Annotated in this window: 110 protein-coding genes, 1 tRNA gene, 2 pseudogenes and 2 other annotated features (2 of these 115 cut by a window edge); of the genes and pseudogenes, 85 read left to right on the top strand and 28 right to left on the bottom strand. The window is 42.9% G+C overall.

What is annotated here, in order from left to right:
- The 6 genes from allD to IGI86_RS11960 form a co-directional block, all read left to right on the top strand.
- Window positions 1-509: the end of an ureidoglycolate dehydrogenase gene (gene allD / locus IGI86_RS11985; protein WP_430617318.1), read on the top strand. The gene continues 553 nt to the left of window position 1, outside the view; the window shows 509 of its 1,062 coding nt (coding positions 554-1,062); its start codon lies beyond the left edge, outside the window; its stop codon occupies window positions 507-509.
- 227 nt (window positions 510-736) lie between these two features.
- Complete coding sequence (ssb, locus tag IGI86_RS11980; protein ID WP_016613685.1) at window positions 737-1,219, top strand: single-stranded DNA-binding protein; 483 nt, start codon at window positions 737-739, stop codon at window positions 1,217-1,219.
- Between the two features lie 293 nt (window positions 1,220-1,512).
- The gene (locus tag IGI86_RS11975; RefSeq protein ID WP_429967308.1) at window positions 1,513-2,223 is read left to right on the top strand and encodes a gamma-glutamyl-gamma-aminobutyrate hydrolase family protein; all 711 of its coding nucleotides are present in this window, start codon (window positions 1,513-1,515) and stop codon (window positions 2,221-2,223) included.
- A gap of 28 nt (window positions 2,224-2,251) precedes the next feature.
- The gene (locus IGI86_RS11970) at window positions 2,252-3,895 is read left to right on the top strand and encodes a peptide ABC transporter substrate-binding protein (protein ID WP_420658025.1); all 1,644 of its coding nucleotides are present in this window, start codon (window positions 2,252-2,254) and stop codon (window positions 3,893-3,895) included.
- A gap of 463 nt (window positions 3,896-4,358) precedes the next feature.
- Window positions 4,359-6,113 (top strand): ABC transporter ATP-binding protein, encoded by a 1,755-nt coding sequence (locus IGI86_RS11965; RefSeq protein ID WP_005234510.1) that lies wholly within the window; start codon window positions 4,359-4,361, stop codon window positions 6,111-6,113.
- Complete coding sequence (locus IGI86_RS11960; protein WP_086332607.1) at window positions 6,097-7,845, top strand: ABC transporter ATP-binding protein; 1,749 nt, start codon at window positions 6,097-6,099, stop codon at window positions 7,843-7,845. The genes IGI86_RS11965 and IGI86_RS11960 overlap by 17 nt, the downstream gene beginning before the upstream one ends.
- A gap of 137 nt (window positions 7,846-7,982) precedes the next feature.
- Here IGI86_RS11960 and IGI86_RS11955 read toward each other — a convergent pair whose 3' ends face one another.
- Window positions 7,983-8,894 carry a LysR family transcriptional regulator gene (locus IGI86_RS11955; RefSeq protein ID WP_429967307.1) on the bottom strand — a complete coding sequence of 304 codons (912 nt, stop codon included), beginning with the start codon at window positions 8,892-8,894 and terminating at the stop codon, window positions 7,983-7,985.
- A 138-nt stretch (window positions 8,895-9,032) separates the two neighbouring features.
- On the bottom strand, window positions 9,033-9,872 hold the full coding sequence (locus IGI86_RS11950; RefSeq protein WP_429967306.1) for a MetQ/NlpA family ABC transporter substrate-binding protein: 840 nt from the start codon (window positions 9,870-9,872) through the stop codon (window positions 9,033-9,035).
- 49 nt (window positions 9,873-9,921) lie between these two features.
- Window positions 9,922-10,153 (bottom strand) — a binding site (T-box leader).
- Between the two features lie 201 nt (window positions 10,154-10,354).
- Between IGI86_RS11950 and IGI86_RS11945 the strand changes: the two genes are divergently transcribed.
- Window positions 10,355-10,960: a short chain dehydrogenase gene (locus tag IGI86_RS11945; RefSeq protein WP_429967305.1), complete on the top strand. Its 606-nt coding sequence runs from the start codon at window positions 10,355-10,357 to the stop codon at window positions 10,958-10,960.
- 82 nt (window positions 10,961-11,042) lie between these two features.
- Here IGI86_RS11945 and IGI86_RS11940 read toward each other — a convergent pair whose 3' ends face one another.
- Together IGI86_RS11940 and IGI86_RS11935 are read right to left on the bottom strand one after the other, a co-directional pair.
- Window positions 11,043-11,627, bottom strand: coding sequence for an SOS response-associated peptidase (locus IGI86_RS11940; protein WP_429967304.1), 585 nt, complete (start codon window positions 11,625-11,627; stop codon window positions 11,043-11,045).
- A 219-nt stretch (window positions 11,628-11,846) separates the two neighbouring features.
- The gene (locus IGI86_RS11935; protein WP_005234527.1) at window positions 11,847-11,993 is read right to left on the bottom strand and encodes a hypothetical protein; all 147 of its coding nucleotides are present in this window, start codon (window positions 11,991-11,993) and stop codon (window positions 11,847-11,849) included.
- Between the two features lie 721 nt (window positions 11,994-12,714).
- Here IGI86_RS11935 and IGI86_RS11930 point away from each other — a divergent pair.
- From IGI86_RS11930 to IGI86_RS11920, 3 genes are read left to right on the top strand one after another with little or no spacing between them, the layout of a single operon-like run.
- Window positions 12,715-13,572, top strand: a complete 858-nt coding sequence (locus IGI86_RS11930) for a PRD domain-containing protein (protein WP_008379178.1) — start codon at window positions 12,715-12,717, stop codon at window positions 13,570-13,572.
- On the top strand, window positions 13,562-15,433 hold the full coding sequence (locus tag IGI86_RS11925) for a beta-glucoside-specific PTS transporter subunit IIABC (protein ID WP_430617317.1): 1,872 nt from the start codon (window positions 13,562-13,564) through the stop codon (window positions 15,431-15,433). Before IGI86_RS11930 ends, IGI86_RS11925 begins: the two co-directional genes overlap by 11 nt.
- A gap of 28 nt (window positions 15,434-15,461) precedes the next feature.
- On the top strand, window positions 15,462-16,892 hold the full coding sequence (locus tag IGI86_RS11920; RefSeq protein ID WP_008379173.1) for a glycoside hydrolase family 1 protein: 1,431 nt from the start codon (window positions 15,462-15,464) through the stop codon (window positions 16,890-16,892).
- A gap of 117 nt (window positions 16,893-17,009) precedes the next feature.
- On the opposite strand, the gene IGI86_RS11915 is transcribed toward IGI86_RS11920, so the two are convergent.
- Window positions 17,010-18,614: an amidohydrolase gene (locus tag IGI86_RS11915; protein WP_008379171.1), complete on the bottom strand. Its 1,605-nt coding sequence runs from the start codon at window positions 18,612-18,614 to the stop codon at window positions 17,010-17,012.
- Window positions 18,615-19,694 (bottom strand): ABC transporter substrate-binding protein, encoded by a 1,080-nt coding sequence (locus tag IGI86_RS11910; RefSeq protein WP_087664999.1) that lies wholly within the window; start codon window positions 19,692-19,694, stop codon window positions 18,615-18,617.
- Between the two features lie 267 nt (window positions 19,695-19,961).
- Between IGI86_RS11910 and IGI86_RS11905 the strand changes: the two genes are divergently transcribed.
- The 4 genes from IGI86_RS11905 to IGI86_RS11890 all read left to right on the top strand — a co-directional run bounded on the left by IGI86_RS11905 (window position 19,962) and on the right by IGI86_RS11890 (window position 23,230).
- Window positions 19,962-20,930, top strand: a complete 969-nt coding sequence (locus IGI86_RS11905; protein ID WP_034878421.1) for an NADP-dependent oxidoreductase — start codon at window positions 19,962-19,964, stop codon at window positions 20,928-20,930.
- Between the two features lie 14 nt (window positions 20,931-20,944).
- Window positions 20,945-21,307 carry a TIGR02328 family protein gene (locus IGI86_RS11900; protein WP_010747697.1) on the top strand — a complete coding sequence of 121 codons (363 nt, stop codon included), beginning with the start codon at window positions 20,945-20,947 and terminating at the stop codon, window positions 21,305-21,307.
- Window positions 21,308-21,459: 152 nt separating this feature from the next.
- Window positions 21,460-22,521, top strand: a complete 1,062-nt coding sequence (locus IGI86_RS11895) for an LLM class flavin-dependent oxidoreductase (RefSeq protein WP_087627089.1) — start codon at window positions 21,460-21,462, stop codon at window positions 22,519-22,521.
- Window positions 22,514-23,230 carry an NADPH-dependent F420 reductase gene (locus IGI86_RS11890; RefSeq protein WP_430617316.1) on the top strand — a complete coding sequence of 239 codons (717 nt, stop codon included), beginning with the start codon at window positions 22,514-22,516 and terminating at the stop codon, window positions 23,228-23,230. Before IGI86_RS11895 ends, IGI86_RS11890 begins: the two co-directional genes overlap by 8 nt.
- 235 nt (window positions 23,231-23,465) lie before the next feature.
- Here IGI86_RS11890 and IGI86_RS11885 read toward each other — a convergent pair whose 3' ends face one another.
- Window positions 23,466-23,918 carry a DIP1984 family protein gene (locus IGI86_RS11885; protein WP_430617315.1) on the bottom strand — a complete coding sequence of 151 codons (453 nt, stop codon included), beginning with the start codon at window positions 23,916-23,918 and terminating at the stop codon, window positions 23,466-23,468.
- Between the two features lie 562 nt (window positions 23,919-24,480).
- On the opposite strand from IGI86_RS11885, the gene IGI86_RS11880 reads away from it, so the two are divergent.
- Window positions 24,481-26,133 (top strand): peptide ABC transporter substrate-binding protein, encoded by a 1,653-nt coding sequence (locus tag IGI86_RS11880; protein ID WP_086373195.1) that lies wholly within the window; start codon window positions 24,481-24,483, stop codon window positions 26,131-26,133.
- 93 nt (window positions 26,134-26,226) lie between these two features.
- Here IGI86_RS11880 and IGI86_RS11875 read toward each other — a convergent pair.
- Window positions 26,227-26,308 (bottom strand) — tRNA-Leu (locus IGI86_RS11875).
- Window positions 26,309-26,939: 631 nt separating this feature from the next.
- Window positions 26,940-27,179: a binding site (T-box leader), on the top strand.
- Between the two features lie 92 nt (window positions 27,180-27,271).
- Here IGI86_RS11875 and IGI86_RS11870 point away from each other — a divergent pair.
- From IGI86_RS11870 to IGI86_RS11845, 6 genes are all read left to right on the top strand, one after another.
- Window positions 27,272-28,120, top strand: coding sequence for an SAM hydrolase/SAM-dependent halogenase family protein (locus IGI86_RS11870; RefSeq protein WP_042890452.1), 849 nt, complete (start codon window positions 27,272-27,274; stop codon window positions 28,118-28,120).
- Window positions 28,117-28,671 carry an ECF-type riboflavin transporter substrate-binding protein gene (locus IGI86_RS11865; RefSeq protein ID WP_005234545.1) on the top strand — a complete coding sequence of 185 codons (555 nt, stop codon included), beginning with the start codon at window positions 28,117-28,119 and terminating at the stop codon, window positions 28,669-28,671. Before IGI86_RS11870 ends, IGI86_RS11865 begins: the two co-directional genes overlap by 4 nt.
- Before the next feature lie 26 nt (window positions 28,672-28,697).
- Window positions 28,698-30,407: an ABC transporter ATP-binding protein gene (locus IGI86_RS11860; protein ID WP_430617314.1), complete on the top strand. Its 1,710-nt coding sequence runs from the start codon at window positions 28,698-28,700 to the stop codon at window positions 30,405-30,407.
- Window positions 30,397-31,227 carry an energy-coupling factor transporter transmembrane component T family protein gene (locus IGI86_RS11855; RefSeq protein WP_005234547.1) on the top strand — a complete coding sequence of 277 codons (831 nt, stop codon included), beginning with the start codon at window positions 30,397-30,399 and terminating at the stop codon, window positions 31,225-31,227. The genes IGI86_RS11860 and IGI86_RS11855 overlap by 11 nt, the downstream gene beginning before the upstream one ends.
- Before the next feature lie 435 nt (window positions 31,228-31,662).
- Window positions 31,663-32,547: an ABC transporter ATP-binding protein gene (locus IGI86_RS11850; protein WP_016621435.1), complete on the top strand. Its 885-nt coding sequence runs from the start codon at window positions 31,663-31,665 to the stop codon at window positions 32,545-32,547.
- Entirely contained in the window at window positions 32,544-33,359 is an 816-nt protein-coding gene (locus tag IGI86_RS11845; protein WP_244732254.1) for an ABC transporter permease subunit, read from the top strand. The genes IGI86_RS11850 and IGI86_RS11845 overlap by 4 nt, the downstream gene beginning before the upstream one ends.
- A gap of 284 nt (window positions 33,360-33,643) precedes the next feature.
- Here the strand turns inward: IGI86_RS11845 and ypfJ are convergent.
- A pseudogene (gene ypfJ, locus IGI86_RS11840) lies at window positions 33,644-34,534 on the bottom strand (KPN_02809 family neutral zinc metallopeptidase).
- Window positions 34,535-34,735: 201 nt separating this feature from the next.
- On the opposite strand from ypfJ, the gene IGI86_RS11835 reads away from it, so the two are divergent.
- The 5 genes from IGI86_RS11835 to IGI86_RS11815 are packed head-to-tail and all read left to right on the top strand — an operon-like array spanning window position 34,736 to window position 39,086.
- Window positions 34,736-36,376 carry a BglG family transcription antiterminator gene (locus IGI86_RS11835; RefSeq protein ID WP_086297632.1) on the top strand — a complete coding sequence of 547 codons (1,641 nt, stop codon included), beginning with the start codon at window positions 34,736-34,738 and terminating at the stop codon, window positions 36,374-36,376.
- Window positions 36,373-36,801, top strand: coding sequence for a PTS sugar transporter subunit IIA (locus IGI86_RS11830; protein ID WP_005234553.1), 429 nt, complete (start codon window positions 36,373-36,375; stop codon window positions 36,799-36,801). The genes IGI86_RS11835 and IGI86_RS11830 overlap by 4 nt, the downstream gene beginning before the upstream one ends.
- A gap of 12 nt (window positions 36,802-36,813) precedes the next feature.
- A complete protein-coding gene (locus IGI86_RS11825; RefSeq protein WP_005225413.1) occupies window positions 36,814-37,095 on the top strand; it encodes a PTS sugar transporter subunit IIB in 282 nt (93 codons plus the stop codon).
- A 2-nt stretch (window positions 37,096-37,097) separates the two neighbouring features.
- Window positions 37,098-38,348, top strand: a complete 1,251-nt coding sequence (locus tag IGI86_RS11820; RefSeq protein WP_218193353.1) for a PTS ascorbate transporter subunit IIC — start codon at window positions 37,098-37,100, stop codon at window positions 38,346-38,348.
- Window positions 38,349-39,086, top strand: coding sequence for an SIS domain-containing protein (locus IGI86_RS11815; protein ID WP_005234557.1), 738 nt, complete (start codon window positions 38,349-38,351; stop codon window positions 39,084-39,086).
- Between the two features lie 150 nt (window positions 39,087-39,236).
- On the opposite strand, the gene IGI86_RS11810 is transcribed toward IGI86_RS11815, so the two are convergent.
- The gene (locus IGI86_RS11810; RefSeq protein WP_074534941.1) at window positions 39,237-41,378 is read right to left on the bottom strand and encodes a helix-turn-helix transcriptional regulator; all 2,142 of its coding nucleotides are present in this window, start codon (window positions 41,376-41,378) and stop codon (window positions 39,237-39,239) included.
- 221 nt (window positions 41,379-41,599) lie between these two features.
- On the opposite strand from IGI86_RS11810, the gene IGI86_RS11805 reads away from it, so the two are divergent.
- The 4 genes from IGI86_RS11805 to IGI86_RS11790 all read left to right on the top strand — a co-directional run bounded on the left by IGI86_RS11805 (window position 41,600) and on the right by IGI86_RS11790 (window position 47,874).
- On the top strand, window positions 41,600-42,970 hold the full coding sequence (locus IGI86_RS11805; RefSeq protein ID WP_074534942.1) for an extracellular solute-binding protein: 1,371 nt from the start codon (window positions 41,600-41,602) through the stop codon (window positions 42,968-42,970).
- Window positions 42,971-43,054: 84 nt separating this feature from the next.
- On the top strand, window positions 43,055-43,948 hold the full coding sequence (locus IGI86_RS11800) for a carbohydrate ABC transporter permease (RefSeq protein ID WP_008379138.1): 894 nt from the start codon (window positions 43,055-43,057) through the stop codon (window positions 43,946-43,948).
- Window positions 43,949-43,957: 9 nt separating this feature from the next.
- Window positions 43,958-44,788, top strand: a complete 831-nt coding sequence (locus IGI86_RS11795; RefSeq protein ID WP_218193351.1) for a carbohydrate ABC transporter permease — start codon at window positions 43,958-43,960, stop codon at window positions 44,786-44,788.
- Window positions 44,785-47,874, top strand: coding sequence for an alpha-mannosidase (locus IGI86_RS11790; protein WP_218193350.1), 3,090 nt, complete (start codon window positions 44,785-44,787; stop codon window positions 47,872-47,874). Before IGI86_RS11795 ends, IGI86_RS11790 begins: the two co-directional genes overlap by 4 nt.
- A 50-nt stretch (window positions 47,875-47,924) precedes the next feature.
- Here the strand turns inward: IGI86_RS11790 and IGI86_RS11785 are convergent, their stop codons facing one another.
- Together IGI86_RS11785 and IGI86_RS11780 are read right to left on the bottom strand one after the other, a co-directional pair.
- Window positions 47,925-48,764 carry an aldo/keto reductase gene (locus tag IGI86_RS11785; RefSeq protein WP_016621425.1) on the bottom strand — a complete coding sequence of 280 codons (840 nt, stop codon included), beginning with the start codon at window positions 48,762-48,764 and terminating at the stop codon, window positions 47,925-47,927.
- 128 nt (window positions 48,765-48,892) lie between these two features.
- A complete protein-coding gene (locus IGI86_RS11780) occupies window positions 48,893-49,720 on the bottom strand; it encodes a manganese catalase family protein (protein WP_034872349.1) in 828 nt (275 codons plus the stop codon).
- Between the two features lie 186 nt (window positions 49,721-49,906).
- Between IGI86_RS11780 and IGI86_RS11775 the strand changes: the two genes are divergently transcribed.
- On the top strand, window positions 49,907-50,848 hold the full coding sequence (locus IGI86_RS11775; RefSeq protein ID WP_016621424.1) for a magnesium transporter CorA family protein: 942 nt from the start codon (window positions 49,907-49,909) through the stop codon (window positions 50,846-50,848).
- A 71-nt stretch (window positions 50,849-50,919) separates the two neighbouring features.
- Here IGI86_RS11775 and IGI86_RS11770 read toward each other — a convergent pair whose 3' ends face one another.
- Complete coding sequence (locus IGI86_RS11770) at window positions 50,920-51,108, bottom strand: hypothetical protein (protein ID WP_430617313.1); 189 nt, start codon at window positions 51,106-51,108, stop codon at window positions 50,920-50,922.
- Window positions 51,092-51,343, bottom strand: coding sequence for a hypothetical protein (locus tag IGI86_RS11765; protein WP_430617951.1), 252 nt, complete (start codon window positions 51,341-51,343; stop codon window positions 51,092-51,094). The genes IGI86_RS11770 and IGI86_RS11765 overlap by 17 nt, the downstream gene beginning before the upstream one ends.
- 425 nt (window positions 51,344-51,768) lie before the next feature.
- On the opposite strand from IGI86_RS11765, the gene IGI86_RS11760 reads away from it, so the two are divergent.
- From IGI86_RS11760 to IGI86_RS11750, 3 genes are all read left to right on the top strand, one after another.
- Entirely contained in the window at window positions 51,769-52,017 is a 249-nt protein-coding gene (locus IGI86_RS11760) for a GlsB/YeaQ/YmgE family stress response membrane protein (protein ID WP_005225422.1), read from the top strand.
- A 181-nt stretch (window positions 52,018-52,198) separates the two neighbouring features.
- Window positions 52,199-52,600, top strand: coding sequence for an Ohr family peroxiredoxin (locus IGI86_RS11755; protein WP_005225423.1), 402 nt, complete (start codon window positions 52,199-52,201; stop codon window positions 52,598-52,600).
- Between the two features lie 77 nt (window positions 52,601-52,677).
- A complete protein-coding gene (locus IGI86_RS11750) occupies window positions 52,678-53,712 on the top strand; it encodes a hypothetical protein (protein WP_430617312.1) in 1,035 nt (344 codons plus the stop codon).
- Between the two features lie 60 nt (window positions 53,713-53,772).
- Here IGI86_RS11750 and IGI86_RS11745 read toward each other — a convergent pair whose 3' ends face one another.
- Entirely contained in the window at window positions 53,773-54,117 is a 345-nt protein-coding gene (locus tag IGI86_RS11745; RefSeq protein ID WP_005234590.1) for a peptidase, read from the bottom strand.
- A gap of 292 nt (window positions 54,118-54,409) precedes the next feature.
- Between IGI86_RS11745 and pepA the strand changes: the two genes are divergently transcribed.
- The 4 genes from pepA (at window position 54,410) to ytpR (ending at window position 57,301) form a co-directional block, all read left to right on the top strand.
- Window positions 54,410-55,486 (top strand): glutamyl aminopeptidase, encoded by a 1,077-nt coding sequence (gene pepA / locus IGI86_RS11740; protein WP_034878843.1) that lies wholly within the window; start codon window positions 54,410-54,412, stop codon window positions 55,484-55,486.
- Between the two features lie 133 nt (window positions 55,487-55,619).
- Window positions 55,620-55,940: a thioredoxin family protein gene (locus tag IGI86_RS11735; RefSeq protein WP_008379116.1), complete on the top strand. Its 321-nt coding sequence runs from the start codon at window positions 55,620-55,622 to the stop codon at window positions 55,938-55,940.
- 12 nt (window positions 55,941-55,952) lie between these two features.
- Window positions 55,953-56,414, top strand: coding sequence for a universal stress protein (locus IGI86_RS11730; RefSeq protein ID WP_005225429.1), 462 nt, complete (start codon window positions 55,953-55,955; stop codon window positions 56,412-56,414).
- 272 nt (window positions 56,415-56,686) lie between these two features.
- On the top strand, window positions 56,687-57,301 hold the full coding sequence (gene ytpR / locus IGI86_RS11725) for a YtpR family tRNA-binding protein (RefSeq protein ID WP_005234600.1): 615 nt from the start codon (window positions 56,687-56,689) through the stop codon (window positions 57,299-57,301).
- Window positions 57,302-57,368: 67 nt separating this feature from the next.
- Here the strand turns inward: ytpR and IGI86_RS11720 are convergent, their stop codons facing one another.
- Window positions 57,369-58,673: a S1C family serine protease gene (locus IGI86_RS11720; RefSeq protein WP_008379110.1), complete on the bottom strand. Its 1,305-nt coding sequence runs from the start codon at window positions 58,671-58,673 to the stop codon at window positions 57,369-57,371.
- Window positions 58,674-59,046: 373 nt separating this feature from the next.
- On the opposite strand from IGI86_RS11720, the gene rlmH reads away from it, so the two are divergent.
- The 3 genes from rlmH (at window position 59,047) to map (ending at window position 61,157) form a co-directional block, all read left to right on the top strand.
- Window positions 59,047-59,526: a 23S rRNA (pseudouridine(1915)-N(3))-methyltransferase RlmH gene (gene rlmH / locus IGI86_RS11715; protein WP_430617310.1), complete on the top strand. Its 480-nt coding sequence runs from the start codon at window positions 59,047-59,049 to the stop codon at window positions 59,524-59,526.
- A gap of 65 nt (window positions 59,527-59,591) precedes the next feature.
- Window positions 59,592-60,329, top strand: a complete 738-nt coding sequence (gene truA / locus IGI86_RS11710; RefSeq protein ID WP_005225435.1) for a tRNA pseudouridine(38-40) synthase TruA — start codon at window positions 59,592-59,594, stop codon at window positions 60,327-60,329.
- Between the two features lie 42 nt (window positions 60,330-60,371).
- Window positions 60,372-61,157 carry a type I methionyl aminopeptidase gene (gene map / locus IGI86_RS11705; protein ID WP_087664984.1) on the top strand — a complete coding sequence of 262 codons (786 nt, stop codon included), beginning with the start codon at window positions 60,372-60,374 and terminating at the stop codon, window positions 61,155-61,157.
- Between the two features lie 490 nt (window positions 61,158-61,647).
- Here the strand turns inward: map and IGI86_RS11700 are convergent, their stop codons facing one another.
- Window positions 61,648-63,480: a hypothetical protein gene (locus tag IGI86_RS11700; RefSeq protein ID WP_430617309.1), complete on the bottom strand. Its 1,833-nt coding sequence runs from the start codon at window positions 63,478-63,480 to the stop codon at window positions 61,648-61,650.
- 665 nt (window positions 63,481-64,145) lie between these two features.
- On the opposite strand from IGI86_RS11700, the gene IGI86_RS11695 reads away from it, so the two are divergent.
- Window positions 64,146-64,490 carry a DUF7006 family protein gene (locus tag IGI86_RS11695; RefSeq protein ID WP_005234616.1) on the top strand — a complete coding sequence of 115 codons (345 nt, stop codon included), beginning with the start codon at window positions 64,146-64,148 and terminating at the stop codon, window positions 64,488-64,490.
- 259 nt (window positions 64,491-64,749) lie between these two features.
- Here the strand turns inward: IGI86_RS11695 and IGI86_RS11690 are convergent, their stop codons facing one another.
- Complete coding sequence (locus tag IGI86_RS11690) at window positions 64,750-65,331, bottom strand: hypothetical protein (protein WP_207463048.1); 582 nt, start codon at window positions 65,329-65,331, stop codon at window positions 64,750-64,752.
- Window positions 65,332-65,718: 387 nt separating this feature from the next.
- Between IGI86_RS11690 and IGI86_RS11685 the strand changes: the two genes are divergently transcribed.
- The 24 genes and pseudogenes from IGI86_RS11685 (at window position 65,719) to IGI86_RS11570 (ending at window position 87,537) form a co-directional block, all read left to right on the top strand.
- A complete protein-coding gene (locus IGI86_RS11685) occupies window positions 65,719-66,336 on the top strand; it encodes a CPBP family intramembrane glutamic endopeptidase (RefSeq protein ID WP_194188426.1) in 618 nt (205 codons plus the stop codon).
- 249 nt (window positions 66,337-66,585) lie between these two features.
- A complete protein-coding gene (locus IGI86_RS11680) occupies window positions 66,586-67,437 on the top strand; it encodes a helix-turn-helix domain-containing protein (protein WP_194188425.1) in 852 nt (283 codons plus the stop codon).
- Window positions 67,438-67,524: 87 nt separating this feature from the next.
- Entirely contained in the window at window positions 67,525-67,731 is a 207-nt protein-coding gene (locus tag IGI86_RS11675) for a DUF3955 domain-containing protein (protein ID WP_194188424.1), read from the top strand.
- A 259-nt stretch (window positions 67,732-67,990) separates the two neighbouring features.
- Window positions 67,991-68,842, top strand: a pseudogene (locus IGI86_RS11670) (helix-turn-helix domain-containing protein).
- A 364-nt stretch (window positions 68,843-69,206) separates the two neighbouring features.
- Complete coding sequence (locus IGI86_RS11665; protein WP_176374317.1) at window positions 69,207-69,371, top strand: hypothetical protein; 165 nt, start codon at window positions 69,207-69,209, stop codon at window positions 69,369-69,371.
- Window positions 69,372-69,374: 3 nt separating this feature from the next.
- Entirely contained in the window at window positions 69,375-69,761 is a 387-nt protein-coding gene (locus IGI86_RS11660; protein WP_087664983.1) for a hypothetical protein, read from the top strand.
- Window positions 69,762-70,218: 457 nt separating this feature from the next.
- Window positions 70,219-70,482, top strand: a complete 264-nt coding sequence (locus tag IGI86_RS11655; protein WP_087664981.1) for an AbrB/MazE/SpoVT family DNA-binding domain-containing protein — start codon at window positions 70,219-70,221, stop codon at window positions 70,480-70,482.
- Window positions 70,476-70,826 (top strand): type II toxin-antitoxin system PemK/MazF family toxin, encoded by a 351-nt coding sequence (locus IGI86_RS11650; RefSeq protein WP_087664980.1) that lies wholly within the window; start codon window positions 70,476-70,478, stop codon window positions 70,824-70,826. The genes IGI86_RS11655 and IGI86_RS11650 overlap by 7 nt, the downstream gene beginning before the upstream one ends.
- A 275-nt stretch (window positions 70,827-71,101) precedes the next feature.
- Window positions 71,102-72,025 carry a peptide-methionine (S)-S-oxide reductase MsrA gene (gene msrA / locus IGI86_RS11645; RefSeq protein ID WP_087664979.1) on the top strand — a complete coding sequence of 308 codons (924 nt, stop codon included), beginning with the start codon at window positions 71,102-71,104 and terminating at the stop codon, window positions 72,023-72,025.
- Window positions 72,026-72,373: 348 nt separating this feature from the next.
- The gene (locus IGI86_RS11640) at window positions 72,374-73,735 is read left to right on the top strand and encodes a hypothetical protein (RefSeq protein WP_005225442.1); all 1,362 of its coding nucleotides are present in this window, start codon (window positions 72,374-72,376) and stop codon (window positions 73,733-73,735) included.
- A gap of 16 nt (window positions 73,736-73,751) precedes the next feature.
- Window positions 73,752-74,975, top strand: a complete 1,224-nt coding sequence (locus IGI86_RS11635; protein ID WP_016613635.1) for an amidohydrolase family protein — start codon at window positions 73,752-73,754, stop codon at window positions 74,973-74,975.
- A gap of 246 nt (window positions 74,976-75,221) precedes the next feature.
- Window positions 75,222-75,629 carry a helix-turn-helix domain-containing protein gene (locus tag IGI86_RS11630; protein WP_061054425.1) on the top strand — a complete coding sequence of 136 codons (408 nt, stop codon included), beginning with the start codon at window positions 75,222-75,224 and terminating at the stop codon, window positions 75,627-75,629.
- Between the two features lie 322 nt (window positions 75,630-75,951).
- Window positions 75,952-76,530, top strand: coding sequence for an LOG family protein (locus tag IGI86_RS11625; RefSeq protein ID WP_008379089.1), 579 nt, complete (start codon window positions 75,952-75,954; stop codon window positions 76,528-76,530).
- Entirely contained in the window at window positions 76,527-76,967 is a 441-nt protein-coding gene (locus tag IGI86_RS11620) for a nucleoside 2-deoxyribosyltransferase (RefSeq protein ID WP_429967286.1), read from the top strand. The genes IGI86_RS11625 and IGI86_RS11620 overlap by 4 nt, the downstream gene beginning before the upstream one ends.
- Window positions 76,968-76,983: 16 nt before the next feature.
- Entirely contained in the window at window positions 76,984-77,688 is a 705-nt protein-coding gene (locus IGI86_RS11615; protein ID WP_082741596.1) for a deoxynucleoside kinase, read from the top strand.
- Window positions 77,689-78,335: 647 nt separating this feature from the next.
- Window positions 78,336-79,385 carry an FUSC family protein gene (locus IGI86_RS11610; RefSeq protein ID WP_086297470.1) on the top strand — a complete coding sequence of 350 codons (1,050 nt, stop codon included), beginning with the start codon at window positions 78,336-78,338 and terminating at the stop codon, window positions 79,383-79,385.
- 235 nt (window positions 79,386-79,620) lie between these two features.
- Complete coding sequence (locus tag IGI86_RS11605) at window positions 79,621-81,690, top strand: BglG family transcription antiterminator (RefSeq protein ID WP_429967285.1); 2,070 nt, start codon at window positions 79,621-79,623, stop codon at window positions 81,688-81,690.
- A 24-nt stretch (window positions 81,691-81,714) separates the two neighbouring features.
- On the top strand, window positions 81,715-82,017 hold the full coding sequence (locus tag IGI86_RS11600; protein WP_005225455.1) for a PTS sugar transporter subunit IIB: 303 nt from the start codon (window positions 81,715-81,717) through the stop codon (window positions 82,015-82,017).
- A 31-nt stretch (window positions 82,018-82,048) separates the two neighbouring features.
- Entirely contained in the window at window positions 82,049-83,338 is a 1,290-nt protein-coding gene (locus IGI86_RS11595) for a PTS sugar transporter subunit IIC (protein WP_008379073.1), read from the top strand.
- Between the two features lie 18 nt (window positions 83,339-83,356).
- The gene (locus tag IGI86_RS11590) at window positions 83,357-83,749 is read left to right on the top strand and encodes a hypothetical protein (protein WP_005225457.1); all 393 of its coding nucleotides are present in this window, start codon (window positions 83,357-83,359) and stop codon (window positions 83,747-83,749) included.
- Between the two features lie 22 nt (window positions 83,750-83,771).
- The gene (locus tag IGI86_RS11585) at window positions 83,772-84,638 is read left to right on the top strand and encodes a class II fructose-bisphosphate aldolase (RefSeq protein WP_005234664.1); all 867 of its coding nucleotides are present in this window, start codon (window positions 83,772-83,774) and stop codon (window positions 84,636-84,638) included.
- Window positions 84,639-85,259 (top strand): zeta toxin family protein, encoded by a 621-nt coding sequence (locus IGI86_RS11580; RefSeq protein ID WP_016613624.1) that lies wholly within the window; start codon window positions 84,639-84,641, stop codon window positions 85,257-85,259.
- Between the two features lie 206 nt (window positions 85,260-85,465).
- A complete protein-coding gene (locus IGI86_RS11575) occupies window positions 85,466-86,065 on the top strand; it encodes an NUDIX hydrolase N-terminal domain-containing protein (RefSeq protein WP_086316410.1) in 600 nt (199 codons plus the stop codon).
- Window positions 86,066-86,226: 161 nt separating this feature from the next.
- Window positions 86,227-87,537: an NCS2 family permease gene (locus IGI86_RS11570; protein ID WP_016621395.1), complete on the top strand. Its 1,311-nt coding sequence runs from the start codon at window positions 86,227-86,229 to the stop codon at window positions 87,535-87,537.
- A 232-nt stretch (window positions 87,538-87,769) separates the two neighbouring features.
- On the opposite strand, the gene mazE is transcribed toward IGI86_RS11570, so the two are convergent.
- On the bottom strand, window positions 87,770-88,000 hold the full coding sequence (mazE, locus tag IGI86_RS11565) for a type II toxin-antitoxin system PemI/MazE family antitoxin (protein WP_087664974.1): 231 nt from the start codon (window positions 87,998-88,000) through the stop codon (window positions 87,770-87,772).
- Between the two features lie 363 nt (window positions 88,001-88,363).
- Between mazE and IGI86_RS11560 the strand changes: the two genes are divergently transcribed.
- From IGI86_RS11560 to IGI86_RS11550, 3 genes are all read left to right on the top strand, one after another.
- Window positions 88,364-89,359, top strand: coding sequence for a LacI family DNA-binding transcriptional regulator (locus IGI86_RS11560; RefSeq protein ID WP_042890342.1), 996 nt, complete (start codon window positions 88,364-88,366; stop codon window positions 89,357-89,359).
- A gap of 146 nt (window positions 89,360-89,505) precedes the next feature.
- A complete protein-coding gene (locus tag IGI86_RS11555; protein ID WP_015509272.1) occupies window positions 89,506-90,882 on the top strand; it encodes a PTS transporter subunit EIIC in 1,377 nt (458 codons plus the stop codon).
- Between the two features lie 43 nt (window positions 90,883-90,925).
- Window positions 90,926-92,368 carry a glycoside hydrolase family 32 protein gene (locus IGI86_RS11550; protein ID WP_429967284.1) on the top strand — a complete coding sequence of 481 codons (1,443 nt, stop codon included), beginning with the start codon at window positions 90,926-90,928 and terminating at the stop codon, window positions 92,366-92,368.
- 122 nt (window positions 92,369-92,490) lie between these two features.
- On the opposite strand, the gene IGI86_RS11545 is transcribed toward IGI86_RS11550, so the two are convergent.
- Entirely contained in the window at window positions 92,491-93,162 is a 672-nt protein-coding gene (locus tag IGI86_RS11545; protein ID WP_151195787.1) for a cyclic nucleotide-binding domain-containing protein, read from the bottom strand.
- A 92-nt stretch (window positions 93,163-93,254) separates the two neighbouring features.
- On the opposite strand from IGI86_RS11545, the gene IGI86_RS11540 reads away from it, so the two are divergent.
- Both IGI86_RS11540 and IGI86_RS11535 read left to right on the top strand, forming a co-directional pair.
- Window positions 93,255-93,911 carry a YczE/YyaS/YitT family protein gene (locus tag IGI86_RS11540; protein ID WP_086316407.1) on the top strand — a complete coding sequence of 219 codons (657 nt, stop codon included), beginning with the start codon at window positions 93,255-93,257 and terminating at the stop codon, window positions 93,909-93,911.
- Window positions 93,912-94,020: 109 nt separating this feature from the next.
- Window positions 94,021-95,283, top strand: a complete 1,263-nt coding sequence (locus tag IGI86_RS11535; RefSeq protein ID WP_430617307.1) for a PTS sugar transporter subunit IIC — start codon at window positions 94,021-94,023, stop codon at window positions 95,281-95,283.
- Window positions 95,284-95,339: 56 nt separating this feature from the next.
- Here the strand turns inward: IGI86_RS11535 and IGI86_RS11530 are convergent, their stop codons facing one another.
- From IGI86_RS11530 to IGI86_RS11520, 3 genes are read right to left on the bottom strand one after another with little or no spacing between them, the layout of a single operon-like run.
- Complete coding sequence (locus IGI86_RS11530; RefSeq protein ID WP_086317419.1) at window positions 95,340-95,744, bottom strand: arsenic metallochaperone ArsD family protein; 405 nt, start codon at window positions 95,742-95,744, stop codon at window positions 95,340-95,342.
- Between the two features lie 51 nt (window positions 95,745-95,795).
- Window positions 95,796-96,773, bottom strand: coding sequence for an ABC transporter substrate-binding protein (locus IGI86_RS11525; protein WP_429967282.1), 978 nt, complete (start codon window positions 96,771-96,773; stop codon window positions 95,796-95,798).
- On the bottom strand, window positions 96,770-97,522 hold the full coding sequence (locus IGI86_RS11520; protein ID WP_176462045.1) for a polysaccharide deacetylase family protein: 753 nt from the start codon (window positions 97,520-97,522) through the stop codon (window positions 96,770-96,772). Before IGI86_RS11520 ends, IGI86_RS11525 begins: the two co-directional genes overlap by 4 nt.
- A 96-nt stretch (window positions 97,523-97,618) precedes the next feature.
- Between IGI86_RS11520 and IGI86_RS11515 the strand changes: the two genes are divergently transcribed.
- The 10 genes from IGI86_RS11515 to IGI86_RS11470 all read left to right on the top strand — a co-directional run bounded on the left by IGI86_RS11515 (window position 97,619) and on the right by IGI86_RS11470 (window position 108,101).
- Window positions 97,619-98,338 (top strand): ABC transporter ATP-binding protein, encoded by a 720-nt coding sequence (locus IGI86_RS11515; RefSeq protein ID WP_034872330.1) that lies wholly within the window; start codon window positions 97,619-97,621, stop codon window positions 98,336-98,338.
- Window positions 98,335-99,069: an ABC transporter permease gene (locus tag IGI86_RS11510; RefSeq protein ID WP_008379042.1), complete on the top strand. Its 735-nt coding sequence runs from the start codon at window positions 98,335-98,337 to the stop codon at window positions 99,067-99,069. Before IGI86_RS11515 ends, IGI86_RS11510 begins: the two co-directional genes overlap by 4 nt.
- A gap of 113 nt (window positions 99,070-99,182) precedes the next feature.
- A complete protein-coding gene (locus tag IGI86_RS11505) occupies window positions 99,183-99,416 on the top strand; it encodes a DUF1858 domain-containing protein (protein WP_008379040.1) in 234 nt (77 codons plus the stop codon).
- Window positions 99,413-100,726, top strand: coding sequence for a DUF438 domain-containing protein (locus IGI86_RS11500; RefSeq protein WP_016613614.1), 1,314 nt, complete (start codon window positions 99,413-99,415; stop codon window positions 100,724-100,726). The genes IGI86_RS11505 and IGI86_RS11500 overlap by 4 nt, the downstream gene beginning before the upstream one ends.
- Window positions 100,727-100,941: 215 nt before the next feature.
- Window positions 100,942-101,766: a PRD domain-containing protein gene (locus IGI86_RS11495; RefSeq protein WP_430617306.1), complete on the top strand. Its 825-nt coding sequence runs from the start codon at window positions 100,942-100,944 to the stop codon at window positions 101,764-101,766.
- Between the two features lie 97 nt (window positions 101,767-101,863).
- On the top strand, window positions 101,864-103,765 hold the full coding sequence (locus IGI86_RS11490; protein WP_034872328.1) for a beta-glucoside-specific PTS transporter subunit IIABC: 1,902 nt from the start codon (window positions 101,864-101,866) through the stop codon (window positions 103,763-103,765).
- A 47-nt stretch (window positions 103,766-103,812) separates the two neighbouring features.
- Window positions 103,813-105,318 (top strand): sulfatase-like hydrolase/transferase, encoded by a 1,506-nt coding sequence (locus IGI86_RS11485; protein ID WP_016613611.1) that lies wholly within the window; start codon window positions 103,813-103,815, stop codon window positions 105,316-105,318.
- An 18-nt stretch (window positions 105,319-105,336) separates the two neighbouring features.
- Complete coding sequence (locus IGI86_RS11480; protein WP_086373185.1) at window positions 105,337-106,449, top strand: radical SAM/SPASM domain-containing protein; 1,113 nt, start codon at window positions 105,337-105,339, stop codon at window positions 106,447-106,449.
- Complete coding sequence (locus IGI86_RS11475) at window positions 106,446-107,222, top strand: sulfite exporter TauE/SafE family protein (protein ID WP_016621059.1); 777 nt, start codon at window positions 106,446-106,448, stop codon at window positions 107,220-107,222. Before IGI86_RS11480 ends, IGI86_RS11475 begins: the two co-directional genes overlap by 4 nt.
- Before the next feature lie 15 nt (window positions 107,223-107,237).
- Window positions 107,238-108,101, top strand: a complete 864-nt coding sequence (locus IGI86_RS11470) for a formylglycine-generating enzyme family protein (protein ID WP_420694266.1) — start codon at window positions 107,238-107,240, stop codon at window positions 108,099-108,101.
- Between the two features lie 51 nt (window positions 108,102-108,152).
- Here IGI86_RS11470 and IGI86_RS11465 read toward each other — a convergent pair whose 3' ends face one another.
- From IGI86_RS11465 to IGI86_RS11450, 4 genes are all read right to left on the bottom strand, one after another.
- On the bottom strand, window positions 108,153-108,995 hold the full coding sequence (locus IGI86_RS11465) for a hypothetical protein (protein ID WP_430617305.1): 843 nt from the start codon (window positions 108,993-108,995) through the stop codon (window positions 108,153-108,155).
- Between the two features lie 181 nt (window positions 108,996-109,176).
- The gene (locus tag IGI86_RS11460) at window positions 109,177-109,392 is read right to left on the bottom strand and encodes a DUF378 domain-containing protein (protein WP_008379021.1); all 216 of its coding nucleotides are present in this window, start codon (window positions 109,390-109,392) and stop codon (window positions 109,177-109,179) included.
- 28 nt (window positions 109,393-109,420) lie between these two features.
- The gene (locus IGI86_RS11455) at window positions 109,421-109,765 is read right to left on the bottom strand and encodes a YrhK family protein (RefSeq protein WP_005234707.1); all 345 of its coding nucleotides are present in this window, start codon (window positions 109,763-109,765) and stop codon (window positions 109,421-109,423) included.
- A 19-nt stretch (window positions 109,766-109,784) separates the two neighbouring features.
- A complete protein-coding gene (locus IGI86_RS11450; RefSeq protein WP_430617304.1) occupies window positions 109,785-110,918 on the bottom strand; it encodes an alcohol dehydrogenase catalytic domain-containing protein in 1,134 nt (377 codons plus the stop codon).
- 288 nt (window positions 110,919-111,206) lie between these two features.
- Between IGI86_RS11450 and IGI86_RS11445 the strand changes: the two genes are divergently transcribed.
- Window positions 111,207-111,491: a hypothetical protein gene (locus IGI86_RS11445; RefSeq protein ID WP_005234711.1), complete on the top strand. Its 285-nt coding sequence runs from the start codon at window positions 111,207-111,209 to the stop codon at window positions 111,489-111,491.
- Between the two features lie 70 nt (window positions 111,492-111,561).
- On the opposite strand, the gene IGI86_RS11440 is transcribed toward IGI86_RS11445, so the two are convergent.
- Window positions 111,562-112,065, bottom strand: a complete 504-nt coding sequence (locus IGI86_RS11440; protein WP_008379012.1) for an isochorismatase family cysteine hydrolase — start codon at window positions 112,063-112,065, stop codon at window positions 111,562-111,564.
- Window positions 112,066-112,307: 242 nt separating this feature from the next.
- On the opposite strand from IGI86_RS11440, the gene IGI86_RS11435 reads away from it, so the two are divergent.
- The 3 genes from IGI86_RS11435 to IGI86_RS11425 form a co-directional block, all read left to right on the top strand.
- Complete coding sequence (locus IGI86_RS11435) at window positions 112,308-113,624, top strand: ABC transporter substrate-binding protein (protein ID WP_008379010.1); 1,317 nt, start codon at window positions 112,308-112,310, stop codon at window positions 113,622-113,624.
- A 132-nt stretch (window positions 113,625-113,756) separates the two neighbouring features.
- Window positions 113,757-114,668: a carbohydrate ABC transporter permease gene (locus IGI86_RS11430; protein WP_005234717.1), complete on the top strand. Its 912-nt coding sequence runs from the start codon at window positions 113,757-113,759 to the stop codon at window positions 114,666-114,668.
- Window positions 114,668-115,343, top strand: partial view of a carbohydrate ABC transporter permease gene (locus IGI86_RS11425; protein WP_430617303.1) — the 5' portion only. The gene runs 185 nt beyond the window's last position; 676 of the gene's 861 nt are visible here — the first part of the coding sequence; it begins with the start codon at window positions 114,668-114,670; its stop codon lies beyond the right edge, outside the window. The genes IGI86_RS11430 and IGI86_RS11425 overlap by 1 nt, the downstream gene beginning before the upstream one ends.

Here is a 115,343-nt window from a genome sequence, read left to right as displayed (position 1 = left end):
CGTGGGGCAAAATTTTGGATGCTCGCTCGAAGAAGCAGCAGATCCCCGATACTTGGGCAGTAGACGAGCATGGCTTGCCTACCACCGATCCCTATGCTGTCCAAGGATTATTGCCAATCGCTGGTGCTAAAGGATATGGCTTGATGATGATGGTGGATATTTTAGCTGGCTCGATGCTAGGCTTGGCTTTTGGTAAACAGGTCACCTCCATGTATGCGGACTTGACGGAAAAACGCCGCTTAGGACAATTCCTTCTTGTGATCGATCCGTCTCGTTTTACGGACACCGAAACCTTCAAGCGAAGCGTCGATCAGATGGTGACTGAGCTGCATGCAATCCCGCCAGTAAAAGGGCAATCACAAGTCTACTATCCTGGAGAGATCAGCCAAATACACTTTGAAAAAGCTCAGCAAGAAGGGGTCATGATCCCCAAAGCGATCATCGATTATCTCGAAAGCGAAACCCTCCATTTTGATCGCTATGGTAGTCAAGATTCCTTTGCTAAATAAAAATCCGCAAAAGGCAGTTGGTTCATAGGGGGATTGAACCAATTGTTTTTTGCTGTCTGGAGCAAAGAGAAGTTTTCAGTCAGAAAATCGCACATTATTGGCAGGATCAGATGAATTCTTTGAGTTGGTTCATTTTGTTCAAAGCATTTCTTAAGCCATTCGACCTTTGATTGCTTGTTTTTTGGAATGTGGTAGAATAGGTCGCATAAGTTAAGATCACTCAAGAAATGAGAGAAAAGCGAGGATGCAACGTGGCAATGAATAAAGTGGTTCTTACTGGGAAAATCGCAGAGATGCCTAGTAAAGAAGCGTTTGATGCGGCGGACGATCAAAGCGTACGTTTTGATCTTGTCATTGTGTCTCAATGGCAAAACAGTGAAGAAGTGCACCATGAATGGTTTGCTTGCGTCATTCATGGAAAGCAGGCAGAGACCTTTTTACGGTATACTCAAAAAGGGGCAAGTATCAAAATCAATGGACACTTGCAAGGCTGTCCTTATGAAACACCAGAAGGTCAGAGACTTTGTGCGGCAGAAGTGGTGGTGGATAGCTTCCAAATCATAGAGTTGGCAGAAGAACCAGCGGCGCCTTTTCCTAAAAAGCGGCCATCGACACTTGATGAAACGACGCAAACAAAGTCGATCCGTAATGAAAAAGATCCCCTAAAAACACAGATGCTGGAGTTTTTAAAAGACAATCGATTATTTTAATGACGAAACATGCGGAAAGCAACGGCTTCTCGCATGTTTTTTTACGTAGAGAAAGTATTGGTAAAATTCAACTATATCTGACTAGCGGTGTTCTTTATTGCTTATCAAAGAGGGGGTTAAATAGAATGGTGATTGTAATAAATGATCGCGAAAGTGAAAATAGTGTTTCACAAAAAGTGCGGATTGGTTTAGAATAGTTGAAACATATCTTGAGAAAAAGAGCGGCGCTTGCCTTGTTCAACTGCTAGATACCGCTTTTTTCTGAAAAAATCGTTAATCAGGGAGGGATGTCGATGGGCAAACCAATTATAGGGATCGCTGCGAATGAAGTGCAAGATGCTGGCGATGTGCTGCATCATTTGCCGATCGCCTACACACCATTAGGGTATGTGCGAGCGATCCAGCAAGCGGGCGGACTGCCATTGCTCGTGCCAATCAGTGAGCCAGCTGCAGCCAAGGACTATGTTTCACAGATCGATAAACTGGTATTAGCTGGTGGACAAGATGTTTCACCCAAGTTTTATGGGCAGGAGGCCCATCAGGCAACTGGAAGCGGCTTGTTGGCACGGGATGAGTTTGAACTAGCGCTGATCGATGAAGCGCTGCTGCAAAAGAAACCAATTTTTGCGGTTTGTCGGGGATTGCAGCTGGTCAACGTGGCATTCGGTGGCACGCTGCAGCAAGACATCAGTACCTTCAGTGAGATCATTCATATGCAGGCGCCGATTCCGAAAGAAGTGCCGACCCATGCCATCGTGACGGCTGAAAAAAGCATGTTGGCTCGTGTTTACGGTCAAAAAACAAAGGTTAATTCCTTTCATCATCAAGCGGTGGATCGATTGGCTCGTCCATTGCAAAAGACAGCTTGGAGTCCTGATGGCATCATTGAAGGCATTGAACACGTGGGTCAGCGCTTGTTGGCGGTTCAATGGCATCCTGACTTTGCCTATGATGCGCTTATACAAGAACAAGAGGTTTTCAAGTATGTCGTTGACGTATTGTAAGAAAGAGGGTCACGCAAGGAGGAGAAAAATGAAAAAGAAAATGATGGGTATCACTGCTTTCACAGTATTGGTTTTAAGTGCCTGCAGTACCACGAGTCCCACGACGGATTCTGGACAGCAAGAGGAGCAAGGAGCCGTTGCGCAAGAAATTCAAGTGTCAACCGCTGGCGCCTTATCAACCCTTGATAGCGGACAATACACGGATGTCAATAGCTCCGATATGATCGGACAAGTGGCAGAAGGGTTATACCGTCTGGATCAAGAGGGGGATCCTGAGCTTGCGATGGCCGCTGAAGAGCCTACGGTATCAGAAGATGGACTGGTTTATACCTTCACCATTCGTGATGCAAAATGGAGCAATGGCGATCCTGTTACTGCGGATGATTTTGTCTACGCCTTTCAATATGTTGCTAATCCAGAGAATGGTTCTAGTAGCAGTAATCAAATGGATGTGTTGAAAAATGGCAGTCAAGTGCGTCAAGGGGACGTTGAGGTGAGTGAGTTAGGTGCAAAAGCATTGGACCAGCAGACGTTAGAGCTGACATTGGCAAGTCCAATCTCGTATCTGGATCAAATTTTGGTCGGGACACCTTTTATGCCAAAAAACCAAGCGTTTGCTGAAGAAAAAGGTGCCGATTATGGGTTATCAGCGGAAAATTTTGTCGGCAATGGCCCATTCTTGATCGAAGGGTGGAACGGGACCAACGAATCATGGACGTTAACGAAAAATCCTGATTATTGGGATGCTGAGAATGTCCAATTGACCAAGATCGACGTGCAAGTAGTGAAGGAAACGGCGACTGGTGTCAGCCTTTTTGAAACAGGAGAACTGGACTACACCACCTTAACGGATACTTACGCGCAGCAATACCAAAACTCAGCTCAAGCCAACTATGTGCCAAAGGCGCTGGTGGGGTATTTAAGTGCCAACCAAAAACGAGAAGTCACAGGCAATGTCAAAGTACGTCAAGCAATTTTACAAGCCATCGACAAAGAGGCATTTGCCGAAAATATCTTAGGTGATGGGTCCACTGCATTGAACGGCTTTGTGCCAAGCAACTTTGCCAAAGATCCTGAAACAGACCAAGATTTTCGTGAAGAAAATGGCGATTTACTGCCGTACGATTTAACAGCCGCACAAGAGCTTTGGGCACAAGCCAAAGAAGAGTTGGGTCAAGACGAAATCACTTTGGAACTGTTGTCAGCAGATACAGCAGCAGCCAAGAAAACCATCGAGTTTGTCCAAGGGCAGTTAGAAACCAATTTGCCGGGATTAACCATCGATGCCAAGTCGATTCCTTTACAAAACCGTTTGGACTTGCAATCCCAAGGTGAATTTGATCTCGTTTTTGGGACTTGGACACCAGATTACGCGGACCCGATCAACTTCTTAGAATTTTATGATTCAACAGGTGGCTTGAATACGTCTGGGTATGCTAGTGAAAGTTACGATCAAGGGTTAGCAGAAGCACGGACGACTTTAGCAAACGACCCAGCTGCCCGTTGGGACTTATTGAAAGAACTGGAAAAACAATTGATCGTTGAAGATACAGCCGTTTTGCCGTTATATCAAGGGGCGGTGGCGTATTTGAAAACAGATCGTTTGCAAGGGGTGCAAGTGTTTCCTTTTGGACGAACAGTATCCTATCGCCTAGCATCTGTCACAGAATAAACAGGTAGTAAGAAAACAGAGGAACTTTTTTTCAACTAAGTGTGCTGATCAAACAGCGTTTGTTGAAGAGAAGGGCATCTGTTTTTTTATTTTAGCCAAAATCGTTGCAACTCTTGGGGTAAAACAGGAATTCGTTTTCAAAAAAAGGTTGTTAAAAAGGGCTGTTTTCACATCTGTGTTTTTAGAAAAGTCAATCTTTTTTAAAGAAAATTAATAAAAGTTGTTGCATTCTCAGAAACTTATCTGTAAAGTGTTAGGTGTAGTCAGCAAAATAAAAAGAGAAGGAGGGATTACGATGCAAAAAGTATTTGATAAAAAAACAACCAAATTGAATAAAGTGAATCCCTCATTCGGTAACCATTAGTGTACAGATAATGTCTATAATAACGACGTTTATGCTCTGTCCTTTTTCCGAAGGGACAGAGCTTTTTTGTGTACTTTTTTAGAATGTGAGGGATAAAACATGAAGTATGTATTAAAACAATTAACAACGTATTTTAAAGAACATAAGGTGCGCTATACCTTCGTATTCGTCTTTATGGTGATTGCTAGTGCGATGTATGTCGCACCAATCTATATCTTGCGCTTATTCATTGATGCGCTGATCCAAGATAATTTTGATTATTCGGTACTGGTCCAATACGTGACCCTCTTTGCCGGAGCTATCTTGTTAGGATATCTGGCCGAATTTGTTTGGACGTTTAATTTATTTATTGGTTCCTACGATTTGCAAAAACAATTACGGGAACAATTGATGAGCCACTTTCTTAAAATGGGGGCGCCGTTTTACCATCGTTTCCGAACAGGCGATTTAATGACTCGTTCCAGTGACGATGTCCAAGTGATGGGGATGACCGTTGGGTATGGACTGATGGTTTTCTTAAATACTAGTTTGTATCTAAGTTTTATCGTAGCGATGATGGCTGGGACGGTTTCTTGGCTATTGACCTTGATTGCCTTGATTCCAATGCCGCTTTTAGCCTATTACATTTTCAAATGGGGCTCACAAGTCGATAAGGCGTTTACGGAAGCGCAGAATTCTGTTTCTGAGATGAATAGTGAAGTGTTGGAGATCATTGATGGCATTCGGGTCGTCCGAGCTTATGGACTAGAAGGAGCTACCACTGAACAGTTTCAAAAGAAAACACTGGAAACAAGAGCAAAAAACAATATCGTTTCTGAGATCGATTCCCGTTTCGGGCCGCTGATTACCATCATCTTAGCGATCAGTTTTGTGATGAGCTTTGGTGTCGGGGCGTTTCTTGTTGCCAACCAAACAATCACCATCGGTGCGATGGTCTCTTTCCAAGTGTACTTGACAATGGTCGTTTGGCCGATGATCTCAGCAGGAGATCTTGTGAATGTGATGCAACAAGGTGCCGCATCCTGGCGTCGGATCAATGAAGTGCTGCAGACGGGTGATGAATTAGAAACTCCTGGTGAAGCCGACCTGCAAGCCATCAATACGATCCGTTTTGAAGCATACCATTTCCAATACCCACAAGCAGCTCGTTATGTGTTAGAAGGACTGGATTTGACGATCACTCGTGGAGAAGTCTTAGGGATCGTTGGGAAGACCGGTAGCGGAAAAACGACGCTGCTAAGACAATTCGGTCACCGCTATCCATACTCTGATCAAGTACCCTTGATTAACGAGCAGCCGTTGACGACCTATCAAACAACAGCAGTGCGCAACCACTTTGCAGAAGTGCCGCAAGAACATACCTTGTTTTCACGAACAATTCGCGAGAACTTGCTATTCGGACAGCCAGATGCTTCCGAAGAAGTGTTGTGGGAAGCACTGGAAGCCGCTTGCTTTAGTGAAGACATCAAGCGGATGCCAGAAGGGCTCGAAACGGTCGTCGGTGAGAAAGGCGTTTCCCTGTCTGGTGGACAAAAACAACGCTTGTCCTTAGCACGGGCGTTTTTACGAAACAGTGAAGTCCTCTTACTGGATGATGCCCTTTCGGCAGTTGATGCCAAAACGGAACAAGCCATCATCACGAATTTGAAAACGATGAAGCAGGCACCGACCTCCATCATCGTGACCCATCGATTGTCCGCCATCACCGAAGCGGATCAAATCATCGTCTTAGAAGACGGACGGATCACACAGCGTGGTACCCATCAGGAGTTGATCGAAACGCCAGGCTGGTACCAAGAACAGTATTACCATCAACAGTTAAAGGAGGACGATACAAGTGTTCTCAACGATTAAGCGTTTGCTCACGTATTTGAGCTATTATAAAAAACAATTTACCGTGGGCGCAATCTTGCTGTTGTTGGCAGCAGCGCTCGAACTGACTTCACCACTGATTGCCAAACAGCTGATCGACCGAGTGATGACACCGGCGGTTGACAGCAGAAACCTAAACACGATGCTTTTGATCCAATTGCTCGCTGGGTATTTGCTGGTCAATTTGATTGGTTCCCTCTTTCGTTATATCAGCTTGCTGCAATTGCGAAAAATGTCCAACAGTATCGTCAAAAAAATGCGGGATCAGCTTTTTGACCATATGCACAAATTACCGGTTTCTTACTTTGACCAGATTCCAGCCGGCAAGGTCGTCGCACGGATCACGAATGACACCGAAGTCTTGCGGTCTAATTTCTACGTGATCGTGATCAGTAATTTGTTAAGCAACATTATCCAAATCATTGGTGCGTTTATTGCATTATTTCTTTTGAACCGCACCTTAGGAGCAGCGATGCTGATCCTGATCCCGATTTTAGGAATTTGGCAGCATTTTTACACCAAATATGCCTCTCGTTACAATTTAGCAATGCGGGAATATATCTCACAAATCAGTGGGCAGTTAAATGAATTTGTCCAAGGAATGGCGATCATCCAAGCCTTCCAACGAGAAAAGCAGTTGCAGAAAGAATTTAATGAAACAGTAGAGAAATGGTTCAAAACTGGACGTAAATACCTCTTACTCGATTCAAGTATCGCTTGGGGATTAGGCAATTTGTTGCGAAACTCAACGATCTTGATTTTGATCACGACCTTGGCCGCCTTTTTCCTTGATGGCCGCTTGGCGATCTCAGCAGGCTTGCTGTATGCCTTTATTGATTACATCAACCGCCTGTATGATCCCATCGAAGGGCTTGTCCAAACCATCACCAATGTGCAGCAATCATTGGCTGCCGGACAGCGGGTCTTTGAGTTTGCTGATCAGCCGGTTGAAAAACAACAAAGTGAGCAGCTGACTGTCACGAATGGCGATGTTTCTTTCCAACAGGTGACCTTTGGCTACGATCCTGAGCAAGCGATCTTGCACGATATCAACTTTGACGTTGCCGCAGGAGAGACCATTGCTCTAGTCGGTCATACTGGTTCTGGAAAATCGAGTATTTTGAACCTGTTGTTCCGTTTTTATGATCCGCAGCACGGAAAAATCGTTGTGGATGGACAAGTGATCGCTGATTTTGATCGTCATAGTTTAAGAGATTCAATGGCGATCGTCATGCAAGATCCCTATCTATTTACTGGAACGATCGCCAGCAACATCGGAATGAACGATCCAACGATCACCGAAGCGATGATTATCGATGCCTTGAAACAAGTCGGCGCTGACTACCTTTTGAGCCGCTACGAAAAAGGCATCCATCATCCAGTCGTTGAAAAAGGCAATGAGTTTTCTAGTGGAGAACGCCAGCTGATCAGTTTTGCCCGTGCATTAGTGTTTGATCCGAAAATCTTGATTCTGGATGAAGCGACGAGCCATGTGGACACTGAAACAGAATCCATCATTCAAAAGGCGATGACCATCTTGCAAAAAGGACGGACGACCTTTATGATCGCTCACCGTTTGTCAACGATCAAACAAGCAGATCAAATCTTGGTCTTGGATCAAGGGAAGATCGTGGAACGGGGAACCCATTCGAGTCTTGTCCAAGGGCAAGGAATCTATCAGCAAATGTATCAAATGCAGGCAGAGCAGCTGTAATCAGCGGTGATTGCCGACAATGTTAACCGTAAAAGAAAATCCTTGAGCCTCCTGCATGGGAAGTGGCTCAAGGATTTTTTATATAATGCGAAGGAGCAGCCAATCATCTATGGGGAGTTGGAAGAGGAGGCCTTCGCTTATATATCACTAGGAAAAGCTGTAAGATGATGCCGTAATTTTGCTAAGAAACGCTCGCCGATCACTGATAACGGGCGATCGTTCTTTTTAATGAGGATGATCTCACCCTCGGACGCGTCGATCAAAGGAAGAAAAGCCAAGCCTTGGCGTTCTGGTTGGGCAACGATCCCCGAGCCGGTTCCATAAAGATCCGTCTGTTGTAATAGCTGGACCATCGTGCCTCGATCGCTGACATGCACCACTTGAGGGCTTTGAGCGAAATCGATCAAATCTTCTGAGAAGAACGAATAGCGTTCATCTTCTTGCAAAAAGCGTACTTGTGGATAAGGGGCGAGATCTCTTAAGGAAAGCTGCCTTTTTTCTGTCAAGGGATGAGCTGCTCGCAAAAAGACATGGGGGCGAAACCGTCCCAACGCCTCGAAGGACAATTGGGCGCCTTGCAGCAGTCGTTCCAATCCTGCTTGGTTTTGCTCATTCAAATAAAGGATCCCAAATTCACTTCGATATTGTTGCACGTCCGTGATCACCTTTAAGGTCGTGGTTTCTAATAAGCGAAACTGGCGGCAGTCGGGAAATTCCTGCAGCAGCTCACTGAAAATTCCAGCCGTGAAATCATAGTGCTGGCTTGCGATAGCGAAGGTTTGACTCGCTGCTTGCTTGCTGGAAAAACGCGTTTGCAGCTGCGCCACTTGACTCAAGATCGGCTGGGCATGGTCTAGAAATTCCGAGCCTTCGGCAGTCAAGTGGGCGCCTTGATTCGTACGCTCGAAAAGCTGGACCTCCAATTCTGTTTCCAACTCTTTCACGGCTTGGGAAAGACTTGGCTGCGAAAGATACAGCCGTTTGGCTGCTTCACGAAAACTTCCATGGTCAGCGATCGCTTGCACGATGCGCATTTGTTGAATATTCAATTTTTGACCTCCTTTACAAAGATTCAGACGGGGAATGGTCCACTAATCAATAGTAGTCATGTCTTTTCCTTCTATAGTAATAGAAGCTTCTTTAAAAAATACGACGACAGTTGCTGCTTATTGCTACTTTTCAAGCGGTCATTGCAATTCCTCAGGAATAAACCAATAACCCGTTTGATTCTCTTCTGCCAGCAGTTCTTTAAAGGCTTCAGAATGATAAGCTGCCACCACTGCCTGTGCCCAATCACTATCTTTATTGGCTTCTTTTACCGTTGCCACCAGTTCATATTCTTGCAAAATGTCTTCACTTAATAGGCTTTCCTCTGCAGCGATTCCAGCACTATAAACGATGCTGCCGGGAATCACCGCATAGTCTAAATCTGCTAAGCTGCGGGGGATTTGGGCAGAATCCATCTCGACGATGTCCAGGTCATAAGGATTGTTAGTAATGTTTCTCAAAGTCGCGTCAATGGGCGCCACTTCGGGGTCAAGTTCGATCCAGCCGGCTTTTTGCAGCAGCAACAGGGCACGGGCACTATTTGACGGATCATTGGGGATCCCGATGGTATCGTTTGCTTCAATCGCTGCTAAATTGTCCTTTCTGCCAGGATACAAGCCGGCTGGAACGGTAGGAATCGGTGTGATACCCACTAAATCGGCATCCGTGTTTTCATTGAAGTTTTCTAAATAGGCGGTGTGCTGATCGACGTTTAAGTCGATCTCGCCATCGTTCAATGCAATGTCCGCTTCCAAGACCCCAGTAAAGCCAATATCCGTCACAGTATAGCCAGCTTCTTCTAAAATCGGTTTGATTCCTTTGAGAAACAGTTCGCTGTAAGGCCCTGGTGTCGTCCCCAATCTGATTTCTGTCTGCTGTTCCTCGGCATTTCCCGTTACTTCTTCTTGATTGCCACAACCGGCAAATAAAACTAAGGACAATAAACCAATGCCCACACCCAATCGAATCTTTCGTTTCATAACTTTTCCTCCTTTTTTATAAAAAAAGCCTTCCCAAAGAATAGTCTTTGGGAAGGACGATCATTTCGCGGTACCACCTTCGTTTGTTTTTTGCTGAAACAAAAAACCTCAGTCAGTTCATCAAATAAACTGCATTGCGCTATCGGGCTTTCTCCGTCGGGGATTGTTCGTCCACGAATGCTCAAAGGTCATTTTCGGATCGTCTTCCTTACTCGTTTCCACCAGTTCCGAGTTCTCTTGAAAGAAAGGGGGGATCGTACTCTTCTTCTCACAGCATGTGTATGAAATTAGTAGTATCTTAGAACAAGATGAGAAAGTTGTCAATTGCTTTCGTGATAGGTGATTCCAATCACTACGCAGGTAGTAGGGGAACAAATGGACAAGGGCAAGAATAGACCTAAAAAGCAGGAAAAGCAGATGAATGGTCGAAATCGCTTGGTTGGGTTAGAATCGAAACACAAAACAAAAAAAGAGGCGAGCAAATGAAATTACTTTTGATTGGTCATACCGACACACTTGGGCAGCTTTTAGTTGAAGGCTTTCAGCAGCTACCAGAGGTGGAGCTGATCACGGCTAGCCGTAGCAGCGGCGATCATCAAGTCGAAATTGCGGATGCAGACAGTGTCAGCCAGCTATTTGCAGCCACTGGGAAAGTGGATGCCATTGTTTCCGCTGCGGGAAGCACAGTGTTTAAACCCTTTGAGGAATTGACGCCAGCAGATATTCAACAGTCGGTGGCTTCGAAGCTGCAAGGACAAGTCAACCTTGCGTTGATTGGCCAGCATTTTCTCAATGAAGGTGGCAGTATCACGCTGACTTCTGGAATTATCAAAGACGAATTTATCCCAATGGGCACGCCTTCAGCACTGGTCAACGGCGGTTTAGAAGCCTTCGTGGCATCGGCAGCTTTTGAGATCGGTCAGGGGATACGAATCAATGCAGTCAGTCCCAATGCGCTTGTGGGCTCTTGGGAAACCTTCGCCGATTCTTTCAAAGGCTTTATTCCCGTTGGTGACGCACCCGTTTTTGCAGCGTATCAAAAAGCAGTCTTTGGAATCATGACTGGCAAGACCTTCACCGTTTATTAAGAAAAAGCAGAAGTAGAAAAAAACCGCCAAATCAAAGCTGACTTGGCGGTTTTTGTTCTGCTGAAAAAGAAGTAGCAAACAGTTAAGAAGAGAGCAATTGGGTTTTCAGCTTGGGCATTTCTGCTTTGAGTTGTTGGCGAGCAAAAGCCAAGTCATTGATCCAAGAAGCAATCGCTTCTTTTTCTAAGAACAGAGGCATTCGATCATGGACTGGTTCAACAGAATCGTTCGCGGCAGTCGTTAGAATGATTGATTCGGTTTCGATCTGATCCTCTTTTTGAAGGATGCGATAAAAACCAGCAGCATAAATCACGTGATCTTGCGAAAAGAGGAACTTTTCCTTTTCATGATTCCATTCATAGAAACCAGACATCGGAAAGACACAGCGATGCTCTTGGAAAGGCTTGCGAAAAGTCGGTTTTTCTTCAACAGTCTCAGAACGCGCATTGATCATCAAATGCCCTTTTTTAAAGCCGGTAAAGCCCCATCTTGTCACACCGGCTACAACTTGTTGTTGTTGATTTGCACCGATGGTTACGACGTGATTGGAGGGGAAAACATCATTGATAGCGACAGTCTGTTGGCGCTTGCGGGCTTTCGCCGCGGCTTCTTGATAATATTCTGACAATTCGCCAGTTGATGGATCAAATAAGTATCGGCCGCACATGGACAGGTCACTCCTTTTTTTGGATTGGCTGGTGCCTTTGTTTCAGTATAAAGACTCAAGGCGTCAAAACCAACTAACTTGCTTCACAGCGTGATTCGACAAGGAAAGGATAGGGACGGTTATGTAAAAAGTTAGTACCGCGAAAAGAGTTAAAAGAAATCAGATAACAAAAAAAGGCAGTCACCTACTGAGGTTGACAGCCTTTTTTATTCTAGTTGGTTAGCCAATTTTTTTAACTCTCCCGCCGATTTTATTTGCGAAACGTTCAGCATCTTCTCTGCAAGTATAGGTCAATGCAATTGTTTTGTCCCGTGTTCTTTTTCCTTCGGCGGTTAGATAACCATGAAAGATTTTAATCGCATACAATCGATAAACACCTCCTTATCCTTCGTAATAATAACAAATTTACCGCTTACATTCAAGAGATATAGTAAAAGTTTATTTTTTGTTAGTTATTTTATTAAGAAATTGTTCAAACGCTTAAGAAAAGATTGAGAGATAAAGGGAGGAGGTGTGGAATAGACCAATGCGCATTTGAAAGGAAAGACGAAGGAACCTAGATGTATAAAGTTACTGCTACTTGCTTTCCAGCATAGAAGGACAAAGAATGAAAGCTGTTTTGTTTTGAAATTTAAACAAATAGACCAATCGAGGAATAGCTAAGATAGGTGTCAAAAGTAGAGAAGAGAATCTATTTTTGTATTTGCGTGTTATTGAGACATTTTCCCCTCAAAAAATGGTTTGTAGAAAGAAACGATGATTCAAGCGCTGCATAAGCACGAAGATTGTTGTTTATTGTGCCGGCAAGTTGCTGGTTTGGGGATTAAAAAAAGCAAAAGTTGTTCTTAAAACACCAGTCTGACAAAAATAGCTTTTGTGAGAAGCTCAACGGTGGCTTAGCGATCGTGTGAAAAAATTTAAGGAAGCGATTGACAAGTTTTTTTTGAAGTGCTATGATACCGATGTAATTAGATAACGGTTACAGAAGTGCTGTGACCAAGAGGCGTGTTACTGTAAGAAGGCAAACCTCATATTCCACCAAGGGTGGAGTATGAGGTTTTTTAGTGTTTTTAAGGTGGAGGAAATCATGAAAATAAAGAAGTTTTTAAATAATAATGTTGTCTTACTAAAGAAAGGCAGCAATGAAATTATCGGATTTTCTACAGGCATCAGCTTCAATAAGAAGGTAGGAGATGATGTAGAAGAACAAGATTTTGAAAAGATTTTTGTATTGGATACTCACGCAATGTTGGAACATTTTAGCTATCAATTAGGAAAATGCGATCCGAAATACGTAGCGATCGTTGCTAAAATCGTGGCTTATGCCAAACAGAATTATCGCTTAGCAGTCAGCGACTATATTTATTTGACTTTGCTGGATCATATTGATTTCACTGTTCATAGGATCAAGCAGCAAATGACTTTTCATAGTCCTTTGCAATGGGATATTCGGCGATTTTATCCCGATGAATATGCCATTGGGGTGTATGCTGTCCAGCTTATGGAGCAAGAACTAGCGATCGATGTACCAACAGAAGAAGCGATCTCCATCGCATTGCATTTTGTAAATGTCCAATCACAAAAGAAGGATATGGCGGTTACCAATCAAATCGCGAAATTTATAGAAGACGTACTGACGATCGTAAAGTATGAGTACAAACAAAATTTTGATGAGAATAGTTTCCATTATTCTCGCTTTGTCACGCATCTGCACTATTTTGCACAAAATGTGATCAATCATACACTTCCCAGCTATGAAGCGTCGACGCTCTATGCACAAATTGAGAAGATGTATCCGCAAGCGTTTCACTGTGTGGAAAAAATCAAGGTTTATATCAAAAATACGTATGATATCAGCATCTCAGAAAATGAAGAAATTTATCTATCACTCCATATCCAGAAATTGACGGAACAAGGAGAAAGGGAGAAAAACAATGGACTATAAAAAACTAGCCAATGAAATTTATGAAAATGTCGGCGGTGGTAAAAATATCCAGCACGTGACCCACTGTGCAACAAGACTGCGTTTCACGCTGGCCGACGACAAAAAAGCTGACAGTGAAGCAATCAAACAGTTAAAAGGAGTGACTGGACTCGTTCAGGGAAATGGTCAATACCAAGTGATTATTGGGCCAGATGTATCGAGTGTATACGCTCAACTACCGACGACAGAAACGACGGCTGATCAAAGCAGTAGCGATCAATCGATCATCTCACGACTCCTTGACTTTATCGCAGGCTGTTTTACACCGATGATTGCAATCATAGCAGCTGGAGGAATGCTGCAAGTGGTCCTTTCACTATTGGAGTTATCAGGAATTTTAGCTGCAACTGACGATACGTATCTCGTATTGTATCAAGTATCGCAAGCAGCCTTCTTTTTCATTCCCGTTTATTTAGGAAATTCTGTGGCCAAACGATTGAAAATTGATCCTTTCTTAGGAAGCTACGTCGGAGCGATTTTTGTGATGCCAGGATTGACGGCCCTTCTTAGCCAAGAAGGAGGAATCACATTATTTGGATTGCTCGTACCGAATGTGAGCTACAATGCCTCCGTTTTGCCAGTTTTATTAAGTGTCTGGGTTATGTCTTATGTCTATCGGTTCGCCGATCGGATTTTACCGAACAGTGTCAAATTTATTCTACGTCCATTGATCGCCATCATCGTGATCACACCGCTGGCTCTATTGCTAATCGGACCATTAGGTGTGACGATCGGCAACTATGTGTCACAGTTTTTGAACTACTTAACAAACAATTTTGGTCCGTTAGCCGTCTTGTTTATGGGTGCCTTTGCTCAATTGCTAGTAATGACGGGCATGCACACGACGCTGACCCCTATTTTATTAACTTCTTTGGCAACGTACGGGTATGATGATTTGATCGTCCCTGGTATGCTGCTTGGATTGGCTGCCGAAGCAGCGATTTGTTTAGCGGCTGGAATCAAAGCTAAGGATACGGAATTTAAACAAGTGAGTTTTTCATCGGCAATTACTGCCTTGATGGGTGTGTCTGAACCTGCTTTGTACGGAGTAACCTTACGTCTGAAAAAACCGATTGTCGGAATGATCCTTGGGGGTGCTGCTGGGGGACTTTATTTTGGTTTGATGAAAATCAATACGCCAGTAGTCATTGCTTCATTTGTGGCGCTTCCATCATACAGCAGTGTGTTTCATGCGCTGATCGGCTCGTTGATTACTTTTGCGATTGCCTTTGCTTACACCTGGGTCATGGTCAAAGATGCAGATTTTCCTAATAATAATCAGCCGCAAGCAGTCAAATCTGGAGCGCAAGATGTGACAGCCAAAGCAACTGATGTTTCTTCTGAAACGAAGAAAGAACAATCAGCGATTGAAAAAATTGTATTATCACCTTTAAAAGGAACTGCCGTTCCATTGACAGAAACCAATGATCAGGCGTTTGCTTCATTGGCATTAGGTAAAGGAATTGCTGTTAAGCCACAAGATCAACAGGTGATTGCCCCATTTACGGGACAGGTTTCTGCCGTTTTTCCAGGAAATCATGCGATTGGACTTACCAGTACCGAGGGGATTGAACTTCTGATCCACATCGGTATTGATACGGTGAATATGCAAGGAAGTGCCTTTGAACGACTAGTCAATGAAGGTGATCAAATCACTATGGGAGAAACATTATTGCACTTTGATGCAGAAAAAATCGCTCAGGCAGGGTATGAAGATACCGTTATGATCACTGTTACCAATACGGCAGACTTCTTAGATGTTGTGGCACTTGCCCAACATCAAGAAATTAAAGCTGGCGATCAGTTATTAGCCATTTTTTAACCATTAGAAAGAAGAAAGGATGACAGCAATGAGTTTCCCAAAACATTTTTTATGGGGCGGCGCTTCGGCGGCAAACCAATATGAAGGCGGCTATAATGAGGGCGGAAAAGGGCTCGCTTGTGCTGACTTGATCAGCGGTGGCAGCCATACGACTTCTCGGAAAATCACAGCAAAAATTGAAGAAGAGTTGTTGTATCCAAGCCACGAAGCAACTGATTTTTATCATCATTATCAAGAAGATATTGCATTGTTTGCAGAAGCTGGATTTAAAGCTTTCCGCATGTCTATCAACTGGACCCGAATTTTTCCCAAGGGCAACGACGCTGAACCGAATGAAGAAGGCCTGGCCTTTTATGATCGCGTGTTTGACGAGTGTCGGAAGTACGGGATTGAACCAATTGTAACCATTGCTCATTTTGATGTTCCCGCATATTTGAGCCAAGAATACAATGGTTGGGCGAGTCGTGAAGTGATCGACTTTTATGCGAGATATGCGGCGGTGTTGTTGGAACGCTATCACGAAAAAGTAAACTATTGGATCACTTTTAATGAAATCAACACGGCCACCTTAAGTATCGGAAACTTTTTATCACTGGGACTGCAAGTTGGTGAATCTGAATTTATCAATCAGCCGGATAATCTACAGCAACGCTACCAAGCCCTGCATCATCAATTTGTTGCCAGTGCAAAGGTTGTCGCTTACGGACATGAGCATTATCCAGACCTGAAAATCGGCTGTATGATTTCTTATATGCCACGCTATCCTTATACTAGCCATCCAAATGATGTATTACTAGCCAAACAAGAAGAAAATATGCACTCGAAATTTTGTGGCGATGTGCAGGTCACAGGGAAATATCCTTATTATGCAAAGAAATATTTTGCTGATCATGGCTTTGCAATCGAGTTTGCACCAGAAGATCAAGCGATCCTAGCTAAGGGAACAGTGGATTACTACACGTTTAGTTACTATCTAACACTTTGTGTCTCTGCAGATGAGAAAGTTACCAAAAATGGGCACAGTATGATTGGCGGTTCAGGCGTAAATAATCCTTATCTAGAGCAGACGGAATGGAATGCGATGATTGATCCAGTAGGATTGAGAATTGCGTTGAATGATATTTATGATCGCTACCAACTGCCATTGATGATCGTGGAAAATGGGATCGGGGTTTCAGAAACTGTTGCTGAAGATGGACAGATTCATGATGATTATCGCATCGATTATTTAGAAAAGCATATTGCTGAAATGGAGAAAGCCATCGATGATGGTGTCGAGTTGATTGGTTACACGATTTGGAGTGCCGTTGATATTGTCAGTGCTTCTACAGGAGAAATGAAAAAAAGGTATGGCATCATTTTTGTGGATAAATATGACGACGGGACAGGGACTTTAGATAGAAAGAAAAAAGACAGTTTCTATTGGTATCAAAAAGTGATTGAACGAAACGGCTTATGATTAAATACTCCAGTACTTGCGGTGTACAAGTGCTGGAGTTTTTTTGCGTATCAATTTCAGCGCGTACAAAACAAAAACCACGCGTAAAACACGCGTGGTCCATATCAGGGGTTCATGTTAGTTGCCCCAATAAACAAATCGTCCATCAAATACGGTGGCTTCAACGGTCGTTTGAAGCAATTCTTCGGCAGTTAAAGGCAAGATGTTTTGTGACAAAATACAAAGATCGGCTAAACAGCCAACTTCTAATTGACCGATATCTTGCCGACTCAAGGCTTTGGCGGCGCCTGCGGTGTGGGCATAGAGGGCATCGGCGATGGTGATTTTTTCCTGTGGCATCAATCCGCCTGCTGGCTGGCCATTTTTTTCTTGCCGAGCAACCGCATAATACAGCGAGTCTAAAGGGGTCACGTCGATCACGACCGGCGTATCAGTCCCAAAAGCCAAGGTGGCACCTTGCTCTAGAAAGGATTGAAAAGGAAACATTTGACTGGCACGCTGAGGTCCTACTTCTTCATCGAGGGTCTCATAACCGACTAATAGATGGCTAGGCTGTACGGAGAGTACTAGTTGTTCTTGGCGAACTAGTGGCAAATCGGCGGCATCCATCACTTCCAAGTGTTCCAAGGTATTGGCTTTGCCTTTAGAAAGCGGGTGAGCAGCAGCACTTTCTTGATAAAAGAGGAGTGCTTGTCGAATCGCTTCATCACCGATGGTATGGATGCGCATCGGCCAGTCTTGCTGGTTAGCTTGTAATATAAAGCGGCGCATCCGTTGAACATCGATCAACGGCATCCCGACATCACCAGCAAAATACGGTGTTTCATATTCCGCTTTTAAAAAAGCCGTGTGCGTACTCGTCACGCCGTCAAAAAATTGTTTGACGCCGCCCATTTGTACTTTTTCGGAGCGATACGTACGGTAAGTTTCTTTTAGTTGCGTGATGTCTTCTCGCATGGCTGGATAAAAGACAGCGCGCAAGGTCGCTTCTGCTTCCGTTTGTCGATAAAGATTGGGGTAGACCAAATCGTCCCAGCTTTCTCCTGTCAAGGCAACATCGCCGATCGTCGTGATGCCGTATTGATTGAGCTGTTTCATATAGGTCAGAAAAGCAGCAGAGCTTTGCGCTTGGAATGACTGTAAGACCTCTGCTAAATAATGAATGGCGATCGCTTCTAAAAAGCAGCCGCTTAATTGTCCGCTGTTTTCGTCAAGCAATGCCTCCCCGCTGATCCCCGTTGGCAAGTTCTCAGGTGTGATCCCTAAAGCAGCGATCCCTTGGCTATTTAACCAAATGCTGTGGGCATCACCGGAAATCAGCATGACAGGCGTGTCGGCACAATAGTTGTCGATCGAATCTTTCGTTGGGTAGACTTGCTGACCGAAATCACTGCTGAACCAGCCGATGCCGATTTTCCATCCATGTGTGATGGGCAGCGCGGGCACTTGCTGGGCAACGGCTTCTTCTGTCACTCCCGTAAGATGGGTCAGTGCCCCTTGATGGAGTAATGCGGAAAGATAAAAATGAACATGAGCATCAATAAAGCCCGGGATGATCATTTGTTCTTTGAGATCAATGACCTGGGTGTCTTCAGCAAGTGTTGGCAGCGCTGAAAGAGGACCCACAGCCGTGATTTTCTGGTCTTCTATCAGGAGAAAGCCCGCAAAAGTCGTTTTCGTTTTGGTATCAAAGATGTGTTCAGATTTTAGTAATAGTGACAATTATAATCCCAACTTCCATTCAAGGAAAAGGTCGTTATAAAGCTCAACCGCTTCTTTTCCTAAGTATTCATAATGTTCCATTTGTTCCATCGCACTTGGCTCAGGGTAGAAAGCCTTGTCAGCAGTAAGTTCTACTGGTAGCATGGCTTTGGCCGTTTCACTCGGCGTGGCGTAGCCCACGTATTCGGCATTTTGTGCGGCATTTTCTGGGCGCAGCATAAAATTGATGAAGGCGTAGGCTCCCTCAAGATTGCCAACGGTTTTCGGGATCGCAAAATTGTCTGTCCAAATCGCACCGCCATCATTGGGAACGATATAGGTGACGGCAGGATTTTCCGCCATCACATAAGCGGCATCGCCCGAATACCCGATTCCTAAAGGGGCATCGTTGTTGATCATCAAGGTTTTGATCTCGTCGGTCAAAACTGCTTTGACGTTGGGGCGGATACTTTCCAGCTTCTTCAAGGCTTTGGCGACTTTGGTCGGGTCTTTTTCATTTTGGGAAAGACCGAGCGTCTGTAACGCGATTCCTAAGGTTTCGCGAGCACCATCCACCATCAATACATCATTTTTAAATGCAGGGTTCCATAAATCCCCCCAGCCATGGATCGAAGAAACATCGACTTCTTCAGTATTTGCCATGATCCCGATCGTGCCCCAAAAATAGGGGATCGAATAGGTATTGTTTGGATCAAAGGCTTGATCCATCAAAAAAGGCGACAGATCTTCCGTTCCCGTCAATTTCTGATGATCTAAAGGCACTAACAGTCCTTCTTCGATCATTTTCGGAATGATCGATTCGCTAGGGAAAACCAAATCATAGCGTGAGCCGCCTTGTTTGATTTTTGTTTCCATCGCTTCGTTGGAGTCAAATGTATTATAAATCACTGAGTAACCAGTCTCAGTTTCGAATGTTTTGATCAATTCGGGGTCAATATATTCGCCCCAATTGTAAATAATCACTGTATTTTTGTCGGACGACGTTGCTGCCCCCGATTCTTTCGTTAACACCGAAGCACCGAAAAACAGCAATGCGGTGATGCCGATCACACCGCCAAAAAATACCCACAACCTTTTCAATTCATCAATTCCTTCTTTCTTTACAATTTCGTATTTCTTGAGTAGCGTAATTGATTTTTAAAGAAAAGGCAATAAAAAAATGAAGAAAAAATAAACCCGTTTCCTTCAAGGCTTAGCAGGAGGAACGGCCAGGTGGCTGCGGCAGTTTCCAAACATATCATTTGTCAAATTTCTTCCTTTTGCCTAAGCTAGGGAAGTGAGAAATCAAGGGATGGAAAAACAGGAACCTCTCTTTGATGAAGAATGAATGTAAGGAGTGAAGCATCAATGGAAACACGTGCTGTCGTTATTGAAGCCTATGGTGGAAAAGACCAATTAAAAGAAGCAACGGTCCAATTACCAGAATTAAAAGCAAATCAATTATTAGTCAAAGTTGCCGCAACATCCATCAACCCAATCGATTGGAAATTAAGAGAAGGCTATTTGAAACAAATGTTTCCATGGGACTTCCCAATTATTTTAGGCTGGGATGTCGCAGGGGATATCGTAGAAATAGGCGCTGACGTGACAGAATTCAAAGTTGGTGATGCAATCTATGCCCGCCCTGAAACGACTCGTTTTGGGACGTATGCTGATTATGCCATCGTGGATGCTGAGTTAGCAGCGATTAAACCAGAAAACCAAAACTACGCAGAAGCAGCTGCAGTGCCATTAGCTGGTTTGACTGCTTACCAAGCGTTGTTTGAACACGGTCGTTTAAAAGAAGGGGAAAAAGTCTTGATCCATGCCGGAGCAGGCGGAGTTGGTACCTATGCGATCCAACTGGCCAAAGCAGTTGGCGCTTACGTCATCACGACGGCTAGTCCACGTAACCATGAGTTATTGCAAAAACTTGGTGCCGATGAGATCATCGATTACCACACGACAGATTTTGAAGAAGTCTTGCAAGACATCGATTTGGTCTTTGATACGATGGGGGGCGACACCCAGAAGAAAAGTTTCACTGTCTTAAAACCTAAGGGCCGTCTGATCTCGATTTTGAGTATTGAAGACGAAGACTTGGCAAAAGAAAAAGACATCTTCGCCAAAGCAGTTTGGTTACGAACCAACGGCAAACAATTGGCAGAATTGACAGAGCTGATCGAAGCAGAAAAAGTCAACAGTGTCATCGGTGCAACCTTCCCATTGACAGCACAAGGAATTTACGATGCCCACGCATTGAGTGAGACACACCATGCAGTCGGCAAGATCGTTATTGAAAACCAAGACAATTTCATCAGCCAAGACGCAGAATAAAGGAGGCTGAACCGATGCGCTTATGGCATGAAGCGCTGATACCTGCTTTGCCTCGGCAGCAGCTGTTAGGCCAGCATCGTGAAGCAGCAGCCTTGCGGGGGCTAGGCTGGGGCAAGAAGCACGCAACCGTCGATTACGTTTTTACCCATCCGCCCTATAAATTGTTTCAATACCATCAGTTAGTGCTGGATGAAATGACCTATCGAGGCTATCGGCCAGCACCTGAATGGTACGATCCAGCGTATCGTGGCAAAAATCTGCCGCTGGAACCCTCCGTTCAAGCTGTTCCTTTGACTACGCCGATCTATCCAGAACATGATGAAGCATACTTGGAAGAATGCTTAGTGAATCTCCATAGTAAAGGGATCTATCTTTAAAGACCAAACACTTTCCTGAATTTTTGTTCGGGAAAGTGTTTTTTTGCTTTAAAATCGATAACTTACAAAAAGTAAGCATATTGTTCGCAACTTTTTTTGTTCCTTGTTATAGTGAGAACAGAGAATCAGTAATGAGAAATGAGGAAAAGAAAATGACCATCAATCACAGAAATCTTGAATTTGGGTTAGATACGTTTGGCGATCTAGCCTTTGATGATACAACGAAAGAACGGATCAGTTACAGCGAATCGTTGCGCAATATCGTGGCAGAAGGAAAATTAGCCGATGAAGTCGGCATCGATGTCATTGCCTTAGGGGAGCACCATCGGGAAGAATATTCGATCTCAAGTCCTGATACGGTACTAGCGGCTTTAGCGATGGTTACCAAAACCATCAAATTAGGTACCGGTGTAACTGTCTTGAGTTCGGATGATCCCGTGCGGGTCTACGAACGGTTTGCGACCGTTGACGCGTTGTCGAACGGTCGTGCACAAATCATGCTGGGACGAGGATCTTTTACTGAATCATTCCCTCTATTCGGCTATGACTTGCAAGATTATGAAGAACTATTTGAAGAAAAAACAGCGATGTTCAGTGAATTGAGAAAAGGCAAACCATTAACTTGGGAAGGCAAGTTCACGCAATCCTTAAAAAATGCCGACGTTTTTCCAAAAATCGAGGGACACCAATTAGATACCTATGTGGGTGTCGGTGGAACCCCTGAATCGATCATTCGTGCCGTCCGTTATGGGTTTCCCGTTATGTTAGCGATCATCGGTGGCGAACCTGCTCGTTTTGCGCCGTATGTTGATCTGTATAAAAAGGCAGCGCAGCAATTGGGGCAACCGATTTTGCCAATCGGCATGCACTCCCATGGTGTGATCGCCGACACCGACGAAGAAGCCTATGAAATCGGCTGGAACTACATCAAAAAGAGCATGGACAAAATCGGTCTTGATCGCGGCTGGCCAGCCATGAGCAAAGAGCGCTTTGACTTTGAAGTCGAACATGGTTCTTACTATGTAGGCAGTCCAGAAACCGTGGCGCAAAAAATCGCCCGTATGATGCCGCAAGTCGGTGTAGAACGCTTTGATCTGGTTTACGGTACTGGCGGACAGCTGCAAAAAGACCGTTTCAAAACGATTGAATTGTATGGAACCAAAGTGATTCCACGGGTGAAAGAATTGTTGGCAGCAGGTGATAGCAATGCCTAAAACCATCGGTATTTTAGGCGCAGGCAAGTTAGGCTTAGCACTCGCAAATCTTGGTGCCAAGGCGGGCTATCGGGTCTTGATCGCTAGTACGAAGCCAGCAGAAAAAATCGCCTTGTCCGTTTCTGTGTTGGCTCCGGGAGCGATCGCAAAAAATGCCGCTGAAGTGATGACAGAAGCCCAAACGATCCTTTTGGCAATTCCGTTGAGTAAGTACCAACAGCTACCAGCAGAAGCTTTGGCTGGCAAGCTAATAATCGATGCCATGAATTATTGGTGGGAAGTCGATGGCAAAGAAACAGAATACTCATCCATCGAGCAGACTTCTTCGGAACGTGTGCAACGCTATTTTTCCCAAAGTAAAGTAGTCAAAGGATTCAATCATATGGGGTACCACGACATCCAAGAGGAATCTTTGCTGACGAGAACGTCTGCTCAAGGAACTGCCAAAAAAGCCATCGCCATTGCTGGTGATGACCAAACCGCCCTCGATCAGACAGCAGAAATCGTTTCTGCCTTCGGCTTTGATCCCTTTCCTATCGGTGCTTTAGCTAATGGCATCATGTTGGAACCCGGCAGTCCTTTCTTTGGTGCCAATCAAACCAAAGAGGGATTGACGGCATTGATGAAGGAGTTTTGGAGCAGTGAGAAAGGGCAAGCGTTTCTGGCGCGTCCTTCCGCTGTGAGTAACAAGCAGCAGGCTTCGCAGTAAAAGAGCCGCCTCCATGTACGACTGGATACGATAAAAACAACCCTCTTCTCAAAAAAGAAGAGGGTTTTTCCCATCCAGTCAAATCAGCACGTGGTCGCTAAAAAATACAATGTGATTGTTACGATTGTGATTCGTAAGCAGTGGTTGTTACGTTTACGTCTCTGCCAGACGTTCCATAGTGTACATATCAGCCTGTACCTGCTTTGTGCTCGCCTTTGACACCCACCCATATTGATTAAAGATCGACCAGCCAGTTGGTTTGTTGGATCTTTCCATCTAATTCTCGCAGCTGCTTGGCGGTCGCATTCAATTGCTCCGTTAGCGTTTTTATATCGATCGTACGCACCAGTCGAATTTCGTTGCGACCTATTCGGGGAGCTGCTTTGGTTTCATCCAGTGCTTGCGTTAGCAGTGCATGCTTGCGGCGCAGCTGTTCTCGCTGTTCTAGTGCTTCCATCAGCAATAACGCACTATCTGCTAAAGAGGCAGTCGCATTTTTCCGATTGATGGCAACGACTAATTCTGAATATTGTTGATTGATCTCATCGTATTCCTTGAACAATTCTGTGATACTACGATCCAAGGTATCGCCTTCTTGGACTAACACACTGCTAGAGATCTCGTTACGTAATTGAAACAGACGATTGTTCAAATCCCGTCTTAAAAGTAACGCTTCTGCTAATTTCATTTTGGCACACTCCTTTTTACAAATGAGAACAGCTTATCTAGTTCTTATCCTAGAGAAGAACGTGATGAAAGGCAAGCAAGATGCAAAAAAAGGTCTGCCAGAAAAATCATAAAAAACTGAATATTCGCAATTCTTGTTGACTTCCAAAAACACCAATAGTATACTTTATAACAATCATGAAATAGACAAAAAAACGTCATTTACCTGTTTTTTAGATAAAAAGAAAGACGATGAAGAGAAGAGTAGCTTTGGAATCTGTTAGAAGAGAACCCGGATGGTGAGAAAGGGCAGCAGAAAAAAAGTGAAGATGAGCTCTGAGTGATCTGATTTGTTCACGCAAATCAGACGGAAAGCAGCCGTTATCGTGCCAAGTATCTTAGCGTACTGTTGAGGTGCCATTTGTGAGGATGGTGCGAAAAAGGGTGGTAACACGAAAATCTCGTCCCTTTGTTTGTCAAAATTGATAAGCAAAGGGATGAGGTTTTTTCTTTTTATCGATGAATGCGTTTTTTGCCGTCATGAAAAACACTTGCGTTGGTTGCGCAATCACATAGGAGGAAGAATGGAAATGATCTGGAAGAAGCGTTTATTGGTTGCAGCAGGAGTGATTGGGTTGACCCTTTCCGGCTGCACGACAACAGGAAATACCGAGGGATCAGAGGCTGAAACTAACGGAGCGCCGAATCAAGCGATTGCGGTGAGTCTACCGGCTGAGCTGACGACTCTCGATACGACTCAAACGACGGATAAAGCAACATTTACCATCGTTCAACATTTATTCGAAGGGCTTTACCGTTTCGATGAAAACAGTGAACCAGTTCCGGGCTTGGCAGAAGGAGTCGAAATCAGTGAAGATGGCAAAACCTATACCTTTACCTTGCGAGAGGATGCGAAGTGGAGCAATGGCGAAGCGATCACTTCAGCTGACTTTGCTTATGCGTGGAAAAAGTTAGTCGATCCAGCAACGATGGGACCTAACGCCTATTTGTTAGATAATGTAGTTAATAGTAAAGACATTCGTGAAGGCAATGCTGATATAGAAACGATTGGTCTGGAGACCCCAGATGACGCGACCTTTATCGTGCAGTTGGAGCAGCCACAGCCATCCTTTTTATCCTTGATTTCCATCGGCTGGTTGGCACCGCAAAACCAAGCCTTTGTTGAAGAAAAAGGTGATACCTATGCTCGTACAAGTGAAGATTTGCTGTATTCTGGTCCCTTTACCTTGACCGATTGGCAACAGACTGGGGATGAGTGGACATTGGTGAAAAATGACCAATACTATGATGCTGATGTCGTTCAATTGGAGGAGATCAAAGGCTCCACCATCAAAGAAGAAAATACTGGGATCCAATTGTTTGAAAGCGGCGACCTTGATTTGCAAAAAATCAGTGGGATCTATGTTCAACAATATGGAGACAATGAAGAGCTAGTTACGCAAAATGATGTTGCGAACTTTTTCTTAGACTTTAACAAAACGGCCAACGATGCCTTGGCAAATGTTCATGTGCGTAAAGCGATCGCGTTGGCGATCGACAAAGAAAGTCTCGTGGATAATGTGTTGAACGATGGAGCGAAAGTTTTAAACGGGCTGGTCCCCACCGGCTTAGCTACGAATCCAAATACTGGCGAAGATTTTCGAGCATATAGCGGTGATTACAACTTGTATGATTTAGAGGCGGCCAAGGAAGAGTGGGAAAAAGCCCAAGCGGAAATTGGCGAAAGTACGACGTTGCGTTTATTAGTGACAGATGATGACAATGGTCAAAAAATCGGGGAGTACTTGCAAAGCCAACTGCAAGAAAACTTGCCAGGCTTGTCGATCTCCATCAACAAACAGCCACGTGCCAGCTTGAATCAATCAAGAGCAAATAGTGATTACGAGCTTTCCGTTTCTGGCTGGATCGCTGGAAGTAGTGACATGGATATGTTCTTTATCTTATACAAAAATGGCGCTTCCTTTAACTACGGCGGCTATGTCAACGAAGAATATACGGCATTGACGGAAGATGCGCGCACCGTTCATGCCAATGACCCCGATCAATATTTTGAAGATTACAAAGCGGCAGAAGAAATTTTGTTGGAACAAGATGCTGCGCAAGTCCCTCTATACCAGAGTGCTTCAAATTATCTGATCAAATCAAATGTAAAAGACATCCAATTCCCAGCCTATGGCGCGCATTTCTTTTTCCGCACCGCCTATGTCAGTGAATAAGGAGAAAAATAGCTGAATGAAGAGCGCATGTTTATTCGATGAACATGCGCTTTTTGCAACAAAAAAAGCAGTTCAGAAAGCTGAACTGCTAAATGCGGAAGATGGGAGTTGAACCCACACGAGATAAACTCACACGCGCCTGAAGCGTGCGCGTCTGCCATTCCGCCACTTCCGCATAAGATAAAGATAATCCTTTCTAGGAAGAAATGCAAGTCCAATCTCACAAAAAGGAGCCCGCCAGCGGGGACTGGCGGGATAGGAGTAAAAATGAAAAAGTGTTAGGGTTGTTTGTTGGTATGCATTTATAATAGCGTGTAAATGTGAAAAAAAATTGACGAATCAAACAGAATTCTGAGAAGAAATCGCCAAGAAAAAGTGAAACTAGATAAAACAATCAGAAGACAAAAAGGAGCCCGCCAGCGGGGACTGACGGGATAGGAGTAAAAATGAAAAAGTGTTAGGGTTGTTTGTTGGTATGCATTTATAATAGCGTGTAAATGTGAAAAAAAGTTGACGAATCAAACAGAATTCTGAGAAGAAATCGCCAAGAAAAAGTGAAACCATGTAAAACAGTCAGAAGACAAAAAGGAGCCCGCCAGCGGGGACTGGCGGGAAGGAGTAAAAATGAAAAAGTGTTAGGGTTGTTTGTTGGTATACAAGTATCATACCGAGAAAATATGAAGAATTTTCGAGCGAAATTTAGGAATTGCGTGAATCTTTTGACAAATTATGCCTTCTGTTTGAATTTTTTCTTAAAAGAGAATTGACAAAAGGCACAAGCTTTGATAATTTAAATGAAACAAAATGCAAACGCGATGAAAAAGAAAGTAGAATCAAGGAAGTTGTCTAGCAGAGAGTTCCGGTAGGTGGGAAGGAACGACAACGAATGATTTGAAAATGACTTTGGAGCGGATTTTCTGACTAATTAGGAAAATACGGTTGCCCCGTTAACAAGCGACAGTCTCCGAGTGTTTTCGGGTACTGAATGAGGTGAAGCCTGTGAAGGTTTTGCAGATTAAGGTGGTACCGCAGGTGATGCCCTTAGCTTTGGCTAAGGGCTTTTTTTGTGTCTGCACGGTCAGCTGTTTCAAGCGCAGGTTTTGTTAAAAAGGAGAAAGGTTGTTGGGAGGAGAGAAAAATGCACAAATTAGTGGTTCAAACCGATTTTGGTTTGCAAGATGGAGCGGTTAATGCGATGTACGGGGTAGCTTATCAAGTGGCACCGGAGCTGGTCATTGCTGATTTGACTCATGAGATCGAGCCATACAACATTCATGATGCCAGCTATCGTCTGCTGCAAAGCGTCACCTATTGGCCAGCAGGAACGGTCTTTGTTTCAGTGGTCGATCCTGGCGTAGGGTCTGATCGACGAAGTGTGGTTGCCAAGTTGGCGACCGGACAGTTGGTTTTGACACCAGATAATGGTACACTGACCTATTTAGCGACTTATATCGGAATCACTGAACTACGGGTGATCAATGAGGCAACTGAGCGGTTGGCAGGATCAGCCGAAAGCCATACATTTCATGGTCGGGATGTTTATATGTATAACGCCGCGCGTCTCGCCAGTGGCGCCATCAGCTTTGATGAGCTAGGAACACCCGAACCTAAAGAAGCGATCCAAGTCTTTGCCATTGAAAAGCCAAGCCAAACAGCAGAAACGATCACTGGCACGATCGATATTCTTGATATTCGTTTTGGTTCGTTGTGGACGAATATTCCCCATACGTTCTTTAAGCAATGGCAGGTACAGTACAATGAGCCGCTGCTCGTCAGTATTTATTACCAAGATACGCTGCGTTATCAAGAAGAAGTGCGTTTCGGACGCTCTTTTGCGCAAGTGTCAGAAAATGAACCTGTCTTATATGTCAATTCCCTATTGAATATTGGTTTAGGGCTCAACTTGGCTTCGTTTGCTGAAACCTATAAAATCGGGACTGGCACGAATTGGAAAATTACCCTCAAAAAAAGGAGAAATGAAAAATGAATCAATCAAAATTTACAGTAAAACACATTGTTGCTATCGGAATCGGTGCTGCCGTCTTTTTCGTCTTAAAACGTTTCGTCACGATTCCAACTGGTTTTCCAAATACAGATATCGCCACAGCCTATCCTTTCTTGGCATTATTAGGCGTTGTCTACGGTCCAATCGTTGCTGGTTTAGCGGGCTTTATCGGCCATGCCCTAGGAGATTTGACGACTTATGGTCCGTGGTGGTCTTGGATCGCCGCCTCTGGGATCTTAGGTGTGTTCTTCGGACTTTTGACTCGTTGGATTCCAATCCAGCAAGGAACCTTTGGCGCTAAAGAAATTCGGACCTTCTTGATTGGTGAATCGATCGCAAATTTGGTCGTCTGGGTGATCATTGCCCCAATCGGTGATATTTTGATCTATGGCGAACCAGCGAACAAAGTCTTTGCGCAAGGAGTCATTGCGGGATTGACCAACGCAGTCGTAACTGGGATAATCGGAGTGATCCTGCTAAAAGCCTATGCCCAAACCAAAACCAAAAAAGGCAGCTTGAGCAAGGAATCCTAAACAAAGAAATGTGTGAAGGCTAAAAAATGAAACAAAAAATCATTCAATTTACGAATTTTTCTTTCCAATATGATGCACAAGCGGAACCGACCTTGAAAAACATCGATCTAACGATCTTTGAAGGAGAAAAAGTCCTGATCGTCGGTGCTAGCGGTTCTGGCAAAAGTACATTAGGAAAATGTTTGAACGGTTTGATCCCGCAAAATGACGAAGGTAGTAGTACCGGAGCATTGACGATCGGTACCAATGCCTTTGGGCAAGCTTCCATCTATGAGCTGTCTTTGACCGTTGGCACGGTGCTGCAAGACACCGATAGCCAATTTGTAGGTTTGACCGTAGCAGAAGATATCGTGTTTTCCTTGGAAAACGATCAGCGTAGTCAAGCTGTGATGCAGGAGGCGCTGCGCGTTTGGGCAGAAAAGACCGACTTAATGGATCATTTGGCAAAAAAACCGCAGGAATTATCGGGTGGCCAAAAGCAGCGTGTTTCAATGGCAGGTGTTTTGATCGATGAAACACCGATTCTACTGTTTGATGAGCCCCTAGCCAACTTGGATCCGCAAACAGGTGTGGAAGCCATCAAAATGATCGACCAGCTGTATCAAGAGAAGCGTTTTACCACCATCATCATCGAACATCGCTTAGAAGAAGTGTTAGCCGCCGCTGTCGATCGCATCATCGTGATGGAAGAAGGCCGCATCATTGCCGACAGTACACCGAATGAACTATTAAAAACGGACATGCTGCAGCAAGTCGGCATTCGTGAACCACTGTATTTAGCCGCCTTAAAAAAAGCGGGGGTTCCTGTGACCGATGCTGCTGATTTGGTCGCGGTAGAAGCATTTGCATCACCTGAGATTGCCGAAAAACTGACTAGGTTTCAAAAGGAATATCCGAAATCGGCACTTCCTAGCCAACAGCCGCCGTTGTTGGAAGCGAAGAATTTATCGTTTTCTTACCAAGTGGGCAAACCAATCTTGCAGGCACTGGATTTTACCATCCATCAAGGAGAAATGATTAGTTTGGTTGGGCATAATGGCGCAGGAAAATCGACCTTGTCCCATTTGATTACCGGCTTTTTGACACCGACTTCTGGCAAGTTGCTTTGGCAAGGAACAGACATGGGCAATGATTCCATCAAAGAACGAGCGCAAAAAATCGGGTATGTTTTGCAAAACAGCAATCAAATGCTGTCAAAAAACTTCCTGTTTGACGAAGTTGCCTTAGGCTTGCGCAACCGAAATGTCCCAGAGGCTGAAATCACAGAAAAAGTTCATCAGACCTTGAAAATTTGTGGTCTTTATCCGTTTCGCTCATGGCCATTGTCGGCACTAAGTCATGGGCAAAAACGCCGAGCCGCCATTGCAGCGATCCTCGTCTTAGATCCTGAACTCATTTTATTGGATGAGCCGACAGCGGGACAAGACTATCGCCATTACACCGAAATGATGCAATTTTTACAGGAGTTGAACCAGCGGGGATTAACGATTGTTATGATCACCCACGATATGCACCTGATGTTGGAGTATACACAGCGGACGATCGTTTTGACGCAAGGAACGATTTTGCTGGACGCACCGCCAGAAGTTGTTTTAGCAGACAAACAAGTGGTGAGTGCCGCGAACCTTAAAGAAACCAGCTTGTATACACTGGCGACCCTTAACCAGTTGACAGATCCCGCCGCTTTTACTGCTGCCTTCATTGCCAGCGAGAAGGAGGGACACGATGGAGAGTAATCTAATCGGCTATCTTGACCGCAAAACGTGGATCCACCAATTAAGCGGTGCCGCAAAACTGATTTGTTTTTTGCTGCTATCCGTTATCGGGATGATCTCTTATGATACGCGTTTTCTTATTGGACTGGCATTGTTTTCGGTCTTTCTATTTGCCAGTGCTGGAATTCGCTACCGAGATATCGCTTTTGTATTAAAATTTATCATCTTCTTTTCGATTTTGAATTTGGTGGCGGTCTATCTTTTCGCTCCAGAATACGGGGTGGAGATCTACGGGACGCGCCACGTGATTTTCGAAGGGATCGGTCGGTATACATTGACCCAAGAGCAAGTGTTTTATGAGTTGAATCTGTTGATCAAATATTTTGTCACGATTCCGCCAGGGTTGATTTTCCTGTTTACCACTAATCCAAGCGAGTTGGCGTCCAGTATCAACCGCATCGGGATTTCCTACAAGATCGCCTATGCAGTCGCACTGGCTTTGCGTTACATCCCTGATATTCAAGAGGATTTTCGAACCATTGCCAAAGCGCAGCAAGCACGGGGCGTGGAGCTTTCTAAAAAAGCACCTTTGCGCAAACGAGTGGCAGGCAATGTCGCGATCGCGATTCCTTTGATTTTTTCCAGCTTGGAACGGATCGACCATATTTCTGCTGCCATGGAGCTAAGAAGGTTTGGCAAGCATAAGCAGCGTACCTGGCTGAAAGCTAAGCCGATCCAAGGCAAAGATCTCTTGGCGATTGCTGTCGTTTGCTTGATCGTGGCGCTTGGATTGTTCTTGATGGTCCTTAATGGCGGACGCTTCTACAATCCGTTTCGTTAACAAATCAACACATGAAAACTTAAAAAAACGGACTCATTGTCAATAATGAAAGTGGGACGGATGAATCAACTCTGATTCATCCGGTCCCATAAATGATCGAGACAAAAAACGCAGGACAGTCAGTCAATTGACTTTAGCGAGTGCTACATTTGCTAAAGCCAGTTGCTGCTAGGTCTGCGTTTTTTTGCCGATAAAAAAAAGGAGCCCGCCAGCGGGATAGGAGTAAAAATGAAAAAGTGTTAGGGTTGTTTGTGGGTATGTATTGATAATAGCGGGAAAATGTGAAAAATATCGGAAGAGAAAGTAATAGAAGTGTGTCAATCTTTTGATGATTTTCGTAAAACATTCCAGCGGAACACTTTTAGATCTTTGATTGACGGAAACACGAAATAAGGCTACACTGATGGCATCAAAGCAGTACAAGGAGGGGACAGGATGGATGCCATTACGATCAACGGATTAAGCAAACAATACAACAAGAAGTACGCCATCGAGAATGTATCATTGCAAGTGGCAGAAGGAGAGATTTTTGGCTTTATCGGACCAAATGGTGCGGGAAAATCAACGACCATCAAAGTATTGTTGAATTTTATTAAACCGGATGCAGGGCATGCGGCGATTTTTGGACGAGATTGCCAACAAGCAGCCAAAGAAATCAAAACGTTTACTGGATATGTTTCCAGTGATGTACGGTTTTATTCAAAAATGACGACAGCAGAATTGCTGGCATTTACGGCAGATTTTCATCAAGTCAAGCAGCCAAAAAAAGAGATTCAGAATTTGATGGAGCTTTTTCAAATTGATCCAAACAAATCGATCGCAGAACTTTCTTTGGGCAACAAGAAAAAAGTCGGGCTTGCGAGCGCCTTGATTGCACAACCGAGAATGTTGATTTTAGATGAACCGACCAATGGCTTAGATCCCTTGATTCAAAAACGGCTGTTTGAAGAGCTCCTTAGAAGAAACAAACAGGGGATGACGATTTTTCTATCTAGCCATGATTTGCATGAAATTCAGACCTATGCCCATCGGACCGCCTTTATTCGTGAAGGACAGATCATCACCGTGAAAGAACTGAGTGAGGAAGAAAATTTCGGCAAAGTTGTAACGCTCACGAATGAGGGGAGCCTCTCATTAGCCGGCTTGGAAAACGTGCAAGTTCTTGCTCAGGAATCACACACCTTGCGTTTTTTCTATCAAGGGGACATGAATCAGCTGGCACATTTTTTAACCAATCCTGCCATTAAAGAGTTCACGATCGAACACCCAACCCTTGAACAGCAATTTATGCTGCTCTATGAAGGAGGTTCTCAAAAATGACTTTAATGAAAATCGACCTTAAAAATACCTTCAAAGGCTGGCTGGTCTGGACGATCCTTTTTGCAGCAATCATTTTTGCATTTACGGCTATCTATCCTCAAATGATCACGCCAGAAATGAAAACGTCCTTAGACCAGATGTTGGGCTCTTTCAGCCCAGAATTACTAGGCATCTTTAACATCCAACTGACAGGACCCTCAAGCTTGGTTTCACCGACAGGCTTTTTCGGGTACTACTTTCAATACTTATTTATCGCCGCGTGTATTTATGGGATGCTTTTAGGCTTGAACAGTCTGATCACTGAAGAATCAGAAGGAACGATCGAGTATTTATATGCTCAGCCTATTAGCCGCAGAGAAATCGTTGGGTGGAAGTTCCTCGCCCGATTGTTGCTGCTGACTGGCTTTTGGCTGATTGCCTATGGCAGTAGTCTGGCCTCGTTTGCTCTATTCAAACTACCAGGAGACGACCTGTCCTCTTTTATAGAAGAAATCAGCAAAATCTTCGTTGCCGAGTATGGTGTCTTAGTCTTCTTCCTCTGTCTAGGTTTCTTTTTATCCACGATCTTGCGTTCCAGCAAACAAACCGCAAGTGTCGGCTTAGGCTGCGTGTTCGGGCTGTATTTGCTCGGCATCGTGGGGGAACTCTACGATAAATTGGAATGGCTGGCAGGACTTTCGCCTGTGCGGATGGCATTACCCGTCCAACTCATGGATAACGGCGCCACATCAGTCCTATGGGTACTGCTGATCGGTGTATTGTGTTTCTTTGGCACCTTTTACCGTTACGAGCGCAAAGACTTGCAGGTCTGAGCACAACAATCAAAAGACAAAAAAGAGCCTGTCAGCGGGGACTGACAGGCAAAGGAGTAAAAATGAAAAAGTGTTAGGGTTGTTTGTTGGTATGCTTATATAATAGTCTCGAAATGTGAAAAAAGTATGACGAAGCAGGCACGTTTTTGCGAAAAAATCATTGCGAAAGTTAAGAAAGCGTAAAGCATCCCTTCACCAAAAGGCTTGAAGGGACAACAAGAACCTAAAATCACTCCGAAGCAGCAGGCGGTTCATGCTGTTTCGGAGTGATTTTTTAGTTAAAGCTACTTGCTCAAATCAAGGCTATCGACATTGAAGGTGTCGCCATGTGCTAAGTCACCATAACGATAGCCACGGTTAAACCAGTCCACGCGCTGCTGCGATGTGCCGTGCGTAAAACTATCTGGAACAACATAGCCTTGGTATTCTTTTTGCAGCGTATCATCCCCGATGGCATTGGCAGCCGTGATCGCTTCTTGAATATCGCCAGCTTCTAAAATCGGCTGTCCTTGATAGGTTTCGCCTTGCAAATATTTCGCAAAGGTACCAGCTAATTAGTCAGCTTGCAACTCCAAGCGAACGCTGTACTGGTTGTACTCCTTCTCTGAAACTTGCTGGCGGATTTTTTCCAATTGTTGGGTGATCCCCAGCTCATTTTGCACATGATGACCGACTTCATGGGCGATGACATAGGCCATTGCAAAGTCGCCGCTTGCGCCATATTTATCAGAAAGCTCATTGGCAAAACTCAGATCAAGGTACACATTCTCATCTGCTGGGCAATAAAACGGACCAACCTGTGACGTGGCATAGCCGCATGCCGACTGGACACTTCCCGTAAATAATACGAGTGTTGGGTCTTGATAGGTTTCTTGCCGCTCTTGAAAAACGTCTTGCCAGTAATCTTCTAAATAGCCGAACACGACTGCGGAAAACTCTTTTTCTTCCGTGTACTCACTGGTGCCCACATTTTCTGTCTGGTAATTGGCTGCTTGTCCGCTGCCACCCAAGACATCCGGCAGCGAATTTAAATCACCACCGCTAAACAGGAAAAATAAAACAGCGATGATCACCGTACCGATCCCGCCACCAGCAGCCAACATCCCACCTGAGCCAGATGATCGCCCCGTTCGATCATCGACATTGCTGCTTTGTCTACCCCCACGCCATTTCATGTTATCTCCTCCTATATAAATCCTAGCTTAATTATAAGAGAAAGGCGGCAGATTGTGAAAAAAAGCGCCTTGAAATTGTTATAAAATGCCTTCAGGAGCCTTAAAAATCAAAGTGTACACTCCTTTTAATCATTCTTTAATCTAACAATTAGCCTTCTAATTTGGTACAGTAGCAATAAAATAGATGTAGAGGGTGAGCGTATGAAAATGAATTATTCGGGGACATCGGAACGAAGGATTTTGATTTTTAAACGGTTGATTGCTGGCGAGCACCTCAGCTATCAGCAGTTAGCAGAGGATTATTTCGTTTCCCGCAGCAGTATTGCAAAAGATATTTCTTATTTAAAAGAGCTGTTTCAAAAAGAAAGCTTACGTCTGAGATTTGATAATTCAGGTACATTTTTTGAAGGAAGTGAATCCCAGATCCATCGAGTGCTCAAACGCTTTTGCTTAATGATGCTGGATCAACCAGCGGCGTTTTCCTTGTTGGTGGAACCTGCGAAATACCAGGAAGTAAATCAGGCCTTTCGTCGAGCGTTAATGGAAAAACAAGTGGAAATGCCCGACAGCTATATCCAAAGTATTGTCCTTTCCATCGTGCTGCTGATCGAGCGGGCGAGTCATGCGGAAAGCTTAGTGATTGAAGAAAACCGCCAAGTGGGGAAGCTGTTTTTGGAGTTCGACAAATATCCGTTAGTCTATGAGCTACTGAAAGAAATCGAAGAACAACACATTTATCAATTTTCACCAAAAGAAGTGCAATATCTAACCTACCTAATTGTAGGTAGCGGCTTGAAATTTTTTATGAAAAGTGAAAAAGTTCCTTTCGTATTTCGGGGAAAAGTGCGTAACTTGATTCAAAAGATCAGCGAAGGCTTAGGCACCGACTTGACCCAAGACAATCGTTTGGAAGAAGATGTGACGATCCATCTGTATCAACTACTGCTGCGGATCGAAGCGCAAACCACAGTCATCAACCCTTTGTTAGAAGAAATCAAACAAAACTATCCTGCCTTGTATGGCGTGGTCTGGTTCTCGCTTCATGATTTCTTGAAAGCGTATCAAGTGGGGATCTCTGATGATGAGATCGGATTTGTCACGATCCATTTTCAAGCAGCAATCGAGCGAATGCGCCGCATGAACAAAATCATTTTTGTCTGCCCCAATGGCGTCGGCACTAGCTCATTTGTCTCTGCGAAAATCCGTCGCATTCTGCCAGAGATCGACAGTATCGAAACCGTTTCAGTAGAAAAATTAAAGCAGATGGACATTTCGGCGATCGATTTTATTATTTCAACTATCGATCTCGTAGGGATTCAAAAACCTGTGGTGCGGATCTCGCCTATGGTGACCAATCGCGACATGAAGCGGATCATGAATCACTACATCGATTTAGTCATCGATAATGAGGCGGTGGTCGATCAAAATGGTTTACTTCTTCAAGCCCAATCGATGATCCAGCCAACCGTCTTTTTCGAGCGATTTGCCAGCAAAACAGAAGCCATCAATTTTTTGATCGAACAAACCCCTTTTAGTGATGAAAAACGAAAAGCGCAGTTTCGGCAATCCGTCATTGAAAGAGAGCAGCTACAATCAACCTATTTAGATAATGGCTTTGCCATCCCTCATGGCAATCCGAATTATGTCGAAAAAACAGCGATCTCGATCCTGCTTTTGGATCAGCCAGTAGAATGGGGCAACCAAAAAGCGGACATCATTATTTTATTGATGATCCGAGAGGATGAGACGCAAAAGGTGGAACCAATGATGAAATTGATCATGCAAGGAATCGAAAACAAAGAATGGTTCCTATCAAAAATGTTGGAGGTTAAATCAGAATGAAAGTGAAGGATTATTTGCCTGAGAAGCATATACAGACGGATGAGACAGTGGCAGATTGGCGCTCAGCCGTAAAATTAGCCAGTCAGCCCTTGCTCGATGAAGCGCTGATCACGTCAGAATACATCGAAGCGATGATTCAAAGCGTGGAAGAAAATGGTCCTTACATGGTGTTGGCGGATTACTTTGCGCTGATGCATGCCCGTCCTGGAGAAGGGGTTTTGGAGCAAAGTATGAGCCTTTTAGTAACGAAACAGCCCATCGATCTTGAGGGCAAACCGGTGCGGATATTTCTTGTCTTAGCCGCCGCAGATAGTGAAAGCCATCTAGAAAGCTTGAAAGAGATCATGGCGATCTTTATGGATGAAGAAAAATACAACGTGATATTAAACGGCGATCGGGAACAAATTTGTCAATTATTCCATTAGGAGGAAAAGGATATGAAAATTTTAGCAGTATGTGGATTTGGTGTAGGAAGCTCAATGGTATTGAAGATGACGATCGATAAGGTGATCAAAGAGTTAGGGTTGACGGCAACTGCCGAGAATACTGATTTATCAACGGCAAAAGCGACACCAGCAGATGTTTATTTTACGAGTAATGAATTATTGAATGAGTTAAAAGCATCCGTGAAAGCACCCGTTTATCCAATCAAAAAGTATATGGATAAAGAAGAAGTCAAACAGCAAATGGAAAAATTTTTAGCTGAAAGAGAGGGATAATCATGAATTTTGTCACGGATTATATTTTAAAAAATCCGCCAGTCCTACTGGGGATCATTGCCATGATTGGGTTATTGGTACAAAGAAAGCCCTTCGCAGAAGTCGTCAAAGGAACCTTAACAGCTTCCTTCGGGATGGTGGCATTGACGGCTGGGGTAAACATGTTGGTGGGAACGATCGCACCGATCAATGCTGCGGTTCAAACCCAATTAGGCGTTGCTGTGTCAGATGGACTCTCTGACATCACCTTTACGGCAGAATACGGCGGAACAGTTGGTTTAGCGATGTTTTTCGGCCTGATCATTCATTTATTGATTGCTCGCTTTACACCTGTGAAGACGATTTTCCTCACCGGTCACATGTTGTGGTGGTTCCCATTCGTCATCGTCGCTGGGGGCGTTGAAGGCGGACTTACCGGAATCCCACTGTTGATCTTAGGGGCGGTTCTATCTGCTTGTTACTGGTCCTTCATGCCATGGATCATGCGTAAATATGTGTGGGATGCCACAGGCGATGATTCATTCTTGATCGGTCATCCAACGGGGATCTTGTCATTGGTTTCAGGCTTTGTTGCAAAACGGGTCGGAAACAAAGAAAAATCGACGGAAGATTTGAAAGTGCCAGAAAATCTATCGTTTTTCCGTGAAATATCGATTACTGGCGCGTTAGTGATGTTTTTGATGAATATCGTTATCGGTCTGATTGCGCCCGTATTAGTTCCTGAAGGGGGCAACTTGGTGATGTTTGCGGTTAATGCTGGCTTGAACTTCGGTGCAGGATTATTGATCATGTTGTATGGGGTACGTCTATTGATCAACCAAATCATTCCCGCCTTTCAAGGGATCGCAGAAAAAGTCGTTCCTGGAGCAAAACCAGCTTTTGATGTGCCAATCTTGTTCAACTACCGTCCAAATGCTGTAATCATCGGCTTTATCGTGGCGATGATCACCTCAACGATTTTAGTGGTGATTGCCAATACCACCAACGTCTTTGGCATTTTGATCGTTCCTTTAGTCATCACCAGCTTCTTTGAATGTGGCGGTGCTGCGGTGATCGGTGAAGGACAAGGGGGCTTGCGAGGGGCCATTATTGGTACGATCACAGCTTCTGTCGTTATGGTAGCACTCGTTGGGATCTCTGCAGCGTTATTCTCAACGACGATTCAAAACTGGATCTTGATTTTCGGTGGGAACGATTTATCTCTATGGGGCATCCTTGGTGAATTGATCGGCAAGCTGTTTGGAGGGTTTTAAATGTTTCAATACTTTGAAAAAGCAAAAGAACTATTGTCTATTGTAGAAGAAAAAGAAGCACCAGCGATTGAGCAAGCCATTGAATTGCTGACGCAAGCCAACTTGACCAAAAAAGCCATCTACATTTTTGGCGCTAGTCACGCTGGGATCTTAGCCGAAGAGATGTATTATCGAGCAGGCGGCATGATGACGATCAACGCGATCTTTGGAAGAGAACTGATGCTTGATCGCAGCCCAATCACCTTCACTAGTAAAATGGAGCGCTTAGAAGGCTACGGTAGTGCCTTGGCGGCGACCCAGCCCTTTACAGCAGGCGATGTGCTGATCTTGCATTCGGTGTCTGGGCGAAATCCAGTTATCATCGATATGGCGCTTCATGCCAAAGAAAAAGGGGTCAAGATCATCGCATTAACGAACCTTACCTATTCGAAAACAGTCAGCAGCCGTCATACATCAGGCTTGCGTTTGTTTGAAACGGCGGATATCGTCATCGACAATCATGGGGAGATTGGCGATGCTGCGTGTACGATTCCAGACGTAGAACAAAAAGTCGGACCTACATCCACCGTAGTCGGCGCAACGATCTTAAATGCGATTATCGTTGAAGTTTGCCAAAAACTAAAAGAAGCCGGTGTCGACTATCCGCCGATTTTTTACTCAGCGAACCTAGACGGCGGGGATGAATTGAACCAGTCCCTGTTTGAAAAGTACCAAGAAGCGATCCATTATCAGCTGTGACTGTATAAGTAACTTATCTTTTTATTAGAACGATCAGAACGAAAAATTTGAAAACTACTAATAGAACGAATTTTCTTGGGGGAATCAATTCGTAAATGTAGTGGTCAAATCTCGTTCAGATCGTTTTTTTTTGTATTAGAATTTTAGAGCTTAATGAATTTTATTGGTACGATAAGTACCAGGTGTCGACCCTTCAAATTGTTTGAATACCCGAATAAAGGAATTGGTATTTTTAAAGCCGACTTTACTAGCAATTTCATTGATTGAACTTTCTTGTTCGCTCATCAGACGTTTGGCTTTTTCGACACGTAGTTGATTGACGTATGGTTTGAAGGACATGGACAGTCGTTCTTTAATCAACCGGCTTAAATAGGCTTCACTTAGATGAAACTGCTGGGCAATATCTGTTAAACTGAGGTCGCTGCAATAGTTGCTATTAATATATTGAATGATTTCATCTATTTTGGATCCATTATTTTTTTCCATGGTTTCGATCTGAGTGATCAGCGTGTCAAAAAGGGAAAAAATCGTTTTTTTCACATCGGGATCTGAAAACCCTTTTCTTAAATAAAGAAATTGTTTCTTATTTTGATTGTAGAATTCAGGATAGGAAATCTCTTTGATCACAGCAATTCGTTTTATTGTTAAGATCAGAGCGGTTGAAAATTCCTGAAGGAAGCCTAGGGAATGGTTGCTGGAAATATTGATCTCCACGATTTGTTGCAATAATTCTCTGGCATGGACAAAATCATCTACTTTGAAATATTGGATCAATAACTGTTCCTCATCAACGGTATAATTGATTTTATGAAGAGCATTGGATGTTGGAACCGGTATTTGATGGAACTGATCTTCGCCATTGCATTCATCTGACCACTGACAGGTTTCATGAAAGACTTCGATAAAATGTTCAAGAGAATGAAAAGGTTTTGATAGCAAGTAAGTCATTCTTAAGTTCAAACTGTCTTCGATTGTTAGTTTCAATTGATCGATCTCTTTCATGATTTGTGAAAATTCCTGATCATAAAAAAGAATGGCAAGGTGTTTTTCGGAAAAACTGATGATATCATAACACTTGATATGAAGATTTTTCTTGATCAACTGTTTTCGCACATGAATGATCTCTGTTTCATTAAAAGTGGCTTCTTCCGCCATCTCGCCTGAGAAGGTCAGAAAAGCAAAACTCCCACGTTTTTCTATGCCTTCAAGATGGAAAGTGGGCAGTAAACTCTTGCTCATATTGTACGTATATTTTCCGTAAAGCAGATTCTTCAAGAATAGTTCCTTTACTTCTTCTGAGACAGGGGATTGGAGCTGGTTGATCGAACTAGACGACTCGATTATCTGGTGCAAAGCTAAGTTGATATCATCAACTGTTAAAATATCAACATTACTCTTTTTGATTTCATCTAATATTTCTAGATAAGGTTTGTACATCCGCTTACTCAAGAAAATGACGATCAAAGCACCCAGTACGATCAAAACCATTAATGGAAGGAGAAAGGACGAAATTGTAGAGAGTGGAAAACTGCTTTGAATCGCGGTTGTCAATTCATAATTGGCAAAAGGGAGCACCTCTGAATTTTTTATAAAAACGATAGTATCTGATTGGATCTCTTGCTGAATGGTATTTTGTGTAAAATCAGTAAGTATCGGTGAACTAGTCTTACTAGAAGGATATTGTTGATCGATAACTTGTAGTCCTTGATTCATTGGAGACAGTAGTTCATTTTTTTTCCAGTAGGCAAAGAAGTAGAGGGTCTGATTCCCTACTTGCTCTTTATGAAGCATGATCAGCCGTTGATCAAAGGTTTCGAAGATGGAGGAACTGAAGCTGGCATCTGCCAGCATTTCGGAAAGAAGCCCGGATTTTGTTTCTATATTCAAGAAGGAAAAGAAATCATTGTAAACAAAATAGCCGTCAGAACTTACGATGATATGATTTTCTGGATTCAAGATTCCGATAGAGTATTCAAACTGATTCATTAATAAATAGTTTTCACGAATTTCATCATACATCGCTGAAAACAGCGCATAATCAGATTCAGTACTTTGGGAAAACAGTATAATACTTTCTTTTGTTGCTAAAGATTTCATTGAATTGAGGGCAAATCGAAGTTGCTGATCAATGCGAAAAGCACTGTTTTCTAGCGTCATAATACTTTGGGTAGTTTGTTCAGTTTTCCGCTGATTAACTTCATTATTGATGACAATCACCATAATAAAAATAGTATATGCAATGATTACCGTTAAAAAGGTTAAGAATATTTTTCGATATGTTTTTGATTTCATAAGTGCTCCTTTCTTTTTTTTGGTAACGTTTACATTGATTATAGAGATAAATTAGCTTGAGTCAAATCATCATTATTTGTAGTTGTCTACAAAACTTGATATTAAGAGTAAAAAGTGTATATTTCAACGAATAATAATGATATTCAACAATGGCTAAACAGGCTATATTTAAAGCGCTTACTTTAAGCGATAGAAAATGAAAAAATTTAGGAGGAACGATTATGTCGATGAAAAGAAAAGCTGTATCATTACTGTCTCTACTGACACTACCAATGGTTTTAGCTGCTTGTGGGAACAGCGACGGCTCGTCAAATGGGGACGGGGCAGAGGGGAAAACCGAGATAAAGGTTACTTGGCGCAATACCGGGGAAAACGATAAAATGACCCAATATTTGGAAGAAACATTTATTCCACAATTTGAGAAAGAAAATGAGGACATTAAAATCGTACTTTCTCCGATTACCGCAAGTGAGGGAGACTATTTTTCAAAAGTTGCTCTTTCTATGCAATCGGAGAGCACAGCACCCGATGTAGTGGCAGAAGATTCCTTTATGTTGAATTCTGATGCAAATGCCGGTTACTTAACCAATCTTGATGAATATGTTGCTGACTGGGATCAATGGGATAAATATACAGAAAACTTAAAAGCTGGTGTCATTGCTGAAGATGGTAGTACGTATGCCATTCCAGGAACTTCTGATTCTCGCGGGATTTGGTACAACAAAAATGTCTTTAAGAAAGCCGGTCTGCCTGAAGACTGGCAGCCAACAACTTGGGGGGAGATTATTGAGGCAGCTGAAGCAATCAAAGCTTCCGATGAGAATGTGATCCCCTTAGGATTAGGTGTGGCTAAAGCCAATGGTGAGTCGGTTTCCATGCAGACTTTCCAGATGCTCTTATATGGTACTCAAGATACATTATTTGATAGTGAAACGCGTAAATGGCAAGTGAATACACAAGGGATTATTGACTCTCTGGCTTTTATTGATGAAGTGTATAACCAGAAACAATTAGGTCCTTCTTTATCCATCGCTATTAACAGTAATTATGGATCTGTGATGTTCCAAGATAAATTTCCTAATGATGAAGTCGGCATGCTTTTAGATGGATTTTGGAGTGCCGGTAACTGGGCCGAAAATGGGGCAACTCCTGTTGAGAATATGACAGAACGCTTTGGTTTTGCAGCCATGCCTACACAAAATGGTGGTGAACCGCCATTTACGACCATGTCAGGAGGCTGGACATGGGCCATTCCTGAAAAAGCACAAAACAAAGAAGCGTCTTGGCGAGTGGTTCAAGCACTCGGTGGAAAAGAACAGCAAGCTGCACGCGCAATCGCTGAAGGGAATTTAACCGTCCGAGACGATTCAGCAGAAATAGCTGAATATAAGGAGCAGCCTTTTATTGAACAAGCAACCTCTTTCTTACAATACGCTCATTTCCGTCCTGCAGATGACAAATATCCTAATGTTTCAGTAGAGATTCAAACAATGGTTGAAGCAGTTGCCACTGGCAGCAAGACACCAGAAGAAGCAGCTAGTGATTATGCCGCCAATGTAACAAGGATCGTTGGAGACGATGCCGTTAACTAAATCATTAATAAAGAGAAGGAATTGCAGCAAACAATCCGAATGGAGGCTAACGTTTCTTCTCTTTAAAAAAGAAAGGAGAAAAGAATGGAAAATTCGCTAAAACGAGAGCAGCAAATGTCCAATAGTAAAAAAGCGTTGATCTTTTTATTTCCCAGTTGGCTCTTGCTGCTGATATTTTTTGTTGGTCCAGTTATCTTAACTTTTATCTTTTCCTTCACGAACTTGGCTCTGACTGGTGCTGAAGCAAGTCAATTGCGGTTCATCGGCTTTGAAAATTTTGTGCGCATGTTCAATGATCCGGCTTTTCAAACTAGTGTCGTACGAACCTTGATTTTTGTCATTTTTTCTGCAGTGATCGGTCAATGTTTCTTAGGTTTTTTGATTGCATTTATGATGCGGGAGAAAAATCGAGCCTTTCGGCGAGTCGTTGGTCTGATCATCATTGCTGCATGGGTTACGCCGGAAGTCGTTGTTTCCTTTTGCTGGGTCGCTTTTTTAGGAGATAGCGGAACAGCTAATTGGTTGATGGGACTGATGGGATTTGAGCCGGTTGCTTGGCTGTTTGCGTTTCCTATGATAAGCGTTGTGGTTGCCAATATTTGGCGAGGAACCGCTTTTTCAATGATGGTGTTTCAATCCGCTTTAGATGAGATCCCTAAGGAAGTAGAGGAAGCTGCAGTTATGGATGGCGCCAGCCGCTGGCAAGTGATTCGAAAAATTACGATACCGATGGTCAAAGGTACCATTGCAACGAATTTGATGCTCGTCACTTTGCAGACATTGGGTGTCTTTACGTTGATTTATACTATGACTGGTGGTGGTCCCGGCAATCAGACTGCAACCCTGCCGGTCTTCATGTACAAACAAGCTTTTGTGAGCTATCAGCTAGGATACGGAACAGCGATTTCGCTGGTCTTGCTACTGATTGGTGCTGCCGCAAGCTTGATTTATATGAAAATGCTGAAAGTGAAAGTGTAGGTGAAAAAAATGGTAAAACGCAGTGAAAAATTGGAGACCATGATTCATTATCTGCTTTTGGCAGTATTAGCCTTATTGTTTTTGCTCCCATTGTTGTGGATGCTGATCGCCTCTATTGATCCGGGCGCTATTCAAACTTTGAAATTACCTGAAGCAGTATCATTTGAAAATTTTGCTTCGATCCTTTCTGATCAAACTATCATTCGGTCATTCGGAATCGGCTTGCTTTTGTCCGGCTGTCAATCGATTTTAGTTGTTGTCATATGTGTTTTGGCAGCATATCCCTTGTCGAGGTATCAGCTAAGATATAAAAAAAGTTTTTTGATGGCGGTGCTGTTCATGACCTCATTACCGATGACTGCTGTCATCGTGCCGGTCTATCAACTGTTTATCTTTTTGAAGTTTCAAGATTCGTTACTGGCGGTGACGTTCTTCTTGACGGCGTCCTCACTGCCTTATGGGATTTGGATGATGAAGAACTTTATGGATTCGGTACCAATCGACTTAGAAGAGTCCGCTTGGGTCGATGGGGCTTCAACATGGCAAGGGGTGCGAAAAGTCGTAGCACCGCTGATGGTTCCAGGTATTTGTACGGTTGGTATTTTTACTTTTACTGGAAGCTGGGGCAACTTCTTTGTTCCTTATATTTTGATTCAGTCACCCGAAAAAATGCCGGCATCAGTCTCGATCTTTCAGTTTTTCGGCAACTTTGGTATGGTCAATTATGGCCGTTTAGCCGCTTTTTCGGTGCTATATACCTTACCAGTCGTCATTTTATATGCTTTGTCACAAACGTATATGTCTAAAGGATTTAGCATGGGAGGAGCGACGAAAGGATGAAAGATCCATTTCATACGACAAAAAAATTAACGAAACGAATCGCTGAACTAAAAGCGTATCGTTTTCAAAAAGTACAAGACCTTACAATGTGGTCGGCAAAAGAAGATAAGTCAAAAACGGAAAAACACCCACCAGAAGAGTGGGACTTTACACTTTCAGTTAGCGATTTCTGGCAAGGGAGAGACCGTTATATTTGGGCTCATCATGAATTGACAGTTCCAGAGGAGGAAGACTTATGGTTACTGATCGATTTTGGTCGTACAGGTGGTGGCTATAATTCAGGCTTTGAGTCCTTGCTATTGATCGATGGTGAACCTTATCAGGGTGTCGATTCGAATCATACAGAGATTTTTCTGGCGGATCATTACCGGGGGACAACCATCCGACTTGATTTAAAACTATGGTCTGGCTTGGAAGGCGGTGGGGCTGAAGTCATTCAACGGCATGAGTTTCGGCAAGCTTGTTTGGCAAAGCGACACTTAGCTGCTGATGACTGTTTCTTTCTCGCTGACATGATGGCGAAAACTATCGATGGGTTACCGGAAAATGAACCGATACGATACAAGCTGTTGAATCTTTTAGATGATGCCTTTCGTTTGATTCAGTGGCAGGTACCCGGATCTATCTCTTTTTACTACAGCGTTGAGGAAGCGGATCATTATTTAAACCAAGAACTGCAAAAAATACCTAAACTTTCGGAGATCACTGTGACAACTATCGGTCATACACATATCGATGTTGCTTGGCTGTGGCGGCTGAAGCATACAGGGGAAAAAGCTGTCCGCAGTTTTTCAACGGTTTTACGTTTGATGGAACAATACCCAGAATATATTTTCTTGCAAACCCAACCTCAGCTATACAAATATGTCAAAGAAAGCTATCCAGCTCTTTATGAGAAAATCAAAAAGAGAATCAAAGAAGGCCGTTGGGAAGTGGACGGAGCCATGTGGCTGGAAGCCGATTGCAATATACCGTCAGGCGAATCATTGGTCCGTCAGATACTCCATGGGAAAAAATTTGTGAAGGAAGAATTTGACAAAGAGATGCATTTCTTGTGGCTTCCAGATGTATTCGGTTATTCTTGGGCGTTGCCCCAAATTTTAAGAAAATCTGGCATTGAGACGTTTATGACGACCAAAATCAGCTGGAACCAATACAACCGGATGCCCCATGATACCTTTTATTGGCGGGGAATCGATGGGACAGATATTTTGACGCATTTTATCACCACGCCAGTTGATGGTAAAACGGATGAATGGGCAGAAGAATGGTTTTATACCTACAATGGAACGCTCTCTCCGGGGACCGTTCAAGGAATTTACGACGGATATCAAGACAAGCGTTTGAATCAAGAATTTCTGCTGTCTTACGGTCATGGGGACGGCGGAGGCGGTGTCACTAGAGAGATGCTGGAAAATCGACGACGCCTTGACCAGATTCCAGGATTGCCGCAAGTCAAAACAGGAATAGCGAAAGCCTTTTTTGAACGACTGCATCAGACAGTAGAACGAAATAAGTCGCTGGTCTCTCGTTGGGATGGCGAATTGTACTTGGAATATCATCGAGGAACCTATACCTCGCAAGCGTTTGTCAAAAAAATGAATCGAAAAGCTGAAATTGCTCTACGGGAACTTGAGATTCTCTATACATGTTTAGCAGCCAGCAAAGAAGACGAGTATCCTAAGGATCCGCTTTTTGAAACATGGGAGACGGTTCTTCGTAATCAATTCCACGATATTATTCCTGGTTCTTCGATCAAAGAAGTTTATCAAGACCATAGAGCAGAGTTTGCCGTCGTGACTCAGACCATTCAACAGTTATTTGAACAATTAGATGGACCTGCTAATCAAAAGTATACAGTCAACAATACAGCTAGCTGGTCAAGGAATGAACTGATTGAACTTCCACTTTTACAAGAAGGTCGCTTTATTGATTCACAAGGAAAAGAACTTCCGGCTTATTTTGATGGAGAAAAACAGTCTGTTCTTGTGACAAATGTTCCGCCAATGAGTCAGGTGATGATAGAGTTTCAACCGATAGCAGAAAATAAAGACATCAAACCGCTCGCTGAGTTCACAGAGGGAGCGCTTGAGACCGATCGTTTGCGAATTTTATGGGAAACATCGGGAAATTTGATCAGCATTTTTGATAAGAAACTAGGTAGAGAAATGTTGGAAGGAAAAGGGAATGTTTTTCAGCTATTTGAAGACAAACCTTTAAATTACGATGCATGGGATATCGATAGTTTTTATCAAGAAAAAGCAACAGTGCTTCAAGCCGATCAAATACGATTACGCTCAAATAATGCGCTTTACGCTTCCGTAGTATTTGAGTATACGTTTGGTAATTCGCAGATACATCAGGAAATGCGGGTCTATGCTCATACACAACGAATCGATTTTTTAACAAACGTGTCATGGCATGAACGCCAACAACTGTTGAAGGTAAACTTTGATGCAGCAATTCGATCAACTGAAGCAGTATTTGATATTCAGTACGGAAATGTAAAACGAGCTACCCATGCTAATACCAGTTGGCAATTGGCTCAGTTTGAAACAGTAGGCCACCAATGGGCAGATCTTTCAGAAAAATATTGTGGGGTAAGTTTATTGAATGACTGTAAATATGGTTATGCTGTTAAGGAAAATCAATTAAGCTTGACCTTGCTTAAAGGCGCTATCTATCCTGATCCACTGGCTGACGATGGCGATCACAAATTTACTTACAGTTTTTATGCCCACGAGCACGATGCCATCGATGGGGGAACAATGGAAGAAGCATGGTCCCTCAACTCGCCATTAACGGTTATTAACGGAGAACATTCTTGGTTGCTTCCGTTGCAAATAGACTGTGAAACCTCAGTTACCATCGACGCCATCAAGCAAGCAGAAACCGGCAAAGGGTGGATTTTACGCTTACATGATCACACGGGAGGAACTAGAAAGGTTACATTGCAGTTGCCAAGCAGTTTTTGGCAAGAAACAGATTTAATGGAGATACCTTTAAATAATGAGCAGTGGAAAGATGAAGTCTCATTTACCTTGTCACCCTTCGAAATAAAAACATTTCATTTTGAGTTGAGATAAACTAAAACCAGCAGATTCTCCATTTATAGCGGAGAATCTGCTGGTTGTGTTTATTCAAATTCTTCATACTCATTTGGGTCTTGACCATCGATGCGGCCGTCTGCTTTGTTTAACTGATTGATTTGATTGATTTCATCTTCAGTCAGTTCAAAGTCGAAGATCGCAAGATTTTCTCGTTGATGGGCGAGGTTTCTTGATTTAGGTAGGGGCAAAATGCCACGTTCCACATGCCAGCGCAAGATGATTTGACCAGCTGATTTTTGGTATTTCTCAGCTAATTCAGTGATCAGTGGTTCTTTCAGGGCATCGCTGCCGCGGCCTAATGGGCTCCAAGCTTCAGTTACGATGCCGCGTTTTTTGTTCTCTGTAACCATTCGTTCTTGGACCCAGTAAGGATGGATCTCAATTTGATTTAGCGCAGGGGTCACACCAGTTGCTTCAATGATGGCATCCAAATGTTCTGGCTCGAAATTGGAAACGCCGATGGAACGGATCAAACCTAATTTCTGGGCGGTCACTAAGGCTTGCCAAGCTTCGACATATTTGCCGCGTTTTGGTAATGGCCAGTGGATCAAAAAGGCATCGAAGTAGTCGAGTCCCATGCGAGCAAGGGATTCTTGAATGCTGGTTAAGGCATCATCATAGCCATGGTATTTTCCCGGTAATTTTGAGGTGATATAAAATTCTGAACGTGGGATACCAGAGCGACGGATCGCTTTGCCGACAATGCCTTCATTGTCATAATTGGTTGAAGAATCGATTAATCGATACCCGTCAGCGATCGCTGCTTGCAGCTGGCTCAACCCTTCGCCACCGCGGATCTGATAGGTACCGATGCCCACGGCGGGGCGTAAATTGCCGTCGTTTAATGTCAGTAAAGGTGCTTTCATAAAATGATTCCTCCTTTTCTTTACATTCTACTCTAACGCTTTTTTGCCAGGAACGTAACCAACTTGCTCAGACAAAGAAAAAAGAGCAACGGTTTCTGTTTCAGAAACAATTGCTCTTTTTGATTAAATTATTTTTCAGGCGGTGTGCCATACATTTTTGGTGTGACTTGATCGAGTTTTGGCGCTTTTCCTTCGATCTTTGGTTCGTCTAGCCATTGGTATTCGCCTTCACCATCAAGGGCTTTGCCTTTCGCCCAAGAGCCTTCTTTACTTTGGTCGCCTTCTGAGAAGTTATAGAAATCATAAGCGATATCTAAGCGTTCGTTTTTGCGGTCAAAGGTAGTCGGCACTAAAATCGAGCCTTCGTTTTCTTCCAATTCTTTCACGGCAGCTGCCCAAAGATTTTGGTGGTAGCTATCACGCGCTAATAAGACCGAAAGTAAGTCTTTGACCCCACGGTCATCGATCATTTCATAGATGCGTGCTACTTGCAGACGACCTTGTGATTCTGCATTTAAGTTGGCACGGAAATCAGCAAGCAAGTTGCCACTAGCAATGATATACGCACCTGACCATGGATTGCCGACGCTATCAGCAGGACGTGGTCCTAAGCCGGCAACGATGGCATGTTGCGGATTCATTCCGGAAATGATCGCACCGATCGTTGGGTCTTTTTTCATGGCAGCTTCCTGATCTTCCACAGGTGCACCTTCCAGCAGACGTGCAACCATCGTTGCCAACATTTCAACGTGTCCAAGCTCTTCAGTAGCGATATCCATTAACATGTCTTTGTATTTTTCTTCCCCACGGCAGCTCCATCCTTGGAATAAGTATTGCATGGCAACACTCATCTCTCCATATTGTCCACCGATTAATTCTTGAAGGTATTTCGCAACTAACGGATTTGGTTTTTCTGGTTTAGCTTCAAACTGTAGTTCTTTTTGATGACGAAACATACTATTCCTCCTAAAATTTTTTATTGGGCCCATAAAAAGTTTCTCATGAATCGAAAGGTTCGTCTAATAAAATGCACTTAGTTCAAAATGAAAAAAGCTCCAAAAAGAAAAGCCATTTACTTTGACAAAAAGCGAGAAGCGTTAGATAGTTAAATTAAGAGAGAATTAGAAAAGGAGCGAGTCACCATGTTTCAGTATTACAAAATGGACGACCGAAAAATAAGGGAATCCTCGGAGGAAGATTACAATTGGCTGGTGGTTTCTGGGACAGATCCAGAGGAACAACGCCACTTGTTAGATAAGTATCAACTGCCCGAAGATATTTTTATTGGCGCCAATGAACCGGAAGAAGTCTCACGTTTGGAATACTTACGTAACACTAAGTTAAATCATCCGATTCTTTATACCTTGATCGATTTGTCAGAAGTGACACAAGACCGCATCGAAGATCGTTTAGAACCGGTGACGTTTATTTATACCAAAGATCTTTTAATCACGTATGTCTCTCATCAATCTACACTGATTAAACGCCTGATTGAAAAGCATGAGCAAGATATTCAACGGTATGAAGATATTGTTGCCTACTCGACGCTGATGATCTACACCCATTACATCAAAGGTCTGCAGGAAATGAAGAAACAGATCGATGCACTAGATGAAGCAGCCCGTAAAACGACGGAAAACAACGAATTGTTTAATTTAGCCGATACCGAACGAGACATGGTCTATCTGGATCACACCTTACGGGATCAGAACCATACTGTCGATCGTTTGATGGATCGCAAAGAATTTTTGGATCGTTTGGATAATGAAGCACTCGTTTATGACATTAAGCTACGACAGAAGTTTGCCATGAAAATGGTCACTATCTATCGCGACTTGTTAGAAACCATTGGTGGCTTGTTCTCCGATATGATGGACAACAATCTAAACCATCTGATGAAATACTTAGATTCTGCGGCATTGGTGGTGGCTGTGCCGTCCTTGATCGCGGGGCTATGGGGGATCAACACCGGGGGACTGCCAGGAAAAGACAATGCCATCGGTACGATCATTGTCTTTGGTTTGGCTATTTTAGTTGGGATATTAACCGCCATTTACTTGTCACGGAAAGACTTTTCAAAATAAAAAGCGCCGCTGCTCTGTGGCACCGTTCATCCATAAAAGGAGAATGGTGTGACGAAGCAGTTGGCATTTTTTTATTTTAACCCGCTGTCCAAATTGCTGTCGAGAATCCAGCGCTGAAAGGCGAGAAAGACCATCAGCAAAGGCAAGATGTAAATTACCAAGGCAGCAATCAAAATCGTCCAATTGATGTTTTCAGTGCCCACCAAGCTGCGGTTCGCCACTTGCAAGGTGTATTTTTTCGGATCATTCAAGATGATCAAGGGCTAGATATAATCCTTCCACCGCCACTGGAAGGAGAAGATCCCCAGTGTCATAATGATTGGTCGGGCAATCGGCAGCATGGTGATGGCGATGATAGATGAAGAAAAAAATGGCATCGTATTTTGTAAGCGCATAGCTGCAGTCGGCACTGACTAGAATCCTCAATAAATCCGCGTAAGGCAAATCAGGTACTTCTACAGTCACACCGTTTTTTTCTGAGTATTTTCCCGTCATTTTCAAATAAGTACCGCTTTCGCTGGGAGCTCTGGAAGCAAACATGGGAATCTGCGAAGACATTTCCAATCGGCAACGATCGAAACGTCCTCTAATGAAAAATAGATGAAGTGCTGAAAGGATAGCTGTCCTAAAACGCACTGAGGAGTAAAAAGTGCCAATTATCTGACAAAATAAGAGTGGTTCTCCCTCAGTTTAGCGGATAAGATGCAAAATACAAAATAAAACGATTTCAAAAAATGCACCAATACTAAAAAAAACGAATTAAAGCTCTTACAACGATAATTAGGAAGTACTGATAAACGTTAATATAACAAGGTTTGAAATTTTTTTTTGCAAATTGAGTGCAAATCTTTTGTCTAAAACGGGGATTAAGCGTAACATAATATGTGTAATAACTACTTAAAAGAAAGAAGGAGAAAAATATGCATTGGTTATGGGTATTAATCGTAGGAGCTATTATCGGTTTGATCGCCGGAGCTATCACAAATAAAGGTGGATCAATGGGTTGGATCGCCAACATCGTTGCAGGTTTAGTAGGTTCAGCTATTGGACAAGCGATCTTAGGTTCTTGGGGTCCATCACTTGCTGGAATGGCAATCGTCCCATCAATTATTGGTGCGGTTATTGTAGTTGCTGTTGTTTCATTCTTCTTAGGACGTTCAAACGGCTAGTCCATTCAGCAATTGTTTCCATTCATTTATTTCGGGTAGTAATTACCTCGAATAGACAGGCAAATCCAGATTTTGTGGGTTTGCCTTTTTTGTTTTTAAGGAAGCATAAGCAATCCTTTTGTCATATCGGGAAATTGTCGTTACACTTGAAGTAGGTCAAAAAAAGAAAGGAAGAGGTTCAATGAAAAAGCAATATGAAACAGCGATGATCAATCGAGGCGGACGTGTCGGAGAGGTCGAAGCACCAAATGGCAGTTTTCACCTGAAAATCGACAAACCGGGTCTTCACAGTGAGGGCACAAACCCAGAACAATTATTTGCCGCTGGCTATGCTTCTTGTTTCAACGGTGCCGTACAGCATATGCTGAAAGAGCATAACATCGAATCCGAATCCGAAGTTAAAGCAAGAGTGTCTTTGTATCAGCATGAGGACGGCAGTTACCAAATCGGCGTGATTTTAGAAGTGTCGTTACCAGGCGTTGAAAAAGCCGAGGCAGAGAAAATCGCAGAAGAAGCCCATGATTTTTGTCCGTATTCTCGGGCAACTCGTGGCAACATTGATGTCGAAGTACAAGTAGTCTAAGCATTATTGCAGCTAGACAAACAATAAGCGGCTGATGAATCAGCCGACAAGAGGGAATTCATCAAGGAGGCCAATCAATGAGACAAACAGAGATCTTGCTGCTTTTGGGCGTGTTTGTGGTTGGCCTTTTTGTGGTGTACTGGCTGAAAAAGCATCGACATGCGGGCCACAATCAAGCACTGGCAGCTCAGCTGAAGCGTTATCCCAGTGTGCGGAAAGCGTGGTTGGCAGCCGGGGCAAAAAGGGAAGCAGTCCTTTTGGTTCCTGGTTTAAAAAAAGCTACTGCCGCAGTTGCAACGACGGCAACGGCGAAAGCAGAAACGAGGCTGTACAAGCATGCGGATCAGTGTCAGGCAATGACCCCACAAGGGTTGGCCGTTTCGGAGGACTATTTGTTCCTCTCTGCGTACTGTTCGCAGCAGGAACATCACTCACAGCTTTATATAATAGAAAGAACGAGCGGACGGCATCTGAAAACGGTGGTTCTGCCAAAACGCCCCCATGTCGGCGGATTAGTCTTTGATCGAGCAACGCAAGTGCTGTGGCTAACCATCACTGGGAAAGGAATGGGACGAGTGGCGTGTGTTTCACTGCAGACACTGCTGGAAGATGATTCCTTGGCAACCAGTCAGCCGATCGCTTATCAGCAAGTCATCGAATTGGCAGGCATCACTCACAGCTCCTATTTGGCAGCCGATAGCGGTGAACTTGTCTCAGGGACCTTTGCCTTGAAAAACGGTGGCGTGGTGGCGAATTATCCGCTGCCTGTTCTTTCAGACAGCGGTCGCAAAGCGTCTCTTCGCATCAAGCCGCATAAGAGAAGGATCACCACCACGAAAGTCCAAAGTATCGCCTTTACCACTGAATATTTGTTGCTGGCACGTTCCTTTGGACCAGGGTCGGCTGAGTTATGGGTCTTTTCAAAGGATGCAACGGTGCTGACCCGCAAACATGCGTTGCGGCGCATCAAGTTTCCCCATTACCTTGAACAGATCGTGGTAGAAAAAGGGCAGCTGTACTGCTTGTTTGAAAGTGGGGCATGGGCGTATCGGCAAAAAGGCGGCAGCATCGATGAAGTCGTGGTATTGGACCTTGCGACCTTACTTCAGTAAGATAACTGCTTAAAAAGAAAAAAGACCAGCCTCTTAAGAAGTTGGTCGTAAGTGCAGTAATTATTCCACGATTGCTCGTTGGATATCTAAGACGGTGCCGGTATGAGCATCTGCCAAAAATTCATAGGTGACAAGCTGTCCGTCTTCGGTGCGGGTGATGCCGCCAGTATATCCTTGGGAAGTGATCGCAAATTTGCGCAAAGGTTGTTTTTCGAAATTGATCCAAGAACCTTCGATCGGTCCTTCTTTGATAAACGCCGCTTTTATATTGTCTAAGACATCATCGGCATTCATGGCTTGCCTTTTCTTCAACCAGATCGTTGAAAAAATCCCTCCTGCAAAGCCAAGACCTAAACCGATGGTCAGTCCATTTTTAAAATAATGCAATGGATGCTCATTCTCCATCTAATGTCCCTCCTAAAGTAAGTTTTCCCGAATGTTTTGATCTCGGTGAAAGCACAGGTTCTCTTAACAATAGTTTACCATAGTTTAGAAATATTCTATAAGAAAAATAACCAACAATAGAAATTTGCGCTATAATAAAGAATATCAGTAGGAATAAGGAGGAAGAGAGCACATCCGTTGTTTCACCCGAAAATTGCTGGAAAACACAGCAACAGCAAGCGTTGCTTTTTCAAAAAAAGCAGCTTTGTTTCTTTGGGGCAGCAAACAACTGATATGTGTTTCTCGAATGATCATGGAAGAAAAAACATTTCAACGTATCAAAGAACTAACGGAGTTACAAGGAACCAGCGGGTTTGAACACGACGTGCGAGCGTATATGCGTGAAGCGATGACTCCATTGGTAGATGAAATCCAACAAGATGGCTTAGGCGGCATCTTCGGTTTGCGTCACCACCAAGAAGCAGATGCACCACGAGTGATGTTAGCTGCTCACATGGACGAAGTTGGTTTCTTATTGACGACGATCACCGATCGCGGCTTATTCAAAGTCACTCCTTTAGGCGGATGGAACCCTTATGTGGTATCTGCTCAACGGTTTACATTGAAAACAGCGAAGGGCGATTACCCATGCGTTTCTTCTTCAGTACCGCCACATTTGTTGCGAGGAAGCAGCGGTCAAAAAAATGTCGAAGTGACAGATATTTTGTTTGATGCTGGTTTTGAATCAAAAGAAGAAGCAGAAAGCTTTGGCGTACGTCCTGGCGATACGATCGTCCCACAAGTGGAAACCATCAAAACAGCCAATGGGAAAAACATCATCTCGAAAGCTTGGGACAACCGTTACGGCTGTGCTGTCGTATTAGAAGCACTTGAAGCCTTGAAAGAGGAAACATTAGGCCATACGTTGATTGCTGGTGCCAATGTTCAAGAAGAAGTCGGCTTACGAGGTTCTCGTCCGTCTGTGACGAAATTCAAACCAGACTTGTTCTTTGCGGTCGATTGCTCGCCAGCAGATGACACAGTTACCAAAAATGGTACCTTTGGTCATCTAGGAGCCGGGACTTTGATGCGAATCTATGATCCAGGCATGATCATGTTGCCACGGATGAAAGAATTCTTGTTGGATACAGCAGAAAGCAACAACATTCCTTATCAATACTTTGTTTCAAAAGGTGGTACCGACGCTGGTGCGGCACACATGGCAAATGAAGGGATCCCAAGTTCAGTTATCGGTGTTCCCGGACGGTACATCCATACCCACCAAACCCTATTCAGTATCGCCGATTATGAAGCGGCACGGGAAATGGTGATTCAAGTCTTGAAAGGATTGGATCGTTCAACCGTTGATACGATCTTAGCAGGACAATAAGCGAGAACGAACGAAAGCAAAGAGACAGCAATCCGTTGTCTCTTTTTTTCTGCAGGGGTTTGCAAGATCAGCATGTCAGTTGGTAGTCCCTGAAAGAAAGGTGTATACTTAAAGAAAAGAAAGTGGTGAGTATTTGATTATTCCAAAAGATTTAGCAGAGTTAGCAACATATGTGGAGAAAGGCAAAAATGTCTTCTTTTTCACCGCCGATTGGTGTGGCGATTGTCGATACATCAAACCGCAATTGCCTGAGATCGAAGCGGATTTTCCAGCGCTTCAGTTTATCGAAGTCGACCGTGATGAATACATGGATGTAGCGGTTGAATGGAACATTTTTGGTATTCCTAGCCTCGTCGTTATCGAAGACGGCAAGGAGCTGGGACGGTTAGTCAACAAGGATCGTAAAACCAAAGAAGAGATCGAAGCCTTTTTAACCAGCGTACAATCAGCATAGGAGGGGAAAAAGATGGAAGCACAAAGATATCAAAACATTTTAGTAGGGATCGATGGTTCAGATCAAGCGATGTCAGCCTTCAAAAAAGCAGTGGAAGTCGCTCGTCGAAATCAAGGGAAGGTCTATGCCGCAACGATCATCGATCAGCAAGTGCCGACCATGATGGGCTATGCACCTTTGGATAGTTCCATCTTAGAACAAGAAAAAGATACGGCGAAAAATCTGATCGACGACTGCAAAGCCTACGCAAAATCAGTGGATTTTGATCTAGTAGAAGGCATCGTCGCTTACGGCTCCATCAAAGACGCCCTTGCCACCCAATTACCGGATCAATACGACATCGATTTGATCATGGTGGGGCAATCCGGGCTGAACGCCGTGGAACGCTTCATGATGGGGAGTGTCGCCAGCTTCGTTATCCGTGAAGCCCGGTGCGACGTGCTGATCGTATCACCTGAAGAAACCAAAGCGTAAGGTCATTTTGGAAAAAATAAGCTTGTCGTTGCCGTGTTCTTTTCCATAGTTCGCATGGTAGTAACAAGTGACAAAAGGAAGTTCCTGAGAACCAGTGGTTTTGCTCGCTAGTGAAGCATTGTCTTTAGCAAATGAGCAGTAGCTGGTTTTCAGGCTTTTTTGTCTTTGAAAATAACTAGAATTTCAAGGAAAACAAAGAAATTCCATGACGGATGCCGAAAAATTTGATAAGATTATGGGCGGAATGTGTAAGTACCTAAGGAGGAAAAAACGTGATTTTTGCTTATAACAAAGAATATGTTAGTGATACACTGCTTGCGATCACAGCAGATGATAAAGGATTAGAACAAACCGTCGAACGCAAAGGCAATGTTGCCCAAATCAAAAATGAAGAAGGCACGATCGTTGGCTGGAACTTTTTTGCGATCTCAGAAGTGATGACGATCGAAGGCCGTGGTCAAGTGACGTTGACGAAAGAACAAATCCAACAATTGAACACCATGATCAAAGAAGCAGGATTCAGCGAAGAACTGCCTGCAGATACGGAACCAAAAATCGTCGTTGGCTATGTGAAATCTTGTGTAGAACATCCAGACAGCGACCATCTTTCTATCACGGAAACAGAAGTTGGAGATGGGAAAGTCTTGCAAATCGTCTGTGGCGCTGCCAATATTCGTAAAGGATTGAAAGTCGTTGTCGCAAAACCTGGCGCAATGATGCCGGATGGCTTGATGATTTGGCCGGGGACACTTCGTGGCGTAGAAAGCTTCGGAATGATCTGTTCTGCTAAAGAACTACATTTAGAAGGTGCCCCAATGAAAAAAGGCATCCTTGAGCTGCCTCAAGATGCCGTTGTAGGTGAAGCTTTTCCAGTCGGTAAAGCCTAAAAAATGAACTGCCGCTTCCTGTTTTTGCGGCAGTTCATTTTTTGATTGTTTCGATTGGTTTTGGTGATTAGTTGCTGCTGTCTGTTGATTGTTCGTTGATCGATGTATCAACGGAAAGTTTTACTTCTGCTGTTTTTTCTTCATCGCCACGATAGAAGGTTACAGTGATCGTGTCACCGACTTTGTGTTTGTACAACGCAGATTGCAGATCCGTTGTGGTGCTGACTTCTGTATCATCGATTTTCGTGATAACGTCATATTGTTGCAATCCTGCTTGTTCTGCTGGTGTTGCATTGTTGACTGAGTAGATCACAACGCCTGAAGTTACAGATGAAGGAACTTTCAAGATTTGTTCTTGTTGTTGTGATGTGATTGAACCTAAATCGATCGTTTGGATCCCTAGTGCAGGGCGAACCACTTTGCCGTCTGCTTCTAGTTGATTGATGATCTCAACGACATCGTTACTTGGGATCGCAAAGCCCATCCCTTCGACACTAACGCCTGAAGCAGAGCCCGAGGTGCTGGCGATTTTACTTGAGTTGATCCCAATCACTTGACCATCAACGTTGATCAGTGGACCACCTGAGTTCCCTGGGTTGATTGCAGCATCCGTTTGGATCGCATTGATACTGATCGTACCACCAGATTCGTTTTGGCTTGTTACTTGACGATTCAAGGAAGACACGATCCCTTGTGTCACAGAGTTTGCATAGTCAGAGCCTAGAGGAGAACCGATCGCGATTGCTGGTTCGCCGACTTTCAAGGCACTTGAATCGCCAAATGTTGCGGCAGTTGTAACTTTTTCAGAAGAGATTTTTAAGACGGCTAAGTCTGTGTAAGAATCGGTACCTACCAATTCAGCTTTGACTTTTGTACCATCTGCTAAGACAACTTCCAAACCATCTTGACCTTCAACTACGTGGTTGTTGGTTACGACATAGGCATCGTCGCCATCGATTTTGTAGATGACACCACTACCTTCAGAAGAAGCTTCTAAGGCGCTGTCGTCTTCGCTTTGGCTATCGCCTTCACTTTGTCCACCTTGCTGACCAAAGAGGCTGTTCCAATCGTTGCTTTGACTTTGTTGTAAATTAATGATGGAAACGACGGAATCTTGTACTTTTTCAACTGCTTCAGTGACATCGCTGGTCACATCAAGTTTGACATTAGATACTTGTGTTTGCCCGTTAGAATCTTGGACCCCACTGTTGGTCGTGGTTTCTGGTGTTGAAGTCAAGGATGAACCCATTGCCAGATACAGACCGCCGAAGGTCAATAATCCGCCGACCATACCGCCTAAAATCCCAATACCTAATCGTTTTAATAAACCAGGAGAAGTTTTCTTACCTGGTGTGACATATTTTCTTGCCATTACTATTTCCCCCTTAATGAATAATTCGTTATAATCAGTATATTCCTTCTATCTGAGATTAGTCTACTAAGAGATTTTGAAAAAAATATGAAGAAGTTGCGTAAGAATCTGTTTCAAACGATGAAATTTTCTTCGCAAAGCCCGTTCGTTTTTGAATAAAAATAGCAGAGAAATCTGGGGAGAAGTAAAGGTCTTTTTATCCACAGTGTGTGGACAAACTTGATGGGGTTGGTTGGGTGGATGAAGAAATCGTTGAAGTGTCGCAGTTTTATAGATAAGATAGAAGGATTTCAAAGAAAGTCAAAGTGTGTAAAAGGTTGTGGATAGCATTGTCCACATTTTCATAAAATAAGGGGATAACGAGGAGAAATCTATGAAAATCAAAATCGTCACGGTAGGAAAACTAAAAGAAAAGTACCTCGTTCAAGGAATCAACGAGTACGCCAAACGATTGGGGGCATACGCAAAGCTTGAGTTTATCGAAGTACCAGATGAAAAAGCACCAGAAACCTTGAGTGAAGCCCAAATGCTGCAAATCAAAGAAAAAGAAGGCCAGCGCATTTTAGCCAAAATCAAAGACACCGAATATGTCTTTGCCTTAGCAATCGAAGGCACCAATCCCACCAGCGAAGCCTTCGCCAAACAAATCGATCAACTCGGCATCCAAGGAAAAAGCCAACTGACCTTCGTCATCGGCGGATCCCTAGGCTTAAGCCAAGAAGTCATGAGCCGCAGTGATGCCAAAATCTCCTTTGGCAAAATGACCTATCCGCATCAACTCATGAAGTTGATCTTATTGGAGCAAATCTATCGCGCGTATCGAATCAATACGGGAGCGCCGTATCATAAGTAAATATCTTAAGCAGTATAATAGAAAAAATTATCCACCGGTACTACCGGTAAAAAGGAGCAACAACCATGCGAAATATCAAACTAACGATTGAATACGACGGCAAGCGCTACTTAGGGTGGCAACGACTAGGAGATTCTGAAAAAACGATCCAAGAAAAAGTTGAAGGGGTCATCAAATTATTGACGGGAGAAGAAATTGAGATCGTGGGTTCTGGTAGAACCGATGCGGGCACGCATGCTCGAGGACAAGTGGCAAATTTCAAGACGACCCATCAAATGAGTTTGCCAGAGATGCAGCAGTTCTTTAACCGCTATTTGCCGCAAGACATCGTTGTCAACAAGATTGAAGAAGTGCCTGAACGATTCCATGCACGCTATCACGCCAAAGGCAAGCAATACAGCTATTATGTTTGGAACAACGCGATCCCATCGGTCTTTGCTCGCAATACCAGTTTTCATTGCCCGCAGCCCCTTGATTTGGAAAAAATGCAGCAAGCAGCTGAGAAGTTGATCGGCACCCATGATTTTATTGGCTTTTCTGCGTTGAAAAAATCAAAAAAATCAACGGTGCGGACGATCGATGAAATCACCATCACACCAGAAGGCGACCTACTGCGGTTTACCTTCAAAGGCAACGGTTTTTTGCATAAAATGGTCCGAATCTTGACAGGCACACTGATTGCCATTGGCGATGGCACACTGCCGCCAGAAGTGATCGATCAAGTGTTAGCCGATAAAGTACGACAAGCAGCTGGTGAAACAGTGCCTTCTCATGGCTTATTTCTAGATGAGGTGTATTATTAAAAGAAACATGGTAATGGCTATTTAAGGAAAGGAGATCATCTATTGATCACATTAAAATCCCCACGAGAAATCGAACAAATGAAAACTTCCGGTCGTATCTTGGCAAGTATTCACGAGCAACTACGGGAAAAAATCGTTCCCGGTATCACCACGAACCAAATCAACGCCTTTGTCCATCAACAGATAGAAGCTGCAGGGGCAACAGCCGCGCAAATTGGGTTTGAAGGCTATGAATTTGCGACGTGTATCAGTGTCAATGAAGAGATTTGTCATGGTTTCCCTTCAGAATATGTTTTAAAATCAGGCGATGTCGTCAAAGTCGATTTTTGTGTCGATTACAAAGGAGCAATCTCTGACAGCTGTTGGACATATGCTGTAGGAGAGATTTCGCCAGAACATCAAGCGCTGATGGAAGTAACGAAAGAAGCCTTAATGAAAGGCATCGAGCAAGCACAAGTCGGCAACCGCGTCGGCGATATTGGCTATGCGATCCAAAGCTTTGCTGAAGAAAAAGGGTATGGTGTCGTGCGGGACTTTATTGCTCACGGCATTGGCCCAACCATTCATGAAGAACCCTTCTTTCCTCATTTCGGGTTACCTGGCAAAGGAATTCGTTTGAAAGAGGGCATGACGATCACCATCGAACCGATGATCACGACCGGCACTTGGCGCATGAAGATGGACCCAAACGGCTGGACAGCACGCACGATTGACGGCAGTTATTGTGCCCAATATGAACACTCGATCGCCATCACCAAAGAAGGTCCAGTCATCACGACGTTGCAAAAGGAAGAAACGTCATCATCACTTAATGTCTTTGAAAAATAACTGTGCGGAACTTCTGTATCATGTAGATTTTCCACATCTCTTAAAAGGGCGTACCTAACTGATGGTACGCCCTTTCGATCTGTGCTTTTTTCAAAAAGATCGTAAAAGAACTCAGTAATCAACGAGTGCTTGTCTATTCATATTGGTATTTTTGATGGAGTCGTTCATATAGTATATCGTGTCCTTAGTTGTTTTGGGGTGATTTAAACAAACTAGAGAATGATCTTTTTTCTACTTAAAATGAAAATGAGATTGGAGAGTCAATTCTGATTCATCAGTCCCATAAATTATAGCGCCTTTTTTATAGATTAAGAAAAGAGGGGCAGAAACTTAAAATTTTGATCTCTATTTTATTAATATTTTCATAGATCATTAGTACTAGCGATCTATGAAAATATATTAACTTAAGTTTACAAATAATAATACTTTATATGTCAAATTTCAATAAAGCATAAAAAGACTAGCCATATAGAGCTAGTCTTTTTATATCTTATTTCTTGTAACCTTTTCTACTTTTAAATGATAAACCTAACAGACTTAGACTAGCCAAAACAAAACCAATGATTCGTAAACTTTCTTGAAAAGTAAAAGAGTCGGCGTCTCCTGTTTTAGGCATCATTGCTAGGCTTGAAGATTTTAAGAGTGTGGATTTCACGTCATGCCTTGAAGACCTAGTAGGCAGGGGAATCGTCTCTCTATTTACCTGATTTTCTTTTTTTGTTAAAGATTGCGCTGTTTGTTTACTTTCAGATTTCATGAGCGCTGTTTTGAATTGGATTGTTTTAATTGTTTGCTTTTCTTCAGAAGTCTTAGGGACAGGTCGGCTTGTTTTCTGTTCACTTAGTTGTTCCAATTTCATAATTACTGGTTTTTCAATAATTGGTACTCTACTAGCTTGAATAAACTGTTTATGATCAAAAGGGTTTAAATTTTTAGGGATATCTCCATCGATAAGTGATGGCTGTTTTTCGACTAGTACATTAGTTGCAGGAGTAATCTTTTCTGTATTTGTAGAGAATGTATTATCAATTATAGTAGTCGCAAAAGTATTGATTTCTTGCATAGAAAAATTAAAAGTATTCATTTGTGGAAATTTTTTAATAGGAACATTTAGTGTCATTTCTGCTGGTTGGCTAGGTATCATACTAGGTACTTCTTTTAGCTGTTTATTTATTGGATCCTCGTATTTTTTATTCGGTACTTTTTGCTCAGAGACAGGTTTAACTGGTGCGATATACTCGGCTTTTGTAGGAACAGCAGGAGTAGCAGGAACCAATTGAACCGGTGTATTCGGCTGCAAATCAGGGACGTTTATCACAGGAGTTGCAGGTACAAAGGGCGTATTTGGTACTTTTTGCTCAGAGACAGGTTTAACTGGTGCGATATACTCGGCTTTTGTAGGAACAGCAGGAGTAGCAGGAACCAATTGAACCGATGCATTCGGCTGCAAATCAGGGACGATTATCACAGGAGTTGCAGGTACAAAGGGCGTATTTGGTACTTTTTGCTCAGAGACAGGTTTAACTGGTGCGATATACTCGGCTTTTGTAGGAACAGCAGGAGTAGCAGGAACCAATTGCACAGGCGTATTCGGCTGCAAATCAGGGACGTTTATCACAGGAGTAGCAGGAACAGCTGGCGTATTCGGTAGTTTTTGCTCAGAGACAGGTTTAACTGGTGCGATATACTCGGCTTTTGTAGGAACAGCAGGAGTAGCAGGAACCAATTGCACAGGCGTGTTCGGCTGCAAATCAGGCACGTTTATCACAGGAGTAGCAGGAACAGCTGGCGTATTCGGTACTTTTTGCTCAGAGACAGGTTTAACTGGTGCGATATACTCGGCTTTTGTAGGAACAGCAGGAGTAGCAGGAACCAATTGAACCGATGCATTCGGCTGCAAATCAGGGACATTTATCACAGGAGTAGCAGGAACAGCTGGCGTATTCGGTACTTTTTGCTCAGAGATAGGTTTAGCCGGTGCGATATACTCGGCTTTTGTAGGTACCGATGGTGCAGATGGGGTTTCTTGCTTAATAATCGGCGGTGTTTGATTAGGTTCAGCAGGCGTTAAAGACTGCTCAGGTTTTTGCTGACCGGGAGTATTCGGTGGTGTAATGATACCGTTATCCCCTGAAGTTTGGTTATACCATACATTATTATCATTAACCCAAGTTTCACCATTTTCACTGGTGGCTTTTTTTTGTGTTTGATCAGTTGTTACATCAACGCCATTGATGGAGTCTGCATTGGCTTGAGCCTCAGTCGCGATTACGGTAGTTATGCTAGCTAATATGATTGATGTGGCAATGATTTGTTTTTTCATGATTAAAATTTCTCCTCAAATTCGATTTGTGATTGGTTTTTCTCGTAGAAATACAAGTATCTTGTCTAAGAACTTAGAATAAGATAGTCAATCCACGGCAAAATAAAAGACAAATCTCCATGAACACCAGTGAAAATGGAAGTAAATACTGAATGGTATTTAAATTCAATGAATTATTTCATGAAAATTTCTTGATTCTGTCTGACAAAACTTATCATATAAGGTTTTGGCTTATTCTACATAGAAGGTCTTAAATTTAGTACCTCAATGATAATTATGGTGAGTGCTATTATATTATTTATTGAAATTCTTGTTCTAAAACAGCCCATTGTTTCTTCTTTTGTTTCTAGTAATCATATTCTTACTTGTATTCAAAGATAATAAGGACAAAATGGTTAATTAATTTTTCTGAATATGTGTGTACATAAAGATGATTAATATCTCTTTTGTAACTCAATTCCATGAATAACAATAAACTTCCAAAGTCATATGTTCTTTTATAAGTCCTAAATTAAAGACTTTTTTTTCTTTGACCAAATTCAAGAGGTAAAATAAATGGAAATTCGCAGACTGCTTTTAAAATGACAAGTAGAAGAGGAAACATTTTGAATAAACGAATAGGTATTGTGCGGATCTCTTAGAATAAATTTGAAAGGAGATAACAAGTGACAATAAAATCAGCTAACGAATATTTCTTATTTTTCGATGATTTTTTCGAAAAATATAACTATCCATTAATTAACGAGTACTATATAACGACAAAAGAAAATTTCATTAAATTGATTCAGAATATTTCTACCAAAAATGCGTTTGCAACCATCAAAGAATTGGTACGAATCGATGCTAAGTTGCAAATTTTATCTAGTTTAATTGATGACAATATTTTCAAATTATCTGAAACTGAAATAATAAGATTGGCAGAAATAGATAGCGGAACTTACTATGAAGAAATATTCAGGATGGATGGAATGACAAATATTAGTAAGATTCACTCACTTATACTTCTATAAAATAAATGACTTCAGGAGACTGTTCAAAGTGAATTTTATTCAGATAATATAAAAATTTAATATGCGATTTAAATATATATTTACAATAAAAAGACAGGACAGAACTTTACTCTCCTGACCTGACATTTTTATTTATGATGGGTTGCTTTTTTATTATTTACCTCAAAGTTTATTATCTATTGAGCATAATACTTTGAATAAACCTATTTAATGTTAGGGTTCATGATTTACAGTTTGATATTAGAAGAACTAAACAAATTTATGAATTACCTTGATTCACTTTTTCTGTTTGATTCTTATTGGCGTCATCGACAGCTTTTGCTGCATCATCGCTACCTTTTAATGCTTCTACACTATCTTTATTACTGTCAGGAAGCACATTGTGCTCAGACAGGATACTATCAACTGCAGTTTTAAGGGCGCCTAGTTGTTCATCTTTTGCAGCTGCTACGGCACTTCCTTTATCTTCAGCAGTTTTTTTATCAAGAGCTGCACTGGCTTGCGCTTCTGTGACAGCGTTATTGGCATTTGTAATTTGTGTTCTTAAATCAGTAATTGTGTTATTTGCCGTTTCGAGATTATTTTCGACAGCTTTCTTCTCATTCTCAGCTTTTATTTTATCAGCTTCTGCTTTTGCTTTATCTACTAACGCTGTTGCCAAGTCTGTCTTAGTGCCGCTTAAAGTTCGGGATAAGGCATGAACACCTTGGTAGATAGCTTCTGTAGTTGCCGTGGAGTCACGATAAAGTGCAGTGCTGGCTGCAAATGTTGTAACACTCCCGAATATTGTACAAAGTAAGCCAGTGGCTATTAAAGATTTTGATAATTGCTTTTTTTTCATGTTCTAAATTCTCCATTTATTTATTTTGTTGCAAAATCTATTTTAGGTTATTTTAGGTTCAAATAACCTAAAAAGACAGATATTTCATACTTCAAAAAAGTAAAATATAGGTACATATAATATAAATAATGATTTATCTATATGATCGTATGTTTCATTTTTAGCAAGCACGATAATGCTGGGAAAATTAGTTGTCCTTGGTATAGTATCAGTCTTTCTCAATCTTCCTGGTATTCAATATGAATATGGTATAATTAAAATACAAAACTTTACAAAATTTTGTATGAAACAGAAAATTAGTATGTATATTTATTTTTCCCGAGAAGGCTACCATGTTTGAATAGTTTTAAAATAATAATCAGATAAAAATAAGGAGGTTGGGTAAATATGAAAAAACAATCAGCTAATTTCTTGTTATTGACTACTATAGGAATTGCTTTGATTTATCAAATTTTATCTTTTATAAATTTTCCCGAGCTACTTCATGTCGTTTTTGGAACGGTTTGGAATTTAGTATTTGCCTTTATTGCCGGGTATTATTTATTAAGAAAGGACTTTCTAAATCAGTTCAAGCACTTCAACTTTAAATCATTCGCCTGGGGATTACCTCTTGTTTTGTTTTCTGGAATGCTTTTTTCATTCCTCTATTCATTAATTTTTGGGCAACCTACGCCGAATGCGATTAATGATACACTTTCAGTAAAAATGATTTTGTTTCAAGTGCCCTTTATGCTGATGGGAGAAGAACTATTAAGTACAAATATCCTAATCGCTCTTCAGAAAAAAGGCCTTTCTTTTTTCTGGTCAACAATTATCTGCAGCATTCTTTTTGCATGCTGGCACATTCCTGCGTATGGATTTCACCCTATACAATTAATATTCACCCTAGCACCGGCTAGGTTAGCACTAAACTATGTATGGAAGAAATCATCTAGTGTTTGGGTGAGTTGGATCTGTCATTTTATCTATGACTCGCTAGGCTTTATTATCTTTTTTCTCAAATAGTGTTTTTTTAATTCCTATATTGATATATAGACGAATAAGAGAATTAGCAAGAACTTGCTAGTTCTCTTTTTTTCTATTTATATAAAGAACCTTATTGTTCAATACATGACTCGTAATAGTTATAAAAAAATTATTGTTTCGAATTTTTCGGTCTCATATTTAATACCTGATGATCCAAAAAAAGAAAGATTACTATAATAAGAAATATAAGAAGTTTTTTAATACAATCTTATGATAGGAGGATAATAAATGTATGGAGAAACGTTAAGGAAAATTCGTCTGAAAAAAGGGTTAACTCAAAAAGAAGTGTATGAAAACATCATATCAAAATCATATGCAGTAGAATTCGAAAAAGGAAAGCATCAAATTTCTACTTATATATTGCTTGAAATTTTACAGAATCTATCTATAGAAATAGACGAATTTTTATTTATTGCTAATAACTATAATATGAACGAAAAAACGTATTATGATTGTACGTACAGTAAGCTAGCCAACAAGCATGATATTGAAGGTCTAGAAGATTTATTAAAAACATTAAAAAGTAGGGAAGGTAGATTAAATGATATTAGAATAGCTGAAGTAAGGTCTCGTCTCCGAATTTTACGAAATTTCAGAGACAATGGTGTTTATGATACAAATGTGATTTTACAAGAAGATAGACAGACTATTTTAACCTACCTAATTGAGAGGGAAAGTTGGACACTTCAAGAAATTAAGCTTTTCGCTAATACGCTAGATTTGTTAGACAATGAATCAATATTTATTCTTTTTAAAAGAGTTTCTCGTGTGCTTGAATATTATGCCGATCTAGAGAAGGGGAAAGAAATATATTGCGCATTGATTATAAATTTATTGGAATATACATTTAAGAAAAAGCAATACGACTATACAGAAGTATTACTTATCCAATTGGATCTTTTATCATCCAACTATAAAGAGTTTTTTTATAGAACCGTTTATAATTTTTTTGAGGGACTCTTGGTAATGAAAAAACTTGATCAAGAAAAGGGAAGAGCTATTGCAGAAAATATGTTAGATATTATGAAAAAATTAAACCAAGAACCACTAGCCAAGTTGTACGCCCTTTTATTGATTTAACGGATTTTTTCATAGATGATAATAAATCCATTACTTGTTAAACTGAACCAATCATTTAAATAAAGTAAAAAGCAGGAGGAATATAAAATGAAACAATTTGGCAGTTCAATTTTCTTTTTTTTATTAGCAGTAGTGCTCTTTATGGTTAGTAACTTGGTAGGGTCGCATCTGGACTCAAGAGGATTTGTTGTAGAGCCAGCATTCTTTTGTATACCACTAGGATATTTATCAATCTTTATTTCAATTTCTATAACTACTACTAAGCTATTAAGAAATAAATTAAAGACTAAATGATACAGATGAGATGTTTTTCACGATTAGGACTTCTTGTTTTTAATCTAAACGAAAGAAAAAGAGGAGCGAATGAGATGTATCCAAGTCATTCACTCCTCTTTTTCTTTCATCTTATAGGTTAAGTCACTATAATGATCAGAAAACAAATTGTATAATAAGATCAAATATCCTTTCAAAGAAATTTAATGAATAATATGCTAGCATACATATTTCTTTGTTGATATGGATGAGAGAATCTTGAATGTGAGAGGAGTACTATATGTACGGAGAAACTATAAGGGAAATAAGATTAAAAAAAGGATTTAGCCAGAAAGATGTATATGGAAATATTATATCTAAATCATATGCTATTGAATTTGAGAAAGGAAAACATCAAATATCAGCCAATATACTGATGCAAATATTAGACAATATTTCTATGGACATTGATGAATTTATGTTTATTTCTAATGGATACCAATTAAATGAACAGAATAACTATAATTATATTTATAATAAACTGGCGAACAATCAAGATATCAAAGGACTCAAACATCTTTTAGAAGATCTGCAAGTAAAATCCGGCAAGTTAAATGGAATTAGAATTGCTGAGGTCTGATCTCGGATACGCCTCTTAGAATATTTTGAAGAGTATGGGGAATATAATACCAAAGTAGTTTTAGAAGCTGATAGACATACCATTTTAACCTATCTGATCGATGTGGAAAGTTGGTCTCTGCAAGAAATTCAACTATTTACGAATACACTCGAATTTTTAGATAGTGAAATTATTCTAGTTTTTTTTAAAAGAGTTTCAAAATTGATGGAACGTTATGTGAAACTTGAAAAAGGAAGAGAAATATATTGTGTTTTGTTGATCAACCTAATTGAATATACATTTAAAAGGCAGCAGTATGACTATACAGAAGTATTATTAACACAGCTAGATTTACTATCAACCGATTATAAAGAATTTTTTCACCGAACGGTATATAAGTTTTTTAGCGGGTTACTATTAATAAAAAGAGGGCCTGAGCAAGAGGGAAGAGATCTTACACAAAAAATGCTTCAGATAATGAGAGATTTAAATCAAGACTCTTTAGCTGAGCTTTATTCACAATTAGTTTCATAATTATATAGGGCATGTAGTTTTCGATTGTGCATCTATTTAAAAGTAGATATTAAGACTTAAATTAGAAAGCTATTTAAGTTTTAAAATACTATGGTTTATTTTTCATTCTAAATATGTTTACTAATTTGAATTAGAAGGTCAAATTAGATGAATTTGCCCAAATAGGAAGCTGAAGGTATTTAAAGAGAATTATGATTTATATTAATTAAAGGGATAATAACTATAAACATAGTTGTCAATAACTTATTTGGGGAATGAATATTTATATAGAAATTGTTGGGAAGTCCATTATATCGGACTTTTTTTATTTTCTTCTTAAATAGCCTTATTATAAGATTTACATTGTAAGGAAAGAGGAAATCAAATGGAAGAATTAACATATAAAACATACCGATGCGGATCCCTTAAGTTCAAAAGCCCAATCGATCAGAAACGTCAGAAAGAAATTGAGAGAAAATGTAATCGACAAGAGGTTCAAAAGTTAGCACAGATACTCTTGAAGCAAGAGTTTTTATTAATAGGAAATTAATCTATGAAAAAATCAACTCTTTCATCTGTGATTGTATCTGGTATAACTTGCGCATTGGTAATTTTATTTGGCTATGTCTTGGCAAAATCGGAGCACCCAATAAATCGGTTTGTCGAGGCGATGAAGGAACCAACGTTTATGGAGTCTATTGGGAGTACCGAACAATCAGGAAGGAGCACAAGCGAAACTATGGCGCCATCTACATCGGAGCCGCAATGGTATAACCAAGCAGAAAGTTTGATATCGGATTTTCATGAACGGATGACTTTGGCACAAAACCAAAACACTACTTTCAATATTGGCGCCACTGTCGACGAGTTAGAACATGCTATTCAACTGATGGCACGGTCTAATCAAGATAGTGGCATGTTATTAATCTATTCTAGGTAAATATTATATGACCACGGCTACCCTACAGATAATCCAAATTTTGTTGAAGACTTAATAACAAGAGCATTTCATAGTGCTGGGTGGCAAGTTGCGCCTAATGAAGAAGGTTTCACCGAATCAAGCAACTAATCATAGTATGATATTATACAATTTTGATTTTTAAGAATGCGACAGAGTCTAATTTATGTATTTTGTTCTTGTTGTGAGATAATATTGGTACAATATTATTGAGGATCAGAAACTTAATAATTTTTGATCCTTTTTCTATTCTTCATTTCAAAATTCCTTTAGTAGCTCAATTAGTTAGGATAGAAAGATCCTAATTTAGGACAGCAGAGTAAACTTTTAAGAACAATTCTTTTTAAATGAATTTAGGTGCTTCGACAAAAGGATAATTATGTATATACTCCGTCGTGATATATCTTATACTATGTATATATAGAAAGAGGTGTCGCGCATGGAAATGTTACCTATAAAAAAATGGGGCAATAGTAACGGTCTTAGATTGCCAAAGTACATTATGGAGTATCTTGGCATTCATACTGATGACAAAGTGAAGATAATACAAGAAGAAGTAAACGGGCATAAGCGACTAATCATCGAAGCGGCAAATTCAGAAAACGAGTTAACGATTGAAAAGTTATTTGAAAATTACACTGCTGAGAGAAATCAGGTGGAAATTCAACGTTTAGGTGAAGCCGTAGGGAATGAAAGGTGGTAAAAAAAACTAGACAAGGTGATATTTTGTTGTTGGATACAGCTCCTCGTTCTGGACATGAACAAACGGAAAAAAGGCCCTATATTGTTTTAAGTCATGACATGATTGCAGATTATAGTAACGTTGCCACCATTGCTCCGATTTCTAGTACAAGTAGAAACTATCCGTTATATGTAAGTATTGATCCAGATTATGGCATGAAAACAACAGGAAAAGTATTGCTAGATCAATTAACGACAATTGATTATGAGGCCAGAGCGTGTGTTTTTTTGGAAAAAGCGCATGAGAGATTGGTTGAGGAGTTATTGATGAAAGTTAGAACAATATTTCAAAAAGTAAGTAAATAAAAACAACATGGTCATCTTATCTATGTTGACCATGCTGTTTTCTTTTATTCTATAGACAGTGTGTCCGTAAACTTATACTCCTTTGTAATCTTTGAGATAGCAACGCCATTCTCAAAATCCTGAACGATTTATACGCTAACCTATACAAAAGCCAAAAACGTTCGAGACATTCTCTCGAACGTTTTTTGGGCATCAAATTGGGCGAATCGTCGAAACTATGGTACAGTGCAACCAAACAAGGAGTGAAAGCGGCTCGTTCATGAGGCAAAGGGGCAATGGTGATGAAGCAAACAACGATGGCGTGGCTGTCAGAAATCTATAATTTGATCTTGCATCCTGGCACGAGACAGTGGGAACGAGAACAACTGGTGCAAGCGAAAAATACCTTGGAAACCCAGCTGGCGACCAAACAAAAAGCAGGCAAACACGAAAAGGAATCGTCAAAAAGTCTTGAAGACCAACAGACCAGGCGGGTTTTGGAAAAACTAGAAGCGTCGTTGCGTCCTTTGGCACTGAGAAACAATCTGACCCCGAATGTCGCCGAGTTTTATCAAACAATCAGCCAGCCAGCACCGAAAAAGGCAATGAATGAAGAAACAAGCAAAGCCCAACCAGCAGAAGTTTCCGTGGAGCCGACCGAAACAGGTGGAAAAGCACAAGAAGTGGCTATTTTTGCTGGCGGCTGCTTTTGGTGTATGGTAGAGCCTTTTGAAGACCAGCCGGGCATTCTTTCCGTTTTGTCGGGGTATACTGGGGGAACAGTCCCGAATCCGACGTATGATCAAGTACTAAGTGGAACAACAGGGCATGTCGAAGCAGTAGAGATCATTTTTGATCCCAAAATCATCACCTATCAGGACTTGTTGCAGTTGTACTGGCAAGTGACAGACCCGACAGATGCTTTCGGACAATTTCAAGATCGCGGCAATTTTTATCGCCCAATCATTTTCTATACGACTGCTGAACAGGAAGTGTTTGCGCAAGGAGCCAAAAAGGAACTAGCCCAATCTGGTTATTATCAGCAACCCATCGTGACTGAGATCCGCAAGGCCACGCAGTTTTGGCCAGCGGAAAACTACCATCAAGCATTTTACAAGAAGCAGCCCAAGCGCTACCAGCGGATCAAGCGAGCGCGCAAGCAACTGATGCTTTTTTATAAACTGAAACGCTGGACAAACCGAGGGGAAAAACGATCATAGTCAGAAGATACATCAAAAAAGCGGGGCTCCGAGAAAAGGCCAGAGGATCAAATGAAGGCTCTTTTCTCCACAGGCCGCGCTTTTTTCTGCGCGTTTAGCCAATTGGATAAAAAACGAAGATTTATTTTAGAATAATGTCCAAAGAAAGCGTTAACAACAAGAATTATAATAGAGAAAGAAAAAGTGGCGAAAAAGGTCGAAAAAGCAGGTTCCTTTTGCTTGGTTCCTTTCTTCGAGGAAAGAAGGTGGGAAACACCAGAGAAAAATCAGCGGAAAAATCAATCAGCAACACCCCATAGCAACACAACATTTATTATATGAAGATTCATATAAGTTAGGAGAAATGTGATGAAAAAAAAGGGAACGTTCGTCTCACTGTTTATGGCTCTCATTCTTTTTATCTTTTCAGAAAGAACAGTGTTTGCGGCAGAAGCGATCAATGAGATCGTTGCACCAACTGGAGTCAAAGCATTTTTAGTACTGATTCCGTTAGTGTTAGTACTGGTTTTACTCTTTAAAAAAGTAGATATGATCATTGCTGGCTTGATTGCTGGGATATTGGCGATGATTATTGGCGGGATCAGTTTAGCTGAAGCCAATTCGCAACTGTTGGAAGCTATTCCGACGATGTTAAGTATTACGGTGCCAATCATCAATTCCGCTGTAGCGATGGCGGTCTTCAAAGCCGGTAGTTATACGGCAGCCTTAACCTTAGCCAAAAGAGGGACCAAAGGAAAAGTGGAATATGTGGCTGGTTTTATTGTCATCTTATTGGCAGCAGCGACTTATATGTCTGGGATCGGCGGCGGGAGTGCAATGGTGATCGCACCATTAGCATTTGCGGCAGTTGGGGTGGTACCCGAATTGATCGCAGCGATGTCGTTAGCGGCAGCTGTCTCCTTTACGACCTCTCCTGCCTCTTTGGAATCTAGTATCGTGTCTGAACTGGGCGGCTTTAGTGTCGCTTCTTATGTCGATCAAATGCGCCCATTTTGGTTGTTATTCGTTGGTTTGGCGATTTTATTGGCATTCTTCGGGACCAAGCGTCGTCATCTGGGCTTCAAAGAATCAGCCAACCAAGAGTACGAAAACAAAAGCAATGGCGAGTTATTCAAAACGACATTGCCTGCGATCTTCTTGCTTTTTGCGGTCATCTTTGGCCCGTTGATCAATGACCTGATCGGCTTTGTCCTCTTTACGCCGCTAGTTTATATGGTGGTCACGTTGGCGTTGATTTTTGTTTGTACCGACTTTTCGATGAATCAATCGGTGGAAGCGATGGTGGACGGATCCACGTATATTTTGACCCGCTTGTTCCAAGTGGGGATCTTTTTAGCCTTCATCAACGTGATCGCTGAAACTGGGACATTTGCTGTTATTGCTGGTGCGGCACAAAATGCCCCCGCAGCGATCGTCGTTCCCGTGGCGATCTTGACGGGTGTCTTGATTGGGATTCCCGCAGGTGCCTATGTTGGCTCCGTATTAACATTAGTGTTACCAGTTGCCGTTTCATTAGGCTTCCCAGTGTTAGCTCTTGGTTTTGTAACGATGGGGGTTGGACTCGGCAGTCAAATGAGTTTCGTCAACATTACGATGCAAGCTTTATCTTCTGGTTTCCAAATTCCGATTCTAGATGTGGTCAAAGGAAACGTGAAGTGGTTGAGTTTAGCAGCCGTATTATTATTAGTCATCGGCTTAGTGTTTGGCTGATGGATAGGAGGAAAACATGGATTTATTGATCAAGCAAGCACGTCTTGAAGACGATGCAGAATTAGTAGACATTGCCATTTCAGGAGGAAAAATCACCGCAGTTGCACCCAACATTGAAGAATCAGCAGCAAAAACGATTGAGGCGAAAGGCAAAGTGGTGATCCCCGGATTGATCGAAAGCCATATCCACTTAGACAAAGCCTTGATTGCCGATCGTGAACCTAATAATTCAGGTACATTACAAGAAGCGATCCAAGTTACGGCAAAGCTCAAACCGACTTTTACCGAAGAAGATATTTATGATCGAGCGAAACGTGCATTAGAAATGCTGATCGTACATGGTACGACTGCTGTTCGCACCCATGCCGAATTTGATCCGGCGCAAGGCTTCACAGGGTTTGACACCATCATGCGCTTAAAAGAAGAATACCGAGACCTGATCGACATTCAGGTCGTTGCCTTTCCGCAAGAAGGAATTTTTAAAGCCCCAGGGACGGATAAAATGATGATCGAAGCGATGGAGAAAGGCGCCGATGTCGTTGGCGGCATTCCTTACAATGATGCGCCAGCCAATGAACACATCGACTTGATCTTTGAGATCGCCAAACGATTTGACAAAGACATTGACTTGCATCAGGATTTTGCTGACGAAGCAGACGATACATCGATCGTCTACCTGTGTGAAAAAACCATCGCAGAAGGCTACCAAGGTCGGGTATCTGTAGGACATTTGACTGCGCTGCACGCTATGGAACCGGATCAGCTGGCAGAAGTTATCGATTTGATGGTCAAAGCCCAAATCAATGTGATGCCGTTGCCTGCGACCGACTTACACTTAGGTGCTAGAAATGATGCCTACAACGTTCGTCGTGCCGTTACGCCGATTCGCAAATTACGTGATGCCGGTGTGAATATTTGCTTAGGCAGCAACAATATTCGTAACGCCTTTACGCCCTATGGCAACGGTGATTTGATTCAAATCGCTATGTTGGCTGTGCCAGTGGCGCATTTAGGCGGCGCCGATGACCTGCCGACAGTCTTGCCAATGATTACGACCAATACCGCCAAAGCATTAAATATCAAAGACTATGGGATCGCTGTTGGCAACCGCGCAGATTTGATTCTTTTAGATACCCAGAGAAAAGCCGATGTGCTGATCGATATTCCTGAACGTTTAGTGGTCATCAAAAATGGCCGCATCACCGTGGAAGTCAAAAAAGAAGTGACGATCCACCGTTAACAACAGGTCATGTTTTCTCAAGTAGTACGATTTATTCGTGCTACTTTTTTTGTCGTAATATAGTCGAAATAAAAAAATCATTTTCTAGTCATTTGTTCTTTTTTCATCTATGATAGAAAGAAAACCGCTATCACGGAGAGTTCGTTTAAGAAAATCCTGTCAAAACTGTTTGACAATGCCGTAATATCAATGGATTTGAGCAGAAACCACAGCAGGTCTGCGTTAAGGTAGAAGAAGGAGGACAAGATGACGATTGGGGAAGCACTAAAGAACCATCGAGTCACACAGCAAATGAGCCAAGAAGAAGTAGCAAAAAAAATTTTAGTGACCCGCACATCGATCTCAAATTGGGAAACCGGCAAGACGGTACCAGACAGTTTGAATTTATTGAAACTGAGTACCCTTTATGGGTGCAGTGTCGATGAGCTATTAAAAAAGGAGCGAGCAGGAATGAAAAAGAACTTTCGTACGATGACCTATGGTGCTGGATTGAAAGACGGAACGATGCGTTTGAAAATCGAGACTGATGCCAGCAAGTTTTTCCCACGAGGGGTTGAAGTCAAAGCATCCGTCGATTTAGAAACAGGAGAAGTGACCTTTTTTGTCGAGCAAGAGGATTTGAAAAAGCTGAAAGCAGCCACCGACGAAAAATAATTTTTTTATACAGATTTTTGCTAAATTTTGCTTGGACAAGAGAAAAAAAGTGATGGATAAAAAAACACGAGCCTACCTGCATCGTGTTTTTTTATGTGGGATGAAAGAGGACTGAGGCAATCGATGGCAGCTGATTCTGTTTTTTCTTATCTGCTATTTTCAAAGTTTGTAACGTTTAAGGGAAAGCGAAAAGACGTAAACGGATTCATACAATATATAGTGAATAGATCGATTTTTATCTAAATAAAGCACAATATGTAGTATTTACTTTTTTAATAGATTGTGTAAAATAGCAGGTGTAGTGAAGAAGGAGCTGTTGTTTTTGAGAGTAACTGTATTTTGCGGTACCCGTTTAGAAAATGAGGAAAAGTTGGCAAAGACCGCTCGTGCCATCGGCAATGCCTTAGCAAAAAATCACATCGAGTTGATTTATTGCGCCCCTTTGGCTGGCTTGATGAGGGAGATCGTTAATGGGGTCTTTGAAAAAGAAGGCGCAGTGACGGGGATCTATCCATCAGGTTCCTTTGCAGAAGATTTGCCGCCAATTGTCACTGGATCAAGCACATACACTGAGTTCTATACGGATACGAGGGAGGAGCAAACACAACAATTGCTGGAAATGAGCGATGCCTACCTTGTATTACCTGGTGGATTTGGTACACTAGAGGAGTTGTCATCAATATGCTCTTTTATGACTCTTGGGAAATTGCCAGTCAAGCCAATCGGTGTGTTGATGAACGAAGGCTTGAAGGATGGACTGAAGCCACTGCTAAAAATGTTTGAAGCTTCCAGCTTTGCTTGGGCTGAACTGCCGGAAACGCTCTTTTTCCTATCTGACGTTGAGTCGTTGATCCAACGTTTGGCGGCGAAGGGGTCAGGAAAGGAGTGCTTGGCAGGATGAAGCATGTCTATTTAGCTGGACCGTTTTTTTCAAACGAACAAGTCGCACGACTCAAACAGGTAGAACGCAGTTTAGCTGAAAACCCACAGCCTTTGGCGGTCTATTCGCCGCGCCTGTATCAAGAAGGTTCATCTGAACCCAATACACCGGAATGGGCGAGAGAAATTTTTGAAAAAGACGTGCTGGAATTGACACGAGCCGACGTCGTCGTTGCCGTTTTGGATTACCATGAAGGAATCACTGATCCGGGAACAGCCTTTGAAATCGGCGCAGCACACGTACTAAATAAACCAGTGATCGCTTTTCAGGAAAAAGCCGCGGCGGTCAATCTGATGTTGACGGAGTCGATACAAGCGTATTTGACTGATTTGACGGCACGAACAGCGTATGATTTTGAAAAGATGGCGCACCGAGCATTTGTAGGTGACTATATTTAATAAAGGATGGATGAATGTGTTATTAATCGCAGGTACGATCGGGGCAGGAAAAAGCAGTTTGACTGATTTTTTATCGAAGGAAATGGCGTCGAAGCCTTTTTATGAAAACGTGGAGGACAACGATGTTCTGCCATTGTTTTATTCCAATCCAGAACGATACGCCTTTTTATTGCAGATTTTTTTCTTAAACAAAAGTTTTTTAGGGATGCGAGAAGCTTTGTCGAATGATGACAATGTCATTGATCGCTCCATCTATGAGGACAGTTTGATGTTTCATCTAAATGCGGATCTAGGTCGAATCGCACCGATGGAGGTCGAACAATACGATAACCTGTTGAATACGATGCTGCGGGAATTGGAAGAATCGGCGCCGTTGAAACATCCAGATTTAATGGTTCATATCAAGGTTTCCTTGAATACGATGATCGAACGGATCAATAAACGTGGTCGTTCCTATGAACAAATTGCCAATGATCCGACATTGTACGACTATTACAAAGAATTGAATCAGCGATACGATGAATGGTATGAAAACTTTGACGTTTGTCCGAAAATGCAAATTGATGGGGATCAATTGGACTTTGTTGCCAATGAAGACAACCTCATGGTGATCCTCGAGATGATCCAAGAAAAATTGGCAGAAGTCCGTCAGACCCATGGCAAAGGCCACTATTGTACGGACAAAGCCATCGCAAAAGGTGATTTTTCCAAGAAAAATTAAAGCAGAGAAGCAACCGATGAATCTTGCCAGTTGGGTGAAAAGCAGTCTTCCCTGTCAGCTTTTTTATGATTAATCGAAGTGCTTGAAAACGGCGATTTTACAGGATTAAAGAGCAATCCTTGTTGTCAAACCAATTATTCAATGGCGTTTGCAGTAAACAAAAGGAAATTGGTCAGCACCGAAGACGCCGTTTTCGGTGCTTTAGTGTTTCAATTATCTATTGAGAGACATATTCGCGCCAGACACCAGTAGCAAAGGCAATGACTCGTGTTGGTGTATCAAGAGTCTGTCCATTGTGGTCACTAGGGTGAGTTACTAGCTGATTGAGTGCATCAAGTGTTATTCAAACGGGTGAATGCTGCGAAATACTAATAGTTGATACAATCACCAGCACTTCATTGAAGAATATTTTGCCGAAAAGTAGAGAGATTCGCTTGTAGTCTATTGCCAAGCGAATGCTTCTCTTTTTTTATTGGTAAGGGCTGTTTAGTGTGAGCGTTTGATTTGATCAAGGGGCATCGTTGCGAGGATTTCACAAAGTTTCTGAAAAAAATTTGCATATTCATCTTTTGCTTCGTATACTAGTTTAGGACGTTGCTTATAAAACGGCTGTATCATCGTACATATTTTTTGATAGGAGGAATTGCATGAAAGACAAACGAAAAGTCTTGCGTCCGTTAGGATCAGGGTTTGCGATGGCGGTTCCTTTGTTTATAGGGATCCTCGTTCAGGACCCTTTGATAAGTTCTGTGGGGGCGATGGGGGCTTTTTCCTACTTGGCTTTTCAACATCGGTCCCTTTTTTATAATCTGCGCGCCATTTTGACCCACGGCGCTGCGCTGCTGCTGGCATTTATTTTAGGCGCTGGGACAGCACTGATTCCCTGGAGCGCACCTTTTATCATCGGTGCGTTATCGTTTTCTGCGTTTTTGTTGTCAAAAGTGATGCGGATCCCCAAGCCCGATTATTTCTTCGTGTTGATGCTTTATGCCACCGGCTTTAATTTTCACGCAGCGCACCTTGGAGAGATCTTGCACCACAGTTCCTATTTGCTTTATGGCATCGCAGGCTCACTGCTTGCTGGACTGGTGATTTCGTTGGCTGAACAGCTGCCGTTGAAAGAAGAAAAAACGGCCTTTCAACAACTGAGCTTGCACGAGAAATATTCGCTAGCATTATCTCAGCAACCAGAAATGGTCATCAAGGCGCTGCACTTTTCTTTGATATTGTTCATTGCGACCTACATTGCCTATCTGTTGCGGGACAGCAACGGGTATTGGATCTTGATTTCCGCTGCTGCCGTATTGGCAGGGGAACATATGGAAAAAATCAAAAATCGCACGATCGGCAGGGTACTGGGAGGAATCGTAGGGCTGCTGCTGGGTTTCTTATTGATGTCCTTGCATATGCCCCTTGAAGCGATCGCAGTTGTCTTGATCATTCTAAACATATTGACGGAGTTTTTTATGCCAGTCAATTATACCGTTGCTAATTTCTTTACCAACCCACAAGTCCTGCTGTTAATGACGATCGGTACTAGTTTTACGCCACTGAAATTGATCCCATTGCGTTTTTCAGGGGCATTGATTGGCAGCGTGCTGGCAATGCTGTTGATCTTTCTAATGGATTGGGCAGTAAAGCAAATGGAGCAAGCGCTGGGAAATAAGCAAGAAGACACGACGGATCAAACACAATAGAATGCACCATCATCGATAAGCAAGAGCAGCTGCTCTTGCTTTTTTTGCATCTGATTCTCTAGCTAAACGTTTTCTCCATCGGATAGGAAAAATAAGGAAAATATGAAATAATCGAGCAAAGATTCCTAATTCGAAATAGAAGCGTTTACATTTTTGCAAACTAAAGTGGCAGAAACATCTACTTTTTTTGTTGTAAGCGAAATCATATACTCAAATCAGAGAAGGAGAGAAAGTTGTGAAAAAACGAATCGTAGATGTTTTGCATCGCCTGTTGGTGACTGATTATCCACTATCCATCGAGCAACTGGCAGAAGAGACCGCAGCGAGTGGGCGGACGATCCGCAATGATTTGAATGAGATCAACACGTTTCTCGCTGACTTACACATCGGACCGGTCCAAACCCTTCGAGGAAAGGGCATCCTTTTGAAAATGCCCTCAAAGCAGCAAGCCATCGTTTGGCAGGCATTACAGGCACAACAGTCGGAATATATGACCCGTGAAGAGCGTCGTTTTGATCTGCTGCTGCATCTGACATTTTCAAAAGAGATCCTGGTGTTGAATAAAAAAGAAGAAGCGTACCAGATATCAAAAAGCAGTATGGATGAAGACATGCGCCGTTTGCGGGCGGACATCAATAAATATGGCATTGAGATCATCAGCCTAGGAAAAAAAGGACTGCGGTTGAATGGATCGGAACGAGCGATTCGGACGATGATTTTTGACATCATCAATCAGCGGATCGGTAGGTTGCCACTTGATAAACAGACCCCAGATTTAGTCTTTACGAAATTGCTTTATCGCTATTTGCCGCAAAAAGAAATCAAACAGATCCAACAAGTGATGCAAGCAGTGTTGCCGCCAAATCAAAATGAGCTGTACAGCAGCCAAATCTTATTGTTTACCGCCATTTGGCTGATGCGCATCAGAATGAAGGAATTTATCACTCGCATGAATTGGTCTACTTCCAGCAATCCGCTCCAAGGGTCAGCCTATATTCAGGCGATCGCTGAAACCTTTTCGATTGAGCCACCAGAAATCGAAGTCAACTATCTTTCTTTCATCATCGAATCACTGAATTTTAAAGATTTGTCCAATTCCATCGAATGGGCGCATGCGCAACTCTTGTCGCTGCAGCTGATCCAATTTGTGGAATGCCAAACCAAGATCCCTTTTAGTAAAAAGGAAGAAGAGTTGTTAGAGGGATTGTATAAACATATGGCAGCGCTGATCGTTCGAGCCAAGAGCGGTATTCAAGTACCCAATCCGATCAAAGAGACCGTTCGCAAAAATTATGGACAAATCTACCAAGCCGTCAAGGGGTTCGCTCCTACGATCGAAGAGATCGTCGGTCAACCACTATCGGAAGATGAACTGACATTTCTCGTGATCCATTTTTCTACAGCCCTAAGTTCATTGAACCACGAGATTATTACGATCTATAAGGCGGTCGTCGTCTGTAACCATGGAATGGCAACCGGCAATCTGCTGGCAGCCAGCCTCAAGGAGAAGTTTCCAGAAGTAGAAGTTGCGGCAGTCTTGAATTCACAAGAAGTCAATTTGATCACGAAATTCGATGTGGATCTAGTTTTTTCAACCTATGAGATCGATTATCGAGAAAAGCCAGTATTACTGATCCCACCGATCATCAATGAAGAAAATCACCAAGTGATCCGTCGTTTCTTAAACAACAATGAACAATTCAAACGGATCGCCTTTGACCAAAAAAATGCCACGCTGTTCTTCAATCAGTTGCTTACAGTCATTGAAGAAAGTGGCGGGACGGTCGATGCTGCCGCCTATCGCAAATTGACACACTTGTTTGAACAAAATCAATTAGCCATTAATGCAAGGGAGATTCAGCCAATGTTAAAAGATGTTTTATCCGCTAGTCATATTCAATTAAACGTTCCTGTTCAAAATTGGGAAGAAGCCATTGAACGCTCGGCGCAGCCGCTAGTAAAAGAACAGATCATCGAAAAACGCTATATCGAGGCAATGGTTGCGGCGGTGGAGGAATACGGTCCTTATATCGTCATTGGCAAACATTTGGCGCTTGCGCATGCCCGACCAGAAGATGGCGCCCAGCAGTTGGGTGTGAGTGTCCTCACCTTGGCGCCGCCAGTCGCATTTGGGAACCCAGAAATGGACCCTGTCAAAATCATTTTTTGCTTGGCTGCGGTGGACTCTTACTCTCATCTTGCCATCATGAAGGAATTGATCGAACTGATCAATGATGAAGAAAAAGTCACGCAGTTGCTGGCTTGCTCTACGATTGAAGCTTTTCAATCATTGCTATTTTCATAAAAAACAAGAAAAGGGGAAAAAATCATGAACAAATTATCGATCTTATTCGTATGCGGTGCAGGTCTTGGCAGCAGTTTTGCGGCTCAGATGTCAACAGAAGATGTCTTAACGAAATTAGGAGTGGAGGCGAAATTGGATCATGTCGATATCTCATCAGCGGTATCAATGAAACCAGACATCATCATTACGGCAGAGAATTTCCGAACGCAATTTGAAAAGTTTGCCTTGGACCCGACAACCGCAATCATTTATTTACGCAACATCGTTTCAAAACCAGAAATCGAAGAAAAAATCACCCCGGTATTAACGGAAAAAGGTGCACTGTAAGGAAGAGGCATGACGAAGGGAGTTTGAAAAAATGGGCATCATCAATTTTATCATTGATAATATTTTAACGCAGGCATCGATCACGATCGCTTTAATCGCGATGTTAGGGCTGCTGCTTCAGAAAAAGTCAGCAGGTCAAGTCATTTCAGGAAGTTTGAAGACGCTATTGGGCTTCCAGGTTTTAAGCGCTGGTTCTAGCATCATCGTCGGTAGTTTGACCTATTTCGGCGAGATTTTCACAGAAGGATTCGACATGCAAGGCATAATTCCTTCCATCGAAGCCATCAACGGGCAAGCGATGAATGAGTTGGGCTTGGGTCGGGACATAGCGCTGACATTTTTAGCCATCTTTGTTTTTAATATTTTATTGGCACGCTTTACAAAATGGAAATATATTTTCTTGACGGGTCAAGCCATTTTATGGATGGCGACCATGACGACGGTCTTTGGCTATTTCGCTGGTTTACGGGGCGTTGTCTTGATTCTTGTCGGTGGGTTGATTGGGGCGATCTTTGCCGTAGCGATGCCAGCGATGGCTCAGCCCATCATCCGCAAAGTCACTGGTTCAGACGACATTGCTCTCGGACATTTCTGTACGATCGGTTACCTCTTTGAAGCAGGCGTTGCCTATCTGTTTGGAGAAAGAGGCGAGAAGAAAAAATCGATCGAAGACATCAAACTGCCACGTTCTTTTGAATTTTTACAAGATACCTATCTTTCTGTCATGGTCGTGATGGTTCCACTGTATATCGTGACGGTCTTGTTTGCTGGAGAAACCTTTGCTTCTACGCTCTCTGGTGATCAAAATTACATCATGTATGCCTTCTTACAAGCCATTCAATTCGTGGTTGGGGTCTATGTTTTGCTAGCTGGCGTTCGGTTGCTCTTAGGCGAGATCGTCCCTGCGTTTCGTGGGATCGCCATGAAATTGGTGCCTGATGCAAAACCAGCACTCGATTGCCCAGTGTTCTTCCCATATAGCCCCAATGCAGTTATTTTAGGCTTCATTACTACAACGATTGGGACAGTCATCGCCATGTTCGTTTTACCAGTCTTTGGCTTGGCGATGATCTTGCCAGGGATGCTGACGAACTTCTTTGCAGGCGGCACCGCTGGGATCTTCGGCAATGCGGTCGGTGGACGTCGAGGGGCGATCATCGGAGGGATCTTTCACGGTTTCTTCATTACGTTATTGCCAGCCCTACTTGTAACGATCTTCAATCAAATGGGCTTTGTTAACGCTACGGCAACTGATGTGGATACCGTCACGGCAGCCTTGCTATATGCTTGGATCATCAGTCCCTTATTGAAAAACTTTTAATCGCTAGGAGGAAGACGCATGTTCTCTTTTTTCAAAAAAGAAAAAAAGCCCACAGAAACACCAGCGGTTCCTTTGACCGCTGAAGAAAGCCAAGAGGCAGAAGCGCTTATTGCAAATCTAGAAAGTCAGTTGCAAGCAGAAACCGACATCGACGAACAGGCAAAATTGTATGAAGCGTTAGGCTTAGCCCAGGCAAAACTTTCTCGCACAGAAGAAGCGATCGACGCATTGGAAAAAAGTTTGCAGGCGAAGAAATCGATCGGGGACGGCTACAAAAAACTGATGTCCCTTTACAATGCTCAGCGTGCCGCCGCCGCACGAAATGGCGACGATGCAAAGATCGACTATTACATGGATAAAATGGAAGAAATGCGGCAAATCGCCAAACAACTTACGATCAGCGGCAATTAAACTAGACGAGGTGGAATCAAGGATGTATACAACATTAAAAGAAGTAACGAAAACAGCAGAAGCATTGAATTTTACAGTGGGGGCTTTTAATACCCATAATTTAGAAATGCTGCCAAGCATGCTGCGGGCAGCCAAAGAGATGGGGGCACCTATCATCATTCAAACAAGTATCGATACGGCGAAATACATCGGCTATGATGTCTTGGTCAATGTCGTCAAAACGATTGCCGATCACGAGCTGGTGGACGCTGTCTTGCATTTGGACCATGCCAGAGATTTCGATGAGATCAAAGCGGCGATTGATAGCGGCTATAGCTCGGTGATGTATGATGGTTCGCATTTGCCCTTCAAAGAGAATATTTTGAAAACGCGCGCAGTCGTAGAATACGCCCATGCCCATGGGGTGTCCGTCGAAGGAGAACTAGGAACGATCGGCGGCACAGAAGAAGGCATTCATGTGGAAGAAGACGATAAAGTCTTCACACGCCCAGAAGATGCGGTAGAATTTGTCGCTGCTACTGGCGTCGATGCGCTAGCCATCGCTATCGGAACCAATCATGGCCAATTCCGCTCCAAAACCGAAGTGAATGTTGCGTTATTGAAGGAGATCCATGCAGTCGTCGACGTGCCGCTAGTCATTCATGGAGGAACTGGCGTCAAGGAAGAAGATTATCCTGAATTGATCAATAACGGCATTCGCAAGTTTAATGTAGGTACTGAATTGTTGGTCAACTGGACGAAGATTGCGAAAGAAAATTTTGGGGCAACGGAAGTCAACAAATCTTTGCGCCACAACGTGATCCCATCCAATGAAGCCATCAAAGAAATCGTCAAGCACAAGATCGGCCTTTTCATGAATACGAAAGCGCCGACTGCAATCGGCAAATAGATGGTACGCAAAAAGATGCTTGTTTTATTGGCAGGCAGCCCTGGAACTGGAAAAAGTTATTTATTGAATCTGTTGAAGACACGTTTTCCTGATCTTTTCGCTCTTACGCCAGATGAAATCAAAGAATGCTATGCCGAATCCCTCGGCTTTGATTCATTGGCAGAAAAAGCCCAGATCGAAAAGCAGTATGTTTGGCCTTTTTACTATCAGGCATTGGGCTTGTACATGTCTCTAGGAAAACGCTTGGTGGTCTCGGAATACCCCTTTAGTGAAAAGCAGAAGCCCTTGCTGACTTTTCTCGCTCAAAGTTATGGCTACGACTGCTTGACCATACGTTTGACTGCCTCGTTTGAAACCTTATGGGAAAGACGTTTCATACGTGATCGAGCGGATGACCGTCATTTGAGTTTTATCATGGAACGATACCATTACGGGGATGTGCTGGAAGATAGACAAGCTGCAACCAACCATATAACCAAAGAAGCGTTTCGGCAAATCATCACCGATCGCCGTTACGATGACTTTCAGTTAGGGGAGCTTATCGAAGTCAATGTGGAAGATTACAAGCAAGTGGATTATCGTCCGTTGATCGAGAGAATCGCAATTGAGCTAAGTAAATAAGCAAAGCAGTGGGCGTTATACCTGTTCTAGGTACATGCCAACTGCTTTTTTTTATGAGCTATTTCTCATGACTCAGCTTTTGGGGAAGTTTAGCTGTCACAGCAAGACGGATTGTTTCTTATGTCTCAGAAGACTTTCTTTTGCAAAACCGCCGATTTCCTCTAGAATAAGAAGCATAACAGAGAAATGGAAAAGGCGGGGAATGGATGAAAGATTATTTTGCGCAATACAAACGCCTGTTATCGATCGCTGAAGCAGGTTTGTACTATGGCAAAGATGTGTACGATAAGGAACGATACCAAGAAATCAAAGAGTTGGCATTGCATTTGATGAGTACCGTCGTGGATCAAGACGCAGCTGCGTTGACCCTCTTAACAGAAAAAAATGAGGGGTATCCTACACCTAAAGTCGACGTACGAGCATTGATCCAAAAAGACGAAAAAATCTTGCTAGTGGAAGACAGCCTGACGAAAGAATGGTCACTGCCGGGTGGCTATGCAGAGATTGGCTTGACGCCTCGGGAAAACATCAAAAAAGAAGTGCTGGAAGAAACCGGTTTGCTAGTAGAGGTGAAGGAGCTGCGAGCAATTTTTGATACGAATCTAAGACAAGACATTCCGCAAGTGTTTCAATACTATAAGTTGGTCTTTGAATGTGAGGTTCTGGCAGGGGACTTTATCAAAAACAGTGAAACCTCCAACAGCGATTACTTTGCGTTGAACGAGTTGCCAAAGCTTTCCATCAAGCGCACCACCAAGGAACAGCTGGAGCAATTGATGAATGAGAAGTCGTTACACGTTGATTAAAAACAGCTAAGGGTAAGATGTTGGAAAAAGCGTTTTATTGGTTTTTTTAACCGGATAATATTTACTTGCAGATAAAGTTGGTTTATGATTGATTTCGTCGTTTTCATTATAAAAAAATCAAGCAATGGCGACACCTTTGCTTGATTGCTGGAGGAGTAAAAATGAAGAATCAAATCAATTCCTTTTTTGGGCTGGATGTCTTACAAACAACGGTTAAACGAGAAATCTTAGCTGGTTTTACCACCTTTATCTCAATGGCCTATATTCTATTCGTCAATCCAACGGTCCTTGGGGCATCTGGGATGGACGAAGGTGCCGTCTTTACAGCAACGGCGCTAGCCAGTGCATTGGGCTGTATCTTGATGGGGGTTTTAGCAAAATACCCGATCGCTACGGCACCCGCATTAGGGATCAACGCCTTCTTTTCTTATTCAGTTTGTATTGGAATGGGGGTTCCATGGCAAACAGCATTAGCGGGTGTGTTTGTGGCATCACTGATTTTCATCGTGATCACGATCTTCAAATTAAGGGAGCTGATCATTGATGCGATCCCTGCTGATTTAAAATACGCCATCTCTGGCGGGATCGGTCTGTTCATCGCCTTTTTGGGACTGAGCGAAGGCGGGATCATCGTTTCCGACGATTCGACCCTTGTGGCACTAGGCTCATTGAGTGTCGGTACGACGTGGCTGACGATTTTTGGTCTAGTGATCACTGCCGTCTTGATGGTTCGCCGAGTTCCTGGTGGAATTTTTATCGGGATGGCCGCAACAACTGTTTTAGGTCTTTTGACTGGCTTGATCCAAGCACCATCCAGTATCGTTTCTGCTGCACCAAGTATTTCTTCCACATTCTTAGTGGCGCTAAACCATGTAGGAGACATCAACTCCCTGCAAATGTGGGTCGTAGTACTGACTTTCTTACTCGTCACTTTCTTTGATACCGCAGGCACCTTGGTGGGGCTTGCCAACCAAGCAGGCTTCATGAAAGACAACAAAATGCCGCGGGTCGGCAAAGCACTTGCTTCTGACTCCACCGCCATGCTCGCCGGTTCTTTATTAGGGACCTCACCAGTAGGGGCGTATGTGGAATCTTCCGCTGGGATCGCCGTGGGCGGTCGTTCTGGCTTGACTGCTGTGACGACTGGAATTTTCTTCTTGTTCGGCTTGTTCTTTTCACCATTGCTATCCGTTGTCACTTCTCAAGTGACGGCACCAGCACTGATCGTCGTAGGCGTGTTGATGGCACAATCACTGCGAGAAATCAAATGGCACGAAATGGAAATCGCAATCCCAGCCTTCTTGATTCTACTAGGCATGCCGTTGACCTACAGCATCTCCGATGGGATCGCCTTGGGCTTCATCTTTTACCCAATCACCATGTTAGCAGCCAAACGCGGCAAAGAAGTCTCACCGATCATGTACGGCTTGTTCTTTGTCTTTCTTGGGTTTATGTGGATTTTGAATGTGTGATAGAGGCGTTTTAATGTAAACTTAGGATTGGATTTCTACTAATGAAAAACCAGCTAAGCGTGGCTTAACTGGTTTTTTTCTTATATGTCGCTTGCTATAAAGATGTTCAGAATCGAATAATGGTAAATATCTAATACAGGACGTCTTTTTTTGAATTTCCTTTCCAGACGAAGGGGAAAAGTCGATCCAAGCGATAGTCGCTTTTTGGAAATGTAAGTTTGAAAATTAGTTATTAAAAAATCATTCTCCCTTCAGATGAAAGGTCTTCCCACGCATCTTTTTCATAAAACTCTGATTCCTCTCCACCATGAAAAGGATCTTCAATTTTAGGAACAAGAATGATCGTCCCATCCTCTGCGTAGACAACAACATATTCTTGGTTTTCAGGCGGTTTTTTTCCGTTATCAGAAGGAAGCGTAACGACGATGGAATTGCCTTGTAGACTTGATTTAGTAATAAGCATAGTATCACCTCTTAGAGATAGTATACCTTGCAATACTATGGAAGGAGAAGACAACAGTGAGATTTAATGTATTTTGAACACATCAAAAGTTTAAAATTCACTTTACATAAGATAGATAAAAAACCGCAATGAAGTATTGTTTGAAAAGATGGATGAATATCTCAGAACAATTGATTTCAGCCTTTAAGCAGAATTACGAAGTTTTTAGATGGATCATTTATGGTGTACCAATGACCAGGGTATTGAACTGACGAAAAAGTGAAGCTTCATTCCAAAACCGCCCAACCCAACAATTTTTACGCAAAACCTGCGCTTTTCTTTCAGTTATTGTTATAATAAAAGAAAATGCAAAGGTGGGAAATCATGACAACGATCAAGGACATTGCTGAAAAGGCGGGAGTAGCGAAAAGTACGGTTTCCCGCTATCTGAACAATGGCTATATCAGTGAAGAAAAGCGCAAAAAAATTGATCAGATCATTGCTGAAACTGGTTATCGCCCCAATACATTTGCTCGATCGCTGAAAGCCCAAGATACGAAATTGCTGGGCGTGATCATTCCTCGATTGAATTCGCCCTCGACAAATGATGTGTTAAAAGGGATCGATACGACGGCTCGGGAAAACGGCTATCAAATGCTGATCACCAACTCTGATCAAAGCGATGAACGGGAACTAGAAAATATCGAAATGCTAGTCAAACAAAAAGTAGCAGGGATGATCCTTTTTGCGCGCAAAATCACGCCGCAGCTGCAAGCGGTGCTGGCAGAGGTTCCTATGCCGGTTTTATTGTTGGGCCAACAGTTAGCTGGCATTCATTCCATCGTCCATGAAGATTATCAAGCGGGCAAAACCATGGCAGAATATGCAGTCAGCGCTGGCCACCGACGTTATTTATTTGTTGGGGTCAGCGAGAATGATTATGCGGTAGGTGTCTTGCGAAAAAAAGGATTTCTTGATGTCTTGGCACAAACGCCCAACGTCAAAGTCGACTTTATCGAAACGTCTTTTTCAAGAAGAGAAACGTACCAAAAAGCCCTTGTGTTCTTGAAAGATCAACCGGCAACGTACATCGCCTGTGCTACCGATAATATTGCTGTTGCTGTATTGAAAGCCGCCCATGAACTAGGGTACCAAGTGCCGAAAGACTTTTCCTTGAACGGATTTGGCGGCTATGATTCGACGGATTATGTCTATCCGACCATCACAACGACCCAATATCCCTATGTCCAGTTAGGCATCGATGCCGTCTTAACGATCCAAAAACTGACGCAAGGGGAAAAGGTTCCTGAAGTGATCGAATTGCCGAATCGATTAGTGGTCAAACAGTCGACTGCCAAGCTTGACAAGCAGGAGCAATAAAGCAAACATTTTTAGAGAAAACAGGACGTCCAGTTGCGGCGTTCTGTTTTTTTATTTTCTTTGCTTGCAATTGCAAACGGTTTCTGTTAATCTACAGATGTAGAACCGGTTCCACAAATGAACCGACGATCAAAGGAGTGGGAAAAATGAAGGAACAAAAAACGATCGACCAAGTGTTAGAAGCTGTTGGCGGCAAAGAAAATGTCAAAAACTTTGAACACTGTGCCACACGTTTGCGCTTGATTTTGAAAGACGATCAGTTAGTAGATAAAGACAAAGCGGAAGCAGTTGAGGGCAGCAAGGGCTATTTTTTCAACACGGGACAGCATCAGTTCATTTTTGGAACAGGAAAAGTCAATGAAGTGTATCAAGCCTTCGCAGCAGAAATGGGCAATGACGCCTCCGCTGATAAAGCTGGCTTCAAAGACGATGTCTATTCGAATCTGTCACCCGTCCAAAAAGTTGTCCGCACGTTGTCAGATGTCTTGGTGCCATTGATTCCAGCTTTGGTAACGACGGGGCTTTTGATGGGGATTCGGGGATTATTGACCGAGTTGGGGGTCACCTATAGTGCTGACTGGTTAGCTATGTTTGAAATGTTAACGGATACAGCGTTTGCCTTTTTACCTGTTTTGATCGCCTATAGTGCGACGAAAAAATTCGGCGGTAATCCGATCATCGGGATCGTGGTAGGATTGATGATGGTGGCACCGCAATTGCCGAACGCTTGGGCAGTTGCCAGCGGGGATGCAGAGCCATTGCACTTATTCGGTTTATCGATCTCTGGGTATCAAGGGTCGATTTTTCCAGCAATTATTGTCGGGATCTTAGTTTCTAAGCTAGAGAAATGGTTCCGTAAATTTGTTCCACAAATGATGGATTTGATCGTGACACCATTCTTAACGATCGTCATTACTTTAGGTTTGATTTTGTTTGCGTTAGGACCAATCTTGCAAGTAGCTGAAAGAGCAGTCATCAACAGTATCGTCTACTTGGTGCAAGCGCCATTGGGCATCGGTTATATCATTTACGGAGGGGTTCAGCAAGTGATCGTGATCACTGGATTGCACCATTCGTTAAGTATTATTGAGTTAGGGTTATTGAATACGACAGGCGAAAACGTCCTACAAGTCTTAGGTACAGCAAGTATGGCGGGACAATTCGGGGCTGCGATCGCTGCGGCATTTATTTATAAAAACAAAGTCAAACGCTCAAATGCCATCAGTGCGGCGGTTCCAACCTTATTTGGGATCACTGAACCTTTACTATTTGGGGTCAACTTACGCTCGATGCGCATTTTTGGCGCAGGCATGCTGGGAGGCGCAGTCGGCGGGTTTGCGACGTATGTCTTCCAATTAGCTGCCACTGGGATGGGCATCACTTTTATTCCAGGACTATTGTTGTATACTGGAGATTTCGGTGCCATGCTGAAATACGTTGTCGTGATTTTGATTGCCTTTGGTGTCGGTTTTGCTGGTGTCCAATTGCAGCGCAAACCGCTAGCCAAAGAGTTGAATCAATAAATAATCCCTTGCTGTTCATCGGCAAGAGAAAAGAGGTACCGCATTGTTAACGAAGGAATACTGGGCACAGCTTGCCCAAACACAAAACGAATTAGCAGAAAAAATCAGTGCTGATGCGTGGCGCTTGAACTATCATTTGATGCCAGAAACAGGATGGATGAACGACCCGAATGGTCTTTGCCAATTCAAAGGCGTGGTTCATTTTTACCATCAATATGTACCGCAAACGCCCCATGGCGGGGAACCACCTCACTGGGGACACAAAACGTCGACGGATTATGTCACGTTTCAAGAAGAAGCGCTGTTTCTTTCTCCCGAACACGACTATGACAAAGACGGGGTCTACTCGGGTTCTGCCTTTATCGAGAATGACGCGATCCATTTCTTCTATACGGGGAATGTCAAACATCCTGGTGATCATGACTATACCTTTAGTGGACGAGAACAAAACACGGTCCATGTAATCAGCAAAGACGGCTATACCGTCGAAAAGCAAGAAGTCGTGATTCCTCATGAGGACTACCCTGAGGGATTTACCGATCATATTCGGGACCCAAAGGTTTTTGCCCATGAAGACACCTACTATATGCTGCTAGGCGCGCGTACGTTGGAAAACGAAGGCAAAATTTTGATTTATGAATCGACGGATTTAAATGAATGGACCTATCGAGGAATCTTTTTCGGTGAGGACTATGCTCTAGGCTACATGTGGGAATGCCCAGACTACTTCCATTTAGATGGCAAAGATGTGTTGGTCTTCTCGCCGCAGGGCTTGGCAGCCAAAGAACATACCTACCAAAATATTCATCAATCAGGGTATCTGATCGGTGAGGTGGATTGGGAAACCCTAACGTTTAAAGAAACTTCTGCGTTTCGTGAACTTGATTATGGGTTTGACTTCTATGCCCCGCAAACCTTTGAAGATGAGCAAAAACGCCGCATCTTATGGGGCTGGATGGGGCTAGGGGATACCAGTCCTGAGTACAGCAATCCTACGATCCCTCGTGGCTGGCAGCATGCCGCAACGCTGCCAAGACAGCTTTCGGTCAAAAATGACCAGTTGTATCAAGAACCTTTGCCAGAATTTCAAAAATTGCGGGACAAGCAAGTCAGCCAAAAAATTGTGCTTTCAGAGAAACCGCAGCACTTGTCTTTCGATGAATTGGCATATGAGTTGCAAGTTACGGCGGAAGCCCCATTGCAGCAGTTCCAGCTTGGACTTTTGCAAGATACGACTTTGGCTTATGAAGCTGGCGTCTTCACGATCCATCATGGCGTTTCTGGCTACGGCCGTAAACAGCGCAGTGTCAAGGTCGATGAGCTGACGCAGCTGCAGATTTTTGTCGATACGTCTTCGATTGAGATCTTCCTAAATGGCGGGCAATATTGTTTGACCTCTCGCGTGTATCCAAAACGGACCGAGGCGATCGCTCTCAGCGGAACCGGCACGGTTAGTGTCAATGCTTGGGCATTGGCGAAAAAATAAAGCAACGTCCCGAAAACGACAGCAAACAGTTGGTTTTTCTTGTTGCACCCCCAAGAGTCAGCTTTTTCTCTGGCTTTTAGGGGGTGTATCATACCAACTATTTTGCTGTCGTTATTTGCTTGTTACTGCTTTTGTTGGTTTTGGATAAAGGTCTGCAGCGCAGGCGCATCGATCCGATAGCCGTCTTCAGTTTTTGTGACTAGTTTTTGCGTTTTGAAATCTTTTAAGGTATACGTCAAATGGCGATAGCTCACGCCTAAGTATTCTGCGGTCTCCGTCAATTTTTCTTGAAAAAGATCATCGATCGAAGCTTCCAACAGTAGATGAGCAAGGCGCCAAGCTAAGGGATAGGTTTGATTGACGGAAAAATGATCCATACGCAGCAGCAATTTTTCACCGATAGTTTTGCCTAGTGTTTGTACGAAAGCCAGGTCTTGCATGAGCCCGTGAGCTGCTGCTTGCATCGGAATGCCCAGACATGTTGTTTCACCGATCGCAACCACGGTTTTCGGTACTGTTTCGGCGCCAATCAACGTGAGATCGCCAATGCAATCACCAGGATGGAGAAACTGCAGCAAGGCACGTTTGCCGTTTTCTTGCGTTTGAATGATCTTGGCTTTGCCAGTCAATAGGACGAAAAAGACCGACATCGGCACCGTTTCTTTTTGGATCGCTTCTCGATGATCAAAGGTCCAGAGGGCACTTTGTTGTAAAATCTCCTCAGGAATCGGCAAGGGGCAGCTTTCTTTGATTGGTACCTGCTTTATTGCCAAGGCATAAGCGGTTTTTTTCACTTTTTTCCTCCAAACTAGGAGAAATCTCCTATTTGTTTTTAGTCAGTATAGCACATACTTAGAAAAGCAAAAACGAAAGTGTGGGAGAAAAAATGAATAAAAAGCAATGGATAGGATCAGGGATTTTTTATGGGCTGAGTGCATTCGGGATCAGCTTGACCATTAAAGCCAGCGTTGGGGTCAGTAGTTTTAATGCCTTGAATGTTACGCTGGCAACGATGTCAGGAATCAAAGTCGGCACCATCACAACAGCCATCAACTTGGGCTTTTTAGCTGCCTGTTGGCTATTGGATCGGCGGCAGACGTCCCTCAAACAAAAAGGCAGTGAGTACTTGATTATGTTTTTCGCTTTGCTGGCTTTCGGCTATTTGATCAATGGCTTTGTTTACTACTTCTTGGCATCGCTGCACTTGACGAATTATTGGAGCCAACTAGCTGCTTTGATCGGTGGGATCTTGATTTCTGGAACGGCGACGGGACAAGTCCTACGGTTGCAGGTCTTGAAATTTCCAATCGAGCACTGGTGTCATTTGCTGGCGCAACGCAGTCGTTGGACATTTAAGCAGTACCGTTATGGCGTTGATGCAGTCTGTATTTCGGGGGCACTCTTGCTAGCGATCAGTTTGGGCTTACCGCTAGCGGTGAGGGAAGGGACGGTCATTAGTTTCTTTTTGCTGTCAGGTGCCATCGCTTGGTCGAAGGAACGTGATTTGGCAGGGGCTTTACCCATTTGGCAAAGAAACAGTTAGCCAGCAGTATTCTTGGAATCGGGAAGGCGTCGAGTGTTTTAAAAATGCAGAAAGCGTTTTTTATGCTACTCTTATTAAAAAATCGAGATGTTTAGTAGGAGGAGACAGGATGAATCGGTTGATTGAAGGGTTTCAGGAAAATTTTGCACCAAAATTGGTTAAGATCAGTGAAAATCGGTTTTTAGTCGCCGTGCGCAACGGAGTCGCCGTTACGATGCCGCTGACGATTATCGGCAGTCTCTTTTTGATTTTAGCCAATCTGCCTTTTCCCGGATGGACCGATTTTGTTGGGGAGTTTGGCTTCAAACTAGGCGCCGCCAGCAATTTTACATTTGGGATTTTGGGACTGGCCGCTTGTATCGGGATCGCCTACTATTTGGCGGCTTCGTATGAGATCGATCGGATCGGTTCTGTCGTGTTGGCAGTCTGCGCGTTTTTGCTGCTGCAGGCGGGGGAAGAATGGACGATCGATCCAGCTTCTTTGGGGGCATCTGGTCTGTTTACAGGAATCGTCACAGCGATTGCGACAGTAGTGATCCATCGCTTTTTTCTCAAGCACCGCTTAGTGATTCGGATGCCAGCAGAAGTGCCGCCCGCAGTTGCCAAGAGTTTTTCGGTCTTGCTTCCCGGAGCTGCCATCATCACTGGTGCCTGGGTGATTCGGGTCTTGTTGGAATTTAATGTCAATCAATTCGTGCAAGCCATCTTTTCACCGCTGGCAGTTGGTCTAAACACATTGCCTGGGATGCTGTTGTATACCTTTTTGATTTTGTTGCTTTGGTGTTTAGGGATTCATGGCAGCAATGTGATGGGGAGTATCGGCGATCCGATTTTTCTAGCTTTATTAGCAGCCAATACCGATGCCTACACTGCAGGCGAACCGTTACCGAACATTTTTGCAGGCGGGTTTTATATCATGTTTTTGTGCTATGGAGGCACTGGTTCAACACTGGGGCTGATCATCAACATGTTAGTTTCAAAGAAAAAAGCCTATCGTTCCCTAGGGAAGATGGCTTTGCCCTCTGCTATTTTTTGTATCAATGAGCCAATCATTTTTGGGTTTCCGATCGTGATGAACCCTATTATGATGATTCCTTTCATCCTGACACCCCTTGTATTATGTGTCGGAACGTATTTCTTGTCGGTCATCAATGTCATTGGGCGAATCATGTTCAATCCACCGTGGACCACACCGCCCTTTATCAATACTTACCTTGCAACCGGCGGCAATATCCCTGCTGTTCTTTGGAGTATGGCTTCCTTACTGATTAGTGTGGCGATCTACTATCCATTCTTTAAAATCAGCGAACGAAGTTTAACGGAAGAAGAAAAAGGCGTTACCGACGCAGTTGCTGCGAAGGGGGAGAACTAAACGCTTATGATTGGCACGTGGTGCGTTGTTTTGTCTGGCAAAGAAAACAGTGGCTGCTACTCATCAAATTGCACAGTGATCCCAGATTTCGTCAATTGTTCCCATTCACGGATCGTTGGCAAGCGACCTTGGCAAAATAGCTGATCGTCGACATAAACGAGTGGCAGACAGCTGCGGCCATTGCTTGCTAATTGCTGCTTGACGGCTTGATTCGTATGAAAAGGGGCAGGATCTTCTGTAAAGAAGTATTCGTCGATCGTTAAAGGTTCGTTATGGAATGTTTGATGAGCCTGGGTCCTTTCTTCATTTATTTTTAACTGGTGAGTCAAGTGTGCTTCCCAAGTATCTTCTTTCTGGTCGGCATAAACAGCGATCGTTGGCATTAAATCAAATCCTTTCATGGCAGCTGATTTGTCAAAAGTATACCTGAATTTCTTGCCACGAGCAAAAAAGAGTGTCAAAAAGAAGTGAAAAGACAAAAAAAGACGCAAATGCGTCTTTTTTGTTGTTTCTTATTCGTCAGCGGGTAAAAAATCGAAATTGGTCAACTCGTTGTAAGAATACGCTTGGTCGATTTGACCTTTGTCTTTCGTCCAAGCAATGATCGCGTCGTATTGCTCTTGCGGTACAGCTTGGGCATAAGGATAGTCTTCCTGGCTGTCTAAGTAAGTACTCATAGCATCTGGGAATTGATAGTCTGCCAAGATGTCGGCATAGTCTTTTGCTGAATGAGCATTCATGTAATCGATGGCTTCGTTGTAAGCACTGTAGAATGCTTTTAGGTCTTGCGGTCGATTTTGGATGACTTCGTCCATAAATTGCAGCGTCCCGCCTTTGATGCCAGCATCTTTAGAGCTGCCTAAAACAATCGCCCCTTGGGCAGCCAACATGCTGGCTTGCGGTTCCGTATAAACAGCGCCATCGACTTGGTCATTGAGCAATGCTTCGGAACGGGCAGAAAAAGAAGCGATATCCACGATGTCATAAGTAAAATCATTTTCTTGTGCAAATTGATCCATGATGTATTCTAAAATGAAATTCGGTACAAGGGTGATTTTTTTATCCGCTAACCCTTTCATCTCAGTAATCCCTGAATTCGGTGAAGCGAGAATCTTGAAGTTTTCCAAAATATCAGAAGTGATCGTCATATCGATGCCGTTTTGCTTGAAGGTCGCTTCTGTCATGACATCGCTGATCGTACCATCCAGCTCGCCTGCCTGCACTGCCACATTGCGGTCATTTGGGGAAGTGAAGGATTTGAGTTCCACAGTCAATCCTTGCTTTTCGAAAAAGCCTTCTTCTTTTGCTAGAATGATCGGAATCGCTGATTCTGCTGGTAACACCCCGATCGTCAATGTTTGATCCGTGACCGCAGCTTCTGTACTGCTAGTGCTGGAATTGCTGGTACTTGCTGTTTCGCCAGTGTTGCCGCAGGCGGCAGCGCCGACAGCGAATAGTGCTAGGATACTTGCTAAAATCGTTTTTTTCATTGGTTCATTTCCTCGTTTCTAAATCGTTGTTCAAAAGCAGCCATTGGTAGTGAGAACGGGAGGACAGCCCGATGGAGTTCCATTGGCTTGGTTTTTGTCGTATTGATGCCAGGTTTGGTTGTAAATGCCAGAACAAAGCCTTCCTTTTCTAGTGTTGCGATCGTCTGCTGATCATAAAAGCCAAAGGGATAGGCAAAAACATCCTTGATGGCCACGTGCTGATTGCAGCTTCGTAAGTCTTGCGCAAAGGCTGCCGGTGTTTCCCACATTGACCGCCCTTGCTGGTTCTTGCGTTCGTGAAAATGAGCGGTATGATTGGCATATTCGAAGACATCGCTCATTTCGGCTAATTCGGCACTGCTCAATGTCCGCGAAACTTCTGGTTCGTAAGGCTGAGGGGCATCAAAAAGCCAGCCGGTCACGACAAAGGCAGTGGCCTTGAAACCAGCTTCCTTCAACAGTGGGTAGGCATATTCTTTCATTGATTGATAACAGTCGTCAAAGGTCAGCAACACGGATTTTTCTGGTAGCGGCTGCTGCCGGAAATAAAAATCTTTGACTTCTGCAAGGGTCAACGTATGGTAATTTTCTGCTTTCAAAAAGTCGATTTGTTGTTTAAAATGAGAAGTGCTATTGAATAAGGGCAGAGGCAAGGCATCTTGATAGCCGTCTGCGACTTTGATCGGGCGCACCTGATCATAAAGTTCTGCTTCGGGACGTATTTCATGAAATACGAGGGTCTGAAACATCATAAACCATCCTTTCTTGTCAATCACGCAAAAAATAGTATAGCATAAAATGTGAAAACCAACACAAATAATTTGAAGAAAGAAGTTTATTCTCTTATGAGTATTCGATTCGATTCCGTTTCCTTTACGTATGGGGAAACCGTCATTTTTAAGGATCTTTCGTTTTGTTTTGAACAAGGAACGACCTATGTGCTGCTGGGAGAATCGGGGATTGGCAAAAGCACGCTTTTATCCTTGATCAAAGGGTTGCAGCGACCGCAATCAGGCACGATCACTTACCAAGGCTGTTCCCCTGACAACATCGAGGTCGTTTTCCAAGAACTGCATTTGTTTCCTTGGCAAACAGTTTACCAAGTACTGGAAATGCCGCTGCTTATCAATCAAACACCCAGTGAGAGCCGTAAAAAACGGGTCACAAGCTGTTTGGCGGAGTTGGGATTGACGCAGGTGCAGGACCGCTATCCACATCAGCTTAGCGGCGGTCAAAAACAGCGGGCTGCCATGGGGCGGGGACTGATCACACAGCCCGATGTTTTATTATTGGATGAGCCGACTGCTTCACTGGACCAAGAAACCAAAGCAAACGCACAAGCCATGATCGCTGCTCAACAGCAGCGCAGACAAAACAGCTTAATCGTGGTGACCCACGATCCAGAAGAGGCAGTGTTTTTGGGGCAGACGATTTTGTTGCTAAAAGATCAGGACGTTACGCCGATCAGTAATCCATTTTACGGCAGCCAGCTGGAACGAGACTCGTTGGCTTTTTATGAAGTCGTCTTGCAGTTGAAAGAACAAATGAGGGAGGCGAGGCAATGAAACCCATCAAATCTTTTGCTTGGGGCTTCTGTTCGTTTGTCGTGGTTTGGTGGGGCGTAAGCTGGGTGACCAACAATCGCTCACTGCCTAATCCTTTAGAAACGGCCGAACGTTTTTGGGCACTGCGAGAAGTCTTACTGATCCACACAGGTGCCAGTTTGCTGCGGGTATTTGCGGCGTTGAGTGGGGCGTTGCTAGTCGGGGTGCCGTTAGGAATCTTGATTGGGCGATCCCAAAGAGTGGATCGGCTGCTTGGTCCACTGCTTTACTTTTTATATCCGATTCCTAAAGTTGCGTTTTTACCTGTCTTTATGATTTTCTTTGGCTTAGGCAATCTCTCAAAAATTCTCTTGATTTTTGCGGTGATCGTCATTCAAGTGATCGTCTCGATTCGTGATGCAGTCACGAAGATCCCACCAGCGTATTTTCAGGTCATGAAAAATTATACCAACCAATGGCACCATGTCTTGCGCTTCGTTATTTTGCCCGCGCTCATGCCAGCACTTTTTGCCAGTGTGCGGGTCAGTATCGGGATCGCGTTGGCTTCCCTCTTTTTTGCCGAAAACTATAACACGACGTATGGTGTCGGCTATCTGATCTTAAGTGCGTGGTCAAAAATGGACTACCCACAAATGCTTTCGGGTATCCTCCTGATTGCTTTGATGGGCTATCTGCTTTTTGCCAGTATCGATTGGTTGGAAAAAGTGGTGTGCCGTTACCGACAATCTTAGAAAAGAATGATCGATTGATAAATGTTTGCGGCAGTTCGTGTATTTTTGAACAAAATGATTTATACTAAGGATATCTTATTGAGAATCATTCTCACTGAAAGGAAGACCTTACTATGAAAGAAATCGATCTGTCAAAAACGCTCTATGAACTTGTGGCACAATACCCTGAAATACAAGAAATCATGAGTAAAATAGGGTTTACGGCGATCAATCAACCAGGGATGCTACAAACTGCTGGACGTTACATGACGATTCCCAAAGGGGCTCAGATGAAGAAGATCCCCTTGGAAAGGGTTTGTCTCGCTTTCGAAAAACAAGGGTTTCTTGTGAAAGGAGCGACGAAATGAAAACTAACAGTCAAAGACAAGAACGGATCGTCGAAATACTGAGTTTGCTTCACCAAGGCGGTTCCTTTGAAGAAGCTAAACGCTTGTTTAACGAAGAATTTGATGGTGTGGATGTGACGGAGATCACTGCTGCTGAAAAAGCTTTGATCCAAACGGGGTTGGACCCTTCTGAGATTCAGCGTTTGTGCAATATTCATGCTGCTGTTTTTAAAGGATCGATCAATGAGATCCATCACTCCAATGAAGAATATGGGCAACCAGGCCATCCTGTGCATACTCTGAAATTGGAGAACCAAGTCCTGCAATCCTTGTTGACCGATGAGATCGATAGCCTCTTAGCTAAAATAAAAACCGGTGATTGGACGCCTAAAAAGCGTCTAAAAGCTGCCTGCAATGATTTAATGCAGATCGACAAACATTATGCGCGAAAAGAAACGTTGATTTTTTCTTACATGGAGAAGTACGGCATCACTGCACCGCCAAAAGTGATGTGGGGTGTCGATGATAATATTCGGGTCATGATCAAAGCGCTCAATGAGCTTTTGGCTTCCGAAAAAACTGCCTATAATCCGATTGCTGTCCAATGGGAAGCGGTCAAAAACGAAATCGAAGAGATGATTTTCAAAGAAGAAGAAATCATGGTGCCAATGACGCTGGATGTCTTCAGTCTTAAAGATTGGGAACAAATTGCGGCTGACAGTTTAGACATCGGCTTTGCCTTTATTCCAGAACCGCTTCCTTGGAAACCGAGCCAAGAAGCTCTTGAAAAGGAACAGGCGGCAGAACCCGCAAGGCAAGCGGCGATCAAACAAGCCCAAGAAACAACCGCCGGCATCGCAGCCGGTTTAGGATTCGATGAATTTCAAGTCATAGAAACGGAAAATTCGCCGCAAATTGCTGAACAGCCGACCATCTCATTGCCTACTGGTAATTTGCAATTTGAACAATTGGTGGCGATTTTTCAAACGTTGCCAGTGGACTTGACCTTTGTAGATAGTGAAGAGCGGGTGCGCTTTTATTCAGAAGGCAAGAGTCGCGTCTTTCCACGAACGAATTCGGTTTTAGGCCGTGAAGTCGTCAACTGCCATCCACCGAAAAGCATGCATCTCGTGCAGCAGATTTTGGATGATTTTCGAGCGGGCACACGGGAGACTGCTGAATTTTGGATCGATATGCGAGGCCGTAAAATCTATATTCGCTATTTTGCATTAAAAAACGAAGCAGGCATCTATTTAGGTTGTCTAGAAGTCACGCAAGACATTACGGAGATCCAAAAAATCGAAGGGCAAAGCCGTTTGCTGGATCAGTGAACAGTTTGGAGAAAGGCTGATCTGCGTCTATTCAAAACGAAGCGAAAAAAAGAAAAATCAATAAAACGCTTGCAACGTTTCTGGAAAAATAGTATAGTAAAGGCAATCAAATGGGTAGTTACTGATAATGCAGGCTATACCTTTTTACGTGTGTATGGATCCTACACATGTATTAAGGTATCGCCTTTTTTCATTTTAAGGAGGTGAGAAGCGTCTTGAAGATCAAAAAAATCTTAAACAACAATGCAGTTTTGGTCGGACAAGATGGCAAAGATTTTATCTGGATCGGTACCGGCCTTGGCTTCAAAATGAAACCAGGACAAACCGCCGATGAATCAAAAATTGAAAAAGTGTTTGTGCTTCATAAGAACAAAGTTTCCGAGCGATTTTTAAGTTTATTGTCATCCATTCCGACAAAATATGTGTCTTTAGCGGATGATATTATCTCACTTGCGAAAGCAGAAATAAAACAGGAGTTAAGCGAGACGCTGTATGTATCACTTACCGATCATTTGTATAATCTGTTCAAACTGCATGAACAAGGAATCACAGTTACGAACCGATTATCATGGGAATTAAAGAAGTTTTATCCGCAGGAATTTGAAGTTGGTAAAAAAGCATTGGAACGGATCGGACAAGAAACAGGGGTCGTCTTTGAGGAAGAAGAAGCAGGAAATATAGCAATGCATTTGATCAATGCACAAGTAACAGATGAGGTTGATCAGCCAAAAGATGTCCAATCGATTGCAAAAAAGATTCGCGATATTATTTCACTTATTCGATTTTCTAACAAGATACAAATTGATGAAAACTCTTTGGCATTCGATCGATTTATCACCCATTTGCGCTTTTTTTTCCAGCGATTGAAGGCTCGACCAGATGTGGTAAAAGCAAATCCGCTATTGGGACACGTGAACGGACAGTATGCAGACGCGTATAAGACGATGCTTTTGATTGAAAAGTATTTAGGTGTTCCCTTGAACGATGATGAAAAGCTGTACTTAACGTTACACATTCAAAAATTAATAGAGAACGAATAAAGGTTGTTACTGATAATGCAGGCAAGACTGATAATTATTCCATCAAGGAATAGTTATTTGTCTTGCTTTTTATTTTTACATTGAAAGGATGAGAACGATGGCATATCAAGAATTGGTCGATGAAATTTTAAAAGGAGTCGGCGGAAAAGAAAATATCAATGGGGTGACCCACTGCATCACAAGACTGCGTTTTGATTTAAAACATGAGGAGCAAGCAGACACAGAAACACTGAAAAAGACGAAAGGAATCGTGACAGTCGTTCAAAGCGGCGGTCAATACCAAGTCGTGATCGGCAATCATGTGCCAGAGGTGTACCAAGAATTTGTTCAACATGCAGGATTGGCAGGAAATGATGAGGCACCTTCGGGAGAAAAGAAAGGACCGCTGGATGCTTTTATCGATGTGATCTCCAGTATCTTTACACCTGTATTGGGTCTTCTAGCTGCCACAGGAATGATCAAAGGATTAAATGCGCTATTTGTTTCTTTGGGATGGATTGAGAATACGTCAGGAACCTATGCGATTTTGCAAGCAGCAGGTGATTGTTTCTTCTACTTCTTTCCAATCTTTTTAGGATATACCGCAGCGAAAAAATTTGGTTTAAAGCAATTTGTCGGTATGGCGATCGGTGCTGCCCTTGTTTATCCAGCCTTGTCTGGCTTGACGGCAAATGCCGAACCGTTGTATACCTTGTTTGCAGGAACCGTTTTTGAATCGCCTGTTTATGTCACTTTTTTAGGAATACCAGTCATTTTAATGAGTTATAGTTCCAGTGTTATTCCAATCGTCATTGCTACCTATTTTGGTGCCAGATTAGAAAAAGGCATTACAAAAATCATTCCTAGTATTGTACGGAGTTTCTTAGTTCCGTTTCTAACTGTCTTGATCATGGTTCCGCTGACTTTCATTGTCATTGGTCCGATCGCGACATGGATCGGCAATTTGTTGGGTGCGGCTGTGTTGGCGATCTATAACTTCAGCCCAATTATTGCAGGGATTGCAGTTGGTGCTGTTTGGCAAGTGTTGGTCATGTTTGGTCTTCACTGGGGGATCATTCCGATCGCAATCAACAATATTGGTGTTCTTGGTTACGACCCAGTGATGGTCTTAGGACAAGCGACTCCTTTCGCGACCGCAGGAGCTGTGCTGGCAGTTATTATTAAGTCTAGAAATAATTCTATTCGGGCAATCGGGATTCCCGCATTTATTTCCAGTCTGTTTGGGGTATCGGAGCCATCCTTGTACGGTATCACGTTGCCTAGAAAAAAACCATTTATTGCGACCTTGATTTCAGCATCGATCGGCGGATTGATCATGGGTGCAATGGGAACAAAATCCTTTATTATAGGTGGGATGGGTATATTCAGTTTACCCAACTACATTGATCCGACAGAAGGCATTGGAAGCGGCTTTTATGGGTATGTATTAGCAATCACTGTAGCATTCGTCTTATCATTTATTTTAACGATTACTTTCTTGTATGATCCGCAAGAGGATCGGCAAGAAGCAACAGCTAGTAATAACGAAGCCTCGCCTTTGATCCCAGAAGAAAGAGCAGCGAAAGAAATCACTTTTTCGTTACCATTAACAGGCATCGTTTTGCCTTTGTCGGCAGTAGAAGATCAAGCATTTGCAAATGGACTATTAGGAAAAGGCTTAGCAGTTTCACCAGATGAAGGACTGGTTCGAGCACCTTTTGACGGAGTAGTTGAAACACTGTTTCCAACGAAGCATGCGATTGGCTTGAAGTCGGACGATGGCGTGGAAGTGTTGATTCACATCGGCATGGATACAGTGAACTTAGATGGTCGTTTTTTTGAAACAAAAGTCAAGCAAGGGGATCAGGTCAAGCAAGGAGAGGTATTGCTTACATTTGATAAAGAAGAAATTGAAGAGGCAGGATACTCGTTAGTGACGCCGATCGTCGTTACGAATACTTTCGCATACTTAGATGTGATCGCTGATGATAATCGAGGGGCGATAACGATCGTCAAGTAGTCGCAACGACCAAGAAAAGGAAAGAAAAGAAAGAAGGAAAGAATGCTATGCGAGCAATTATGCTGATGTTTGATACTCTGGCTAGAGATTTTTTATCAAACTACGGAAACGATTGGATCAACACGCCAAATTTTGAACGGTTAAGAGAAAAAACGATTACGTTTGACAACTTTTATGGTGGCAGCATGCCTTGTATGCCAGCGAGAAGAGAAATTCATACAGGTCGTTACAATTTTATGCATCGTTCGTGGGGACAATTAGAACCGTTTGATTCGTCAATTTTTGATACGCTGCAGCAAAATGGTGTCTATTGTCATTTGGTAACCGACCATTCCCATTACTTTGAAGATGGCGGTGCCACGTATCATAACCGTTATTCCACATGGGAAGGATTTAGAGGACAAGAAGGCGACCGATGGGTTCCAAGAAAACAGGCAGAGAATCATCCACCGCTGAATCCGTTAAATAAGAGTGGTATTTCTGTGGAACAGCATTTTGCGAATCGAACACGGCAAGCAGTAGAAGAAGACCTGTCCACGGTTCAAACGATCCAAGCCGGTTTGGATTTTTTGGAACAGTACAAAAATGAAGATCAATGGTTTTTGCAAGTCGAATGTTTTGACCCCCATGAACCATTTTATGTGCCAGAAACCTATCGCAAATTGTACCAGGAGACACCAAATGAATCACCTTACTTTTGGCCAAAATATGGTCGTGTAACAGAAGACGTTGGCGAGCAGGATTTGATTGAGCTGCAAAAAGAATACGCAGCGTTGATCAGTATGTGTGACCATCACTTAGGACGAGTGCTGGACTTTATAGAAAAAAATAATATGTGGGAGGATACCTTGATCATTGTGAATACCGACCATGGCTTTTTGTTAGGGGAACATGACTGGTTAGGAAAAAACGTAGCACCGATGTATGAAGAAATCATTCATCTGCCCTTTTTCATCAGTTACCCACAAGCTGAATCGGGAACCCATACTCCAGTATTGAGTCAAACCATCGATATTCCAGCAACTTTATTGGATTATTTTGAAATTGAGAACACCTTAGATATGGATGGCAAATCTTTGTTGCCTGTGTTGAAAAAACAGCATTCGCAACCGCTTCATCAAGAAATTATTTTTGGTACAAACGGCGGTCATGTCAATATCTACGATGGTCGTTATGTGTATATGCGTGCATCGGTTCACCCTTCTAATGGACCAATCACCATGCAGACGCTTAGTTATGCTTCATTGCGTGGTTTTTTGAATAAAGAGGTCTTAGACAGCATGGTCTTGAAAAAGGGCAATCGATTTACAAATCATTTTCCTTACACAGAAGTCGAAGTTTCCACCTATATCGATTCTTATTCGGTAGGCCACTTGTTGTTTGATTTAAAGAATGATCCAAAGCAGTTAACACCGTTTCATGACCCACTGATTGAACAAGAAATGATTCAGAAATTGATTAAAGTAATGAATCAGATTGAAGCTCCTGAAAGCGAGTATCAGCGCTTAGGTTTAAGCAATAGTCAGAGGCAGACAATCGCACAAAAGAAATAAAGAAGTGAGGAACAACAAATGAAACACATCTCCGTATTGATCAAGCCAGCATCCTCTCTTTGCAATCTGCGCTGCACCTATTGCTTTTATGCCAACGTCAGTTCCTTGCGCGAAGTGCGTTCCTTTGGCAAAATGAAAGAGGATGTAATGGAAAAGATGATTGCAAACATCTATGCAGACTTAGAAGCTGGCGATCATTTGACGTTGGCATTTCAAGGCGGAGAGCCGACGATGGCAGGGCTGAGTTATTTTAGAAAACTAACGGCTTATGTTGCGGCGCAAAAAAAGCGAGTGACAGTACACTATGCGATCCAGACCAACGGCATGGTGATCAATGATAAATGGTGTCGTTTTTTGAAAGAGTATCGCTTTTTAGTCGGGCTGTCGATCGATGGGCATCCGCTTGCGCACGATCGGCATCGATTAGACGCCAAAGGGCGGGGGACCTTTGCGCGGGTTTTGCAGACCAAGCGATTATTGGACGCCTATCAGATTGAGTACAATGTCTTGTGCGTGTTGACTAATCCCTTAGCAAAGGAAGCCCAGCGTGTGTTTGATTTTCTCAAGGAAGAGCAGATTGCCTTTGTGCAGTTCATTCCTTGTTTGGCTGATTTGGATGCCACATCAACCAACAACTATGCCTTGACACCAAGAAGCTTTGCGCACTTTTATCAGCAGCTATTGGCTTTTTGGCTGCAGGAATTGACACAAGGGCGCTACTTAAGTATTAAGCTGTTCGATGATTTACTAAATCTATTGGTGCGGCAGCAAGTTACTGCCTGCGGGATTCTAGGCAACTGCCAAGTGCAGTATGTGATCGAAGCCGACGGCAGTGTCTATCCTTGTGACTTCTATGTATTAGATGAGTTTCGCATGGGCTATATCCAAGAGCAAACGTTACGGGAATTGTTTTCTCAAGACTGTTCGCAGCAGTTTTTGTGCCAGAAAAAAGACATGCCTTCGAAGTGTACGCAATGTCCTTTCCAAAAAATGTGCCGAGGAGGCTGTAAACGAATGAAAGATGCAATGTACGTGGATAGTGAGGGGTTTTGCGGTTATCAGGAGCTGTTAAAAGACTTCACACCTAGAATCAATGAGATACTGGAGCTTTTGCAAGGGGTGAGACAATGATCGGACTGATTTATTTTCTCGTGATCGTCTTAGCAAATACCGTAGGGGCAGTTTCGGGCATGGGGGGCGGCGTGCTGATCAAACCGATTTTCGATTTTATCGGCGCCCATTCTGTTGCTGCAATCTCTTTTTACTCGGCGACAGCTGTCTTCACGATGTCTATCGTTTCGACAGCTAGACAATTAGCCAGTGGACGGAAAATCAATTGGTCGATTGCCTTGTGGGTTTCTGGTGGTGCTGTGTTAGGCGGTGTTTTAGGCAATGTTGCCTTTGAACAGCTATTGCTGGTTTTTCGAGACGACAAGATGGTTCAGCTGATCCAAATCCTTGTGACCGTGCTGACACTATTGTTTGCTTTTTTGTATACAAAATATAACTGGCGCGGGTTTGCGTTGGAAAAAGTCGGCTGGTATGCAGCTTGCGGTTTGATTCTCGGTTTTCTAGCCAGTTTGCTGGGGATCGGCGGCGGACCCATCAATGTTTCTTTATTGATGCTACTGTTTGCCATGCGGATCAAAGAGGCGACGATTTATTCCATTTGTACGATTTTTTTCTCGCAGCTGGCAAAAATTTTGACGATCGCTTTTTCGACAGGTTTTGGTGCGTATGATCTGCAAATTTTGTGGTTTGTTATTCCAGCCGCGATCGTGGGGGGACTATTAGGCGCCAAGGCTAGCAACGTCCTGTCACCGCAGCGGGTGACACTGGTATTTCAAAGTGTGATCGTGCTGGTGTTACTGATCAATCTGTACAATGGCTATCAATTATTGTAAAAAGGAGGCAAACAGATGCCCACGATTCCAGCAGGAACTTATCGAATCGGCACGAATACGATGGACGGCTTTGCCGAGGATCTTGAGGGACCGCAAATCAGCCTCGACAGCCCAGCATTTGCCATTGATGCCATGACGGTGACGAACCAAGCTTTCCAAGTTTTTGTGGAAGCAACAGGATATGTCACAGAAGCCGAGCGCTTTGGCTGGTCGTTCGTTTTTCACTATTTTTTAAGTGAGCAAACGAAACACCGCAGTCAAAAGGTACCGAATATGGCTTGGTGGTACGCGGTTAGCGGCGCAGATTGGCGTCATCCTGAAGGACCTGATTCAACGATTGCCCAGCGGATGGATCACCCAGTGGTTCAGGTGTCTCGCAACGATGCGATCGCCTATTGCCAATGGGCAAAAAAACGCCTCCCGACAGAAGCAGAGTGGGAGATCGCTGCAAAAGGCGGGACAAGTTTTGAAAAATATCCTTGGGGAAGGGAATTTTTGGCAGAAAATACCTATCATTGCAATATTTGGCAAGGAGAGTTTCCAAAAAGCAACACGCGAGCAGATGGCTTTGCCAATACAGCGCCAGCGAAATGGTATGAGCCCAACGGCTTTGGTCTGTATCAAGTGATCGGCAACGTCTGGGAATGGTGCGTCAATCCTGCCCGCATCCCGTTGACGCAGTTTCAACAACAGACGGGACAAACCTTTTGGATAAGGAATCAAACACAAGATGATCAAATGTATGCGACTCGCGGCGGTTCATTTTTGTGCCATGAATCCTATTGCAAACGATACCGAATTGCCGCTAGAAATGGTAATTCTGGGATGTCGGCAGCCAATAATTTAGGGTTTCGGTGTGTCAAAGACTTGGATCAGTAAACCGATAAAAGCAAAAGTGGCACCTATTCACAGGGATAGGTGCCGCTTGTTTTATTGCCATTCGGATTGATAATTTCCTTTGAGATCATAGACATAATTGATCTCGGTTCGATTACGAATCCCATTTAAACCAACGGTCCAAGTCCATTCGCCTTGGAAGCCGTTTAAAATGACGATGCTGACGCCAGGAACATAGTGATCTAGCTGAGCTGCTCGCGCCTCAGAATCCTTGATGATCTTGGGAATGACGCCCCAGTCGATGGCATCAAAGGCAATGGTATCTTCCATCGAAAGCTCGATCGTATCGTCGTCTTTTTTCCATTTGGTCAACAGATTTTCTGGGTAATACCAATACTCGTCTTGTAGGCCTGTGTTTGGATTGATCACTCGCGCAACTGCATAAATGCCGCTTTTTAGCGGGACATTGCGGATGTGAAAACTATAGCTGACCAGTTGCAGCTCTTTGTCCTTGAATGAAGATTGATTTGGCAGCGCCGCCATAATTTCTTTGGCACTGGTTTCTTCTCGAAAGAGTTGGCGGTCTACAGGTAAAAAGGTGGAAACTACGCCAATACAAAAGAGAATCGCTGGCAGCAAGAGCAATGAGAATAACCAGTAAAATGGCGATTTTTTGTGTTTTTTGAGGCCGATGATCAGACCGATCAAAAAGACCAGCAGGATCCCTGCTACCCAAAAGTAGGGGAACAAACGAATGATCTGATGCCTGGTTTCAACGACTTGGTATTCATTCAGACCAAACCAATTTTCCGCGATGGTGAGGTTATTTAAAACAACGATTCCGCCAATAATACCTAGAATAAATAAGAAAATCAATAGCAAAAGCATCCGACCGAGTATCCGACGTATCAGCGAGGGTCTAGTAGGTGGGGTCATGAGTCACGTCCTTTTTATATTTTCGAAAATAGTAGGTTAAATACAAGAGTAGTACAACTGGTGTTTTTTTTCAATGATTGTAGACAAAAAAACTACATCCACAGATGCGACCTCAAAAAGTTAGACCAAAAATCTAACTTTTTTGGGGTCAGCACACCGCAGATGCAGGTTTTATTTTCATTTAGTCGAGTGTTTGTTGGCGGGCGATAGCTGGAAAGAATTTTAGGCTATACAATGCGCTGATCCCAACTAGAATATAAATGACGCGGGCAATGATCGACGTGCTGCCGCCGGTGATCGCTGCGACAAGGTCAAACTCGAAGGCGCCGACCAGCAGCCAATTGATCCCACCGATGATCAATAGTGTCAGTGCGATCCCATCAAATGTTTTTAACATAGGAAACTCCTCTCTAGTTGTCGCCCCATCAACGTTCATCGTCGGTGATGGTGACATCTTTTTCTTTCTCGCCTTCTTGATTGCGATCATTATAGATATAGACATGGCGAACGATTTTAATCAGCGGGCGAATGGTCAAAAAGACACCGCCGATCAAATAGGCGATCGTTCCGTAAATCGCAGGTAAGCTAGTTAATGAAACGATACTCCCGAAAATATAAAACAAGCCCGTCAAAATATCATTCGTAAGTGAGATCAACATGTAGCGATTTTGAAAGTAGATGCGAAAGCGACTTGCCTTGATGATCACATCTTCTTCTTTTCCAGGATCGAATTGATGTTCACTCCGTTTGATTTTTGGCATAGGTGCCATCACTGCTCCTTTATTTGTGCTAAGGTTTCAAGACAACTTTGATGTTCTTGTCTTCTTTTTTGTCAAAAATCTCATACGCTTTGGCAGCATCTGCTAAAGGCATCGTGTGGGTGATGATCTGTGACGGGTCAAACAAACCGTCACAGATCATATCATAAATTTTTGGCATCAAATGGATCACAGGTGCTTGCCCGTGTTTGACATCAATGTTGCGCATAAAGAATTCTTGCAATGGATAAGAAGAAGCAGGTGTCATGTAAACGCCAGTGATTTGGACGGTACCAAATTTTTTGACTGCCTTGGCGGCCATCTGGATCGGTGAGATTGTTCCACTTTGCAAGCTGACTAGATTTTTGGCTTTTTCTTTGACGGGTTCTAAACCATCCATCCCAACACAGTCGATGATCACATCAGCGCCACCTTTGGTCAGCTCATACAATTCATCGGCACTAGTAGCCAGATCATCCAATTGGAATGTTTCGACTTGATTGTAGCTGCTGGCTTTTTCTAGACGATGAGCAACAGGGTCCACGGCAATCACCCGCTTAGCGCCTGCCATCACAGCAAATTTTTGCGCAAACAAGCCAACTGGTCCTGAGCCTAAGACGATCACGGTATCATCTTTTTTGACGCCGGCATTTTGGACGCTCCAATATGCTGTAGGTAAGATGTCAGATAAAAACAATACTTTTTCATCAGGGATCGTTGATTCAGGTACGATAAACGAGGTGAAATCTGCGAACGGTACGCGCAAGAATTCGGCTTGACCGCCCCAGTGGTTGCCGTTCATTTTTCCAAAACCGAATAAGCCGCCATACAATGTATCTTCTGAAGAATTGTCGCATTGACTTTCCATCTCATTTTGACAAAAGTGGCAGTGACCGCAACCGATATTGAAAGGGATGACGACGCGGTCGCCTTTTTTTAGTTTCTGTATTTGACTGCCGACTTCTTCGACAATACCCATTGGTTCGTGACCAACGACATAGCCTTCTTCCAAAACCGAGCCGCCATGGTGGTAAAGGTGGAGATCAGAGCCGCAGATTGCAGTTGCGGTGATTCGGATGATCGCATCCGTCGGTTCTAAAATCGTTGGATCTTCTACACGGCGAACGTCCATTTTTTGATTTCCTTGCCAGGTTACTGCTTGCATCATTTTTCCTCCTTGTTTGTTCAGATAAGTTCGGACAATCACTAATTTTTCCAACAACATGTTTTTACTTTTCAGTAACAGATAAGTTAATTCTGCAAGGATTTTAACGATTTGACAACGAAAACGCTCAAAACGGTTGATTAGGATTTTTCTTCATCAATGGTTTAAAAAAAGAAAAACAGATGATTTGCTAAAAAAGTGAAAGCGTGACACTATTAAAGTGAAGCATGCATGTGTTACGAGTATCTACTGGAACCTGCATCAACCAGTGACAAGAAATGAGGAGGGATGATCATGGATCTAACGATTCGAGGAAAAGCTTCCTGCACCAATTGCAATGAAAACTTTGATGGGAAGCTAGTCGTTCATTTACAAGAAGACAGCGAGGGGCAATTAACCATGGTACCACCGTTGGAAACGAATGAATTGGCAGAAGATGAAATCGCTATTCATTATACTTACGGGGAAGTGAAGGAAGCCATCGAAGGAACCTTCGTATGTCCAAACTGTCAGACAGAAAATGAGGTTCGGATTGAAATTCCGACCGAGCTATTAGATGGCTCAATGAATTGAATGAATAATTAAATTGAAAAAGCTCTCTGTTCCTTGAACAGGGAGCTTTCGTTATTTATTGGTCATTGGTTTATTTTGTTCCATCAATGATTTGGACATTGAAGTCTCGTAAGATGTCGAGTCCTTGCGACTCGTGATTTTTACCGGCGACTAATGTTTTATTGATGGTGAAATCAGCGTCAGGAAAGGCGCTTTGGATCTCGATCGTATTGGAAAGGACGCAGATGTTGGTTTCAACACCGGTGATTTCGATTTTCTTTTCTTCTTCAGGCTTAAATAGATTTTTCTTGATGTCGATCAAGACTTCAGGTGGAATACTGTAATAGTATTTCTTTACGACTTTTTCATTTTCGAGAGGCTTAAGTTCTGGGATAAGCTGCAGGGCAGCGGCTTCTTCATCAGGCGTTCCTTTGACTTCGATTGGGATGTCGCGGGTGTGTAAGATGTACTCCCCATTCGCCCGCGCTTGTTCTAGGCGCTTGGCGATTCGTTTGACGAGAGCGGCGCTATCTGGCACATACGCTTCGTTCTCTTCATCGAGAATTTGGTTTTGCATATCGACAATGACTAGCATGTGGTTACTCCCTTTCTATAAACATCGTTTTTCAAATGATCTAACGAGAGGTTGAAAAATAGGTGCTATTTCTATGATGCCCCACTTTTTTTAAATTTTCAAAGAAAACGCTCTTCTTATCGTGAAACGGTAAAAATGTTATTTTTTTATTCGAATAACGATGCTTTTTGTTTGCTGAAAAGAAGAAGTAGTGATAGCTTTTAAATAGTACATTAAAAATAAATGAAAGTAGGTTAGGTTAAATGAGAAAGTTATTTTATATGGGGACTTTGCTTTTTTCAGTTGGTGTACTGGCGGCAGGATGTGGCAATAGCGAAACCGCTGATTCCTCGGGGAATGAGTCAGCAGATGGCAAAACGACGTTGGATTTTTGGTCCTTCTGGGGGTCTGGTGCAAGACAAGAAGTAATTGAAGAAATTATTGATGATTTTAATGCGTCACAAGATAAAATCGAGGTCAAATACAGCTACCAGCCTTGGGGCGATATTTGGACAAAATCACTGTCGTCGATCACTGCTGGTAATCCGCCTGATGTTATTGTACAAGATATTAATTCTGTTGCTCAGCGGGCAGAAGCGCAGCAAGCAACAAATTTAAGCGAGTATATCGAAGAAGGCTTTTCTGATGAATTTTATCCGCAATTATGGGATACGGTGGAGTATGAAGGGGATGCGTATGCGGTTCCTTTCAATACAGACACGCAAGTGATTTTCTACAATAAGACACTCTTTAAAGAGGCTGGTATCAGTGAAGAGCAACTGCCACAAACGTGGGAGGAGTTAGAAACAGTTGCTCGTAAATTAGATGTCAAAAACGGTGATGACTTTGAGCGGATCGGCTTTTACCCATTGTGGAATTTAGGCGCTGACGTGTGGGCCTTGAATGCCGACGATGGCGTCAGCTGGTTTGACAAGGATGAGAACGTCAAAATCGATACAGACAACAAAGTGGAAGCGTTGGAATGGATCTTAGACTGGCAAGAGTATTATGGGCAAGATACCATCAATCGGTTAGAAGCTGAATTTGGTTCAGGTGTTGCCGATCCATTCATTTCTGGATTAGTGGCGATGCGTGCGCAAAACATCAACTACTACTCAAGTTTAGCGGAAAATGCACCGGATGACTTTGAATTTGGGGTCATTCAAATTCCTGAAAAAGAAAGTGGTTCTGGTCACTGGTCATGGGGTGGCGGGTTCGTCTTAGAAGTGCCATACGGAGCCAAAGATCCTGAAGCGTCCTATGAGTTTATCAAATACTTGTCGACACCAGAAGTTCAAGAGAAATTTGGTGAGAAAAGCTTTGATATCATGGCGAATCGAACAGCCAACGAAAACTTGGTCAACAACGACAATCTAGATGAAAACGGCCAAATGATCTACCAAATGGCAGATGAAAACTTTGCCAATACGGTGATCACACCTGTACCATTGACAGCTCCTGATTTCAGCAGTCTTGTCAATGAACAGATCGACCAAATCATGCTGGGCAGCAAAACACCGGCTGAAGGGTTGGCAGATGCGCAAAAAGCGGTCGAAGATCTCGTTGAGCAAAACAAATAAATTTCAAAACGAGCGTTTTTAAAAAAGAAGGAAAGTCCAGTCGGTTAGCGGACTGGGCTTTGCTTTCTGCTTTGCGAAGCGGACATGTTTTCTTGAATAAACAATGAGTAAAAATAGAATGGAGTGGAAGGAATGCCAAAGAAGCGTTCAAAAAGTAAACGGCAAGAAGCTCTTTGGGGCTACTTCTTCGTAGCACCATTTTTGCTTGGGTTCGTGGTGTTTATGTTAGGGCCCATGCTGTTTTCCTTCGTAGGAAGCTTTACCGATTACAATCTGACTTCGAAAATGAATTTTATCGGCTTTAAGAACTTTACCCGCATGTTTACGCAAGATACCCTGTTTTGGAAATCTCTCTATAACACGGCGTATTTTGTACTCTTCAATGTTCCCTTAACCACGTTGTTCAGTGTCTTTCTAGCCACGTTATTGAATCAAAAAATCCGCGGAATCAGTTTTTTCCGAACGACCTTTTACTTACCAGCGATCCTTTCAGGGGTTGCCGTCTACGTCTTATGGATGCAATTATTATCTCCTTCCGCAGGATTGATCAATACCTTCTTGAGCTGGTTCAATATCAAAGGTCCGGCATGGCTGTTTGATCCAGAATGGACGAAACCAGCGTTGATTTTGATGAAGATTTGGAGTTCAGGGGGCGCGATGCTCTTGTATCTAGCTACCTTGCAAAATATTTCACCGACGCTGTATGAATCGGCTGAGATCGATGGGGCGGGAGTCTGGGCGAAATTCAAAAATATTACGATCCCTTTGATCACGCCAATCATCTTCTATGATGTGATTACTTCAACGATCGGTTCTTTTCAAATTTTCCAAGAAGCATACGTGATGACCAAAAATGGTACCGGCGGTCCTGCAAATTCGCTGCTCTTCTATAATTTGCATATGTGGAACAAAGCCTTCGTCGCCTTTGATATGGGCTATGCGATGGCCATGTCGATGATCTTGTTCTTGATCGTCTTAGTCTTGACCTTTATCAATCTCAAGCTGGCACCACGCTGGGTTCACTATACCGGAGGTGGCAGCTAATGGAAATGACGACAAAAACACGAAGCAAATCAAGCCAACAGCGAGTCAAAAAAATCATCAGCTATGTGGTGATGTCGATCATCGGGATCGTGCTGCTGATCCCGTTGCTGTGGATGGTCTTTACGTCATTGAAACCGATGGAGGAGATCGTGCGCTACCCGCCGACCTTTTTCCCAGAAGAAATCAATCTTGGCAATTATTTGGAGACTATCAACGCCTTTCCATTTTGGCAGTATGCAAAAAATACGTTATTCATTACCGTCTTAGTGGTCTTCGGGAATGTCTTATCAAATTCCTTCATTGCTTATGGGTTTGCAAAATTGGCCTTTCCAGGAAAAAATCTGATCTTTGCCCTCGTCTTGTCTACGATGATGATTCCTGGCTTTGTGACGATGATCCCGCAATATGTCTTGTTTTCCAAAATCGGCTGGGTTGGCACCTATCTGCCGCTGATCGTTCCAGCGTTTTTCGGCAACGCCTTTAACATTTTCTTGATGCGGCAGTTTTACTTGTCCGTCAACAATGAATTGATCGAAGCCGCTAAGATCGATGGCGCCAATTATCTTTATATTTGGAGCCATCTAATGATCCCATTGACGAAACCCGCGCTGATCACGATTGCCATCAACTCCTTCAATGGGGCGTGGAATGATTTCTTAGGACCATTACTGTATA

Origin of the sequence: Enterococcus sp. AZ188, from assembly GCF_050544075.1 — a bacterium.
GTDB classification, from domain to species: Bacteria; Bacillota; Bacilli; order Lactobacillales; family Enterococcaceae; genus Enterococcus_D; species Enterococcus_D entomosocium.
Note: the sequence above shows the minus strand (reverse complement) of the source record. Positions and strands in the feature narration are given on the sequence as shown.

Coding starts and splice junctions, on each gene's coding strand:
- IGI86_RS11540 (WP_086316407.1), top strand. CDS start 93,255: ATGAATAAAAAGCAATGGATAGGATCAGGGATTTTTTATGGGCTGAGT.
- IGI86_RS11465 (WP_430617305.1), bottom strand. CDS start 108,995: ATGACCCCACCTACTAGACCCTCGCTGATACGTCGGATACTCGGTCGG.
- msrA (WP_087664979.1), top strand. CDS start 71,102: ATGGTGATGAAGCAAACAACGATGGCGTGGCTGTCAGAAATCTATAAT.
- IGI86_RS11655 (WP_087664981.1), top strand. CDS start 70,219: ATGGAAATGTTACCTATAAAAAAATGGGGCAATAGTAACGGTCTTAGA.
- IGI86_RS11815 (WP_005234557.1), top strand. CDS start 38,349: ATGTTTCAATACTTTGAAAAAGCAAAAGAACTATTGTCTATTGTAGAA.
- IGI86_RS11600 (WP_005225455.1), top strand. CDS start 81,715: ATGAACAAATTATCGATCTTATTCGTATGCGGTGCAGGTCTTGGCAGC.
- IGI86_RS11925 (WP_430617317.1), top strand. CDS start 13,562: ATGGACTATAAAAAACTAGCCAATGAAATTTATGAAAATGTCGGCGGT.
- IGI86_RS11620 (WP_429967286.1), top strand. CDS start 76,527: ATGAAGCATGTCTATTTAGCTGGACCGTTTTTTTCAAACGAACAAGTC.
- IGI86_RS11720 (WP_008379110.1), bottom strand. CDS start 58,673: ATGGCAAGAAAATATGTCACACCAGGTAAGAAAACTTCTCCTGGTTTA.
- IGI86_RS11850 (WP_016621435.1), top strand. CDS start 31,663: ATGGATGCCATTACGATCAACGGATTAAGCAAACAATACAACAAGAAG.
- IGI86_RS11795 (WP_218193351.1), top strand. CDS start 43,958: ATGGTAAAACGCAGTGAAAAATTGGAGACCATGATTCATTATCTGCTT.
- IGI86_RS11870 (WP_042890452.1), top strand. CDS start 27,272: ATGCACAAATTAGTGGTTCAAACCGATTTTGGTTTGCAAGATGGAGCG.
- IGI86_RS11845 (WP_244732254.1), top strand. CDS start 32,544: ATGACTTTAATGAAAATCGACCTTAAAAATACCTTCAAAGGCTGGCTG.
- IGI86_RS11940 (WP_429967304.1), bottom strand. CDS start 11,627: ATGTGCGGCCGATACTTATTTGATCCATCAACTGGCGAATTGTCAGAA.
- IGI86_RS11865 (WP_005234545.1), top strand. CDS start 28,117: ATGAATCAATCAAAATTTACAGTAAAACACATTGTTGCTATCGGAATC.
- IGI86_RS11900 (WP_010747697.1), top strand. CDS start 20,945: ATGCGCTTATGGCATGAAGCGCTGATACCTGCTTTGCCTCGGCAGCAG.
- IGI86_RS11680 (WP_194188425.1), top strand. CDS start 66,586: ATGTATGGAGAAACGTTAAGGAAAATTCGTCTGAAAAAAGGGTTAACT.
- IGI86_RS11745 (WP_005234590.1), bottom strand. CDS start 54,117: ATGGAGAATGAGCATCCATTGCATTATTTTAAAAATGGACTGACCATC.
- ssb (WP_016613685.1), top strand. CDS start 737: ATGAGAGAAAAGCGAGGATGCAACGTGGCAATGAATAAAGTGGTTCTT.
- IGI86_RS11950 (WP_429967306.1), bottom strand. CDS start 9,872: ATGAAACGAAAGATTCGATTGGGTGTGGGCATTGGTTTATTGTCCTTA.
- IGI86_RS11595 (WP_008379073.1), top strand. CDS start 82,049: ATGGGCATCATCAATTTTATCATTGATAATATTTTAACGCAGGCATCG.
- IGI86_RS11635 (WP_016613635.1), top strand. CDS start 73,752: ATGGATTTATTGATCAAGCAAGCACGTCTTGAAGACGATGCAGAATTA.
- IGI86_RS11945 (WP_429967305.1), top strand. CDS start 10,355: ATGAAATTACTTTTGATTGGTCATACCGACACACTTGGGCAGCTTTTA.
- IGI86_RS11630 (WP_061054425.1), top strand. CDS start 75,222: ATGACGATTGGGGAAGCACTAAAGAACCATCGAGTCACACAGCAAATG.
- IGI86_RS11930 (WP_008379178.1), top strand. CDS start 12,715: ATGAAAATAAAGAAGTTTTTAAATAATAATGTTGTCTTACTAAAGAAA.
- IGI86_RS11475 (WP_016621059.1), top strand. CDS start 106,446: ATGATCGGACTGATTTATTTTCTCGTGATCGTCTTAGCAAATACCGTA.
- IGI86_RS11775 (WP_016621424.1), top strand. CDS start 49,907: ATGTTTCAGTATTACAAAATGGACGACCGAAAAATAAGGGAATCCTCG.
- IGI86_RS11810 (WP_074534941.1), bottom strand. CDS start 41,378: ATGAAATCAAAAACATATCGAAAAATATTCTTAACCTTTTTAACGGTA.
- IGI86_RS11905 (WP_034878421.1), top strand. CDS start 19,962: ATGGAAACACGTGCTGTCGTTATTGAAGCCTATGGTGGAAAAGACCAA.
- IGI86_RS11895 (WP_087627089.1), top strand. CDS start 21,460: ATGACCATCAATCACAGAAATCTTGAATTTGGGTTAGATACGTTTGGC.
- IGI86_RS11430 (WP_005234717.1), top strand. CDS start 113,757: ATGCCAAAGAAGCGTTCAAAAAGTAAACGGCAAGAAGCTCTTTGGGGC.
- IGI86_RS11450 (WP_430617304.1), bottom strand. CDS start 110,918: ATGCAAGCAGTAACCTGGCAAGGAAATCAAAAAATGGACGTTCGCCGT.
- IGI86_RS11855 (WP_005234547.1), top strand. CDS start 30,397: ATGGAGAGTAATCTAATCGGCTATCTTGACCGCAAAACGTGGATCCAC.
- IGI86_RS11970 (WP_420658025.1), top strand. CDS start 2,252: ATGAAAAAGAAAATGATGGGTATCACTGCTTTCACAGTATTGGTTTTA.
- IGI86_RS11590 (WP_005225457.1), top strand. CDS start 83,357: ATGTTCTCTTTTTTCAAAAAAGAAAAAAAGCCCACAGAAACACCAGCG.
- IGI86_RS11755 (WP_005225423.1), top strand. CDS start 52,199: ATGAAAAAGCAATATGAAACAGCGATGATCAATCGAGGCGGACGTGTC.
- IGI86_RS11500 (WP_016613614.1), top strand. CDS start 99,413: ATGAAAACTAACAGTCAAAGACAAGAACGGATCGTCGAAATACTGAGT.
- IGI86_RS11760 (WP_005225422.1), top strand. CDS start 51,769: ATGCATTGGTTATGGGTATTAATCGTAGGAGCTATTATCGGTTTGATC.
- IGI86_RS11535 (WP_430617307.1), top strand. CDS start 94,021: ATGAATCGGTTGATTGAAGGGTTTCAGGAAAATTTTGCACCAAAATTG.
- IGI86_RS11805 (WP_074534942.1), top strand. CDS start 41,600: ATGTCGATGAAAAGAAAAGCTGTATCATTACTGTCTCTACTGACACTA.
- IGI86_RS11610 (WP_086297470.1), top strand. CDS start 78,336: ATGAAAGACAAACGAAAAGTCTTGCGTCCGTTAGGATCAGGGTTTGCG.
- IGI86_RS11765 (WP_430617951.1), bottom strand. CDS start 51,343: ATGACGGGAAAATACTCAGAAAAAAACGGTGTGACTGTAGAAGTACCT.
- IGI86_RS11470 (WP_420694266.1), top strand. CDS start 107,238: ATGCCCACGATTCCAGCAGGAACTTATCGAATCGGCACGAATACGATG.
- IGI86_RS11460 (WP_008379021.1), bottom strand. CDS start 109,392: ATGTTAAAAACATTTGATGGGATCGCACTGACACTATTGATCATCGGT.
- IGI86_RS11435 (WP_008379010.1), top strand. CDS start 112,308: ATGAGAAAGTTATTTTATATGGGGACTTTGCTTTTTTCAGTTGGTGTA.
- IGI86_RS11555 (WP_015509272.1), top strand. CDS start 89,506: ATGAAGGAACAAAAAACGATCGACCAAGTGTTAGAAGCTGTTGGCGGC.
- IGI86_RS11520 (WP_176462045.1), bottom strand. CDS start 97,522: ATGTTTCAGACCCTCGTATTTCATGAAATACGTCCCGAAGCAGAACTT.
- IGI86_RS11665 (WP_176374317.1), top strand. CDS start 69,207: ATGGAAGAATTAACATATAAAACATACCGATGCGGATCCCTTAAGTTC.
- IGI86_RS11975 (WP_429967308.1), top strand. CDS start 1,513: ATGGGCAAACCAATTATAGGGATCGCTGCGAATGAAGTGCAAGATGCT.
- IGI86_RS11490 (WP_034872328.1), top strand. CDS start 101,864: ATGGCATATCAAGAATTGGTCGATGAAATTTTAAAAGGAGTCGGCGGA.
- IGI86_RS11445 (WP_005234711.1), top strand. CDS start 111,207: ATGATCATGGATCTAACGATTCGAGGAAAAGCTTCCTGCACCAATTGC.
- IGI86_RS11640 (WP_005225442.1), top strand. CDS start 72,374: ATGAAAAAAAAGGGAACGTTCGTCTCACTGTTTATGGCTCTCATTCTT.
- IGI86_RS11860 (WP_430617314.1), top strand. CDS start 28,698: ATGAAACAAAAAATCATTCAATTTACGAATTTTTCTTTCCAATATGAT.
- IGI86_RS11920 (WP_008379173.1), top strand. CDS start 15,462: ATGAGTTTCCCAAAACATTTTTTATGGGGCGGCGCTTCGGCGGCAAAC.
- IGI86_RS11800 (WP_008379138.1), top strand. CDS start 43,055: ATGGAAAATTCGCTAAAACGAGAGCAGCAAATGTCCAATAGTAAAAAA.
- IGI86_RS11585 (WP_005234664.1), top strand. CDS start 83,772: ATGTATACAACATTAAAAGAAGTAACGAAAACAGCAGAAGCATTGAAT.
- IGI86_RS11455 (WP_005234707.1), bottom strand. CDS start 109,765: ATGGCACCTATGCCAAAAATCAAACGGAGTGAACATCAATTCGATCCT.
- IGI86_RS11785 (WP_016621425.1), bottom strand. CDS start 48,764: ATGAAAGCACCTTTACTGACATTAAACGACGGCAATTTACGCCCCGCC.
- IGI86_RS11575 (WP_086316410.1), top strand. CDS start 85,466: ATGAAAGATTATTTTGCGCAATACAAACGCCTGTTATCGATCGCTGAA.
- IGI86_RS11510 (WP_008379042.1), top strand. CDS start 98,335: ATGAAACCCATCAAATCTTTTGCTTGGGGCTTCTGTTCGTTTGTCGTG.
- pepA (WP_034878843.1), top strand. CDS start 54,410: ATGGAAGAAAAAACATTTCAACGTATCAAAGAACTAACGGAGTTACAA.
- IGI86_RS11780 (WP_034872349.1), bottom strand. CDS start 49,720: ATGTTTCGTCATCAAAAAGAACTACAGTTTGAAGCTAAACCAGAAAAA.
- mazE (WP_087664974.1), bottom strand. CDS start 88,000: ATGCTTATTACTAAATCAAGTCTACAAGGCAATTCCATCGTCGTTACG.
- rlmH (WP_430617310.1), top strand. CDS start 59,047: ATGAAAATCAAAATCGTCACGGTAGGAAAACTAAAAGAAAAGTACCTC.
- IGI86_RS11525 (WP_429967282.1), bottom strand. CDS start 96,773: ATGAAAAAAACGATTTTAGCAAGTATCCTAGCACTATTCGCTGTCGGC.
- truA (WP_005225435.1), top strand. CDS start 59,592: ATGCGAAATATCAAACTAACGATTGAATACGACGGCAAGCGCTACTTA.
- IGI86_RS11730 (WP_005225429.1), top strand. CDS start 55,953: ATGGAAGCACAAAGATATCAAAACATTTTAGTAGGGATCGATGGTTCA.
- IGI86_RS11965 (WP_005234510.1), top strand. CDS start 4,359: ATGAAGTATGTATTAAAACAATTAACAACGTATTTTAAAGAACATAAG.
- IGI86_RS11820 (WP_218193353.1), top strand. CDS start 37,098: ATGAATTTTGTCACGGATTATATTTTAAAAAATCCGCCAGTCCTACTG.
- IGI86_RS11505 (WP_008379040.1), top strand. CDS start 99,183: ATGAAAGAAATCGATCTGTCAAAAACGCTCTATGAACTTGTGGCACAA.
- IGI86_RS11790 (WP_218193350.1), top strand. CDS start 44,785: ATGAAAGATCCATTTCATACGACAAAAAAATTAACGAAACGAATCGCT.
- IGI86_RS11885 (WP_430617315.1), bottom strand. CDS start 23,918: ATGAAATTAGCAGAAGCGTTACTTTTAAGACGGGATTTGAACAATCGT.
- IGI86_RS11480 (WP_086373185.1), top strand. CDS start 105,337: ATGAAACACATCTCCGTATTGATCAAGCCAGCATCCTCTCTTTGCAAT.
- IGI86_RS11685 (WP_194188426.1), top strand. CDS start 65,719: ATGAAAAAACAATCAGCTAATTTCTTGTTATTGACTACTATAGGAATT.
- IGI86_RS11675 (WP_194188424.1), top strand. CDS start 67,525: ATGAAACAATTTGGCAGTTCAATTTTCTTTTTTTTATTAGCAGTAGTG.
- IGI86_RS11485 (WP_016613611.1), top strand. CDS start 103,813: ATGCGAGCAATTATGCTGATGTTTGATACTCTGGCTAGAGATTTTTTA.
- IGI86_RS11750 (WP_430617312.1), top strand. CDS start 52,678: ATGAGACAAACAGAGATCTTGCTGCTTTTGGGCGTGTTTGTGGTTGGC.
- IGI86_RS11825 (WP_005225413.1), top strand. CDS start 36,814: ATGAAAATTTTAGCAGTATGTGGATTTGGTGTAGGAAGCTCAATGGTA.
- IGI86_RS11560 (WP_042890342.1), top strand. CDS start 88,364: ATGACAACGATCAAGGACATTGCTGAAAAGGCGGGAGTAGCGAAAAGT.
- IGI86_RS11690 (WP_207463048.1), bottom strand. CDS start 65,331: ATGAAAAAAAAGCAATTATCAAAATCTTTAATAGCCACTGGCTTACTT.
- IGI86_RS11830 (WP_005234553.1), top strand. CDS start 36,373: ATGAAAGTGAAGGATTATTTGCCTGAGAAGCATATACAGACGGATGAG.
- IGI86_RS11835 (WP_086297632.1), top strand. CDS start 34,736: ATGAAAATGAATTATTCGGGGACATCGGAACGAAGGATTTTGATTTTT.
- IGI86_RS11440 (WP_008379012.1), bottom strand. CDS start 112,065: ATGCTAGTCATTGTCGATATGCAAAACCAAATTCTCGATGAAGAGAAC.
- IGI86_RS11660 (WP_087664983.1), top strand. CDS start 69,375: ATGAAAAAATCAACTCTTTCATCTGTGATTGTATCTGGTATAACTTGC.
- IGI86_RS11515 (WP_034872330.1), top strand. CDS start 97,619: ATGAGTATTCGATTCGATTCCGTTTCCTTTACGTATGGGGAAACCGTC.
- IGI86_RS11700 (WP_430617309.1), bottom strand. CDS start 63,480: ATGAAAAAACAAATCATTGCCACATCAATCATATTAGCTAGCATAACT.
- IGI86_RS11570 (WP_016621395.1), top strand. CDS start 86,227: ATGAAGAATCAAATCAATTCCTTTTTTGGGCTGGATGTCTTACAAACA.
- IGI86_RS11880 (WP_086373195.1), top strand. CDS start 24,481: ATGGAAATGATCTGGAAGAAGCGTTTATTGGTTGCAGCAGGAGTGATT.
- IGI86_RS11890 (WP_430617316.1), top strand. CDS start 22,514: ATGCCTAAAACCATCGGTATTTTAGGCGCAGGCAAGTTAGGCTTAGCA.
- IGI86_RS11580 (WP_016613624.1), top strand. CDS start 84,639: ATGGTACGCAAAAAGATGCTTGTTTTATTGGCAGGCAGCCCTGGAACT.